A 114,725-nucleotide genomic window follows, 5' to 3' on the forward strand; every position below is an offset into this window, starting at 1 on the left:
CCATCTGCTGCTTGCGGAAACGGCCGGTTCCGATTTCCTGTTCACCACCATGCGCGACCTCATTTCGCGTTCCTCTCTCATCACCGCCGTTTACCGCAACACCGACCGCTTCAATTGCGGACCGGACGAGCATGCGGAAATCGTCGATGCGATTGCCAATAACGACCCGGCGAAAGCCACGCATCTGATGACCCACCATCTGGAACACGTGGAAGCGGAACTCGATCTCAGCGAAATCCGCGACCTTTCCCACGATCTGCGCGCCGCACTCGCCTGACCCGACGGTCAGACGAGTTCTCTTTCCTTCACAACCAGCTCTTCTTCGTCCGACACCAGATGGCAGGCGACACGTGTGCCGCCGACAAGCGTGCGCACCTTTGGCACCTCCGCCGAACAGCGCGCCGTTGCAAGCGGGCAACGCGGATGAAACGTGCATCCCGATGGCGGTTTGAGCGGGCTTGGAACTTCACCGGCAACCAGTTCCCGGTCACGGCGCGGCGCGTCGATATTGGGAATGGTCTGCAGCAGAAGCTGGGTATAGGGGTGACGCGGGCGGGCGAACAGCTCCTCCGTGTCGCCCTCCTCCACGATGCGGCCAAGATACATGACCGCGATGCGATCCGACATGTGGCGAACCACGCTCATGTCATGACTGATGAACAGATAGGTCAGCCCCAACTCGTCCTGGAGGCGTCGCATCAGGTTCAGCACCTGCGCCTGCACCGATACATCGAGTGCCGATGTAGGCTCGTCACAGACCAGAAACTCGGGCTCACTTGCCAAAGCGCGGGCAATGGAGATGCGCTGACGCTGGCCGCCTGAAAATTCATGCGGAAACTTTTCGCCGTCCGAAGCAGACAGACCAACCGTCAGCAACAGTTCCTCCACCCGTTCCATGGTCTGGGCCCGGGTCGCACGAAGTTTCAGTTCGCGGATGGGTTCGGCAATGATATTCTTCACCCGCCAGCGCGGATTGAGCGAGGCATAGGGATCCTGAAAGATCATCTGCGCCGAAAGCGGTGTATCCTTGCGACCCTTGGCGAAGTGGAAATCACCCGCGCTTGGCCGGAACAGCCCGGTCACCAGACGGGCAACCGTGGACTTGCCGCAGCCGCTTTCCCCTACGATGCTGAGACAGCCGCCCGCCGGAACCGTAAAATCGATGTCGTTTACGGCCTGGACGAATTGCCGGGGCTTGCGCTCAATGATCCGGTTGAGCCATGGGGCAGAGACATCGAAGGTCTTGGTGAGGCCCTTGACCGTCAATGCGGGTGTTCTTTGAACCGGCGTGTTCATGCTGTACCTCCTGCATTCATCCAGCAAGCGCTGGCGCCATCACCCACCGCTTCCAGTTCCGGCCGCTCGCGAAGACAGCGCGGTCCTGAGAACCCGCAGCGCGGATTGAAGGCGCATCCGGGCGGGATGGCGTCGAGACGCGGCATGGCACCGTCGATCTGGTTGAGCCGTTCCACTCGCGCGCCGAGCGAAGGAATGGAGGCCATCAGGCCCTGCGTATAGGGGTGCCTCGGCGCATGGAGAACCTGTTCGACCGGCCCCACCTCTATCAACCTGCCAGCATAAAGCACGGCAACGCGATCGGCTGCCTCGGCGATGACGCCCATATCATGGGTGACCAGCATGACAGCCGTCTGCTTTTCCTTGCAGAGCTTGCGCAGCAGCGAGATGATCTGCGCCTGGATCGACACGTCAAGCGCCGTCGTCGGTTCATCGGCGATGATCAGTTTCGGCGACGCCGCAAGTGCGAGCGCTATGACGACGCGCTGGCGCATACCACCGGAGAATTGATGCGGATGGTGATCGACGCGCTCTTCCGGAGATGGAATACCGACATCACGCAAAAGCTGGACTGCGCGTGCCTTTGCATCCCTTTTCGAAAGCGGCAGATGTTGGCGGATTGTCTCCACAAGCTGCGCGCCAACCGTGAACAGCGGATTGAGCGAGGTGAGCGGATCCTGAAAAATCGCGCCGATTTCCCGGCCACGGATGCTTTCCATCGCCCTGTCATCGAGTTGATCGATACGACGCGACCCAAGCCATATTTCGCCATCCGCGATGCGACCCGGTTTTTCGAGCAGGCCCTGTATCGCAAGGCCGGTCATGGATTTTCCGGCACCGGACTCCCCGACCACACCGAGGATTTCGCCAGGGCGGATGGAAAGGCTGATATCCGAAAGTGCCGTCACCGTTCCCCGGCGGCCAGGGAACTCGACTTTCAAATTGCGGACATCGATAACCGACTGGTTCATGTCATCCATTGGTATTCACCTCCACCGGGTAGCTCGGGGGGAAGATTTCCGAAACGGGCGGATTGGCCCAGCTTCGCTCCGGATATTTCGCGATCAGCCCATCGAACTGTGCCTGCGCCTGAATGCGGGCGCTCGCCATGTCGATGTTCGCGACCTGTCTTTCCCGCATGGAGAGACGACCATCGACAAACACGGCGCGCGTGATTTTGCCTGAACCGCCGGTGACAATTGTTGTGATCGGATCGAGGCTCGGCGCCATGACCGTGTCATCCAGATCGAAGACCGCGATATCGGCGCGCGCACCCTTGGAAAGATGTCCGAGATCGGAGCGACCCAGCGCCCGAGCGCCGCCGAGTGTGGCGGCGTCGAACAGATCGGCTGAGCGGACCTTATCTGGAGCACCGTCATTGATGCGGCAGGTTATGAGACCGACAAGCAGGTTCATCAGCATGTCGGCGGGCGCCGTATCGGTGCCCATCGCAATGTTTATTCCAAGCTGGCGGCACGCGGAGAAGGACGACAGCGTACTGCCGCTTCTGGCCGACACCAGCGGACAGTGGACGATCGACACGCCGTTTTCCGCATAGAGCGCCAGATCTTCCTGCGTCGCATTGGTGGCATGCGGCGCGATAAGGCGGTCGCTCAGCAGGCCTGCTTTTGCGAGCCATACCGGCGCGGTTGAGCTATGCAGCTTGCGAACCGTGTCAACTTCCATGGTGCCCTGCGCCATATGCAGCCGGAATTTGCAGCCGAGATCACGGGCGGCCGCATCGGTTCTTTCCAGCAGGGTGAGCGTCGATGTTTCAACCCTATCAGGTGCCAGAAGGCCGCGGACGAGGTCGCCGTGTCTTCCGGTCTGCCGTTCGATGAACGACACTGCTTCCTTCAGCCCCTGAAGACCGCGCTCCTCATCGAACACGGGCACCATGCGTCCCGGCTCTTCCAGCACCATGCCGCCGGAGCGGAAGGCGGGGCTGAGATAGACCCGGAGACCAAGTTCGCCGGCAGCATCGGCCGCAGCCTCGAATTCAGCGACCGTTTCTCCCCATTCACGATAAAACAGCGAGGCAATGGGTGCCGCCGTGGTGATGCCGTTGAGGAGAAGCTGGCCAAAGGCGAAACGTTTCTGGAAGGCAAGCTCCTCCTCGGAATACATCTCGTAAGGACCGGCCTCGACATAAGAGCGCGGCCAGACACGGCCCTTCGCCCAGCCGGGATGATTGTCGATCCCCAAAATAGTCGTATCGAAATCGGAAAGCGCATCGAGGTCGATCAGGCCGGGGCTGATCAGAGCATTGCCGAAATCGACGCGGCGCGCGACCTCGCCTGGAAAGCCATGGCCGACAAAAAGGATTTCGCCGTTCTCGAAAACCACTTCGCCGTTTTTCAACAGCCGGTGAGACCCGTCCTTATGACCGACCACCCAGCTTGCGGTGAGCAGCGTGCGACCGGAGGGGCGTTCACCGAGAGCGATAGACTGTAGCGGATTGCTCATCATGGCGCCTCCACCACCGCCTTGCCGCCTCTGGCGGTCACGCGTCCGCCCTTTACGACCATGGGCCGCGGCGCGACATCGACAACGGCATGGGCCAATGTTTCGCCGGTCAGCAGCGTGAAATCGGCGGAGCAGCCAACCTCAAGACCGTAATCCTTGAGGCCCATGACATCGGCACCGCCCTGCGAGACGACATGCAGGACATGCGCAAGCTCGATATCCGAGCGCAAGCCGTTCTTCATGCCGATGATCTTGGCCCGGTCGAGCATATCCGGCTGGCCCCAAGGTCCCCAGGTATCGCGAATGCCATCACAACCGCCGCCAACGCGAACGCCGGCTTCCTTCAACCGCATGATCGACGGCACGGTTGCCGAGGGCGCGCCCGTCGTCAGGATCGCCACATCGAGCCGGGCGATTTCATCGATCAGCTTGCCGACCCTGATGTAATCATTCATGCCCAGCGCAAAGGCGTGGCTGATTGCGACCTTGCCTTCCATGCCATTGGCACGAATACGCTCGAAGATCAGCTCCATCGTGAAGGCGCCGAGATCGGCAGCCTCATGCAGATGAATGTCGATCGGCACGCCGTGCCTGACCGCGAGTTGAAAGAGGATATCGAGCTGACCTTTGGGATCGCGATCGATGCCGCAGGGATCGATGCCGCCAAGGACTTCGCAACCCTGTTTCAAGGCCTCGTCCAGCAGCTCCACCGTGCCGGGCATGACCATGACGCCGGACTGCGGGAAGGCAACGACCTCTATGTCGATGATGCCTTTCAGCTTCTCACGTGTTTCCCATATGCCTTCAACAAGCTTCAGGCCGTGGGTCGGATCGATATCCACATGGCTGCGGATATGCGTGCCGCCGTTTGCAGCAAGGCCGATGGCGTGGCGCATGGACTGGCGGTGCGGATCGATACCGATCTGGGTGCGGTTCTCGCGCTCGAAATCGATCCGTCCGCGCAGGATGGCGGCACGGTTGTTCTCATGCCAGGGCATGCCCCATGTCGTCTTGTCGAGATGGGTGTGTGCATCGATGAGACCGGGCGCGACGATTGCGCCGTTGCCATCCTCGACCGCCATGCCGGGTTCGGCTTCGAATTTTCCAAAACCGGCAATCTTTCCCTGTCTTACCAGAATATCGCAGGTGTCGCCCGCCATGGGCCTGACGTTGCGGAGCAGAAGATCGTACATGGAACTCACCTCAGTTTCGGATTGAGCGCATCGCGCAGCCAGTCACCCAGAAGGTTGACGGTGACGACGAGCAGGCAGAGCTGGAAAACGGGAAACAACACGATCCACCAGGAACCGGAAAACAGGAACTGGTTGCCGATGCGGATCAGCGTTCCGAGCGACGGCTGGCTGGGTGGCATGCCGATGCCGAGGAACGACAACGTCGCTTCGGTCAGGATCGCCATGCCGAAGTTGAGCGTGGCGGCAACCATGATCGGCGTCAGCGTATTGGGCAGAATATGGTTTGCCATGATGCGGCGCGCGGGAACGCCGATCAGCTTCGCCGCCTGCACATAGTCCTTGCCGGTTTCGACAATCGCCTGGGCACGCACGGTGCGCGCATATTGCACCCAGGCGGAAAGCGCGATGGCGAGAATGAGCACGGCAGATGCGCCGACCTCGCGAAGATTGTCCGGAAGCATCTGTCTGACGACCGTGGAGACGAGAATTGCCACCAGAATTGTCGGAATGGAAAGCGTGATATCGCCGATGCGCATCAGGAGATTATCGGCAAAACCGCCGAAGTAACCGGCGACAAGCCCGGCAGTCATGCCGATGACCAAGGACAGCGCCACCGAGGCAACACCGATGACTATCGATATGCGCGTGCCGTAGAGGATAGCGGAGAGCATGTCGCGCCCTTGCGTATCCGTGCCGAGCAGATAGGGCCATTCGCCGCCCTCCTGCCACACCGGCGGCAGTTCGGCCTTCCACATGTCGAGCGACGCGCCGTCATAAGGGTTCTGCGGTGCGATCAGGGGCGCGAAAACGGCGGCGAGGATGAGGACTGCAAGGATCAGCGCGCTGATCTTGGCCGATCTGCTGTGGCTGAACGACCAGTAGAGATCGCTGTTGCGTATGCGCTTGATGAGCGACGGGCGGGCAGGTTTTGCCGTTTGCGGAAGGTCTGTGGCCATGAAACCGGCTCCCTTCGGTTAGCGCGCAGTGCGCAGACGCGGATCGATCACCGCATAGGCAATGTCGACGAACGTGTTGAGGACAACGAAGATGAAGGAAATGATGCAGAGATAGGCCGCCATGACGGGGATATCGAGAAACGTCACCGCCTGTATGAACAGCATGCCCATGCCCGGCCACTGAAACACCGTCTCGGTGATGAGCGCAAAAGCGATGAGCGAACCGACATTCATCGTCGTCAGCGTCACAACAGGCATAAGACAGTTGCGCAGCGCATGGCGGAAATATATGCGCCAGCGGGGAATGCCTCGTGCACGGGCGAACTTCACGAAGTCGGACCGCAGCACCTCCAGCATTTCAGCGCGGACCAGACGCATGACGAGCGTGATCTGGTAAAGCGAGAGCGCGATGGCAGGCAGAATGAGTGCGGCACGCCCCGATGAGGTGAGCAGGCCGGTGGACCACCAGCCGAGCTGCACGACATCACCGCGCCCAAAGGCCGGCGCCCAGCCGAGGCTGACCGAAAAGACGAGAATAAGCAGAATGCCGACAACGAAGCTTGGCAGCGAGACGCCGACAATCGACAGGAATTGCAGGCCCTCCGTATACCACTTTCCGCGCCTGATCGCCGTCAGCACCCCAAGCGGCAGGCCGACGACAAGCGATATGATCGTGGCCACCAGAACCAGTTCCAGCGTGGCTGGAAACCGCTCCGCGATCAGCGGCAGCACCTGCTGGCCGTTGCGATAGGAAACGCCGAAATTGCCCTGGGCGGCATCTTTGACAAACCGCAGATATTGCGTTGGCAGACTGTCGTTAAGACCAAGACGCTCACGCAAGGCGGCGCGATCTTCCTGCGATGTCTGCTCCCCCACCATCAGCTCGACAGGGTCTCCGGCAAGCCTGAAAATGAGAAATGCAATAAGCGCGACGGAAAGCATGACCAGAATGGCATTTCCCATACGCTTGATGATGAAAACCAGCATTGTAACCTCTCGGATGCAAACCCGTGGCCAAAAGGCAGGCAGGTTTGCCCATTTTTGCAAGAGACGGGGTACGGGCCGCATGCGCCCGTAACATTGTCAACAATTGCACCGGCAGCGGAGCATTCAGGGAGGCGTTCAGCGAAATGCCCAATGCCTCCCTGATAGTCCAGATTACCTGCCGACCTGCGTCAGCCAGTGGCGCGGCTTGTTGTCGGCGCGGAAATCAACGCTCTTGACCTTTCCGAGCATGGCCCAGGCGATGGGCTGCTGGTGCAGCGGAACAAGCATCGTCTCGTCCTTGGCGATTTTCAATGCAGCTTCTTCAAGCGCGAGACGCTTGGTATTGTCCTGCTCGTGTGCTGCCTGATCCACCAGCTTGTCGATCTCGGGGTTAGACCAGCCTCCATAGTTGGATACGCCCATCGCGCCCTTGCGGGTCGAGAGGATCTGCGACAGGAACGAGAAGGCATCGAGCGTGGGCTCGTTCGCCCAGCTAAGGTTGAAGACATCGGCCTTGCCACCATTGCGCTTGGGAGACTGTACCGAACGCGGGGCGATGTCGATTGTCGGCTGGAAACCGCCGCGTTTGAGCATGTTGGCAACGCCGGAGCAGATGTCTTCCTCGTTGATGCTTTCGTCATTCATGCAGGTATAGGTGAATGCAAGGTTCTTCATACCTGCATCGGCAAGCAGCTTCTGCGCCTTTGCCGGATCGGCAGGCTGGTAGGTATCAAGCGACTTGGCGTAACCCGCAATCTCAGGCGCAATAAGCGAGCCGGACGGTCTTGCAAGATCGCGCATGACCTTCTTGTTGATGAGATCACGATCGATCGACGCCTCGAATGCCTGGCGAACGCGAAGATCGTTGAACGGGTTAGGCTTGCCGTCTTCCAGCTTTTCGCGGCGATTGAAACCGATGAACAGCGTACGCAGCTCGGTGCGCTTCTTCACCGTGATGTTGGGCGAGGATTCCAGACGCGGCAGATCCTGGATCGGCGCGGAATCGATCAGGTCGATTTCGCCGGAGAGCAAAGCTGCAACGCGGGTTGCGGCCGAGGCAATCGGCACGAATTCGATGCGATCGAGATTGTGTTTTTTCTGATCCCACCAGGCATCGTTCGCGACAAGAACCGTCTTGCTATCGGGAACACGGCTCTCAAGCTTGAACGGGCCGGTGCCGTTGGTGTGCATCGTCGTGTAGCCATCGACCTTGGAAGCGAAATCGGTCGGCTTTTCGCTGTTGTTATCTTTCAACCACTTGGCGTTGAAGATGAAGATATTGGTGATGTCGTTGAGGAAAAGCGAGGTGGGCGCGGTGACGTTCAGATCGACGGTGTAATCATCGACCTTCTTCACGCCGGCGAAAACCGGAATATTGCCGCGCAATGGTGAGGTGGCATCCGAAGCGCGCGTGAAAGATGCAACGACATCGTCAGCGGTAAACTCAGCACCGTCGTGGAACTTCACACCTTTGCGCAGGGTGAAACGCCATGTTTTTTCATCAACAAGTTTCCACTCCGTCGCAAGCGCCGGCTCAATCTTGAAGTCCGGCCCGTAACGCACCAACCCTTCATAGATATGATTGAGAAAGGCGAGGTTGGAGGTGGAAGGCACCGAATACGGATCAAGCGAGTAAAGATCCGCGCGACCGCCCCAACGCAGGGTTTCTGCGTTTGCGGGAACGGCAATGGCGGCGGCGGCCATGGCGGCCAGAACGAAACTTCTAATTCGGGACATTTGATCCCCCCTTTTTATAAATCATTGGATAGCCGGCAGACCTACCGGCCGGACAAGGCGGAGTATTGTTTCGCACAGCCGTATTGTCAATAATATTGTTGACAATTATCGTATCCAAAATCACTGCGTTATGGATACAAGCTGCACGTCAATGAGGGAGAGGACGAAATGGGGAATTTTCTGCTGCTGCACGGCACGATGGTGACGGTGGATCATGAAAGACGCATCATCGAGGATTGTGGCCTTGCCATTCAGGGCGACCGTATTGTCGACATCGGTACAGCAGCGCAGCTGGCGCCACGTCACACCGACAAGCAGATCATAGATTGCCGGGGAAAACTCATCATTCCCGGCCTCATTGACGCCCATGGCCATGCAGGGCACGCGCTGATCCGCAGCATTGCGGCCGACACCAACGCCATGTGGATGAAGGTCGTTACGCCGACCTACTATCACTACGTCACACGCGATTACTGGTATGCGGACGGCCTGGTCTCCGGCATCGAGCGGCTTCGCGCCGGCGTGACGACCGGTACCAGCATCATCACCTCGATGCCACGCGCCGACGACCCCGTCTTTGCCATCAACCACGCCCGCGCTTATGACGAAATCGGGCTTCGTGAAATCATCTGCGTTGGACCTTCCGGCCTGCCCTGGCCGCACCCGGTGACCCGATGGGAAAGCGGCTCTCCGGAGCGCCGAAATGTAAGCTTCGAGGAAATGATTGAGGGCAGCGAAGCCACGATCGACGCCCTGAACGGAACGGCAGACGGACGCATCAGTGTTTTTCTGACACCCTTTACCATCGTTCCCTCGGTGGAACCCTCCAACGCTTCAAGCCCCGACCAGGCGGTGAAACTGACGGAAAACGACCGCATGCAGGCACGCCGAATACGCGAGACAGCCCGGAAAATGGGCGTCAGGCTACATTCGGATGCATTTGCGGGACAAATCCGCATGGCGTTTCAGGATAAGGAAAATGCGCTTCTCGGCCCGGATATCCACCTCCAGCACTGCTGGGGCATCTCGCATGAAGAAATCGACATTCTGGCGGAAACCGGCACGCGCGTGACCCACGCCCCGCCGGGCCGCTCAACGCCGATCATGGAAATGATGTCCAAGGGGATTCGAGTAGCCATCACCACCGACGGCGCGGCACCCAGCCGTCACTTCGATATGCTCCAGACCGCCCGTCTGGCGCAATTCACGCAGCACCTGCTGCACAATCACGATCGCTACCTTTTGCCGCCGGGCAAGATATTCGAAATGATTACCATCGACGCCGCCCACGCCATCGGCATGGAAGATGAAATCGGCTCGCTCGAAATTGGCAAAAAGGCCGATGTCGTCGTCATCGACATGCGCAAGCCACATCTGATGCCGATGTGGATGCCGGTGCACCGTCTCGTGCATCAGGTTCTGGGAAGCGACGTCGATACCGTTTTCGTCGATGGCAAGATGCTGATGGAAAACGGCCTTGTTCTGACGACTGACGTCGATGCGGCTCTCTCCTTTGGACAGGAAGAGGCACTGGCGCTTGCCGCCCGCGCGGGTCTTGAAGCGCATATGCATGATCCGGGCTGGGGCCGTTTGCTGCGAACCTTCGAAGAGCCAGTGCACCCTCCCCAGCCGCCGGTACCAATGCCTGGCGAGCGATAGCGCAACCTGATCTCCAGGACCGGCAACCTGCCAACCCAGCGACCCGCCCGCAAATGCCCGCAACGACATTGTTGACAAAAATCTGCCGGAACTTTCCTCAAAACAAAATCTCCCCGGCCTGGAGGGGTCCGGGGAGCAAACCTAACATCATGTCAGGAACTTTGACTGGAGCTAGCACTCACCCGCTCAAGAGCGGGGTGGATCTGAGTCATCTAATCCGGTTTAGGCTTTTTTCTTATGGCTATTAGAATGCGCGCTGCAGGCGAACGAAACCGGTCCAGGCTTCAGGCTTGGTGTCGACGTCGAGGTAGTTTGCAGCAACCTTTGCCGAGAGGCCGTCCGTGATCTTGTAGTCAACCGTCAGGCCAGCCTTCCAGGCGTCGTTGTTCGAGAATTTGTCGAACGAGACGAGGCCGTAGCCACTGTAGTACTGGAAGCCGGGGGTGATCTTCAGCTTGTCGGTTGCGTTGATGGCGTATTCGGCAGCAACAGCCCACTCGGAAGCATTGTAGTAAGCGTTTGCGCCGGAAGCCCAAACACCAGACAGGCCAAACGTGCCAGGACCAACACCAGCTGTTGCGATCAGGCGAACAGAGCCGTTTTCGCGGTCAGTGTCATAACCACCGATGAGCTGAAGAGAGACGCTATCGATCTTCGTGCCAGCGCCAACAACGACGCCGACATTGTTACTTGTGTTGTTGTTCTTGTTGAACGTGCCGACCGCGATACCTTCGAGTTCGTCAACCGAGACACCAGCCCAGAAAGAACCCGCTTCATAGCTGTAACGAACGGAATTGAACAAAGCGTTGGTCGCCACATCGTCCGTTTCACCGGAGAGACCATCATCCCACCAGCTCAGGAACTTACCGACCTTCAGGCCGGCGATTTCGATAAAGGCCTGATGAACGAAAACTGCGGATCCCTTGTCGCTGGAACCAGAAGTGGTGGAAGCAGCGGCAGAACCGGTATCAGCATCACCACGCAGGCCGATGAAGCCACGCAGAGCGCCGAGTTCAGTGTCGGTACGGGTGTCAACTTCGAACTGGGCGCGCGTGAATGCGTCCCAATCAGACTTGCCAGCCTTGTCACGGCCGAAGTCGGTCTGGAAGCGAACGTAGCCCTGGAACTTCAGGCAGGTTTCGGTGCCGGGGATGTAGAAGAAGCCGGTGCCGAAGGCGTCGCAGACGCGAACATATTCCATGGGCTCGGGTTCGGCAGCGACGATAGCGTCAGCGGCCTGTGCGCCGGATACTGCTGCGAGAGCGGCAGCGGAGCCGATGAGGAGGCTCTTGATGTTCATTTTTAATCTCCAGTCAAAAATTTTTCAACGAATGCGCAAAACCGAGGGCTGGTCTTTTCCCTGCCGCCCGCTTCTCTGCGCTGATTCAGCAAATGGCAGAAATTACGGGAGACTCGCAATTCAAATCTAAAGAATACAAATACACTTATAGAATACATTCAAATCACGTAGTAAAATTACAACAAATTAACAGATTAATATATAATACATAAATGTTTTATTTGGTGATTTCGATATTTATTACTTAGTTATAGCGCAAATTATTTCTAATATTTTTGAATTATAATACTAGAGCAAACTTGCGCCCAATCCCGCAATCGCTTGGGAAAGGCATCAAGTTTCATGGATGAAGATGAGGGGATGCGGGCTTTTAATGCCGCGTGGGGTCGCAAGACGGGTGATATAGCCGCACTCCCTCCCGACACTATGCGGCAAAGACAGCGCAACGTGCCTTCCGCCAATTCGCGCCCGGCGAATCCGGTTAGAGGCAGGCCACCGAGGTGGGAATTATTGCCTGTCGTTCGATAGACCAGCGGGGAAAGTCATCATAGTCCCCAACATTGCCTCGATCGCATCCGCCTGCACCGGGCGGCTGAAGTAATAACCCTGACCATAGGGGCAGCCGGCAGCGCGCAGAAACGCTGCCTGCTCGCCGGTCTCGACGCCCTCGGCAATGACATCGATGCCCAGAGACCCCGCAAGCTGGATCATGATGGAGACGATGGCGCTGTCCTTGGTTTTTTCCGGCAGATGGGTGAGGAACGACCGATCTATCTTCATGCACGACAGGGGGAAGGTCTTGAGCATGCCGAGACAGGAATAACCAATGCCGAAATCATCCAGTGCCAGGCTGACGCCCATCTCCTTGATGACGCGCATGATCCGCACGGATGTTTCCACATCCTGAATGATGAGGGTTTCGGTGATCTCAATTTCCAACAGAGACGGTGCAAGGCCGGATTGCGTGAGCGCAGACCTGATCTGCTCCACAAGGCCGCCCTGAAATTGCCTGGGTGAAATATTGACCGCCATTTTGACGGGCGGCAGCCCGGCATTGCACCATGCCTGCGCCTGAAGACAGGCTTTCTTCAGAACGCTTTCCCCAAGTTCCACGATCAGGCCGGTTTCTTCCGCAAGGCCGATGAATTCCGCGGGGCCGAGCAGACCTTCCACCGGGTGCTGCCAGCGCACCAGCGCCTCCACGCCGCTGATGCGACCGGTCAGAAGGTCGACCTGCGGCTGATAGTGTAGAACGAATTCGTCCCTTTCCACCGCCTTGCGCAATTCCTCGATGCGGGTGAACTTCTTTCTCAGATCATCCGCCATGCGCGGCGTGAAGGTTGCAATGCCATCTCGCCCGCTATGCTTGGCCTCATACATCGCAAGATCGGCCGCAGCGACAATTTCCGCCGTGGTTTCCCCGTGCTCCGGGAAAAATGCCATGCCAATGCTGCATGTGACCTTGATATCGTAGTTGCCAAGGCGCAGCGGCTGCGAGACCGCAGCCCGGATATGTTGCAGGCGGCTTTCGAAATCGTCCTTGTGCTTATGCAGGATGATGACGAACTCATCCCCGCCCACCCGCAGCACCAGATCGTTTCGACCGAGACTGCGCGAGATGCGCTCAGCCGTTTTGGACAACAAAGCATCGCCAACGCTGTGGCCGAGCGTATCGTTGATCTGCTTGAAATTATCGAGATCAAGAAAGCCGATGCCGACATGCCGCTTCGCTTTTGCCGATGCTGCCAGTATCTCCGGCAGTCTCGTATCCAGAAAGCGGCGATTGGGCAGCCGTGTCAGCATGTCGTGATCGGCAAGAAACGCGATATGTTCCGCCGCCCGTTTGCGATCGATCGCAAGACCCGCCATGCGCGCGGCGGCGGCGATGAACTCCAGAAGCCCCGCATCCGGTTTGCGGCCCGCCAACATGCACCACACGAAACCGTGCGCATTGCCTTCGCTGGCGGGAATATCGAAACTGAAGGCCACATTACCGGCGGGATAGGTCAGGCTTTCGGGATCGCTGACGCTGGAGATGAGTGCTGTCACCCCCGCATGCTGTGAAAGCGCCGGTGAGGCATAGACTGAGGGTTCGCCGGCCGCGGCATCGAACACGCGAACAGCGCAGGCAAGACCCGTAGCGAGGTTTTCGATGGCCTTCACGAATTCTTCGAGAAAATCCTCGATACGCGCCGCCCCAACAATCATTTCGAGAATATGCGCCTGCGCCTGGAGCAGTCGCTCCGAGGCTTTCTTCTGGGTAATATCCCTGGATGCACCAACCACACCGATGATCGCGCCGTTCTTGTCCTTAAGCGGCACGCGCGACATCATCAGCCAGCGGTCGATATCGCCGCGCATTGCGCGTTCCTCAAAACCGAGATCCGGCTCTCCCGTGCGCATCACCCGCGCCTCGGTCTCTGGAATGCCGGCACGCTGCGCCGCATCGCCGTTAATATCGTAATCGGTGAGACCGATCAGTTCCTCGACTGTGTCGAAGCCGTTTTCGGTGACGATGGCACGGTTGGCGAAAAGAAAGCGGCCTTCCAGGTCCTTGGCGTAGATGAAATCCGGCACATGATCGATCATCGCTTCAAGCAGCGCATGCCGGTCGGATGGCGGCGCATCGGACTTCGTCCGCGGCGGCCGGTTCTGCAAGCGTGACTTCGGGCCTTTGGAACGCAACTATCCGCCTCGTTACTGTATAAGGAAGCAGAATAGTAGGATTATACATATTATATAAATATGAACGGCGGCGGGAGATTGAAGCGAAATGGCGCGACAAATACCGCGCGATCAGATTGTCGGCAAAGGCAAAACCTCTCCTGCAAGATGCCAGCCTTGAACCGACATTGAGCCGTGGCGCATCTGCGCCGTGAAGCAAGCTTTTCCCATTCAATACTTCATAGCACTGAACCGTGAGCTGCAGGAATTCGTAGTCAATCTCATGAGCTGCAACGGCTGCAGCGTTTGACTGCAACCGTCAATTGCTTATCCATCACACGACAGGTGTGGGGAGCTCTTTACCGGCAAAATGCGCGTCGAGATTGGCGAGAACCAGATCGGCCATGGCGCGCCGGGTCTGGTGCGTGCCGCTGCCGACATGCGGCGCGAGCGTGACGTTTTCGAAGGCGAAAAGCGCCTCCGGCACACGTGGCTCATCCTCAAAGACGTCAAGCGCTGCGCCACCGATCGTGCCACTCGAAAGCGCCTCGACCAGTGCCTTTTCATCCACAAGCGAACCACGCGCCACGTTGACGAGCACACCCTGGGGACCGAGAGCCTTCAGCACATCCGCATTGACGATATGACGCGTTTCGGCGGTGGCGGCGGCGGCGATGATCAACACGTCGCAATTGGCGGCCAGCGCTTCGATGCTGTCGTGATAATCATAGGGAACATCGCGACGGTTTCTGGCGGTGTAGGAAATGCGCGCATCAAAGCCTTCCAGTCTTTTGGCGATCGCCTGACCGATGCGGCCAAGGCCAAAAATGCCGTAGCGGCGGCCGGCCACACGGGTGGAAAGACCCATATCACCCTTCAGCCATTGCCCCGTGCGCACATGCTGGTCAGCCTGCGGCAGCTTGCGCGCCTGCGCCAGAACAAGACCGAGCGCGAGGTCAGCGACATCCGCCGTCAGAACATCCGGTGTGTTGGAAACGCGGAAACCGCGTCGCTTGGCTTCCGCCAGATCCACCTTGTCGAAACCGACGCCGTTGATGGCGACGATCTCGAGATTGGGGAGTGCGGCGCCGATATCCGCCGGCAGGCCGATATGGCCACCGGTGACGACGCCGCGGATTGCAGCACCCTTTTCAGAAAGGAACGCCGCCTTGTCTGCCGCCTCAAACAGGCGATGAACAGTGAAGCGCTGCGCGAGTTCTTCTTCCAGTGCCGGGATCAGCGGGCACAGTTGTACGATTTCAGTAGTCATGGATATGTCCTTGTGGATCAGGCGCTATTTCACATCGGCCTTGACGAATTGCCGGAGTTCCGGTGTTTGCGGATTGGCGAAGAGTTCTGCCGAGCGGCCCTGTTCCCAGATCTTACCCTTGTGCATGAAGATGGTTTCGGTCGCCACACGGCGTGCAAAGGCCATTTCATGGGTAACAAGGATCATGGTCATGCCACCCTTGGCGAGGTTTTCCATGACCGTCAGCACTTCCTCCGTCAGTTCGGGATCGAGTGCAGAGGTAACCTCGTCGAACAGCATCACCTTCGGCCGCATGGCAAGCGAACGGGCAATCGCCACGCGCTGCTGCTGGCCGCCGGAAAGCTGGTCGGGATAGGAATCGAATTTCTCCGACAGGCCGACGAGTTGCAGAACCTCGCGGGCAATGTCCTTCGTTTCCGACTTTGCCACGTCCTTGACGATACGCGGAGCGAGCATGATGTTTTCGCCGACCGTTAGATGCGGGAAAAGATTGTAGCTCTGGAACACGATACCGACATCGGTGCGCAGCTTGCGCAGCGCCGTGGCATCTCCGCCCAGCGCATGGCCGGCGATTTCGATGCGGCCCGAATTGATCTTCTCCAACCCGTTCATGCAGCGCAGCAGCGTGCTCTTGCCCGAGCCGGAGCGGCCGATGAGGGCGAAAACTTCACCACGGCCGACCGTCAGCGACACGCCTTTGAGGACTTCCAGAGCGCCAAAGCTCTTGTGAACGTTTTCAACGATTACTTCCGGCATGAAGCCTCCTTTCCAGCCAACGAGACAGCTGGGACAACGGGTAGCAGACGATGAAATAAAGCACGGCCACCGCGACGAAGACGCGAAACGGCTGGAACGTGGCATTGTTGATAAGCTGCCCCGCTCTCGCCAGTTCGACGAAACCGATGATCGATGCGATGGACGTATTCTTGACGACCTGAACGGCAAAACCGACGGTCGGCGGCAGGGAAATGCGGATCGCCTGCGGCAGGATGACGTAGCGATATTGCTGGGCGCGGGTGAGAGCCAGCGACTCCGACGCTTCCCATTGCTGCTTCGGCACCGCCTGGATGCACCCGCGCCAGATTTCGGCGAGATAACCCGACGTATAGATCGTCATCGATGCGCCGGCAGCAATCAGCGGTGGCAGTTCAAGTCCGGCAAGGCTTAGGCCGTAATAGGACAGGAACAGGATCATCAGCACCGGAATGCCCTGGATGACCTGGATATAGGTGCCGGCAGCGATACGCAGCGCCTTCAGATCCGAGGTGCGGGCAAGCGCCACGAAGAAACCGACGAGGCCGCCGCCGATGAGCGCAATGATCGTCAGAAGCACGGTCCATTGCAGGGCGGTGAGCAGGAAGCCGAACTCGTTCCAGCCGAAAGTTCTGAGTGTCATGACTGCACCTCCGGCAAGGCGGTCATCGTCTTGCGCGCCACGCGGCGGCCGAACAGCCACATGCCGACAAGGGCAAGGATGAGCCGCAGGCTGAGCGCCAGCGCAAGATAGATGAGCGTGACGACGATATAGACCTCGAAGGAGCGATAGGTCTGCGATTCCACGAAGGCAGCGGCGGCCGCAAGCTCATGGGTGGAGATGGCCGAACATATGCTCGATGCCAGCATCATCAGCACGAACTGGCTGCACAGCGAAGGATAGACCTTGGCGATGGCAGGCACGATGATGACGTGACGATAGATCTGATATTTGGTGAAGCCCAGAGCCTCGCCCGCCTCGATCTGCGACTTGTGGACCGCCTCGATGCCGGCGCGGATGATTTCCGTGGAATAGGCGGCAAGATTGATAGTCATGCCGATCAGCGCTGCCGTATCGGCTCCAACGCGAAAGCCGAGCCCCGGCAGACCGAAATAGACGATGAAAAGCTGCACCAGAAATGGCGTGTTGCGGATCACCTCAACATAGCCGTCCACGATAATGCGGACGATGCCGCCATTGATGGAACGCAGCGAGGCTAAAAGAATGCCGAAAGCGCAACCGAGCACGATGGAGAGGACCGATAGCTTGATCGTCAGCCATATGCCGCTCAACAATTCGTTCTGATATTGGGCAAGTGCGCCGAATTGAAATGTATAGGACATGCGTCACTCCGTGGACATTTCCCGGCCCGCCGGAATTTCTCCCGGCGGGCGCGTTGAATGGCTCAATCAGAAGCTTGGCAGTTGCGGCAGCGGACGGCCGGTCCACTTCACCGAGATGCGGTCGAGATCGCCCGACATCTTCATGAGATAGATGGAGGTGTTCAGCCACTGACGCAGCTCGAAATCCTCAATCTTCGTCGCCATGGAATTGCCCTGCTGGAAGAAGGTGAAACCGACCTGCAGACCGGCTTCCGGACGCTGCTTGATGATCGCCTCACCCACCGTGGACGGCAGGGCGACGGCATCCACCTGACCGGCAAGCAGAGCCTGGGCGCTGGTGGAATCGTCTTCGTAGACGACGATTTCGAGACCTTCGACATTGGCCTTGCGCAGCGCGGTTTCCTGCGAGGAACCGCGATTGACCGAAACGCGCTTGCCCTTGAGGCTGTCGAGATTTTCGAATTTCTGGTCCTTGCCGGAGATGATGTCCATGTTGAAGGCGCTGTAGGGCTGCGTGAACATGACGGTCTTGGCGCGTTCACCGGTCGGGGCGAGCGTCGCGACAAGGAAATCGACCTTGCCGGTCTGGAGCGCCGGAATGCGGGCCGGCGGCGTCAGCGGCACCAGCTCGACCGGCAGCGACAGGTAAGAGCCGATCAGATTGGCGACATCAACGTCGTATCCGGAAGGATTGCCCTTCTCGTCCACCATACCCATCGGCGGCGCGCCGGTGAGAACGCCGATTTTGACCTTGCCGCGCGCGGTGATCTCGCTGAGCGAGACGGCATGGGCCGAGGTGGTGGCGGCTAGCGTTGCTGCGGCAACACCGACTGCGACGGTCATGTTCTTCAAAAATCTGGAAATGCTCATGGTTTCTCCTCCAACCCTTTATTTGCCGTCCGCACGGGAACAGCGGCCTTTGCGCAAACCGAAAAATGTTCTCGATAACATTTCAACCCGATTTGCAAAAAACTCCTCCCAAGAATACGCGAAGATCCAAAACTGTTAGAATTCCCTATGAAATTCAATGATTTTGGCTGGTTATCGATTTTCCTCTGGTCGACACCATTTCGCGTTCTTGGCAGGATCAATAATGCATGTTATCGGTATCATTGCAAGTCCGATCTACAGAACTGTTGCATCGGGCATTCATTCGGGAGGGAACCATGTATACACGCTCGGCAATTTTTGAAGGCAAGATCCACGCCGGTCGGGAGGAGGAGTTTTTCCGCATTGTCGAGGAAAAGCTTCTGCCGGTCTGGAAACGCATGCCGAACGCGCAGGCCGTGCGCGTCATGCGCACCGAGCGTACGGACCCGGACGCGGCGGCCATCATTATGGTGCAGGAAATCGACTATCCGTCGATTGAGGCTGTGGAAGAAGCGCTGGTTTCGCCTGTTAGACTGGAAGGCCGGGTGCTGACGGACGAGATGATGAGCATGTGCGACGGGCGTTTCTATCACCTCGTCTACCGTCGCATCGCATAAATCCGGTGCACGCCGCACCGATCTGCAATCATGCGGCGTGCTTTCCCTTGATATCTTCGTGTATGTCTTGTCCTGAACCGGTTCTAATTCAGGGAGACATGCTTTGGTGGAGCGCACGCCCTTGGCCGCAGCGTTAGTCACGTCAAAAAAAGCAACCATGAGCGACGTCTCGAAACTCGCGGGCGTCTCCAAGATGACCGTTTCGCGGGTGCTGGCCGATCCGGCGCTGGTGTCTGAGGACACGCGCCAGAAGGTGATGAAGGCCATCGAGAAGCTGGGCTATGTGCCTGACCGGATCGCCGGTTCGCTGTCTTCCCGGCGCACCAATTTCATCACCGCCATCCTGCCGACGCTCACCAACTCCAACTTCGCCGACAGCGCACAGGGGCTCGCCAACGCGCTACGCGCCGCCGACTATCAACTGCTGATCGGCTATACCATGTACGATCTGCAAGAGGAGGAGCGCGTCATCCGCACCATGATGGAGCGCCGGCCAGACGCCATAGTCGTTGCCGGAACGGTGCATACCAAGATGGCGAGCGAAGTTTTGATGCGCGCCGGCATCCCGATTGTCGAAATCTGGGACGTTCCCGAACATCCCATCGACCATGCGGTCGGCTTTTCCAACTACGAAGTGGGAAGAAACGCCGCCAAATATTTAATATCGCTTGGATTTAAGAGAATTGGCGCACTGGGATCGCGTGCGGATGGCGATGTAAAGGACTGGCGCGGCGAAAGCCGTCTGCTCGGTTTTGGTGCTGCACTTCGCGAAGCCGGGATTGCCGACGACCTCATCATCCGCGAGGGCAGCGCCCCAGTCTCCTACGACCATGGGGCCAAAACGCTCGGCTCGTTGCTGGCGAAGGCGCCGGATGTCGAAGGCATTTTCGCGGTCTCCGATATTTCCGCCGTCGGCGCACTGATGGAGTGTCATCGTCGCGGCATTCATGTGCCCGAACAGATTTCCATCCTCGGCTTCGGCGATTTCGACATCGGTCGGCAATGTTATCCAGCGATTTCAACGATCCGTGTAGACGCCCAGATGATCGGCCGAAAAGCGGGCGAATTGCTGCTTTCCATATTGGAAGCGGAAAAAGGCGCTGCCGTTCCCGAAGGCGCGCGGGTGGATGTCGGGTTCGAGTTGATCGTGCGCGAGACGACGAAGCGGGTGGGCGGGTGAGGAGTTCCCTCCCTCATCCCTGTGCTGGTCACAGGGATGAGGGAAGTACGGTGTATCGTCCTTATCGAGCGCCCCAAGTGTCCGTCAGACGATATCCTTCCGGCCACGGATCGGAAGGATCAAGCATGTGCTGGTGAATGCCGGTGATCCAGCCGCGGCCGGAAATTTCCGGCAGGATGGCCGGGCGGTCGCCCACCGTTGTCGTTCCCAGAATGCGACCGGTAAAGGTGGAGCCGATGAGCGACACGGCCGTCAGCGTCTGGCCTTCTTTCATCTCACCGCGTGCATGCAGCACCGCCATGCGGGCCGAAAGCGCCGTACCGGTCGGTGAGCGATCCACCTTGCCCGGCTGGATGGCAACGGCGGCACCTGCCCGCAGGCCCTCAGCGGTGCGCTCTACCTTGCCCGCAAACAGGCAGAAGGAAAAATGACGCCAATCCGGGTTTTCGGGATGCTCGAAACCCAGAGCCTTGTTGGCCGCATTGGTGATGCGCACGCCGAGACGGGCAATCTCGTGCGCTTCATCCGGCTTCAGGCTGAAGCCCATCGCCTCGGCGTCGACGATGACGAAACTGTCGCCGCCATAGGCCGTATCCACCTTCAACGTACCGAGACCCTCGACCTCGAGTTCTACATCGAGGTTCGCGGCAAAGCTCGGCAGGTTCTGCACGAAAATGCGTTCGGCCTTGCCATTGCGGCATTCGGCACGCACCTTCACAAGCCCGCCCGGCGCTTCAAGCAGCATATGGGTTTCCGGCTCCTGCATTGGCACGATACCGCCATCCAGAAGCACGGTGGAAACGCAGATGGAGTTGGAGCCCGACATGGGCGGGGTATCTTCCGGCTCCATGATGATGAAGGCGGCATCCGCGTCAGGATGTTTTGGCGGTACCAGAAGATTGACGTGGCGGAACACGCCACCGCGCGGCTCGTTGAGCACGAAATTGCGCAGGGTCTCATCGCGGGCGATGAAACGGCTCTGTTCCCAGATCGTCTCGCCCGGCGGCGGCCTGACGCCGCCCACGATCACATCACCCACCTCGCCTTCCGCATGGGCGGAGATGACGTGAACTGTCTTGATACTGCGCATTTAGTGCTCCTCAGGAAAGCCAGGATGGAAGACGGGAAATAGCACGACCGGTCAGTGCGCTTTCAACACAGTCGGCAAGGCTGCCGAAACGCACTGCCCGGCCGCTGAGGCCAGGACCGTAGTGGGCGTACTTGCCCGAATTGGTCATCAGCGCGCGCGTCCTGGTCGGAAAGACCGGTTCGGAAATCGAGCACCAGCACAGATCAGGCAGTACCTGGACGCCACTGTCATGCAGGCGTTGCAGGGTGCCGTCCCGTTCTGCTGCGTCGATGACCTGCTGTCCGGCAGTGACGATGACGGCAACATTTGCATGACGCCTGCGTCCGTTGAAGGCGGACGCCAGCGCGCGGCATTCCTCCAGCGAGGCATGCGGGCTGCCGATGGCAACCAGTTGCACATCCTCTGGTCCCTCATTCAGAAGCGACCAGCCTGCGGCCATATCAGCTAGCGAAACTGTGACGGTTTCCGCCGTTTCGACCGGCTCCAGTCTCGCTTCCGGGGTGACGCCACCGATATGCAGCATGGGAGCCGCAGACGTGGTGCCGAAAGCGGCGCAGAGCGCCTTCAGATCATCCCGCGAAGGCTTTGCTGCGCCAAGACCGCGCAGAAGCGGAATGCAATCGGGGGCTGCCTTGCCAGCGAGATAACCGATGAGCGGCCAGAAGGCGTCATTGATATCCTCAGGCAAAGCGACATCGACAATGCGTTGCGGTCGGCGGTTTTCCTCAAGATAGACGCCGGACAATGGCGCCCTGCCCGTCAAGGCAATGCAGAGATCGAGAAAATCCGGATGTTTAGCCGTGCGTGCGCCGAGAACCGTATTTGCGAAAATCACGGCATTCGATTCGGCCCAGGCGATCATGTCGCCGGCCTGCGGCGCGCTGTCGAGCAGATATGGCGAACAGGTGAAGGTGGGGCGACAGCCCATGCGTACATAGGCATCTGCCAGCCTTGCGGCGGGATCGCCGAAATCCTCCGGCACGCCCTGCGCGCGCCAATGCGCCTTGTCCACCGAGATGGCGTTCATGGTCGTCGGCACGCGCACGCTTGCGCCCATCTCCGCCATCTTCTCTGCAAAGGTGAGATTGGCGGGGCTGGCATAGATGCAGCCGTCAATATGACCCTGCGTGACATCGACGAGCGCTGACGCCCCCTGCTGGGCGGCCATGGCGACAATGATGCGCATGGCCTGCTGCACGGCAATGCCGTCGCGGCCCTCGACCATTGCCCTGTCGTCATTCTTGAGATCGAGATGCGTCGTCGCAGGCGGCGCGATCGCGAGGGAAACGCCATCAGCCTCAATGGTATTTTCATCGATACGCACATGAGAGGCTTGAGAGAATTGCGCGAAATTCTCCGCGTCCAGGCGCAGTACCGGCAAAGGCTTGCCGAACATTTCCGAAGCGATCAGCGCGCCGAGCGTCAGCACGTCTTCGGCCTCGCAGAAGACAAGCGCTGAGGGTGCGCGGCCCGTCAGGATGAGATCGAGCAAAACGCCAGAACCGGTGCAGGAGCCACGGCTTGACGGCATGAACAGCACACCGCCGGTGAGACAGACGCCGTGCAGCGGGTGGTGCACGTCAATCACCTTGCCGGTGGCGGGATCGACACCGCCCCAGAAACTCAGCGCCTCTGTCGTGGCGATCACCACGCCTTCAGCCGCGCCCGGCAGGATGCTGCGCGCCTGAGGAACGGCTGTTGGCGAACCGGAAGAAGACATCGAAAATCTCCCCAAAAGCATTTCCAGTAAAAGTGCGTCGCGGTTTTGCGTCTGGAAAATGCATAAAAAAAACCAGAGAATTTTTGCGTTTCGGAGAAAAGCCAAAATTCTCTAGAAACGTTGTGGCGAAAATGCCCTTGTATCGATGGCGGGTTTTTGCCCCGTCAGTAGATCGGCGACGATGCGGGCCGTGCCGGCCGATTGCGTCAGCCCCAGATGGCCGTGACCGAAAGCATAGATCACCCGCGCCGTATGCCGCGCCGCACCAATCGCGGGCAGGCTGTCGGGCAGCGAGGGGCGAAAACCCATCCATTGTTTGCCGCCTTCGGTTTTCAGGCCTGGCAGAAAACTTGCCGCCTTGGCGAGAAGCGCCTCGGAGCGGGCGAAATTGGCCGGAAGCTCGAGCCCGCCCAGCTCCACCGCACCGCCGACGCGAATGCCGGTCGAAAGCCGCGTGACAACGAAACCATGCCCGCCGAAGGTCACCTGCGTGCGCAGATCGAAGGCGCCTGAAGGCAGGGTGGTATTATACCCCCGTTCCGTTTCCAGCGGAATTTTTTCCCCAAGCGAACGGGCAATGCGATGCGAAAATGCGCCTGCCGCCAGCACCACCTTGCCGGCCTTGCGGGTGCGCCCGTCATGGCTCACCACTTCTACACCGTCTTCCAGCGGCCTGAGCGCTGCGATGTCGAGACGTTCGATACGACCGCCGATGCTGCGGAAATGCTCGGCAAGAGCCAGCGTATAGAGCTTCGGGTCGGCGATGGAATGCCAGCCGGGCGTGAAGGTGCCGCAGGTGAAACGCGGTGCGATGCCGGGCTGTATCTCGGCCATCTGCTCGGCATTGAGGTGCCGGAATTCGATGCCATGACGCTCGCGCGCCTTCCAGCCGGCAAGCGAGCCTTCGAATTCGGCTTCGCTTTCATAGACCTGGAGATTGCCCTCCTTGCGCAGCATGGCAATCGTGTCGGTTCTCCTGAGAAACGGCTCAAGTTCAGATTTCGACAGGTCCATCAGCGCCGTCTGGGCGGCGGTGGAATGTTCAACCTTCGAGGCGGCACAGGCGCGCCAGAACCGAAACATCCATGGTGCAATCTTCAGCGCATAGGCAGGCGGTACGCTGAGAGGCCCGAGCGGGTCGAGAAGCCACTTCGGCGCTTTCCAGAGAATGCCGGGGGATGCGAGCGGCAGGATATCGGTGAAGGCGAAGGCACCGGCGTTACCGGCGGAAGCGCCGGCCGCCGGGCCTTCGCGATCGATAACCGTGACCGAAAGGCCGCGTCCCTGCGCGGCAATAGCTGCCGAGAGGCCGACAACGCCGGCCCCTATGACGATGACATTGTTTGCAGACATTACCGCACGCTCGACAGGAATTTCTGCGTCTCGGGGTGCTGCGGCGCGCCGAAAAGCTGATCCGGCGTGCCGATTTCCGCCATCACGCCCTGATGGAAAAAGGCGACACGGTTCGACACATCGCGGGCGAAGGCCATTTCATGGGTGACGCAGATCATCGTCATGCCCTCGTCGGCCAGCATTTTCAGCGTATCGAGCACTTCGCCCACCAGCATCGGATCGAGCGCTGAGGTGACTTCGTCGAACAGCATATATTCCGGCGACATGGCAAGAGCGCGGGCAATAGCCATACGCTGCTGCTGACCGCCAGACATGCGGTTCGGATAGACCTTCAGCTTTTCGGCAAGACCGACATGGGTCAGTTGCTTGACCGCGATTTCCTCGGCCTGCTCTTTCGAAATGCCAAGCACCTTGCGCGGCGCCAGCATGACGTTTTCAAGCACCGTCAGATGCGGAAAGGCATTCCATTGCTGGAAGACGATGCCGACCTTGCGACGCAGCTTGTTGAGGTCGGTCGATTTGGCATGAACCTCGGTGCCGTCGATGACGATCTTGCCGCTATCGATCGGCTCCAGGCCGTTGATGCAGGTCAGCAGCGTCGACTTGCCGGAGCCGGAACCACCGATGATAGTGACGACCTCGCCGTTGTTGACCGTCAGGTTGATCCCTTTCAGAACCTCCAGCGGGCCGAAGGATTTGCGGACGTTTTCGATCTCAATCATTGGGGGACCACCGTCTTTCGAGATACCCGCCGAAACGGGCGATGGGGAAGCTGATAAGGAAATAGATGGCGCCGCAGATCATGAGAATGGTCAGCGGTTCCTGCAGGCGGGTGACGAGGATCTGCGAGGCACGCAGAAGCTCGATAAGTCCGAGCCACAGCACGAGCGCCGAATCCTTCATGACGCCAAGTGTCAGGCCGATCCAGGCGGGCAACGACACGCGAGTTGCAAGCGGCAGCACGATGTAGCGCATGTCCTGCGACCAGGTCATGCCGAGCGAACGGCAGGCACGGCGCGTGTTCGACGGCACCGCTTCGATGCCGCCACGCACGATCTCGGTGCAGTAGGCCGCCGTATAAAGCGACAGAACCACGCATGAGGTGGTAAATGGCGGCCAGCCGAGCTTGGCGATCGACTGGAAGGCATTGCCAAGCACCAGCTGGATGAGGAGCGGCACGGAGCGGAAAACATCCAGCACGAAGGTCAGCGGCAGCGACCAATAGGCCCCGAGCTGGAAGCGGATGACACCGAAGATGATACCCATGAGGGTGCCAGCCGTCACGGCAACGGCGGTGACGGCAAGCGTCATCCCCGCGCCCTTGGCAAGGAAGGCAAGATCACTCCAGGTGAGAGCGGTTTCAAACATGGCGCACCTCTCTCAGTAACGAAACAGACGAGCGGCCAGCAATCTGGCGGCAAGCGTGACGATCTTGGCGATCACGTAATAGATGACCGCGGCAAGCGCGAAGAATTCGAAGGTGCGGAACGAACGGGCGTTCAAGGCCTGCGTGACACCGGCAAGATCCGTATTCATGCCGACGGTGACACCGAGCGAGGTCATCAGGATTGCCCAGACCATCTGGTTGGTGGCAGGCAGGAAGGCGACGCGCAGCATCTGCGGCATGATGATGAGGCGGAAGGTCTGCATCGACGTCATGCCGAGCGAACGGCCGGAGCGCGTTTGCGTATCCGGTATCGCCTTCAGCGCTCCACGGAAGTTCTCCGCAAGATAGCCCGCATTGTTGAAGGCGATGCCGGCCAGAAGTGCCGTATAGGGGCTGAGATGAATGCCGAAATTGCCAAGGCCGAAATGGGCCATGTAAATCTGGAACAGCGCCGGCGTGTTGCGGGCGATTTCCACCCAGACGGCGGCAATGGCACCCAATATCCGGTTACCGGAAAGCCGGAACAGGGTTAGCACGATGGCGCAGGAAAGACCGATCACCATCGACAGGACCGCGATCTGCAGCGTCACCAGCGCACCGTCCAGCAACTGCGGCAAAGCCTTCAGCGCCTGATTCCAGTGGAATGTATAATTGAACATAACCGTCTCACCTTTTCAGAAACGATCAACGGCGCGATCGATCCGACCGCGCCGTTTGGGAAAAGTTCCGATCAGCGATAGACGCCGTTGACGGTGAGCGAAGGAACTTCGCCGCCAACCCATTTTCCGTAGAGTTCGGCGTAACGGCCGGTGCGAACCTGCTGGTTGATGAACAGGTTCAGGTAATTGATGAAGCCATATTCATCGCGGTTGGTGAAGAGAGCGACATAATCGATGTCATAAGGTGCCTTGCCGACCACCGAGATGCCGGCAAATTTGCCGGTCTTAACGTTGGCCTGTGCAACGGTCGAGGTTGAAACGGTGGCGTCGATCTGACCCTGGCTGAGCGCGAGGAACACATCAGCCTGCGTCTGGTAAGGACGGAACTCGCCCACGCCCCATTCCTTGACGGTCTTTTCGAGCGCAATGGCTTCGAACGTACCGGCAGTCGCGCCGACGGTCTTGCCCTTCATGTCCTCAAAGGACTTGACGCCAGATTTGTCGTTGGCGGTGACAGCCATTTCGAAGGCGAAGTAAGGCACGGTCATGCCAACCGTCTTGGCGCGCTCAAGCGTGTCGGACGTGGAGGCAACGCCAACATCGACGCGGCCGGACATCAGCGCCGGTATACGTTCCGGGAAAGGTGTCTCGACGATTTCAGCCGTGACGCCGAGCGCCTTTGCGAGATCGTTGCAATAATCGACATCGAAGCCGATCGGGTTGTTGGCGTCATCACGCGCGCCCATGGGCGGGAAGTCGAGCACGACCGCACAGCGCAGCGTACCGGACGAAATGATGTCGTCAAGCTTGTCGGCCTTGGCCGGAGTAATAGCGAAAGTGGCGGCCAGCAGGCCGGCGACGATGACCGATTTTTTCATTGTTGATTTGCTCCCAGAATTGCTCTGCCATTGAAGGCGAGGTCACTATTTCCCCATGGAGGCGATAAATCAACATAAAAATACAATGAGTATACAAAAAGAATTTTTGCAGCAGCGAACAGTGCTACGGGAGCGAGCTTGCAATTCGGGACCGAAGAGCACGTGAAAATGGCGCCCTGGTTGGGCAAGTCTGCCCTACTCTCATCCCGGCGCTTGTGGCAGGAATGGGCACCGGACGCAGAATGCCGAAAAGACGAGTTGCAATAGAATGACCGTTGTATACTTTATGTATTCAAAATGTGCGAGCCCAATATCGGAGGATTATGATGAGCGACAACACCACATTGACCATCGACGGGCTTTTTCAGCGGGTCGAAGCGATTTTCCGCAAGGCGGGGCTCAATGCCGTGCAGGCGGGAGCGCTTGCGCGGGTTATTGTTGCCGGTGAGCGTGACGCCTGCAAATCGCACGGTATCTACCGCATCGAAGGCGCCCTGCGCACCGTCAAGGCAGGCAAGGTTAAGCCCGATGCGATGCCGGAGGTGGCCGAAGACGACGGCACAGCGATCGTGAAAGTCAACGCCAATGGCGGTTTTGCCAACCCCGCCTTCGAGCTTGGCCTGCCTGTTCTGGTGGAGCGGGCGAAACGCACCGGCATCGCCGCGCTCGTCATCAATGACTGTACGCATTTCTCGGCGCTCTGGCCGGAAGTCGAGGGGCTGACAGCGAACGGTCTAGCGGGTCTGGTCATGTGCCCGAGCTATTCCACCGTCGCTCCCACTGGCGGAACCAAGCCGCTGCTCGGCACCAACCCCTTCGCCTTCGGTTGGCCCCGTAAGAACACTTCACCCTATGTCTTTGATTTCGCAACATCTGTTGCGGCGCGCGGCGAGATAGAACTGCACCGTCGCGCGGGCAAATCTTTGCCTGAAGGCTGGGCCGTGGATGCCGACGGAAACCCGACGACCGATCCGGAGGCTGCGCTTGCCGGCGCCATGCTTCCGTTCGGCGGCCACAAGGGTTCGGCCATCGGCACCATGATCGAGCTTCTCGCGGGTATCATGATCGGTGACCTGACCAGCCCCGAAGTACTGGAGTATCTCGGCACCACAACGCTTGCACCCTTCCATGGCGAGCTTATCGTCGCCTTTTCCCCGGAAGCCTTCGCCAAGGGCCGTCCGGGCGATCCTTTCCAGCGGGCGGAAATCCTGTTCGACGCCATTATCGGCCAGGGAGCCCGCCTGCCCTCCGGCCGCCGCTTCACTGCACGCGCCAAATCGGAAAGCGAAGGCATTACCTTGACCGCCGCCGAAATCGCCGGTCTCGACCGGCTGCTGGAACAGGGGATGGACGCCGTCTCCTGACATCAGTCCTTCGTCATGCCGAACCCAATCAGGCATGACGAAGGATATCTATCGAACCTCATAAAACGAAAAAAGGCCCGCAAATGCGGGCCTTTTTCACTGCAGAAAGTAATCAGGCAGCCTTGCAGGCCTGAACCGCACCCGGAAGCTTGCTCCAGTCGGCGTACCAGCTGTTGAACAGCTTGAACTGCGCCTCGACATAACCGCGCTGGCTGTCGCTGAGGGCATCGGTCTCGTTAAAGTGCAGCGTATATTCCTTGTCGCCCTTCAGCACCATCATGTGCTTGAAGTAGAGAACCAGATCCGGGCCTTCATCGAAGGAGGAGAGGACGGCGAGCGCCTGCTCCAGTTCCAGCGCGCGGGCGCGGGCGTCCGCATCGCCCTTGGCGGCGGCCTGCGACAGCTTGCAGAGATGGATGACTTCCTTCGGCAGAACATTGCCGATGCCCGTGATCGCGCCGGTTGCGCCGCAATTGACGAAGCCGTGGACAACGGCAGTATCGACGCCGATCATCAGGGTGACTTCATCATCGCGGCTGGTGATGTTTTCAGCAGCGTAACGCATATCCGCCGGACCACCGAATTCCTTGAAGCCCACGAGGTTCTTGTGTTCCGCACGCAGCGCGAAGAAGAGATCGGCGCGGGTGGCGAAACCGTAATAGGGGCTGTTGTAGATGACAGCGGGCGTTTCGGGAGCGGCCGCAAGGATGGCCTTGAAATGCGCCTTCTGGGCAGCGATGACCGAGCCGCGCGAAAGAACACGCGGAATGACCATCAGGCCCTTTGCGCCAACCTTCTGGGCATGGGCGGCGTGCGCAACGGCAGATGCCGTGTTGACCGCGCCGGTGCCGACGATGACCGGAATGCCGGCTTTCACCAGACGTTCCACGCCTTCCATGCGCTGCTCATCGGAAAGAAGCGGCCAGTCGCCCATGGAACCGCAATACACGACGGCAGACATGCCATCGGCGATCAGCTCTTTGCCCTTGCGGACAAGCGCGTCGAAATCGGGGGTGCGATCATCTTTGCAGGGGGTCATCAAGGCGGGAATCACGCCGGAAAAAATGCTGGCCGTCATTACTAGCTCCTAAGGGACAGTTTTTCGGGAATGGACGCACCTCCGCGCCACCCTTTCAACAAGGACATTACAATCTTGTATTTTATTTGTCGACAAGAAATCGACAAGCTACAGATTTATTTCCAGCCGCTCATTGCGCACCAGTAGTTTCTGCACCTGCTGCACGATCTGTTCGGCATGCTCGCGGGCCAGTTTCTCGGACAGAACAGTGTCGCGCGCGGCGATCGCCGCTATGATCGCATCGTGATCGTCGACGAAACGTTTCGGCAGGCGATCATCATAGGACTGGTAATACAGCCGCAAGATGCGCCGTCCCTCATCCAGCAGACGCTTGAACAGACTGGTGAAATAGGGGTTGCGCCCGGCTTCGGCGATGGAAAGGTGCAGGGCCGCATTGGTGGAAATCATCGCCAGCGCGTCTTGCTCTTCCACCGCAATGGCAAATTCCGCATTATGGGCGCGGATGCCGGCCAGATCTTCCGGACGGTGATATTGGGCAGCAAGCTGGGTCGTCACCCGGTACATCAGCACCAGCGCATCGAAATAGGTATGCATATTGAGGAAATCGATGTTCGACACCATGGTCGAACGGTTCGGCAGCGTATCGATCAGCCCCTCGCCCGAGAGCCGCACCAGCGCTTCGCGAATGGGCGTGCGCGACATCTTGAACCGCTCGGCAAGCTGCACCTCATCGATTGGACTACCCGGTGGCAGAACCAGATCGAGAATCTCGTCGCGCAGCAGATCGTAGACCATCTTCACGCCGGAGCCACGCTTACGCTCGGCAGAAGCAATTATATCCGTCATAACCAAATCCCTCTTGTCGACATAAAGAGTACTATTATATTTTTTCCATATCAACGCCGCGTTGCAGCACCTGCCCCTCGAATGGCGGAATAATTGTTCAAAAACAACAAAAAGCCGTCACGAAAATTACCCGCGACGGCTTCAATAATTCAATTTGTGACATCGCTGCTTTTTTACAAAGCACCGCTTCGAGGTAGGGACCTCAGTTACGCAGGCCGGTGGCCACGACGGAAATCTTGAAAGCGCCGTCCAGCGTCGGATCGAAGGACGCGCCCATCACCACATCGGTCTCTTCGCTGACTGCCTCGCGCACAAGCGTCATCGCCTCGTCGATCTCGTAAAGCGTCAGGTCGTTACCGCCGGAAATCGACACAAGTGCGCCGCGTGCCTCCTTCAGCGACGGTTCGCCGAGCAGCGGGTTGGCGATGGCGGCGGCTGCCGCTTCCGAAGCGCGTTTTGGACCCTTGGCCTGCGCCGTGCCCATAAGCGCGCGTCCGCCATTCTTCATGACGTAACGCACATCGGCGAAGTCGAGATTGACCAGGCCTTCGCGCAGGATGAGATCGGTAATGCAGCGCACGCCGAGGGACAGGACCTTGTCCGCCGTCTTCAGGGCACTTTCAAAGGTCGTGCCGGCATCCGCAATACGCAGCAGGTTCTGGTTGGGAATGACGATGACGGTATCGGCGGTATTAAGCAGATTGGCGAAACCATATTCGGCAGCACGCATGCGGCGCGCGCCCTCGAAGCTGAACGGCAGGGTGACGACACCGACGGTCAAGATGTTCTTCGCACGGCACGCTTCCGCGATGACGGGCGCAGCACCGGTGCCGGTACCGCCGCCCATACCGGCGGTGATGAAGCACATGTCGTAACCGTTGAGGTGATCCATGATCTCGTCAAGCGAATCGATTGCCGCCTGCCGGCCAACCTCCGGATCAGCCCCGGCACCCAGCCCGCCTGTAAGTTCGGAGCTGAGTTGCACGAGCCTTGGCGCGTTGGTTTTCTTCAGCGCCTGCGCATCCGTGTTGGCGGCGATGAAATCAACGCCGCCGATGCCCTCGTCGATCATGTTGTTGATCGCGTTTCCGCCGCCGCCACCGACGCCGATAACAGCGATATTGGGCGTATTGCGGGCGATTGGAGCGCGCGGAGACTGGGTCATCGTCTTATTCTCTTTCTAAACTCATAGGGTCTCGCGCCGTTTTTTAACCGCGGCACGCGAATGATCGGCAACGTTCCTGCATGTCCTTCCTGGCGCGTGAAGGACGCTGTAACGCTTTGAATTTGCATGCAAGCCTTTGCCCCGCTTGCGGCTAAAGGCTTGTGCTCCAGGGGCGAAAGATGCGCTACGGCGACTGTCTCCGACCCCTTCCCCGGATGAAAACCAAACCGAATCAACTGCTTCGCTATCTAGAGGTGATAGCCGAAAAGCCGGTCCGTTTACACTGTATTCACCATGTTTATCTCACTTTGGAACGAGTTGCTTCGGCAGGTGTTTGCCTTCCGACCGCGCTAAAGCGCATGGAATGGAGGCAGTCATATGTCCGCATACATCCTGCAAAACGAACCGGGTTTCCGCACGGAACAACCGCGTGTGCTGATCGTGGAGGACGAATTTCTCATCGCTATGGATATCGAAGATTCCATTATGCAGGCGGAAGAGGAAGCTGACGTCATCGGCATCGCCAACCGGCTGGATCAGGCCGTGGCACTCGGCAGCCGCGCAGATATTGCCTTTGTAGACGTCAATCTCGCCGACGGCCAGACCGGCCCGGAGATCGGGAGGCGGCTTTCGCAGGATCACGGCGTCGTGGTGATCTTCATGACGGCAAATCCGGAAGTGGTGGTCAATCTCGGTATCGGCGCAGGCGTTATCGTAAAACCTGTGCCGCAGGACGCCGTGGAACAGTGCCTTTCCTACGCACTTGCCAAGCGCGCGGGCACCCGTGCCGTTACGCCCATCGGCATGATGGCTTTCGACTGAACCATTCTCGTGGAGATAAAAAGCGGGTTGCCTGAAAACGGCGCCCGGCGCTGAAAACAAAAAAGCCTGCCGCGGGAGGAGGTGCGGCAGGCTTCTTGAAAGATTGAACAGCGATATGGGAGGAGGAAACCGCTGTCCCCGGGGCAATCCTTGGGAGGAGGAGTAGGATCACCCGCATTACCGAAAGAATGTGGGAGGAGGTACATCCGTTTCGATGATTTGAAGATATGATTTTTTTCTGCATTTCACAGACACAAGCTTGCACCTCAGACATGCATCAAACGCATGGCGATTTTTCCAACCCGAAACATCAATGCAACAGGCTGATTTTCGCCTTTGCACGGCATGCCCCGTGGGAGACACAAGCGTCGACGGTTCGCCAAAAACAAAAACGCCCGCGAAGCGGGCGTTTAGTCATTCAAAAGCGGCAATAGCTGCCTGATTACTTGCCGACGGCGGCGCGGGCGACGCTGTTGATCTGGCTACGGTCGATACCGAGATCGTGCAGTTCGCGGCTGCTCATGCGGCCCAGTTCGTTGACGGTCTGACGATACTTGCGCCAGTTATTAAAGCTGCGTGCTACGTTCATGACATTACCCTTTCAAGGTGTTGGCGACGTCAGTAACGTTTCGTTCCGGCGTCCTTTGATGTCCCTTATATGCGCCTTGTCGGGACCAAAGAACAGACAGAATAAGGCAGGCCACCCATGCGCTGAGTGCAAAGGTCATCCTCCGAGGGGCGCGGAAAAACAGAAGTATGGCGTAAATTCAGTCATATCGGGGGCCACTACCGACACCACGTCGTCAGAACTTGTAGCGAACGCCAAACACATTGGCATTCGTCGCGCCCTTCATATTGCCCAGCGTCTTGCCGCCGCCGGAACGGTGGTGAAGCCGCCAGAAGAACTCCGTCGAGGATTCTTCGCTGAAGGAAACGTTGATTTCCGGGCCGAGGTAAAACAGGACATTGGCGTTGCCGTTGTCCTTGATTTCTTCTTGCCTCTCCCGCCCCGGCTGCGCATCCGAGACGAGGCTCAGACCCGCCGTGAAACTCGGCGAAACGAACAACCGTTCCCCGAGCCTGATCTTGTCATAACGCGCGACAGGTCCTGCCCAGACTTCACCGGTGAACCCCTTGCCAAACCTGACGGCAACGCCGATTTCACCGCCCAGCTTCACATTGCCGATGCGATAGGGATAGAACTGATAACCGCCACCCAGAATGGCATTCTTTTCGTATTCCACGGGAACGAGGGCAGCGCTTTTCAACATGTCTTCTTTCGTTAAAACACCACCGAAACCAAATATCGCTTCACTCGTCTGCGAAGCCATATCCTCCGATGCGAGGGATGGTGTCGTGGCCAGTGCGATCATGGCCGTGAGTGACAGACGTCCTGCGATATTCATTTGCTACTCCTCAACAAAGCCCTCTTTTACCCAACCGTCCTCATAGGCATATTCCCGGAGGGCGAACATACCGTTACCGAACACAATTAATTCAACTCGTTCGCAAATGCTGGAAAACGGGCTAATGTCCGCCGGTCAGCGCAGGAACCGCCGGAAGCGGCGAAGCGCAAAAATGAAGAGTGCAGAGCCTATCGCAAGCAGCGCCAGCAATTGCGGCCAGACCACATCCAGCCCCGCCCCCCTGAAAAGCACCGATTGCGCCAGAATTACGAAATGAGTGTTGGGTGCGAGCAGCATGAGGTACTGGATGATATCCGGCATGCTTTCGCGCGGCGTCATGGCGCCGGACAGCACCTGCAGCGGCAGCAGGAACAAGATCAGCAACATGCCGAATTGCGGCATGGAACCCGCCACTGTTGCCAGGAAAATACCCATCGAGGTCATCGCAAAGAGCTGCAACGCCGTTCCAAGTAGGAAAAGGGAGAGCGAGCCTTCGATGGGAATAGCGAGCAGCCCCTTGACGACAACGAAAAGGGAAAATGCCGAGGCCACCAACACGACAAGGCCCATGGACCAGACCTTGCTGAGCATGATTTCCAGCGGCGTGACCGGCATGACCAGCAGATGCTCGACCGTTCCATGTTCACGCTCGCGAATGAGCGCCGCGCCCGTCAGCACGATCGACAGCATGGTGATGGCGGTGATGATATTGTTGATCGAGCCGAACCAGGATTTGTCCAGTTCAGGGTTGAAACGAGAACGCAGCGTCAGATCGACTGGCACCGTCGTCGCGCCGCGATAGCGGTTGACATATTCCTCAACTTCGCTCGTCACGATGTTCTGCACGTAACCGCCGCCGCTGAAGGCCTGGCTCATGCGGGTGGCATCGATATTGAGTTGGATGGCAGGGTGCTGCCCGGCCATTAGCTGACGCTGGAAATCCGGCGGAATGTTGAGCGCGAAGGTGTCGAGCCCTGCATCCATGCGCTTGTCCATTTCAGCAATGGAAATCTGCTTCGGCGGCGCGAAATAGGGCGGATAAAACGCCGTGCTGATGCGACCGGAAAGCGGCGACTGATCCTCATCAACAATGGCGATGGCGGCGTTGTTTAGGGTTTCGGGCAACGCGCTGGAACCGGTGTAGATTTGCAGCGTGAAAGCGTAAACGATCAGCAGCAACAACATGCCATCACGCGCAAGCCCGCGCAGTTCCTTGATGCCGAGCTGGAAGATGTTGGATGAAAACAAACTCATGACGCCTGTTTCCTCAAAAGAGTAGCACCAGCGATGAGCAGCAGCGGAATGGCGATGAGAAGCGGCAGAAAGGAACCCGAAAGACCGTCGAAATCCAGCCCCTTGGAGAAGGTGCCGCGTGAGATCGTCATGAAATAGGTGGCGGGATAGATATTGCCGATAAAGGCCCCCGCCCCCTGCAGCGACGAAACGGGATCGATCATGCCCGAGTATTGTGTGGCCGGAATGAGCGTCAACAGGGCCGTGCCGAAGATCGCCGCGATCTGGCTCTTCATGAAGGAAGACATGACGAGCCCGATGGATGTGGCGATGATGACGAAGAGTAAAGCGCCCGTCGCGTAAGCGAGATAACTCCCGGTAAACGGCACCCGGAAGATGAAGATCGCAAATGCCGTCAAGAGCAGGAAATTGAGCATGCCGAGCGCCACATAAGGAAGCTGTTTGCCGATCAGGAATTCCAACCGCGTGGTCGGCGTCACGTAAAGATTGACGATCGAGCCAAGTTCTTTTTCCCGAACGACGCTGAGCGCCGCCAGCATGGCGGGAATGAGCATCAGCAGCAGCGGAATGACCGCCGGCACCATGGCGACGAGGCTCTTGACATCGGGGTTGTAACGATAGCGCGTTTCGATGCTGAAGCTGCTTTGCGTCGCTGCATTGCCATAGATTTCGCTCGCCTTGCGCGCCAACCATGTCTGGTGCATGCCCTGCACGTAACCGCGCACGGTTTCTGCCCGTTGCGGCATGGCGCCATCGATCCAAGCGCCGACCTCCACCGTCTTGCCGCGCAGCACATCGCGGCCGAAACCGGGTGGAATTTCAATGGAAAGGCTGAGTTCCCCGTCACGCATGCGCCGGTCCATATCCGCATAGTCGCGGATCGGCATTTTCTCGATGAAGTAACGGGAACCGGCTATATCGAGCACATAATCGCGGCTGATGGTGGAATCGTCGCGGTCCAGTACCGCGAAGGTCAGGTCCTCAACATCGAGATTGATGCCGTATCCGATCACGAACATCAGGATGACGCTGCCAAGAACCGCTAAAGTGCCGCGAATGGGATCGCGTTGCAGTTCCAGCGCCTCGCGGCGCGTATAGCTGAACATGCGCCTGACATCGAAAAACCGTTTGCGGGCTGGTGCAACATGCTGCGTCGGGACCACCTCCGTTGCCGGAGCGGGCGCTATTGAAGGTTCCGCCTTTTTGACACCCGAGGCATCCTCGAGATAGGCGACGAAAGCCTCTTCCAGCGTTGCGGCATTACGGCTTTTGGTGATCGCGTCAGGCGTATCGCTTATCAACACCTTGCCGGCATGCATCAGCGAAATCCGATCGCAACGCTCCGCCTCATTCATGAAATGGGTGGAGATGAAGATGGTGACATTATCGTTGCGGGAGAGATCGGCTAGGATTTGCCAGAACCCGTCCCGCGCCACGGGATCGACGCCGGAGGTCGGCTCATCGAGGATGAGAATGTCAGGAGAATGGATCATCGCCACCGCAAGCGACAGTCTTTGCCGGATGCCGAGCGGTAGGTCGTCCGGCAGCGTGTCCATGACCGTGCCGAGATCAAAGCGCTCTGCCATCTCGGCGATGCGCGGCTGAATGGTCGCTTCCGGCAGCTTGAACAGCCGCGCGTGAAGATCGAGGTTCTGTCGCACCGTGAGTTCGGAATAGAGCGAAAAGGCCTGGCTCATGTAACCGACGCGGTGGCGGATCGCCATGTCGCTGGCATCCACCTCGTGGCCGAATAGCTTCGCCTCGCCTTCACTGGCGGCCAGAAGACCGGTCAGCATCTTCATGGTGGTGGATTTCCCGCAGCCGTTCGAGCCGAGAAAACCGAAAATCTCGCCACACGGAATTTTGAAGCTGACATTGTCGACGGCGGTAAAATCACCGAAACGCATGCTCAGATGCGAGGCCTCAATGGCATAATCGCCCTCGCCGGTCACCGTGCGCGGCGCGATATTCACCTCGTGGTAACCCTTACGCTTTTCTTCCGGAAGAAGCGCGATGAAGGCTGCATCGAGATTGGCGGCGGAGGTGCGGTAGAGCAACTCGGTGGGCGAGCCGGTGGCAAGAATTTTGCCGCCATCCATGGCGACCAGCCAGTCGAAACCGGCGGCCTCTTCCATATAGGCCGTAGCGACAATCACGCTCATACCCGGACGACCGGCGCGGATGGAATCGATCAGCTCCCAGAATTGCCGGCGCGACAGCGGATCGACACCCGTCGTCGGCTCATCGAGAATGAGCAGGTCAGGATCGTGGATCAGCGCACAGCAGAGCCCGAGCTTCTGCTTCATGCCGCCGGAAAGCTTCATTGCCGGCCGGTCGGCAAAAGGTTCAAGGCCGGTGCTCTTCAGCAACTCGGCAATGCGTGCCTTTCTCTCCCTGCCGTCCTGCCCGAACAGCCTGCCAAAAAAGTCGATATTTTCGAAGACCGAGAGGGTTGGATAGAGGTTCTTGCCGAGGCCCTGCGGCATATAGGCGATGCGCGGGCAAGTATCCTCGCGGTGGCGCGGATCGGACATATCGCCGCCGAGGACCTCCACCTTGCCTTTCTGTATAGCCCGGGCGCCGGAAACCAGAGAGAGGAGGCTGGACTTGCCGACACCGTCAGGCCCGATAAGGCCGATCATCCGTCCGGCGGGAATTTCGACCGATATATCGGCAAGCGCAACCGTGCTGCCAAACGCCAGCCGTACATCCGTCAACCGCGCGACTGGCGCGCCGGGATTTTTAGTATTCGTCGCGGAGGGTGTGACCATCGCGGCCACTCTCACTTCACAAGATTGCGTTCGAGATTCTCCGGCCAGACGGCCTGCGGATCAAGCCGGACATAGGCCATGCCGGGAAGACCGGTTTTGACATACTGAATATATTTCTGCAGCAGCTCCTGCGGAATTTGCGCCCGCACCCGGAAGGTAAGCTTCTGGCGCTCCTCCTCGGTTTCCACCGTCTTTGGCGTGAATTGCGCCACATCGGCGACGAAGGAAACCTTGGCGGGAATGGTATATTGCGGCGCTGCGTCCAGTATCAGGCGCACATCCGAGCCCATGGATGTACGGCCAGCCTCAGCCGTGGGCAGGAAGAACGTCATGTAGACGTCACCGAGATCGACGAGGTTGAGAACCCGCCCGCCGGCGGAAAGCACCTCGCCGGGCTGGGCGATGCGATATTGCACACGGCCGTCGCGGGGTGATTTCAGCGTCGCATCGGCTATGTCTGTCTCGATGCTCTCAATATCGGCCTGCGCGGCATCGACAGCCGCTTCCGCATCGACGATCTGTGCCTTGGCGGCGTTGATTGCCGCATCAGAGGCGGCAAGCGAGGCCTGCGCCGAGGCAAGAGTGGCGCGGGCGGACTGTTCTGCCGCCTCACTGTCATCGACGATCTGCTGCGACACGGCATTGCCGGTCAACAGCTGTCTTGAGCGCGCATAGGTCTTGGACGCCGAATCAAGCTGGGCCTTGCGCTGTTCCACCACCGCAAGCGCCGAGGTCTTTTCCGCCTCCCGCTGGGCAACGAGGCTATGGGCGGTATCGATTGCGATCTTTGCGCGACGAAGCTGCGCTTCCGCCTGACGCTTTTTGGCCTCCAGCTGGGCAGTATCCATCTGGGCAAGCACCTGCCCTGCCTTCACGAAATCGCCTTCGCGCGCCATGATGTCCTGAAGACGGCCGGCGGTTTTGGTGGAAATATCGATCTCGACCGCCTCGATCCGGCCGTTACTGGAAACGAAACCGGAGGGCAGACCCTCTGCCGTCAACTTCGACCAGGCGAAATAGGCAGCAACGGCAATAACCCCAACCGCCAGACCAACGAGCAAGCCTTTTTTAGACATCCGTCTTCCCCATGAACCCTTCGAGTTTCAACCGTAATACGATAAAACCGAAGAAGCCAGCCACCTTTACGTTCATAAATCCCACCTGATATTTCCCATATTGGAGCGAGAAGACAGGTTGCTAGGGACTGTTTAGGTGAGGGAGCGCTTCGAGGCTTTGACACACGTCAAGTGGATGAAGGACTAAAACCCACTTCGTCATGCTCGGCCCTGTCCCGAGCATCTGCTAGCTATCATTTTCTGCTAGGTGGTTGGTTCCTCGGGACGAGCCCGAGGATGACGTTAAATCTATAGCGGAATGACAACCGCCGAACGCCACGCAAGGTGCGCCAGCCTGCCGTCAACGCAGCCGTTGCGTTCCTTACACCGCCCGCGCCCGCTTCATCTCCACCTGCGTCCATTCCGGCAACCAGTCCCGGTGCGCGACAAGAAGATCGTCCACCAGCGACCAGATCTGGTCGAGATCGAGTTCCGCTGCCGTATGCGGGTCCATCATCGCCGCGTGGAAAATATGCTCACGGTTTTCGCTCATCAGCGCCCGCACCGTCAGCTCCTGCACGTTGATGTTTGTGCGCATCAGCGCGGTCAGCTGCGGCGGCAATTCCCCGATGAAGGTTGGTTGCACGCCGTTATGATCGACAAGGCAGGGCACTTCCGCCGCGCAATCTGATGGCAGCGATGTGATGCAGCCATTGTTGCGCTGGTTGCCGTAGATGACAGACGGTTCGCCGGTCCAGACCGAGTTGATGATGGAGGAGGCATATTCCTTGGATTGCTTGACCTCGATCTTTTCGGCTGAGCTATAGGCCGCCGCCTGCCCCTTCCAGCGCTCGATCTGCTCGATGCAGCGCTTGGGATATTCATCGAGCGGAATACCGAATTTCTCGATCAGGTCCTCGCGCCCCTCCTTGATGAAATAGGGTGTGTATTCGGCGAAATGCTCGGAACTTTCGGTAACGAAGTAGCCGAGACGCGTCAGCATCTCGTACCGCACCTTGTTGGGGCAGCGCGGGTTCCAGCCGGGCTTCGGCGCACGGCCTTCGCGATAGCCTCGTACGAGATCGGGATAGAGGTTCTTGTAGCTGCCATCAGGCTGGCGGTGCTCGAATTCCAGGAAAAACGCCATGTGGTTGATGCCGGCCGAACGATAGCGGATTTCCTCGTAGGGAATATCGAGGTCATGGGCGAGTTCCATGGCCGTGCCCTGCACCGAATGGCAAAGGCCGACCTGCCGGATTGTCGGGTATTTCTCCGCAATCGCCCAGGTGTTGATCGCCATCGGGTTGACATATTGCAGCATGATCGCATTGGGGCAGACGGCGAGCATATCCTCGCAAATCTTCCACAGATGCGGCACGGTGCGCAGGCCCCGCATGATGCCGCCGACACCAAGCGTATCGGCAATGGTCTGGCGCAGGCCATATTTACGCGGCACCTCGAAATCGGTGACTGTGCAGGGCTCGTATCCGCCGATCTGGAAGGCGACGACGACGAAATCGGCACCGGCGAGCGCCTTTTTCTGGTCTGTAAAAGTCTCGGCTTTCGCCTTTGCCCCGAGCGTCGAAATCAGCTTGTTGACGACGATGGCGCTTTCTTCCAGCCTTTCGCGGTTGATGTCCATCAGCGCGATCGTTGCGCCGGAAAGGGCCGGACGTTGCAGCACGTCGCCGATGATGTTCTTCATGAACACCGTGGAACCTGCGCCGATAAATGTGATCTTGGGATCTCGTGCCATATTTGCCTCCGGCATCTTGAACTATGCGATTTCAAAGGCGGCCCGGACGAGCCGCTGGGTGTATTCGGTTTTCGGGCGGTTCAGCACCTCCTCGACGGGGCCTTCCTCCACGATCCTGCCGCGCTGCATGACGATGACGCGGTGGCAGAGAGCCCGAACGACCTTCAGGTCGTGCGAGATGAACAGGTAGCTCAAGCCCCGCTCGTCCTGCAGCTTGCGCAGCAGGTCTATGATCTGCGCCTGAACGGAAAGGTCGAGCGCCGAGGTCGGCTCATCGAGCAGGATGAATTCCGGCTCCAGCGCGACTGCACGCGCGATGGCGATGCGCTGGCGCTGGCCGCCTGAGAACTCGTGCGGGAAACGCGAGAGGATGTTGCCGGGCATGCCTGCCGCTTCCAGCGCGTCGCGCACCCGCTCCAGCCTTTCGGCCTTGGTTTTACCAAGCCCGTTGATAACCAGCCCTTCCTCGATGATCTGGCCGATGGTCATGCGTGGATTGAGCGAGGCGAAAGGGTCCTGAAAGACGACCTGCATGCGTGAGCGCAGAGGCCGCATTTGAGACCGGGAGCGGCCGTCGACCCTCTCGCCATCGAAAATCACCTCTCCGGCCACCGGCTCGTTCAGCCGCAACAGGGATTGGCCAAAGGTCGTTTTGCCAGACCCGGATTCGCCGACAATTCCCAGCGTTTCATGGCGCTTGAGGGCTAGACCAAGATCGTCGACGGCAACAAGTTCCTTCAATTCCGGCTTGAACAGGCCACCGTAGCGCATCATGAACGACACCCGCACGCCATTCGCCGTCAGCAGCACACCGGAATTTTCCGGCAATGGTTTGGCGGTGCCATGCGGCTCGGAAGCAAGCAGCTTTCGGGTATAGGGGTGCTTCGGCGCTGCAAACAGCCGCTCAGTGGTGTTGTGCTCACGCATCTCGCCATGCTGCATGACGTAGACGTAATCGGAAAACTGCTTCACGATCGTCAGGTCATGGGTGATGAGCACCACGGCCATGCCGCGCTTCTTCTGCAGATCGCGTATGAGGTTGAGGATCTGCGCCTGTACTGTCACATCCAGTGCTGTGGTGGGTTCGTCGGCGATCAGAACATCCGGATCGTTGGAGAGCGCCATGGCGATCATGACACGCTGCCGTTGACCGCCGGAAAGCTGGTGCGGATATTGCTTCAGCCGCGCCTCGGGTTCCGGAATCTGCACCTGCCGCAAAAGATCGAGCGCCCTCGCCTCGGCCTGCTTCCTGCTCAGCTTCGAGTGGACGCGGATCGCCTCGACGATCTGACTGCCGATTGTATAGATCGGGTTCAGCGAACTCATCGGCTCCTGAAAGATCATCGAGATACGGTTGCCGCGCAACGCCCGCCGCTGGCGGCTTGAAAATTTCAGGATGTCGTCGCCGTTGAAGCGCACGGTCGCGGTTTTCGAAACCGAGGCCCGCTTCGTCAAAAGCCCCATGATGGTGCGGGCGGTCACCGATTTTCCCGAACCGGATTCGCCAACGATGGCGATCGTCTCCCCCCGGTAAAGCTGGAAGGAAATGTCTTTCACTGCCTCCACCGTGCCGTGCTCAACCTTGAAAGTCACGGCAATATTGCGTGCATCGATGATGGCCTGGTCGTTTCGATTATCAGCATCGAAGCGGATGGCAGGGGCGTAGGTATTCTGTGCAGCAACCATGTTACGCTCCTCTCAATAGGGATCGACAGCATCGCGAAGGCCATCGCCCAGCGCGTTGAAGGCAAAAACGGTGACCAGCACAAAGCCGACCGGCGCAAGGATCCATGGATAGGAACCAATGACGGAATAGGTGGCCGTATCCTGAAGCATCAGCCCCCAGGAGATCAGCGGCGGCTTGACCGCGAAACCGAGAAAGCCAAGGAAGGATTCGAGCAGCACGACGCTTGGAATATGCAGCGTGACGGCAACGATCACATGGCTCATCACATTCGGCAGGATGTGCTGGAAGATAATGCGCCGGTCGGTGGCACCGACGGCAATCGCGGCGCGGACATAATCGATACGCGCCAGCGCCAGCGTCTTGCCGCGCACCTCGCGAGACATCTGCGCCCAGCCGAGCGCTGACATGACGCCGACCACGAAGAGGAGGAAAACAGTCGTCGGGGCAGTGACCGGGATAAGCGACGTCAAGGCGAGATAGAGCGGCAATTGTGGAAAGGCCAGAACCACTTCCACGAAACGCTGCACCCAGGCATCCAGCGGCCCGCCGAAATATCCTGAGATCAACCCGACGCTGGTGCCGATGACGGTAACGATGGTGACGACACTGAGCGCGATGGCAAGCGAGATGCGCGATCCATAAATGGCGCGTGACAGCACATCGCGTCCGAACTTGTCGGTTCCGAGAAAATGCACCGGCTGCCCGTCCGTGGTGCCGAAGAAGTGCCGGTTTGCCGGGATGAGGCCGAACAGCCGATATTCCGCGCCTTTCACGAAAAAGCCGAGATAAAGCGGATTGTCGTAATCCGGGCCGACGATAGGCTGGAAGGTCACCGGATCGAGCTCATCCGTTTCAGCGGTGGCATAGACCCGAGGGAACAGGCTGATATTGCCGTCCTTGTCGGAGAACCGCACCACCTGCGGCGGGGAGAAACTGTCATTGGTTTCGAGCGGGTTCATCGGCGCGAAGAAATCGGCGAAGACTGAGATCGTGATCAACAGCACCACCAGCACCAGCCCCACCATGCCGGTGAAAGAGCGTCTGAGGCGCCGCCACACCAAAGCGAGATAGGTCTCGTTACCCTGAACACCCCGCTCGGGCTTCGCTGCGGCAGCCGATTCATTCTTGAGTTCGTCAACGGCCACCATCTCAAGCCCTCCCGAATTCGCGCACACGCGGGTCGAGCATGGCGAGCAGCATGTCGGCGATGATGTTGCCGATGATGAGCGTGGCGGCCAGCACCATCATGAAGGTTGCGGTGACATAGACATCGCCGACCGCCATGGACCCGACGATGGCGGGACCGACGGTCGGCAGCGCAAAGATGATCGCAGTTTCGATTTCGCCGCTCAGCATATAGGGCAGCACGACGCCCTGATACATAATGAGCGGATGCACGGCGTTCGGCACGGCGTGGCGCATGATGACCGCGCCTTCCGAAAGGCCCTTGGCGCGCGCCGTCTCCACATATTGGGCGTTCAGCGTATCCAGCAGATTGCCGCGCATCACCCGCATATTATAGGCAAGTCCACCGAAAACGGCGATGGCAACCACCGGCCAGACATGGCTGACGAGATCGACGAACTTCCCCCATGACCATGGCGCACCGCCATATTGCGGCGAAAAGAAGCTGCCGATTTCCGACACGTCGAAATGAAACACCATCAGGTAGACGAGGATCAGCGCCATCAGGAAGCGCGGAATGGTCATGCCGAGGAAGGCGACGGTCGAAAGCAGATTATCGATCCAGGAATATTGTCTGGTGGCAGCCCAGATGCCGAAACCGATGCCGAGAAGCGATGAAAGAATGTGGCAGACAAGGGCGAGTGCGATGGTGCGCGGCAGGCGTTCGCCGACCACATCGGCAACCGGCTTGTTGTAATAGAAGCTGTAGCCGAAATCGCCGCGTGTGATGATACCGCCGATCCAGTTGAAATATTGCACGACGATCGGCTTATCGAGACCGTGTTCGATGCGGTAGGCCTGCGCCTGCGCTTCCGCCTGTTCGAAGGACGCACCGCCCTGGTTCATCAATTGCGAGCGGATGTAGTCAGCATAGTCGCCGGGTGGCGCCTGAATGATGGCGAATGTCACCACGCTCAGGATAAGCAGCACCGGAATGGCGGAGCCTATGCGTATTGTCAGGAATCTCAGCATCGAACGGGTATCCTCCACTTGGCTAGTCCGTGTGTCTCCGGCCGCGCTTCACGCGCGACCGGTACCGGGTTTTCTCCGGGAGGAGTTCTAGTTGATCGGGCCGCCCTCACCCGGCTTGCCGGGAAGCTGCTCGGGGAAAAGCTCGTATTTGCCCTGCTTGTCGGCCGCGACCCAAAGGCGTTCGCGGATGATGGCGTCTTCAGCCCAGTTGAACATGAAGATCGGCGTGCCCTGCGGCACATTCGAGAACCGCTTGTTGACGATAAGCGCGCCGGGATATTCGGTAAGCCCTATCGTGTAGAGGTTCTGCGTGTAGACCTTCTGATATTGCTTCATCAGTTCCGCCCGCTCGGCATTGTCCTGCGAGGAGATGAATTTGCGCACGATATCGGCCATCTCCTTTTCGAACGGCATCAGATCCAGTTCCTTGCCTTCAGGTGCGCGATGGTTCCAGCTGGTGCGCGGGCCAACGGGTGCCAACTGCTCGGTATTCTGCACCACGGACGAAAGCTCGGTGGAGTTGCGGCGCACCAGCCAGTCGAACTGACCGCCATAATGGGCCGCATCGCGCTGGTTGGAATCAAGGCTGTTGATGACGAGGCGAAGGCCAAGTTTCGCCATTTGCCCGACAAGGCCTTCCGCAATGCTCTTGTCCGTCGTGTAGCCGTTATTGACCAGAAGAATGATCTCGACGTTTCGTCCGCCCAGTGTCTCCTTCGGGAAGTTCAAGAAGCCGTCGCCATCGGTGTCCTTCAGGCCGATTGATGCAAGGGCGGCTTTCGCTTCCTTAAGGTTGAAGGGGTAATAGACCGTGGAATTGCGATCGTAAAAACCGGTGCCCGAGGAAATGCCACCCGGATAGATCGCCGTGAATGGGCCCTTGACGAGCGAGTCGCCGATTGCCTTGCGATCGAGGGCCGAGGTCACCGCCTGACGGAACACCTCGTTGCGGTTCAGCTCGCGAATGGCCTGCCCGCGCTCGTCCGGATTGCCCCAGCCATTGGCGGAAAAGTTCATCTGCAGGTTATAGCCGATCAGGCGTGGCCCGAAGGCAAGGCGAGCCGGCGCATTCGGGTCAGCTGCGCGTTTCAGCGAAGCGACAAAATTCTCCGGCTGCTCGAGATTGGAGAAATCGCCCGATCCCGCCACAGCCTGCACATCGCGATCGGCCCAGGTGGAGAGCTTGTAATGAAGCTCGTTGAGATAAGGCAGCTGCTGGCCCTTCTCGTCGACCTTCCAGTAGTATGGATTGCGCCTGAGCACGATGATGTCGTCGGGGCGATATTCCACCGGCACCCAACCACCCATGACAGGCATGTTCATATATTCCGGCGGAAAGGCGTTCTTGAACTGGTTATAGGTGTTCTTGGAATATTTCGGGTGCTGTGGTTTCAGAATATGCGCCGGTCCGGGGCAGAAGCTCGGATAAGCCATGGTGTAGAGATATTGCTTCGGGAAAGCGGTCTTGAAAGTCCACTCCACCGTATAGTCATCGATCTTTTTGAGCGTGGTGCCTTCGCCGAAGGCTTCAGGCGACGCGCCGCCGCCGAGCGGCGAGACGTTGGGATCGAGAACCGCGTCTTCCCAGTAGAACATGACGTCATCGGCGTTGAACGGCACACCGTCAGACCATTTGGCACCCTTGACCAGATGCATCGTCAGCTTATGGCCATCCTGCGACCATTCCCAGCCTTTGGCGAGATTGGGCAGCGGTTCGGTGTCCTTGGCATTCACCTGAAACAGCGGCGCTGTGCGCGTCAGGCATTCGGAAAGCGCAATATCGATGCCGCCCCAGCCCTGGCTCTGGCCGGCAATGTAGTTCCAGCCTTCGGGCCGTCCGCCGATCACATGGCGCATCGTATCGCCATAAACGCCGATGCCATCCACCATGTTGCCGGTCTTGTAGACCAGCGGCTCCTCAGGCAAGCGTTCCTTCAAGGGCGGCAGCTTGCCAGTCTTCTCGAATTTTTCGGTGATCCAGTCCGGCTCGCTGTAATCAGGCAGGGCCTTGAATTCCAGGATCGAGTCGCGCGCCACATAATCGATCTTGCCTTCGGCCGGAAACTGCGGCGGCTCCGGCGGCGTGGTGGTTTCGAAGGCGTTCGCACTGAGTGCGATCATCGAAACACCAAGACCCAATGCCGAGATGATACCGATCTTGCGTTGAAGTTGCATCGTCATTCCTCCCAAATGGCAGCTCTTCGACCGCCCACCCTCTGTTGTCGCGATAGCCACGGCGGCGAACTCCCTTTTCACCACCGGCCTGTTCCCATGCCTTTTCCTTCAAACGGCCTTTTTCAGCGCCGATTTCTCGGCCCGTAGTTCCTCGATTGAGCGCACATTGCGGCGCGCCGCACCCGCCCAGTCGCGGGTCTTGACGGTGGATTTCGCAAGCCGCTCCTTGGCATCAGGCACGGCATCCGCATATTGCGGCAGCCAGCGCGCCTGTGCGACGACCATCTCGTCCACCATCTGCCAGACCTCCTCCGGAGTGGCGACGGCGCCGACTAGCGGGTCATGCAGCACGGCAAGCTTCAGAAGATCGATATCGCCGCTGACCGCCGCATGTACCGACATGCGCTGCACGTTGATAGACGCCATGCAGGTCGCCGCGCAGGCTTCCGGCAGCGTGATACCCGAGACCATGTTGATGCCAAAACGATCCACGAAACCGGGCGACTCAATGATCGCATCAGAAGGAAGGTTGGTTATGACGCCATTGTTCTTGACGTTGAAGTGGCCGCGATAGACACGCCCGGTTTCAAGCGCTTCCAGAATGTGGCTCGCATGTTCGTTGGAGCGCTTCTCCGGTTCGATGGGCTTGGCGGCTGACGCCAGGAACTGCGGGAATTCCGTCTCGAACCAGTTCCGCGTCTCGGTGGAGTGGCGCAGATAACCGCCGGTTTCGCCGTGAATCCAGTCCGACATATCGATCCAGCGGGCGATTTCATCCGGGCGCTTGCGGTACCACGGCAGATATTCGGACAGATGGCCGTTGCTCTCCGTCGAATAGACACCGAAGCGCTTAAGCACGTCGATGCGCAGCTTTTCCTGCTGTGAGAAAACCGGATGCGCCTCGAAAGCGGCGACCAGCTCTTCTTTGCCGATCTTGCGGCCATTCAGCCTTAGATCGATGAACCATGTCTGGTGGTTGATGCCCGAGCAGATGTAATCAAGTTCGGACGGGGATTTTGCGCCGAGAATTTCAGCGATCTGCTCCGCACCGTGCTGCACACCGTGGCAAAGACCAACCGTATCCACCTTGCCGTATTCGATGGCTGCCCATGTATTCATGGCCATGGGGTTGGCGTAATTCAGGAACTTGGCACCGGGTGCGGCGACATCGCGGATATCCTTGCAGAAATCCAGAATGACCGGAATGTTACGCTGGCCATAGAGAATGCCGCCGGCGCAGATGGTGTCACCGACGCACTGGTCGATCCCGTATTTCAGCGGAATACGGATGTCGTCCGCATAGGCTTCCAGACCGCCGACCCGCACACAGCTTATGATGTATTTCGCACCCTCAAGCGCGCGACGGCGGTCGGTATGCGCCGTCACTTTCACCGGAAAACCGTTGGCTTCCACGACCTTGTCGAGGATCGCCCTGATCATATCCAGATTGTGCTGGCTGATATCCGTCAGCGCGACCTCGATGTCGCGAAACTCCGGCACGCACAAAAGATCGGTGAACAGTTTTTTCGTGAATCCGACGCTTCCGGCGCCGATTATAGCGATTTTGAAACTCATAACGCCACCTCTGTTGCAAATCGAACGGGTGAAACGGGCCAAACGATCATAATAAGGCGCTGCGAGAATATACCTGTAAGAACCCCGGAAAACCGGCGCTCCTAAAAAATTCTCCGCAACAATATCGCGCTGGCTGTCTCCTCGGTTCGGGATTATGCGTATAATGACGAGCGGAACCAGAGAAGGATTATGCTTTCATGGGTAATTTTGTGCTGCGCGATTTGATCGATCAGGGGCCGGGGATGCGGACCGTCTCGCTGCCCCGCGGCCGCCAGACCCTGCACACAATGCCCACCAGCAGCGGCTATGAAATCCGCAGCAGTGGCAATTATGACTGGGACGGACGAAAGCGCGGACAGACACCATTCACTGTGCTGCAATATTGCATTGGCGGACAGGGAAACCTTCGTTACGAGAACCGTCATTACGTGGTGAAGCCGGGCGAAACCCTCCTGTTGCTCATCCCGCACAATCATCGCTACTGGCTGGAAGCGGGAAAGCAATGGGAGTTCTTCTGGATCTCCATGAATGGCGAAGAGGCCTTGCGCATTCACCGCAATATTCTTGCCGTCACCGGGCCGATCCTCAAGCTGCAACAGGAAACCGTCGATCATCTCGCCCATTGTTGCTCGCGCCTCGTCAACGGCGCGGAAACACCAGGGGCGGCCTCCGCCGTCGCCTATGAAGCGGCGATGACGCTTTATGACGACGTGTTCGGCTCGCATCCCTCCTTTGGCGGTGAATATCGCACCATGCAGCAGGTGCTGAGCTATATAGACGGGCATCTCGGAGAGCGTCTTTCCGTCAGCGATCTTGCCGCCGTCGCCGGCCTCAGCCGTGCGCATTTTTCCCGCATCTTCACGGCAAGCGAAGGCCTGCCACCGGCCGAATTTGTATTGCAGCGACGGTTGAGGCGGGCAGCCAAGCTTCTCACCACAGCCGAAAACATCCCCATCAAGGAGGTATCCGTGCTATGCGGCTTCGAAGACCCGAACTATTTCTCGAAGGTCTTCCGCAGGCTATATGGCATCAATCCAAGCGAATTCCGCACCACCGGCATGTATGCGAGCGTTCAGCAGAGCAGATCGTAAAAAACAACTTCGTTTTGCCACGTTTCAGGCGATTAAGAATTGGCCATACAGCCCCTTTTGGAGACCGAATGAGGTGAACAACAAAATCAGGAAGATCCTCATCTTTCCGCTTCGGGCAATCATCGTGTTTGCCCTGATCCTCGACGGCATTTTTCGCCCGCTCTATCGGCCGATCATCAAGGCGATATCCAGACTGACATTCATCAGGAAACTGGAAAGCCGGATTGGCGGATTACCGCGTCTTGCCATTCTTCTTTTGCTGGCGGTGCCATTTGCCATCGCCGAACCGATGAAAATCATCGGCCTGCTCCTCATCGCGCACGGCACCGTCAAAACGGGAATTGCGCTGACGATCCTCGCTCACCTCGCCACATTCCTGATTGTCGAGCGCATTTACCACGCCGGTCGGGAGAAGCTCCTCACCTACGCCTGGTTCGCATGGATCATGCGATATGTGCGGTTTGCCCGTTCGTTTTACGATCGCTTCAAGCGCGCGACACTGGGCTGGATCCGGCTGAGCGTTCTGGCGCGTCAAAGATAAAAGCGGCACCTTTCACCGCCGGCCGCGCAACTTCTTCAAAAGATATTCCGCAAAGGCGGTTGCCTGCAAGGAGACGAGAATGATGGCAATGCCAAGAATAACACGGGCTCCGGGCACCTCGTCAAACAGGAAGTATCCCACAGCGGTCACGAACAATATCGACAGATATCCGACGGGCGCCAGAACACTGGCGTCAGCGATGCGATAGGCCCGCAGGAAGCAATATTGCCCCATTTGCGCAAGCAGGCCGATGGCGAGCAGCGCCACCCAGTCGAGCGGCATGACCGGTTTCCACGTCCAGATCGCCGGAACGGCGGTAATGACGGCAAGACCCACAGTGTAGAACACCATCATGACAGTGGTGTTTTCCTGCCGCAGCGCCCGGGTCTGGATCACCGCAAGCGCGCCGAACACGACGGAGACGAGGACGACGAGCACGCCTGCGTTAATCTCCGCGCCGCCCGGCCCGATGACAACAAGGACGCCAACAAATGCGAGGCAAGCGCCGACCCAGCGATATCGGCTTACCTTTTCACCGAGAAAGACAACCGCCATGGCCATCGTCACCAGCGGGCGTGAGAAGCCGACAGCATTGACGGTGGCGAGCGGCAAGAGGGTGATGGCGACGAAGTTGCTGGTGAGTGCAATGGCGTTGCAGCAGATTCGGAAAAGGTTGCGCCAGGGATATTTGACGCGCGCCATTTCCCCCCGGTGTCGCCAGATAAGCGGCAGGATGAAGATCAGGCCGATCATCGCTCTTATGAAGACGAGCTGGAATGCCGGATAGGTCACACCCTGCGCCTTGACGAGGGCTGTCATTCCGCCCGAAACGAGGGACATATCCATGAGCAGCCAGCCGATGCCCGCGCGAGCATCGTTTTCGCGCGGGTTTTCCTGTTTTTCACTCTGGTCCTGGCCATTCACGCGGGTTGCACAAGGTTTGCCATGAGGCGGAATGCCCCCGGCACCAGCTTGTCCATCTGGTGGTGCAGCACGAGGCTTGTATGCGTATGCCGGCCCCTGCCAATGGTCGCCGAGACCAGCGCCCCTTTCAGAGGCTGTTCATCGACATCGTGCATGGCGAGCAGGGGTTCATAAGCATCATCCCAGCGCGCAGCGAAATAGAGCCCGCGCTCCTTGTCCCAGCCCGTCCAGTCGGCAGCACCGATCGTATTGGGCCCGACAAGCAATGGATGATCGGGCAATAGCACCGTCACCTCCGCATTTGGGTCCGTCACCCGCCAACGCAGGGAAGGCTTACCGATCTCAAGTCGCCTGACGGGCGTCGTCTCGGGATTCCATCCGTCGGTTGGACGGTGATAGAGCGTGACAAGATGGCCGCCTTCTTCGACGAAGCGGTGAAGCCTTTCGGTTGCCGCAGCCAGATCCTTGCGAATGCCGAAGGCGAAGATGCCCACAACAATCGTCGTGAAGGACGAGAGATCACCGCCAAGCGCCTGCGCATCGAGTTCGGTGACATCAAGACCCATGCGCGAAAGCCACGACCCGACCCGGTCGGCACCGCCGCCGACATAACCGACGCGCGCCCCCTGGGGCAGCTTGAGATCTAGAGAGAGGATTTTCAGAGCGGAGGGTGCCAGAAACCGCGCCCGGCCTATATGCGGATATGCGATGGGCGTGATCTGGAAGGCAGGTTGTGAACCGACAAGCGCTTCGATCTGGGCAAGGCCAACCGCTGCCTCACCGGTACGCTCGGCAATCCAGTCATTGCCGGTCTTGCGCAGGTTCCAGCCACCCGTACTCCTGAAAGACAGCGGTGCATCGGCACCCTTTATGTGTGCCTGAAAAACATGGGAATCCTGCCCCTGTCCAAGTGGAACCAGAAGCGCATCGGGCGAAATCGTCAGCGACTGCGCCGGCGTCACGAAAAACGGCTCCTCCAGATCGAAAGCGGCTGAAACCTCCCTGCCTCCAATCCTTACGGACAGGCGCACCGAGGCATGACCATTGCCGCCTGAGGCTTTCCAGTCGGGCTGGTAAAGCCCGGAAACGGCCGCGTCCTGATCGGCAGCAAGCGAGAAGACCATTGTCTGGCCACGCGACTGAACCGAAGACGATACGCCATCCGGAAGGACGGGGGTAACCTCGACGTCAAATTCAGCCGCCTTTCCCGCGAGTTCCACATAGAGAGATGACGTCCCGCCCGGAACGATCTCGGCCGGCTCGGCATAGGCCCGCTCGAAAAGATCGAGCGCCGTCAGGATAGCGGCATCGACCTGCGCCCGTTTGCGCGCGATCCGGTGCCCATGCAGCTCCCTGAAGTCCTGCGCTGCGGCCTCGTCGACCTCTTGCAAAAGGGCTGCCGCCGTCAGAAGTGAGGCCGTGATCCGCTGCGTGTCGGGAAAGGCATCGATTGCGTCAGTGATTGCCTGTTCGGCTGCAACCAGCGCCTTTGCCAAATCGGCGGTAAGACCCGGAAAAGCCGAGAGATCAGCCAGCGACGACGGCAGGCTGTCGAGGATCGAGCTTTCCTCACCGACTGCGACGTTGGAGAGTTCCAGATGCAGTGGCCATGCTTCCTGCGCCCGCTTCGGCCAATGCCCCATTCCCTGTGAGGCATGATAATAACGCGACCATTCGCCGATGCGGTCATATTGCGCGCCGGTTGCCCGCTCCTTGCCCACCGCGTTGACTGTCAGCGTCGTTTCCGGCGGAGGCACCTCGTCATCATAGGTGTCACCACCACCAGACCATGCAGGAAGATAATATTTGGCCACTTTCCACGGCTTCAGCCCCTCGGAGAAATACTCGGGATAGGCGGCAGGATCAGCCGCCAGCGCGATTGCGCTTTTCGCCGCGCGCGTCATGGCGCGGTGATGCCCGTGTTGTCCCGGCACATCGAGAAATGTCGGAATGACGATATCGGGCCGCTCCGTGCGATAGGCGCGCACCAGCCTCTCGACGATGCGCTGCTGCCCCCATCGACCGAAGGTCTGGTCGCCATCCTTGGAGAAGCCGAAGTCGTGGATGATATCCGCCGGGCCATGGCCGAGCCAGCTTATGTCCGCATCGATGATGCGGGCCGCCTCCTCCAGCTCCCGCGACCGGATGACACCAAGCGCGCCCAGCCGCTCCGGCCCAAGCGCATTCTGCCCGCCTTCACCGCGCGTCGAGCAGGCGATGATGATCCGCATGCCCAGTTCCATCCGGAAATAGGCAAGAAGACCGTTCTGCTCGTCGTCCGGATGCGCACCGGTGTGCATGACGGTGACAGTGGATTTCAGTGCGCTCAGTCTACGGTGCAGACGCACGAGCCATGGATCGGCCATCTGCCGTTCGATGCGCTCCCGGGGGTTAAGCATGGGCGGTCTCCTCCAATATTCAGCCGGGCACCTGCGCTGCGGCGCCCAGGGACGTCTCAAGTTTTGGTGTGACAATGTCGAACAGCGGCAAGGCGGCAGCACCAAGCGCCGCCGTCAACTGTCCGGACTTGCCGTGGATGACGCGCGGCAACTCTCTTTGCCGCCGGCTTGCAACCGAAGTCGGCAGATGCCCCATCCGCGCAATGATCTCGCTGATGATGTTTTCAGGCAGCGCACCGCCGAGAATGACCGTCTGCGGATCGAGAATGTTCTCGAGCATCGCCACCATGGGCGCCAGATGGACGGCTGCCTCGTCGATCCATTCCATCACGACCGGATTGCCCGCGCTGAACAGGGCTTCAAGATCATCAAGCTCCGTGTCCGCAACACCGGCACAGACGAGCTTTTCCTTGAGCACATAGACGGAAGCATAGGCCTCCAGACAACCTCTTTGCCCGCAAGACGGGCAAGGCCTTCCCTTGGGCGAGACGGTCACATGGCCGATTTCGCCGGCGTTGCCGAAAGCACCGCGATAGGGCGAACCATCCTGGATGATGCCGAGACCAATGCCGACGCCGAAATAGATCATGCAGAAATTCGGGATAGCCAGCCCTGCGCCGAACAGGCGCTCGCCGACGGCAGCGGCCGTCGCATCGTTTTCCACCACGACCTGTTGGCCGCAGGCATCGCTCAGCATCTGGCGGGCATCGATACCCACCCAGCCGGAAAGCGTCGTCGGACCGACAGAGGTCATGCCGTCAATCTCGAAAGGCCCGGGCATGACAACGCCGGTGCCAAGCAGCCTGCACCCGACATTCTTCGCAACCGCTGCATGCTCCGCCGCAAAGGTTTTGAGTATGGCGTCCGGCGTGGTGTCCTTGAGCGGGGTAACGCGCTGCGTGCGCAACACGCCGGCCAGATCAAGACCGACGGTGACCATATGGTCTGCGGCAATCTCAACCCCGATCGTTGCGCCACCATCCGGGTTGACAGCAAATTGTATCGGCGGCTGGCCCCTGCCGGTGCGCCGGCGACCAAGCTCTTTCAGGAGTCCCTCGCCCACCAGCTCATCGACGATATTGGCGACCGCCTGGGGTGTGAGATGCGTGATCTTGGCTAACTGGGCGCGACCGAGCGAGCCGTGCCGCCTGACGATGTCGAGGACGACTCGCCTGTTGTGTTCGCGGCTGCGCTCAGGATTTTTTCCGATTGCTACGGGATAGGTATCCACCGTGTGCACCGTCATCTCTTCAACTTCCCGTCCGTTAGAAAATTCATAGCGTCGAAGTGAGGATAAGCGCAATATAATAATTCAAGTAAATTATGTTATTGACAAATGCTCGCCTTCAGAGAACCGTAGAGAGCGACCGGGGGTCAGAATTGCAAGGGGCGGAACGCGTAAAAATCCCGCTGCCGGCAAATCGATGAGCGCGCGCGAAAGCGCGGATAAAGGGAACGATCACTCCGCATCCGGAAGACCGGGCGGAGAAAATGGAGGCTTACATGCGCAGGGCAACTTTGTTCGCCGGCTTGGTCGCCGGTTTCAGCACATTTGCATTCAACGCCGCGCAGGCGGTTGAAATCGAATATTGGCAATATGTCTTCGACACACGCGTCAAAGCGATGGACGAGCTTATCGCCGAGTTTCAGAAGGCCAATCCGGATATCACCGTCAAACAGGTGACCTTCCCTTATGCCGACTACCAGACGCGAGTGATTGCCGCCAACATGTCCGGTAAAGGCCCTGACGTGATGCAGCTCTTCTACGGCTGGCTCGACAAGTTTGCAGCCGGCGGTATCTTGCAGCCGCTGCCGACAGACGCTTTCCCGCATGACAAGATCGAAAGCGAATTTTTCCCCATCGTCGGCGCCATGAAGCGAGGCGACGATTATTACGGCCTGCCGACGGCGGTTCGCTCGCTCGCACTTTTCTACAACAAGAAGCTCTTCACGGAAGCCGGTCTCGACGCCGCGAATCCGCCGAAGACGCTGGACGAATTTGTTGCCGCGGCGGAAAAGATCGCCAAGCACGATGCCGCCGGAAACCTGACCGTTGCAGGCTCCACGCTCGATATGGGCGGTCAGGACCACCAATGGTGGCGCGAAGTTCTTATCCGCCAATATGGCGGCGAGCCCTACACCGACAACGACCAGAAAGTCACCTATGACAGCGAGGCGGGCATCCAGGCGCTGAAGTTCTATACGAGCCTGCAGCTTGAAAAGAAGATCGGTCAGGTGGGCTTCATGGACGAAGGCCAGGCTGCCTTCCGTGCGGGCAAGGCAGGCATGACCATCGACGGCACGTTCAGGCTTGGATCTTTCAGAACCATCAAGGACTTTGAGTGGGGCGTGACCGAGCTTCCCACCAACGACAAGAATATCCGCTCCAACTATGCCAGCTATTTCGCCAATGGCATCAGCGCCAAGACAACCGGTGAAGAACTGGAAGCGTCGAAGAAATTCCTCGCTTACATCTCCTCACCGGAAGCCATGGCGATCTGGCTGAAGACGGTTGGCGAGTTGCCGGCGCGGCGATCTGCGGCGTTGACCGAGGAGAACCTGAAAGACCCGATCTATGCACCGTTCCTGAAGGGTCTCGAATACGCCCATACGACACGGTTCATGGATGAGGCAGCCCAGCGGCAGAACGCCATCGACATGACGAACCGGATTTTGCTCGAGGGTCAATCCGTCGAGGAGTCCATCAAGCAGGCCGCCAGCGCCGAGCAGGAAATCATCGACGCGGCCAAACCGTAAAACCGCAGGTCCAATCATGACAGCGATCGATCAACAGGGGGCGGCATCCGGCCGTCCCGGCGGCTCCTTCGGGGATCGCTTTTCCATGCGCACGAAGCGGCTTGTGTGGATCTGGAGCTTTCTTGCTATCCCGATCCTGTTTTACAGCATCATCCGTTTTTACCCGACGTTGCAGGCCTTCTGGTTGTCCTTCACCAACTGGGACCTGCTGCGCCCGGCAAAGTTCATCGGCGTTGCCAATTACGTCAAGCTGTTCAAGGATCCGCAATTCTGGAAGGTTTTCAAGAACACCTTCACCTATCTCATCGTCGGCACGCCCATCAGTCTGGTTCTGGCTTTCGTCATCGCCTTTTATCTGGATCGGGTGCGCATCCTGCACGGTTTCATCCGCGCGCTTTATTTCCTGCCCTATCTGACGACGGCAGCAGCAATGGCATGGGTCTGGCGCTGGTTCTATCAGCCGCCGCCGATCGGCATCATCAACGACGTGCTTGGCATGATCGGAATTCCCCAGCAGCCGTTCATCCGTTCCACCGATCAGGCGCTTTATTCGGTCATGGTGACGTCCATCTGGGCGGGGCTTGGTTTCCAGATCATTATCTTCATGGCGGGCCTGCGCTCCATTCCGACGACATTTTATGAGGCCGCGCGCATCGACGGACTTGGCGAATGGGCGATCCTCCGAAAGATCACGCTGCCGCTCCTGAAACCAACCACCGTTTTCCTGGTGGTCTTCTCCTCAATCGGGTTCCTGCGCATTTTCGATCAGGTCTACAACATGACCACCAACGATCCGGGTGGACCGCTCGGCTCAACCAAACCGCTGGTGCTGATGATCTACCAGACCGCGTTCAATTCTTATGCGATGGGTTATGCCGCTGCGCAGACGGTTGTCCTGTTCACCATTCTTCTTGTCGTGTCGCTGGTCCAGCTCTGGGTTCTGAGGGAAAAGAAATGAGCGAAGTGTTGCCACTCTCCCACGCCCGCGTCCGCCCCGGCCGCATCCTTGCCTGGACGCTGCTGTTCATCGGCGGCCTGATCATGATTTCGCCGCTGCTCTTCATGTTTTCGACCTCGTTCAAGACCGCGGATCAGGTCTATGATCTCAGGCTCATTCCCGCAGCACCGACGCTTGCGAATTACATGACTGTCATGGCCGACGGCCGTTTTCTCCGCTGGTTCTTCAACTCGATGTTCGTTGCGGTTATCGTCACCATCTCCAACTGCTTCTTCGACAGTCTGGTCGGTTATACGCTGGCCAAATTCGACTTTCGCGGTCGCTACTTCATCTTCCTCGCGATCCTTTCCACGCTGATGATCCCGACCGAAATGCTTGTTATCCCCTGGTATCTGATGTCCAGCCAGCTTGGCTGGCTCGACAGCTACTGGGGCATCATGTTCCCGGGAATGATGACGGCCTTCGGCACCTTCCTGATGAAGCAGTTCTTTGAGACGGTTCCGAATGACTTCCTGGAGGCAGCGCGTGTCGACGGGCTGAACGAATTCCAGATCTGGTGGAAGGTAGCCCTGCCGCTGGTGACGCCTGCCCTTTCGGCGCTTGCAATCTTCACCTTCCTCGGCAACTGGACAGCATTCTTCTGGCCCCTGATCGTGACTACCAGCAAGGAGCTGTACACGCTGCCCGTCGGCCTATCGAGCTTTGCGGTGGAACAACAGATCCAGTGGGAAATGATCATGACCGGCGCTGCCATTGCGACCATCCCAACCCTTATCGTCTTCATCGTCCTGCAACGCTACATCGTTCGCGGTGTGATGCTGGCAGGCCTGAAAGGATAACATCATGGCCGATATGAACCCGCGCCTGTCGGATACCAGCAAGTTTCCCGACCCAGTTTACAAGGAAACCGTGCTGCGTCCGCTTTTCGATGGCGCCAAGAACCACCATGTCGACGGTTTCCGCCGCATCGACCGCGCCCATCTGGTCATGCTGCGCGAGACCGACATTCTCGATGCGGACACGGCAGCAAAAATCGCCGGAGCGCTTGATGACATCGACAGGACCATCAATCCGTCGGAGCTGGTGTATACCGGCGAGGTCGAGGATTTCTTCTTCCTGATCGAAAAGGAGCTGAAAGCCCGCATCGGTGTCGATGTGGCAGGCCGCCTGCACACGGCACGCTCGCGCAACGACATAGATCACACGCTTTTCAAAATCGGCCTGAAAGACAAGATCGACACGCTCACTGCCAAGGCGCGGCTTCTGCTGGCCGCCCTGATCGACGCCGCCGAGCGCAATGAAAAGACGTTGATCGTCGCCTATACGCACGGACAACCGGCCCAGCCCACCACCTTCGGCCACTATCTTTCCGCCGCCATCGAAGTGCTGATCCGGGATATTGACCGCTTCACTGAGGCCCGGCGCATCGTCGATCTCTCACCCATGGGCGCTGCGGCCATCACCACGTCCGGCTTTCCCATCGAGCGGGCACGTGTCGCCGAACTTCTCGGCTTTGCGGCACCCTTGCGCAATTCCTATTCCTGCATCGCCGCCGTCGACTATACGACAGCGACCTATGGCGCCATCGAATTGATGTTTCTACATCTCGGCAGGCTCATTCAGGACTTCCAGTTCTGGACGAGTTTCGAAGTCGGGCAGATCTACGTACCGAATTCGCTGGTGCAGATTTCGTCGATCATGCCGCAGAAACGAAACCCGGTCCCGATCGAACATCTGCGCCACCTTGCAAGCCAGACATTCGGGCGGGCAAGGACCATGCTCGACGTGATGCACAACACGCCCTTCACCGACATGAACGACAGCGAGGGCGAAACCCAGGGCATGGGTTACGAAGCCTTCGCCTCTGCCGGCCGGGTGCTCGATCTCCTTGCCAGCCTCGTCGGCAAGATCAGTATCGATCCGGAAAGGGTCGACCAGAATATTCGCCGTTCCTGCATCACCATCACGGAACTGGCAGATTCTCTTGTCCGCATCGAAGACCTGTCATTCCGCCAGGCCCATGAAATTGCCGCAACCGTCGCCAAAAGCGTTGTAGCGCTGAAGGGTGACCTGCCGAACGACGGTTACCAGCCGTTCCGCAGGGCGTTCGAGGAACTGGCAGGACGCGAGACCAGTGTCGATGAGGAAAAGTTCAGGCAGATCGTCTCGCCTGAGCACTTTGTCGCCGTGCGCAGCCGCTTCGGCGGCCCTGCCCCGGAGCCGATGCGCGAGGCGATTGCGGCCTATCGCGACAAACTTGCTGCGTTTGAAGCAGAAGCACAGCGATCCGCCGACTACGAAGCGGCAAAAGCCGCTGAGCTTGCAGAGAAATTTACCGCCCTGACGGGAGCGCGATAATGGCGACAATCGAACTCAATCAACTCGTAAAGCGCTACGGCAAGGTGGAGGCAGTCAAAGGCATCGACCTTGCCATTGAAGACGGCGAATTCGTCGTATTCGTCGGCCCTTCCGGCTGCGGCAAATCCACGACACTCAGAATGATCGCGGGTCTGGAAGAGATTTCGGGCGGAACGCTGAAAATTGCCGGAAACGTCGTCAACGAGAAAGAACCGAAACAACGCAACATCGCCATGGTCTTCCAGAACTATGCGATCTACCCGCATATGACGGTTCGCCAGAACATCGGCTTCGGGCTCTATACCTCAAAGCTCGACAAGGCGGAAAAGAACCGGCGTATCGAAGAGGCCGGTCGGGTGCTCGGACTTGAGGCATTGCTCGACCGTCGGCCCGCGGCTTTGTCAGGCGGACAGAGGCAGCGCGTCGCCATCGGCCGCGCCATGGTGCGCGATCCCTCAGCCTTCCTTTTCGATGAGCCGCTGTCCAATCTCGACGCCCAGTTGAGATCGCAGATGCGCATTGAAATCAAGCGCTTGCACCAACGTCTTAAGACAACCACCGTCTACGTCACTCACGATCAGGTGGAAGCCATGACGATGGCCGACCGGATTGTCGTGATGAAGGACGGCCATATCCTTCAGGTCGGTACGCCCTCGGAACTTTACGAGACGCCGGTGGACGTCTTCACTGCGCGTTTCATCGGCAGCCCGTCGATGAACCTGCTGCGGGGCAAAAGAACGACGAACAGCGTTACACAGTCTGCCGATGGCGATCTGCTGATTGGCATTCGCCCCCATGATCTGCTGGTTGGAGAAGGCGAGGCAACTCAAGGGTCCTTCTCGCTGGAGGGAACAGTGACAGCCGTGGAGCCGCTCGGCCCGGAAACGCTGGTTCATCTGGACACGCCCACGACCTCGGTCATCGCGACAGCAAGGGGCAAGGCCATTCCCACGGTGGGTAGCCGCTTGCAATGCGAGGCGCACGCAGGCGCGCTCTATCTTTTCGATGCCAAGACGGAAAAGCTTCTGGGCCGCGCATGATGACGACAGACACGGAAAAGTCAGCGGTCATCAGTATCGGCCGGATCTATTGCGACCTCATTTTCACCGGGCTTGACGAATTGCCGGTGCTCGGACGGGAGCTGTTTGCCAGCGACATGGAAATCGCCGCCGGTGGCGGGGCTTTCATTGCGGCTGCGCATTTCGCCCATATCGGTCGCACGGCCACGCTGTTGGCAAGGCTCGGCACCGACACCTTCTCACGCGCCATCGGCGAGAAAATGCAGCAAAGCGGTGTAGACCTGCAATTTCTGGAACACTCGGCAGATGCGGGCCCGCAGGTCACCGTCGCGACGGTGGTTGGCAATGACAGGGCGTTTTTGACACGGCGCGCCGGTATCGCCCGGCCATCGACCCTTGATGCCGCCTTTTCGTGGAACGGGGCCTGCCATCTGCACATCGCGGAATTCGCCACGCTGCACGAAATCCCCGATCTCGTCGCCCGCGCCAGGGACAGCGGACTGTCCGTCTCGCTCGATCCCAGCTGGGATGCCTCGCTGATTTACGACAAGGGCCTGCTCAAGGCGTGCGATGGCGTCGACGTGTTTTTGCCCAACCTCGAAGAAGCCGAGGCGATCACAGGCCATTCTGACCCTGAGGCGGCGGCCAGGGCCTTGTCGGGGTCGTTTCCTGTCGTCGCCCTGAAAGGCGGCGCAGAGGGCGCCTGGGTGTCCTCGCAAACAGGCCTACACCATGCGGCGGCGAAGAAGGTACCCGTCGTCGACACGACAGGCGCGGGTGATGCCTTCAATGCCGGTTTCATCGATGCCTGGCTTCGGCAGGCGGACGAGAAGCAATGCCTTGAGGCAGGCGTCGCGGCGGGTAGCCTTGCCGTGCAGGCCACGGGCGGCGCGCCGAGAACGACCGCCGCCGCATAATCCCTGCCAGCGTTATTCCCCGCGTGGAAAACGCTGGTTTTCCTCCAGCACGTTCAAGTCCATGTGGTTGCGCATGTAGCGTTCCGAGGCTTTCTGCAACGGCTGATAATCCCACGGGAAATAGGCGCCGTTTCGCAGCGCCTTGTAGACCACCCAGCGCCGCGCCTGACTTTCCCGCACCGATGCGTCGAAAACGGGCAGCTGCCAGCGTCGGCCGATTTCAGCCGAAAGCGATGACAGCACATCCGCGAATTCAGGATTGCCGGCAAGGTTTATCCGCTCTTCAGGATCCGTCTCGAGGTCGTAGAGCAACGGCGGATCCGCTTCGCAGACTGTGAGCTTGTAACGGCCATCCCTGATGGCGACGAGTGGCGCAATCGAACCTTCGGCGGCATATTCCATCGGCACCGGCCCGCGCTCGCCTGTTCCCGCAGCCAAAGCCGCAAGGTCTTCGCCATCCGTCCAGCGTTTCAGTGAGGTAATATCGAGGCCTGCCAGACGGCACAGCGTCGGTGTGACATCAAGCGTCGAAACCGGCGCGTCGATAAGCGCCGGTTTCCAGCCGGGTGCTGCGATCATCAAGGGCACACGGGCCGAACCCTCGAAAAAGCACATCTTGAACCACAGGCCGCGCTCGCCCAGCATGTCGCCATGGTCGGAGAGGAACAGGATGATCGTGTCCTCCTCCATCCGCGTCGCCTTCAATACGTCGAGAATTTCGCCGACCTTCTCATCGATATAGGAGATATTGGCGAAATAACCGCGCCGCGCCCGGCGTATCTCGTCGGGTGAAATATCGAAGGCCTGATGATCACAGGCTTCCAGCAACCGCTTCGAATGCGAATCCTGCTCCTCGAAGGGAAGCGCCTGTATCTGCGGATCGAGTGCCGGGCAATCCTCATAGAGATCCCAGAATTTCCGCCGTGCCACATACGGGTCATGCGGATGGGTGAAGCTGACGGTCAGGCACCATGGGCGGTCATCGAGCCGGCGCGACAGATCGTAGAGCTTGCGGGTTGCGTGATAGGCAACCTCATCGTCATATTCCATCTGATTGGTGATTTCGGCAACGCCCGCGCCGGTGACCGAACCGAGATTGTGATACCACCAGTCGATCCGCTCGCCCGGCTTGGTATAATCAGGCGTCCAACCGAAATCCGCCGGATAAATATCCGTCGTCAGACGCTCTTCGAAGCCGTGAAGCTGGTCCGGTCCGACAAAATGCATCTTTCCGGAAAGGCCGGTGTAATAACCAGCTGCCCGCAGGTGATGCGCATAGGTCGGAATATCCGACGCGAATTCGGCGGCATTATCGTAAACCCGCGTCCGGCTGGGCAATTGACCGGACATGAACGAAGCCCGGGCCGGCGCGCAAAGCGGACTTGCCGTATAGGTATTGGCGAAACGGACAGACCGCTCCGCCAACGCTTTCAGATGTGGCGCATGAAGAAAGTCGGCCGGGCCATCGGGAAAAAACGTCCCGTTGAACTGGTCGGCCATCAGGATAAGGATATTGGGACGCGGCATTTCACCCTACAGTCTCAGAGGCCAAGCTTGCCTTTGACGGCATCCGCACCCGGCTTGCCATCCAGCGTGGTAACGCCCTGCAGCCAGCCATCCAGCGATTTCGGATTGGCCTTCAGCCACGTCGCTGCCGCCGCCTTGGAATCCTCGCCACCAAGAATGGAACCCATCAGGGCATTTTCCATGCCGATATCGAATTTGAGGTTCTTGAAAAGCGTCGCCGCATTCGGGCATTGCTGCGGCCAGCCGGTACGGGCAAGCGTATAGACCTCGGCACCGCCGAAATTCGGGCCGAAATAGGCGTCACCGCCGGAGAGATAGGCGATATCGATCTTCTCGTTCATCGGGTGCGGCGCCCATGCTAGGAAGACGACCGCCTTTTTGTCTTTTCCGGCCCGTTCCACCTGCGCCAGCATCGCCTGCTCGCCGGATTCGACAAGCTGCCAGCCCTTCAGGCCGAAATCATTGGCATCGATAATCTTCTGAATGTTCTGGTTGGCGGGTGCGCCCGGCTCGATGCCGTAAATCTTGCTTTCAAATTCGTCAGCGTGTTTGGCAAGATCCGAAAAATCCTTCACGCCCTTTTCGGCCATATAGGAAGGCACTGCCAGGGTGAACTTAGCGCCTTCAAGGTTTTTCGTCATCACGTCGGCCGCCTTGGCGGCGTTGAGGTCGTCAACGAAGGATTTCTGGGCGGGCATCCAGTTGCCGAGAAAGACGTCGATCTCGCCGTTTTTCATGGCCTGATAGCCGATCGGCACCGACAGCGTCTTGACGTCAGCCTCATACCCCAAAGCATCGAGCAGAACCGAGGCGACGCCATTGGTGGCGGTGATGTCGGTCCAGCCGGGATCGCTGAGGCGAATGGTCTTGCAGGCCGCATCATCAGCGGCATAAAGCGGGGTGGAGAAGGCCGCCACGGACAAAAACAGACCGGCGGCGATGCGGTGCATGCGAGAAACGGTTTTCATTGCGGCTCCCCTTTTATTAGTCCAGTTTATTGAACACCACATTGTTTTTGCCTGTGAAGCAGGTATTTTTCGATGACTGATATAAGGAATTTCTATGACAGAGCGGCCGCTCGATCTTGGATGGATGCGCATTTTTACAGAGGTCGCCCGTCGCGGCAGCCTGACGGCAGCGGCGGCGTCCCTGCGGCTGACCCAGCCAGCCGTCAGCTATCAGATCCGCCGGCTGGAAGACGATCTTGGCGTTGCACTGGTGCGGCGTAAACATCGCGGCATCGAGTTGACGGCCGAGGGGCTAAAGCTGTTCGAGATTGTCTCACGCAATGTCGATGCCATCGACCTTCTGGCCCAGCAACTTCGCCGAACGGAGGAACGGCAGACAATCCGCCTGCACACGGACTATGCCTTCTCCTCTCTCTGGCTCATCCCACGCATGCATGGTTTTCGCGCGCTCAATCCTGACATCAACATCCAGATCGTCGCCACGCAGGATCCGCTCGGACAGGGCAAACACGACAGCGACGTGATGATCATCTTCGGCACGCGGCAGGATGCCGGCGACGGCGCGGTGCTGCTGCTTTCGGAGAAGGTCACGCCCGTCTGCTCGCCGGCGCTTTTGGCGGAGCAGTCGGCGCCAGAAACCGTGGCTGATTTTTCGCGGCTGAAACTCATCCACCTCGAAAATACCTCCCAGGCGCACTGGTTCGACTGGGCCTCCTATTTCAAGCATTTCGGCGTGCTGAGAGGCGCGGAAAACGAAAGCGGAGACATCAGCTTCAACAATTACACCATGGTGGTTCAGGCGACGATCGGCGAACAGGGTTTTGCCCTCGGTTGGGCGGGACTGGTCGATCCGCTGGTCGAGGCAGGCGTGCTGGTGACCGCAGGCCCGAGTCTGGATGCGCCGGGTCGCGGCTACTGGTTGCTGAGGCCGAAAAGCAGCGACAGTGCGGTCAGAAAACTCACCGGCTGGCTGATCGACGAGAAGCGTTGACGTGACCAGCCAGCCGGTGATGCTTCCGGCTTAAATCGGGTAATGCAACGGTCCGTCCTGCAGCGTGACCCATCGCAGTTCGGTGAATTCCGCAATGCCCGCCGTGCCGCCAAAACGGCCGTAACCGGAGGCCTTCACTCCACCGAACGGCATCTGCGCCTCGTCGTGAACGGTGGGTCCGTTGATGTGGCAAATGCCGCTTTCGATGCGTCCGGCTACCGCGAGTGCTTTTGCCTGATCCCTGCCGAAAACAGCAGCGGAAAGACCAAACTCGGTTTCGTTGGCGATACTGACTGCCTCATCGACGCTGCCGGCGCGAATGATGGAAACGACTGGGCCGAAGCTTTCTTCGGAATAGAGCCGCATCGCAGAGGTCACGCCATCGACGGCAAGCGCATCCAGCATGGTACCATTGCCGCCTCCGCCGGCCACAAGGCGCGCGCCTTTGGCAACGGCGTCATCCACCAGCGCCCGGATGCGGGACGCGGCCTCGGCGCTGACCAAGGAGCCAAGCGGCATTTTTCCCTCGCGAGGGTCTCCAGCCTTCAGGCTCGCCGCTTTTTTGGCAAAGGCCTCGACAAAGGCGTCGGCAACGCTGTCGAGTACGATGATGCGTTCCGTCGACATGCAGATCTGGCCCTGGTTCATGTAAGCGCCAAAGGCGGCCGCAGCCACTGCCGCATCGATATCGGCATCATCAAGCACGATGAAGGGTGCCTTGCCGCCAAGCTCCAGAAGCGCTGGCTTCAGGTAACGGCCCGCCGTTTCCGCAATGACACGACCGACGCGGGTCGAACCGGTGAAATTCACCCTTCTGACAGCCGGATGGGCGATCAGTGTTTCAACGATTTTCGCCGCATCGTCCGGCGCGTTGGAGACGGCGTTCAGCACACCTTTCGGCAGACCTGCCGAAGCGACGGCCTCGATGATCAGCGCATGGGTGCGCGGGCAAAGCTCCGAGGTCTTCATCACCACGGTGTTGCCACAGGCAAGTGGCGTGGCGATGGAGCGTACGCCGAGAATGACCGGTGCATTCCATGGCGCGATGGACAGAACCACGCCTGCCGGCTGGCGAAGTGCCATCGCCGTGGTTCCCGGGCGGTTGGAGGGAATGATTTCGCCCTTTATCTGGGTCGTCAGGCTGGCCGCCTCGACCAGCATGTCGCTGGCCAGCATCACGTTGAAACCGGCCCAGGCATCCGTCGCGCCAATCTCCTCTTTCATCGCCAGCGTAATCTGCGGCCCGGCATCGCGGAGCGCCTGCGCCGCGGCAAGAAGCAGACGACGGCGTTCGCCGGGTGGCGTTGCCGACCAGACGGGAAAGGCGGCGGCTGCGGCATCGGCCGCACGTGTGGCATCCTCAGGCGTTGCCGCCGCCGCACTGGTTGCCAGGTCCCCGGTGATCGGATTGTTGCGCTCGAAACGCTTGCCGTTTGCGGCCGGGCAATGGTCGCCACCGATGAAAAGATTGACAGTCTGCATGGTCTTCCTCCTGAATTCAGAAAATGGTGGCGGCGGCACCGCCGAAAAACGCCCGTTGCAAGGTGGGACGGGAGGAAAGGGCTGCTGCCTTCCCCGCCCCTGCGATCCTTCCGGCTTCCAGCAGATAATCGCGATCGACAAGGGCAAAGCTTCCGCGAACACCCTGTTGCGCCAGCGCAAGGCAGGACAGCGTTCTGCGCTTCATACCATTCATGATTTTCCTCCAACGGCGCAGTAGCGGGATTGCCGTTCTCCTCAAGGCTTCCCTGCGCTGATGGAAGTTTAGCAACGACAGGCGCATATAAAATGCACTAATGTAGTGCATTATTGTACTTTTGGAGGGTGAATGCCGCATCACGGCCAGATAGCTGCTAACAGGATCGAAACGACGGCGCGCATGCTGACGTCGTCCCTGCGCGTGTCGGAGTTCAAGCTGGAACAGGGCGCAGCCCATCTTGTCCTCGTCTCAGCCGGTGAAGCGGAGATCATTCAGGGCGAAAAGACACTTGTGGTTACCGCGCCGGGGCTGGCCTGGCTGCCTGCCTCCGGCCCCGCCGGCCGCCTGCGGCTGAATGCCGGAAGCCGCGGATCACTGCTGAAAACGACTGAAATCGGCCTTGCGCATGCCATGCCAACCGGAACGAGCGCAATCATGGTGCGCAGCACATTGCAGCGCGTTCTGACCCGGACGCTGGCTGAAAAGGACAGCCAGGAACTGGCAGGTTATCTCGACACCATCGCGGATGAGAATTTCCGCTCATCGACAGGGTCGGATACGATCATCGCCAGCCTGTTATCCGTCACCCTTATCCGCATCTGCCAGCATGCCATGGCCGACGTTGCGGGCGCGGCTTCCACCGCAGGCAGCCTTACGGAACGGTTTGTGCTACTTGTCAGTCAGCACAAACGCGATCAATGGGGCGTGGAAGACTATGCGGGGCAACTCGGCGTCAACCGTGAACGTCTTGGATTTGTGGTGCGCAAGGCAACGGTGCTTTCACCACAGGCCTATATTCACCGCGAACTGCTTTCCGAAGCGCGCGACCTTCTTCTCAAATCTTCACTGCAAGTCGCTGAAATTGCGTTTCGATTGGGATTTCAGGATCCTGGGTATTTCAACCGCTTCTTCAGCCGCAATGAGGGCACGTCTCCCGGCCGTTTCCGGCGAACGGCGGTGCGCATACAGAACGTAGCACCGCCGTCCTATGCCGCATGGCCTTGATTTCTGCCCGGCGGGTGCAAATCAGGAGCGGCAGAAGAGACAACGGAGCGAAGTGCCGGCCTGTTTGCCCGGCACTCCAACGGGGCGTTAACGGGCGCTGTCGATAATCTGGCCGCCGTCGGGGGTCAGGCTCGACCCTGTAATAAACCTCGAATCGCTGCTTGCGAGGAAAAGAGCGACCGGAGCGACATCCTCTTCAGGGGAACCGTAACGACCAAGAGCATTCGTGGGAGCAGGAGCGTCGACGCCCGCACCCCAGGTGTCGGCAACCGGAAGCAGGTTGTTCACGGTGATATTGTCAGGACCCCATTCGCGCGCAGCAGATCTCGTCAGGGCGCGGACGGCCTCCTTGGCAAGGTTGTAAGGTCCATACGGCGACATGCCGAGAATACCGGCCAGCGACGCGAAATTAATGATCCGGCCCTCGCCACTGGCCTTCAAGTACGGATAACAAGCCTGCATCGTGCGAAGATAGGCGATCGGCCCCATATCGAGGTTTCGTTGCAGTTGCTCGACGGTGAGCTCAATGATCGGGGAGTGGACGACAGTCGGGTCGAACGCGACGTTCACGAGAATGTCGACGCCGCCAAATACCTCCGCTGCTTCAGCCACAGCCCGGGTGATCTGTTGGCCATCGCCAAGATCACAGACGATGCCGAGCGCGGTGCCACCACTGGATTGTATCTGACTGACGACCGCGTTCACATTTGCAGGCGTCAAGGACAATACCACGACCTTGGCCCCCTCCCTTGCAAAGAGTTCTGCCGTCGCACGGCCAATCCCTCTGCCTGCGCCCGCCACGATGGCTACTTTTCCGGTCAGTTTTCCCATTTTGATTTCCTTTCGTGATGAATGCGTCAGAGCTGCCGTGTAAGGGCATAGGGGGATGGGACTTCGCGTGCAGCGTTCTGCATGGCGAAGGAAACGACGAGCAGCCCGAGGGCGATGGCGGCAGGCAGTGCGCCGGCAGGTTTGCGGACGCCGATATGTGCAAGGCCGGACAGCAGCAGGTGAAACAGTACCCCCGCATACGCCAGATCGCTGATGGCGACGTTGAACCGCGCAAGGATGGCGATGACGGCGGCGATCTTCACCGCCGTCAGAAGAGGCACAAGGTAGGCAGGGTAACCGAAGCCGGTTATCGTCTCCCTCACCCAGTCGGATTTGACGACGTAAGTGACTGCCGACGACAGATAGAGCAGGACGAGAAGGGTTGTTGCGACCCAGTAGATATAGAATGAAGACATGGGATATCCATTGCCGCCGAATGTCTTCGGCAGCTTGATTTGTTCAATATTTTCGTTGTTCCGGAACAGCTTGGGGCTCATGATCCGGCGTTCACATGGAAAATGTGCTATTGAATGAATATGCGCAAGTAGGATGAATTTGGCGTGGTAAGTATGGAAAACCAGACTAATGGCGGTGAAACCATTAACATGCACGAGGAAATGCGTCGCGCTTTCGCGCTGCTTTCCGGCAAGTGGAAGCTCGAAATCATGTGGCTTCTCAACCAGCGGATCTATCGTTTCAACGGGCTGCGCAAAGCCATTCCCGGCATCACACAGCACATGTTGACCTCTCAATTGCGTGAGCTCGAGGCCGATGGACTGGTCTCTCGCACCGTCTTTGCAGAGGTTCCGCCACGCGTGGAATATGAAATTACGGCAAAGGCGAAAGGACTTGGCCCGACCATGGAGGCATTGATGGCATGGTGGAACGAGTACGGCGCGAGCGTTCCGGTTAAGACCACCACCCGTGGACGCAGACGGTCACCGCAAAAATAGATGGATTATTGCGGCCGCTGCGCCGCCGTCCTGTGCCGCCCGATCGGCAGCATCATTGGTTTGCTCGACGTCGGGTCTTCGATGACACGGCTTTCTATGCCGAAGACGTGCCGCACGTTTTCTTCCGTCAGCACCTCCTCCGGCGTGCCGCAGATATGCAGCTTTCCACCGGTCATGGCGACCAGATGATCAGCGTAGCGCGCCGCGAGATTGAGATCGTGCAGCACCATGACGATGGTGGTCTGACGGGCATGGTTGAGGTCCGTCAGAAGATCTAGCACTTCCACCTGATGGCTGATGTCGAGGAAGGTGGTGGGTTCGTCGAGCAGCAATATCTCGGTCTCCTGGGCGAGCGCCATGGCGATCCATACGCGTTGCCGTTGCCCGCCGGAGAGTTCGTCCACCGGCCGCTCGGCAAGTTCCACCGTATCGGTGGCGACGAGGGCTGCGGCCACGGCCTCATCATCCTGGCGCGACCACCGCGCGAAAAGGCCATGATGCGGGTGCCGGCCGCGGCTGACCAGATCGGCAACGACGATGCCCTCGGGCGCTATAGGTGACTGCGGCAAAAGACCCATCCGTCTTGCAAGTTCGCGCGAGGGAAGACGGTGGATCGACTTTCCGTCGAGCAGGACCTGACCGGCGCGGGGAGAGATAAGCCGCGACATGCTGCGAAGAAGCGTGGACTTGCCGCAGGCATTGGCACCGACGATGACGGTGATCCGTCCGCGCGGAACGACAAGATCCAGCCCTTCGATGATGAGGCTTTCACCGTATCCGGCCGAAAGACGGTTCACGGAAAGGGAGTGGCTGGTCATAACGAGCCTCCGCTGCGGTTCACCCGCACGATAAGGTAGATCAGATAGGGCGCGCCGAGCGCGCCGGTGACGACGCCGACCGGGTAACGGCCCGGCAGCAGGAACTGGCCGCAATAATCACCCACCAGCACCAAGGCTGCCCCAACGAGCGCAGCCGGAATGAGCAGCGACCCACTGCTGCCAACGATGCGCGCGGCAATCGGCCCGGACAGAAAGGCGACGAAAGCAATCGGCCCCGACACTGCCGTGGCAAAGGCGATCATGCCGACGGCGGCGATAATCACGATAATGCGCGTTCTCCCCACCTGGACCCCAAGCGCCGCGGCCGTATCATCGCCAAGCCTCAATGCCTCGAGATCGCGCGCGCGACTGAGCAGCAGGCCGCCAAAGAGGATGAGCGCGACGAAGAGCGGCAGCGTCTGGGCAAGTTTTGCGCCGTTGACGCTGCCCGTCAGCCAGCGCATCGCCTCCTGCAGCGTCCAGGCCGGTGCAACGGACAGGATATAGGCGATGAAACTTTCGAGCATGGCCGAAACGCCGATGCCGACAAGGATCAGCCGCGTTCCGGCAACCCCGTTGCGGAAGGACAGCAGATAGACCAGCAATGCGACGCCAAGCCCGGCGACGACGGCGAAAACAGAAACAAGCGGTCCACTCAGATGCAGGACGACGATGGCAAACACCGCTGCCACGCTTGCGCCGGAACTGATGCCGATAATGTCAGGGCTGGCAAGCGGGTTGCGCAGCATGATCTGGAAGGCGACACCACCCAGCCCGAAGCTCAGTCCCGCGAAAACGGAAAGCAGCGCGCGTGGCAGGCGCAACTGCCCGACCGTGAAAGTGACGCCGGCAATGTCCTCTCCGAGCAGCACCCGCAGGACGTCACCGGGCGGCGTGAAGGATTGTCCCAGCATCAGCGTCAATGCGAAAACCGCGATCAAAAGAGCTGAAAGGGCTGCAATGACAAGCCGACGCCGGCGCTGGCGGTCGTGACGATTGGAAACCAATGTTTCAATGACGGACGTGTGCATGTTCACAGTTCGCGTACCCGCTGACGTCTGACGATCCAGATGAAGAACGGTGCGCCGACAAGGGCGGTGACGATACCGACATCGAGTTCGGACGGCCGCGCCACGATGCGCCCGACAATATCGGCCGCAAGCAGCAGACAGGCGCCGCCGAGCGCGGAAAATGGCAGAAGCCAGCGATTGTCGACGCCAACGAGCAGGCGGCAGAGATGCGGAACGACCAGCCCAACGAAACCGATTGGCCCGCAGATGGCAGTCGCCGCGCCGCAGAGGAGGATAGCTCCAAAGGATGCAATGGCTCTCGCGACCACGACATTCTCGCCAAGACCGGCAGCCAACTCATCACCAAGCGCCAGAGAATTCAGCTTGCGTGCCGAAAGAAGGCTGATGGCAAAACCGGCGGCGAGAAACGGCAGCACGGTCTCAATCCAGTCAAAGGTCGCACCACCGACACCGCCGATCTGCCAGGAACGGATGCCGCCGGCAATATCGCTGCGCGGCAACACGACGGCAATGACGAGTGAGGAGAAGGCGACAGAGGTGGCGGCACCGGCCAGAGCGAGTTTCAGCGGCGTTGCCCCACCGCGTCCGAGCGAGCCGACGACATAAACGAAAACCGCAGCCGCACCCGCCCCGACAATCGCCGTGATGATAAAGGCCTGCGCCGAGGCAATGCCGAACCAGACGATGGCGATAACGACGGCAAGTGATGCGCCCATATTGACGCCAAGAATACCGGGATCGGCAAGCGGATTGCGCGTAACGCCCTGCATGATGGCGCCAGCGAGCCCGAGCGCTGCCCCGGACAGCAGGGCAAGCAGCGTTCGCGGCAGGCGAACCGCCACAGCCGCTTCCGCCACCGTCTCCACGCGACCGGCAAGCGCTGCCGTGATGTCAGCGAACGTGACGTCACGGGTGCCAATCGCGACGGAAAGCGCACATAGCAGCACCAGAAGCGCCAGCACGGCGCTGAGCCATGCGGTCCGCATGCGGTTGGAGCGGCCGCTCGGCAGCACGGCCGGACCTTTGGCAGGCCCTTCCATTGTCATTTCGCTTTACCGGAGGACTTATCCGCTGCTTTCGCCAGAAGATCGGCGTAGTCCTTCAAAACCCAGGAAATCGACAGCGGTGTGGGATTGGATGCGGTGCCGAGCGGATCACGCCCCAGCATGACGATGGCGTCATGGGCAACGGCGGGCATGCGGGCAAGCAGCGGATCGGCCCGCATCGCCTTGAGCAATGGCTGGCTGCCATAGGTCACGACGATATCGACATCGTCAAAGGCATCGACGCGCTCGGCGCTGACGCCGGCGGCGAATTGCCCCGGTTTCGTCGCCTCCGCCACGCTCTTCGGCGAGGTCAGCCCAAGATCGGTGAAAAATTTCACCCGGCTGTCATTGGCGGTATAGAAATTGACGACACTGAGATTGGTAGCGTCGAGATGGGTGACGAACATCGCAGACTTGCCTTTCAGCTGCGGATGGCCGGCAACCACCTGCGCGATCTCACCCTCGATGCGTTTGATCAGCGCCTCACCTTCCGCCGCCATGCCAAGCCCGGCACTGTTCAGCCGGATCATCTCGCGCCAGTCGGTTGCCCACGGTGACACGGGATAGGCAACGACCGGTGCGATCTGGCTTAGCGTATCGTAGTCGGACTGGCTGAGGCCGGAATAGGCGGCGAGGATGACATCCGGCTGCGTTGCCGCCACGGCCTCGAAATCGATACCATCACCCTCGTCGAACAAAACAGGCTTTGCAGCACCCATTTCAGAAAGCTGCTTCGCTACCCACGGCAGCAATCCATCACCGTCATCATCGCCGAAATTGGCAGCGGCAAAACCGACGGGCACGATGCCGAGCGCCAGCGGCACCTCGTGGTTTGCCCAGGCGACGGTCGCGACACGCTGAGGCTTCCTCGCAATCGTGGTCGTGCCGAAGGCGTGTTTGATGACGACGGGATAGCGCGTCGCCTCTTCCGCCGAAGTAATGGTCGGCGCGATCATCGACAGGAAAAACACGAATGCCGGCGCGAGGCAGCGAAACAGGAAAAGCATGGGCGAAGCTCTCAACGGTTCAAAAGTGGACTTGAACTCTCAGCTTCACATGCCCCCGTCAACCCCGGTGAGGAAATGCCGCCACAACAGTGGTGAAATTTCCGGGGTTTTGTACAAAACCGCAAAAAGTTACAATACCGGACAAACTTTCTCAAGTTATTGGGCACTTCGAGAGCGGGCCGTGGAAGCGGCGATTGGGGCATCAACTTCTGGAATTTAGCAATGAACACTGAAATGAATGGCGTCAACGGCAGGACCGCGCGACTGCGCTACGGGCAGGCAGCCCTTCTTGCCTGCACGGCGCTTGTGACGGTACTGCCCGCTCGTTCGCTGGCGCAGGAGGCCGCCAATACGGGCGGTAGCACGGTTCTCGAGCGCATCACCATCGATAGCGGTGACAATGACCAGAAGTCGATCGTCGCAACCCGCACGACAAGCGGCAGCAAGATGGCAACCGACATTCTCGATACGCCGGCCGCCGTTTCCGTCATCACCGCCAAGGAAATGCAGCAGCGTGGCGTGCAGACCGTGGAAGAAGCCTTGCAATACACGGCAGGTGTGACCACGGATTTCTACGGCTCGGACGACCGTTTCGACTATTTCAAGATTCGCGGTTTCGACGCCTACACCTATCGCGACGGGCTGACGCTCGGCCGTCCCTTCGGCGCGCTACGCGAAGAGACCTATGCCTATGAACGCGTGGAAGTCCTGAAGGGCGGCAATTCCACGACCTTTGGCGTATCCGATCCCGGCGGCTCGGTGAACTACTCGACCAAGGTTCCCAAACGCAGCCGCTTTGGTGAGGCCTATGTGACAGGCGGTTCCTATAGCCGCGCTGAAACCGGCTTCGATTTCGGCGACAACATCACCAGCGACGACACCCTGTCATACCGCCTGACCGGCAAGCTCAGAAATGCCGACGCGGAATATGACTATTCCCGCGACGATGAAAAATTCTTCATGGGCGGCCTGACATGGCGGCCCACCGATGCCACCAGCCTCACCGTCGTTTACGATCATCTCAACAAGGACGGCGTTCCCGGCGGCGGCGGCCATCCGGTCGGCTCGCATTTCGACAGAAGCCGTTTCTTCGGTGAACCGGACTATAATTACCGCGGCACCAACCGCAATTCGCTGAGCGTGATGTTCGACCATGATTTCGGCTCTGGCCTGACGCTGAGTTCGAACGCGCGCTACAGCAAGGCAAACACCGATTTCGGTTATGCGTATATCTCGTCCACACCGACCAATGGCTCGACCATCGCCAACCGTTCCTATTTCGGCAACGAGACCGAAACCGAGAATTTCCTGATCGACACCCGGCTGCAATATGACGCGACGTTCGAAAGCGTCGAAAGCCGCAGCCTTGTCGGCGTTTTTTATAACGACTACTCGTCTGGCAGCAAAAGCTACTTCGGTTCTGCGCCGGACATCAACTGGCTGAACCCGGTCTATACCGGTGCGCCCGCGTCGGTGCCGCTCTACGCCAGCTCGTTGACGGATCAAAAGACAAGGGCAATCTACCTCCAGCAGGACCTGACCTTCTTCGACAGGCTGACCGTCAGCGCCGGTCTGCGCAATGACTGGATCGACACCGACCAGACCAACAGGCTGAACGGCACGACGGCAAGCGGCGACATCAGCGAACTGACAAAGCGCATCGGCGTGTCTTACAAGGTCACGAACGAGATCGCGCCCTATATCAGCTACGCCGAATCCGTGGTGCCGGCCTCGGGCCTGACCGTCGAGCCCGAACGCGGCGAGCAGATCGAGCTTGGCGTGAAGTATCGACCGGATGCCTTCCCTGCCCTGTTCACGGCATCGATCTACGACCTCAAGAAAAACAATATTACCGTCACCAGCCCGATCACCAGCCTGCCCACCACCATCGGCGAGGTGCGCGTGCGTGGTCTCGACCTCGAGGCCAAGGCGGAGGTTACCGACGAGCTGAGCCTGACGGCGGCCTATTCCTATCTCAACGCGGAAATCACCGAAAACGGCATCGCTGGCAATGTCGGCAACCGCCCGCAATTCGTGCCTGAACATCAGGCCTCGCTTTGGGTAAACTACTCGCTGGCCGGCAACGACAAACGCGGCGACATGACCTTCGGGCTCGGCGGACGCTTCACCGGCTCGTATTATTTTGATGACGCGAACAAGGTTTCGACCGGCAGCAGCGTGACCATGGACGCAGCGTTCAGCTACAAAATCCAAGAAACCACCTCGCTTGAGGTGAATGTTTCCAACCTCTTCAACGAGAAGCACGTCTCTTATGGCGGTTTCGGCGCAGACTTCTACAACCCCGGCCGAGCGTTCTCGGCTACGCTGCGCAAGACGTGGTGAGGGTAAGTATATCTCTACTTTTCAACATACTACGTAACCATCCTAACGTTCCACGTCATCACCTGGGGTGACGTGGAACGAAGCTCGAGGCATGCGCCGAACCCGCTCCGCATAGACGGCAAGGCGACCATTCAAAGCAGCCTGTGCATGCGCCGCCAGGCGGCTGGCGTATTGCCCACGGACTGGCGGAAGGCTTTGGTCAAATGGGCCTGATCGGAAAAACCTAGCTGGGCGGCAATATCGGCCACCGTCAGATCGCCTTCGAGCAACAGTTTCTGGGCAAGGCTTATCCGCCGCTCCAGTTGCCATTGCAGCGGCGTCTTGCCCGTTGTCTGGCGGAACACCGTTGCGAACCAGCTTTCCGAAAGCCCGACGATGTCGGCCATTTCTGCAACCGTCATGCGGTCGTCACCGCGGCTTTCGACACGGAAAAGCAACTTGTTCATCTGCGCCTGCGTCAGCCTGCCATTTACCTGTTCCGGCGAAGATCCGGGAATATCGAGAAGACCGGCGACGATGCTGCCAACAAGGCTTTCCGCATAGACCGCATGTTTCGAAGGCTCGGCGAGTTCATCGACAAGCAGTCCAGCCAGTGTTTCGACCGAACCGATATCCTGTATCTCGACCGGGCGGCGCAAGGCTGTCATCGCCGCCGAACTGCCGACCGATGGCGACAGGAAACGCAGCAGGCGGTCCTTGTGGATATGCAGATTGAGATGCGAAAACCTGTGCGTAGCATTGCTGCTCGTCCACATCGGAACACCGGCCGGCACATAGACCGCCCGCGTCATGGGGCGGGAATGCTGCGTGAACTCGCCGTCGCGGTTGGAAATGCTGATGCGCGACGAGACATCGTTGAAGAATATCATGATACGTGGATCGGCGGCCAGGTAATAACCCTTCGCGCCCATCTGGCTCTCTGCCTCCCAGAAGGCGCTGACGAGCCCGTCCAGCTGGCGCCATTTGACCGGCGCAGTGACGCTGATCCCTTCCGTGTGCCAGGTCATGGAGTGCCAGAAACTCAATGCGGGTACCGTTCAGTTGTCGAGCCGAGGTTGTAAGACATGCGCGTCACGATAACGGCGCCGCACGCTCCACCATATGAGGCCGCAATAACATGACTTATCAATTCATGTTAATAGCAAAGATGGTTGTAATGCAAAACATTGCTGTGCTGCCAGTCGATCCCGCTCCAATGTGAGCCTTGGAACCTCTGCCCCGACCAGCCGTTTGATCTCCAGACAAATGAAATCACGAAGGGAGATCACTATGAACGACAAAAGGGAACCCGGCGATTTCGCCGACAAGAAGCGCGAAGAGCAGGGCCGCGGCGTCATCGTCGCTGGGCCGGATGCGCATGAGAATGAAAAGGGCGGCAAGGCGCCGGGGGATAGTGGCGAAAAGCCATCACCCGAAAAACCGGTTCCATCCTCAGACCGCAGATAGAAAATTGCCCCTCCCTGATCGCTCAGGGAGGGGCTTTTTTGGACTAGTCAGCCTTATCAGACAAGGTCGAAACGGTCGGCGTTCATGACCTTCGTCCAGGCGGCGACGAAATCACGCACGAACTTTTCCTTGTTGTCGTCCTGCGCATAAACTTCCGCATAGGCACGCAGGATGGAGTTGGAGCCGATAACGAGGTCCACGCGGGTCGCCGTATATCGGGTTGCTCCGGACTTGCGATCGCGAATCTCATAGAGATTGCCGCCGGTCGGAACCCAGGAATAGGCCATATCCGTCAGCGTTGTGAAGAAATCGGTGGTCAGAGCACCTGGGGTCTGCGTGAACACACCATGCGCTGCGCCGCCGTAATTGGCGCCAATGACGCGCAGGCCACCGATGAGAACGGTCAGTTCCGGCGCCGTGAGGCCCAGAAGCTGAGCGCGGTCCAGCAGCAGTTCTTCGGGGCTGACGACATAGTCCTTCTTCACCCAGTTGCGGAAACCATCCGCCAGCGGCTCGAGCGGCGCAAAGCTGTCTGCATCAGTCTGCTCGGCTGAGGCATCGCCACGACCGGGTGCAAAAGGCACGGCGACATCGAAGCCGGCTGATTTCGCCGCCTGCTCAACACCGTAGTTGCCGGCGAGAACAATGACATCAGCGATGCTGGCGCCAGTCTCACGGGCAATCGGCTCCAACACCGAAAGCACATGGGCCAAACGGGCGGGCTCGTTGCCTTCCCAGTCCTTCTGCGGCGCAAGGCGGATGCGCGCACCATTGGCGCCGCCGCGCTTGTCCGAACCACGGAAGGTACGGGCGCTGTCCCATGCGGTCGAGACCAGATCGGCGACCGCCAGACCGGAAGCGGCGATCTTTGCCTTTACGGCAGCGACATCGTAGCTCGTGGAACCTGCCGGGATGGGATCCTGCCAGATCAGGTCTTCTGCGGGAACATCCGGGCCGAAGTAGCGGGACTTCGGGCCCATGTCGCGGTGGGTCAGCTTGAACCATGCGCGGGCAAAGACCTCGGAGAAGTGGTCCTGGTCATCCTTGAACTTCAGCGAAATCTCGCGGTAGATCGGATCGACCTTCAGGGCCATGTCGGCATCGGTCATCATCGGGATGGTGCGGATCGAGGGATCCTCGACGTCAACAGGCTTGTCCTCTTCGGCAATGGTGATCGGCGCCCACTGGGACGCGCCAGCCGGGCTGTGCGTCAATGTCCACTCATGCTTGAACAGCATGTCGAAGAAGCCGTTGTCCCACTTGGTCGGTTCGCTTGTCCAGGCACCTTCAATACCGGACACCACGGTGTCACGGCCGATGCCGCGACCCTTGGTGTTGATCCAGCCGAGACCCTGATATTCGGGGCCTGCTGCTTCCGGATCGGGGCTGAGGTTGGCGGCGCTGCCGTTGCCGTGCGACTTGCCGATGGTGTGGCCGCCTGCGGTGAGCGCGACGGTTTCTTCGTCATCCATGCCCATGCGGGCAAAGGTTTCGCGCATCTGCGCGGCTGTCGCAAGCGGATCGGACTTGCCGTTGACGCCTTCTGGATTGACGTAGATGAGACCCATCTGCACGGCGGCAAGCGGATTTTCCAGCGTCTCGGGCTTGGTTACGTCACCGTAACGACCATCGCTCGGTGCCAGCCATTCCTTTTCGTCACCCCAATAGGTGTCCTTTTCGGGAGCCCAGATATCCTCGCGGCCGAAGGCGAAACCGAATGTCTTCAGACCCGCGACATCATAAGCGATCGTTCCGGCGAGCGCGATGAGATCGGCCCAGGAAATCTTGTTGCCGTATTTTTTCTTGATCGGCCACAGCAGGCGGCGGCCCTTATCGGTGTTCACATTATCGGGCCAGGAATTGAGCGGTGCAAAGCGCTGGTTGCCGGTGTTGGCACCGCCGCGTCCGTCCGTCACGCGGTAGGAACCGGCCGCATGCCAGGTCACGCGGGCCATCATGCCCACATAGCTGCCCCAGTCGGCCGGCCACCATTCCTGGCTTTCCGTCATCAGGGCGCGCAGATCGGCCTTCAGGGCTTCCACGTCGAGCGACTTTAGCGCTTCGCGGTAATTGAAGGAGGTGCCGAGCGGATTGGTCTTGGTGTCGTGCTGATGCAGGATATCGAGGTTCAGCGCGTTCGGCCACCATTCGGTAACCGATTTACCGGAGGCCGTATTGCCTCCATGCATGACGGGACACTTGCCAGCCGGTTTTGAAGTTGCGTCCATTTCGCCCTCCGATGGGTTTAGTAATTAAACGACATAGTCAATTCGACATGCGCAGCATGTTGGAACCACAGCCCACAGCAGATCATCCTTACGGAAACCGCTCAGTGACGCTGGTGATACCGAACAGCTACATCCTCTTTCTGTCATGACGATGACTAACAGCCAGGTTCCATAATTTCCAATTGTATATTCTAAAGGCTGCGATATGCTCAGCTTATGATTGGACTATCGATGAAACACCTGCGTTATTTCGACGCCTTGGCGAAGATCGGCCATTTCGGGCGGGCGGCGGAGGCATGCGCCATTTCCCAGCCAGCACTTTCGCTACAGATCAGGGAACTGGAAGAGCTGATCGGCGCGCCTCTCGTCGAACGGGGCAGCCGCCAGATAAGGCTGACCGCTCTCGGCGATGAATTCGCCGAACGCACCCGCCTGATCCTGCGTTCGGTGGACGAATTGCAGGATTTGGCGAGGGCAAGGCACGGCCCGCTCAGCGGCCGCCTGCGCATCGGCGTCATTCCAACCGTCGCGCCCTATCTTTTACCGCAGGTCATTAAGACGCTAACCCGGCATTATCCAGGACTGGAAACGCGCCCGCGCGAAGCGGTGACACAGAAACTGATCGAGGACCTTCTGGAAGCCCGGCTGGACATGGCAATCGTCGCGCTTCCGGTGTCTGAAGCGTCGCTGGAAGAGGTTCCGCTGTTTTCCGAGGAATTCATTCTGGTCCGGCCGATGGAGGATGCGGGGATGCCGGTGCCAAGCGCCGGCAAGCTCGGTGAAATGCGCCTGCTGCTGCTCGAGGAAGGCCATTGTTTCCGCAATCAGGCACTGTCTTTCTGCAGTACAACGAACGCGCCGCCGCGCGTGCTGATGGAGGGCAGTTCGCTCTCGACGCTGGTCCAGATGGTAGGCGCCGGCATCGGCGTCACGCTCATTCCGCAGATGGCTGTCGATATGGAAACGCGGCAATCCACCGTCTCGGTATTTCGGCTGGCAGAGCCAAGACCATCCCGCACCATCGGCATGGTGTGGCGCAAGAGCAATCCGCTCTCGGCGCAGTTTACCCACATTGCCGAGATCGTCCGCGAATGCGGCCTGCAAAAACTCGGCCGTGTTGCCGATGCAGCGGCGTGACGGTGTCGAGGGCCAACTCGGATCTGCGGCCTCAACTCTTCACAGCACTACCAGCGTTACCCTCGCAAAGCCGGTCGGCCATGGCAAAAAAGGCAAGCTTCATCTTGCTGCGTTTGTCCGCGCCCTCGAGGGTTGAAACCGGTACCTGAAAACCGAACACGTCGTCCGGCTCGGCGGAACGTTCCCGCCAGAATGCGTCTATGTCGGAAAGCAACATTTTCTGCCGCCGCGCGCGACGATAATTGATCGGATGTCTGGCGTGGGAGACTGCGAAATAGGAACCCGCTTCCGTCTCGATTAGGCCTTGCAGCAGCATCAAAACGGCATCCTTCGGGCGAAGACCCGCAAGGTCGCGCGTTACTGCCACCATCTCCTGCTTTGCGGCGCGTGGCCCCTGCATGCCGCCAACGGCGATCGTCCTGTACCCTCCCCCATCCTGCGTCACGAAGATAAACTTCGTCGTCCACAAGGTGACGTCGTCACGGGTTCTGATCAGCCGAACCGCGAGAGCGCCTTCGTGGCGGCCGCCACATAAATCCGCAAGAGCAAGCGTGCAGCGATATTCGTCAGCACGGCCGCCTATGGTGCCGATTTCGACCGTTTTTCCACTCCAGAGCGCAGCCATAACCTCTCTGGAAAAACAATCGCTGGCGATGACGAAATTCTTCATGAGAAAATCCAGCCGTCTTCCATAAGAGATTTTGCCGACGAGGAATTTCGACAGGGGTTTCTGAAGAAGCTCGTCATGCGGCGGTGGCAGTTTTTGCGTCGCCGAGAACCGGGACAGAAACCGCCACCACCGCAGGGTTACAAGCGGATGAGCCAAAAAACGCATCCAGAAAAGGAAACCCCGTTTCCAGTGGGCGCGCATAGCGAAGGTCGCAACGCTCCAGGCCAGGGGAAAACGGAGGAGTTCCAGCCCATCGCCAGTCATCGTTTGCGCAGCGATGACCGGCTCGGGTTTCGCCGAGTTTTTTTCCGCAGCGAATGCGGCGATTTCAGTATGCGACATCGTAAAATTCCGGGGAGTATGACTGTTTGGACTGGGGCGTGGAGTGATTTGGCCGGGACTGTGCGCGCCCAGGATGAACCGAATATGAAATCGGATTGGTGCTCTGCTGCGATCATTGACGCTACGGCATTGCGCGAGGTTCCGGGCCGGCGACGCGCTTTCTACGCGCCGTCTTCTCGCCGGCAATCCGGAAGAAAACGATCCGGTGGGTGCGTCACTGTGAGTACTCCGGTTGGCACGGTTGATCCCGTGCCCACACATTATGACCGCGAACGTTGCGGCAGCATTACAATCGCCGCGACCGGTCTACAGCGCGCAAAGCGCTATCAGAATCGAACCCGGAACGTGCTTCCAGAGGGGTTGCTTTCCAGCACGATACGGCCGTTATGATTGGCGACGATCTTCTTGACGAGGCTGAGGCCAAGTCCGGCACCCGTGCTTTTCGGCGTGACCCGATAGAAAGGTTCGAATATCCGCTCCTGCTGGTCCTCGGGTATGCCCTGCCCCTCGTCGGAAATCGCGATTTCGCCGTTTGCGAGAACCGAGACATGGATCAGCCCCTTGTTTCCACCATGGTCGATGGCGTTGCGCACGATATTGCTGATGGCGCGCGGCAGGGCGAAGGGGTTGCCTTGCATGTCGTATTTTTCGATCTGCGTTTCGAAGGAGATGTCGTAACCTGCCGAAAGCGCAAGCGGCGCGAGCTCTGCCACCACCGTGCGGGCGATATCGACAAGGTCCACCACCTCGCGCCGGTCGTTCACCTGATCGTTTCGCTCAAAGGCCAGAAGCTGTTCGGCGGTTTCACCGAGCCGCGCGACATCCTCCATCAGGCGCTGCTGGTCCGGTCCGGGCAGGCCCTCTATCCGGGTCTGCATGATTGCAATCGGCGTCCTCAATTCGTGCGCGGCATCGATCAGAAAACGTTGCCGCGCCTGGAACTGCTCTTCGAGCCGCTCGAGAATGCTGTTGAAGGAAACGATCAACGGAACGACTTCGCGTGGCACATCTTTGACAGGAAGCTTCGAACCCGGTCGTCGCGGGTCGATCTCCGGTGCTTTTCTGACGACGGAACTCAGGCCGGCAAGCGCCCGGCGCACAATGTGCGGCACGGAGAAAAACACCGCAGGCAAAAGAACCGCCAGCAGGGGGACATAAATCGGATAGGTGCCGGCAAGAAGCGTCAGAAACGACGCTCGTGCATTTGAGGTTCCGCCGAACATGATCCTGACGGGCCCCGACGTCGTTTCGATACTTTCAGCCGAAGCGACCTCGGATATGCCGCTGCCGCCGCGAATATCGGCGTCCGTCATCAGATGAACGTAGCGTGCCAGTTCTGCATAAACAGCCGGTACGGTGCCGAAGGTGGCCGCGTGACCGTCAGGCGTCGAGACCACGAACCACAACGTCTCATTCTTCGCCTTCAAGGCACGTAATGCCGGCCCCTCGGTAACGACCAGACCCTTTTGCGGATCAAGCGAAAGCGACTCGTCAAGCGTCGCCGACAAATCGTTCCAGAGCCCGATATTGGGCGAGAGCTTCATCACCCCGTAAACGCAGAGCCCGACGATGACGACAGCGATCATGGAGGAGACGACAATGCTGAGCTGCCAGCTCAATTGCCACCACAAGGAGGGATTGGACTTGCCCTCCGCTTTCATGTGTCTTCCCTGAGCAGATAACCGATGCCGCGAATATTATGCACGCTAACCCCGGCCGAAGCGTCAAGCAGGCGTTTGCGCAGTCGCGATATATGCGCATCGAGCGCATTGGACTGGATTTCCTCCTCGTAATTGTAGACGGCGGCCTCAAGGGTCGAGCGCAGCACGGATTTGCCCTTTCGTTTCGCCAGCGTGATGAGGACCATCAGCTCGCGCCTTGGCAGATCAAAGGGAAGCGAGTTGATCGTGACGCTGAGATGAAGCGGATCGATCACGATGCGGCCTGCAGCGATTTGCGACGGGGCGATGCTTGCCGGCCTTCTCAAAACCGCGCGCAGCCGCGCCAGCAGTTCGCCGACAAGAAACGGCTTGCCAAGATAGTCGTCGGCGCCGCCATTCAGCCCCTCGATCCGCTCCTCCGGTTCATTCATCGCCGTCAATAAGATGATCGGCGTATCGATACCGGCGCGGCGCAGCTTTGGAATGAAGGTAAGTCCCTCCCCGTCCGGCAGACGACGGTCGAGCAGAATCGCATCATAGACATGCTGGCGCGCCAGCTCCATCGCATCGCCGAGCCGCATCGTATGGTCGATGACGATCCCCTGCTTGCCGAGCGTCGTCGACAGCGCATCCGCCATTTCCTTTTCGTCCTCAATCAACAGAAGTCTCATTTGCCACCGTCCCTTCGCCCCCTCCTTGTCTGCCAGAAAGGTTGCGACAGTATTGCGGCGCAGAAGATGCGGGCGGGTAATGCTGCTGCAATTATGAACACTTATCCAGAAGCCATCAGCCTGCAAGACAGGCGACATGACCGCTCGATCGGTCACAGGATGAGTTTTGCCTGGAAGGATTATGTTATGTGGGTGAAAAGAACGATCAAGGCGGGGATCGCGCTTGCGGGCTGCGCTCTCGTCGTCACGGCTCTCGATCCGGCGCGCGGAAGCGTCGATGCGAACGAGCGCGTCAAGGGGATCGTGGCGTCAACCTCGATGAGCCCGGCCGGTATCCCGTTCGAACTGACGGCTGCGGAAATCGCAAGGATCGGCACACGAGCGATGGCGGAGCGGCTCAGCATCAGTGGCGAACTTCAGCCGGTCAGCCGTGTCGTGATCCGCGCCCGCGAGGCTGGAAAAATTCTGGATATGAATGTCCGGGACGGGCAGGCGGTGCGGGCGGGCGACCTGCTGGTACGGTTCGAAACCGAGGAACTGCAATCGACTCTCCTGCTGCGGCAGAGCGACCGGGATGCGGCCGAGGCCGAACTCACACTGGCGATGCAGGCCCTCACCCGAACCGAACAGCTAGCGTCAAAAAACATCGCATCGACTGAACAGCTCGACAAGGCGAAGAGCGATGTCGTTGTGAAAACGGCAAGGCTTCAGAGCCTTTCGGCGCAGGTGGATATCGCCCGCCTTGCCCTTCGCAATGCCGAAATCCGCGCGCCTTTTGATGGCACCATTACCCGCCGGCAGGCAGAAGCCGGCTCCCGCGTCAGTGCCGATGGTGAACTCATGACGCTGGTCGATAAAAGCATGCTTGAGGCGAAGGTTCTCGTTGCCACGCGCGACATCCCACGTGTCGCCGTTGGCCAGACCGCCGAACTCGATATTGACGGCATCGGCGGCCAGCCTCTCAGAAGCACCGTTGAGCGCATCAGCCCGGTTGCCGAAGACGGGACGCGCTTTGTCGCCGTCTATCTCCGGCTTGCCAACCGCGACGGCCGGCTGTGGGGAGGAATGTTCGCCAGCGGGTCCATCCTCGTGCGCGAAAAAAACGATGCGCTTGTCGTTCCTGCAATCGCGCTTCGCAAAGACGAAACCGGCTATCACGTCCTTAAAGTCCTGAACGGCCACCTTCGCCGCCAGACGGTGGCTGTGGGATCGCGCTGGAACGATGGCAGCCTGATCGAGATAGGCGCCGGTCTAGAGGACGGTGAGACGATCCTGACCGCACCGCTTCCCGAATTGCAGCCCGACATGGCCGTTACCGTCGACAAGGCAGGCTGAGATGTTTCTGACCCGCATATCCGTCTCCCACCCTGTTTTCGCCACCATGATGATGGTGGCGCTTCTGGTCATGGGTCTTTTCTCGTTGCAGCGGCTGGGGCTCGACCTCTACCCCAATGTCGACGTTCCGGTCGTCGTGGTGTCCACCGCTTATCCGGGCGCCACGCCGGAAACGGTGGAGACAGAATTGACGCGCCCGGTCGAGGATGCGCTGAACGCCATCGGCGGTCTGGACGAGATCACGTCAACCTCCTACGAGGGACGCTCTGTCGTCGTCGCAAAATTCAAGCTCGAGGTTAAGAGCGCGACCGCGGCACAGGACGTGCGCGACAAGATCGCCGCCATCGACGCGAATTTCCCGCAAGAGGCCAAAAAGCCGGTCATATCCCGGTTCGATCCCGCCGCCGAGCCTATCCTGTCGGTGGCGATAAGCTCGACGTCGCTCGACATACCCGCACTCACCACCCTTGCCGACCAAAGGGTGCTGCGGCAACTGACGACCGTTCCCGGTGTCGGGCAGGCAACGCTGGTCGGCGCCCGCAAGCGGCAGATCGACATTGTGATCGACGATACCCGCATGCGCGCGCTTGGGATCGGCATTAACGAGGTGGTAAGCGCGCTACGCACCGGCAACAGCAACAGCCCGGCTGGAAGCCTTGTCGATACCGTTTCCGAACGCACGATCCAGGTCCAGGGCCGCATCGCAGAACCGCAGGCGCTGCTGGACATGGTCGTAGCCCGGAGCGGTGGCGCAGCCATTTATCTTCGCGACATCGCCGCACTCTCCGAAGGGGCTGCCGACCCCGAAAACCGTGCCCTCTATAATGGCCAGACTGCGCTGGCGATCGACATCGTCAAGGTTCAGGGTGCCAACACGGTTCAGGTTGTCGCGGATGTGAGAAAGCGCCTGGACGCCCTCAATGCCGACCTTGTTCCGCAAAACGTGCAATTGCGGGTCATTACGGACACATCCATTCCCATCCGGGAATCCGTCACGCAGGTGCAGACGACGTTGATAGAAGGGGCGGCACTTGCCGTGGCCATCGTCTTCCTGTTCCTCAATTCCTGGCGCAGCACCGTCATCACCGGACTGACGCTGCCGATTGCGATCATCGGCACGCTGGCGGTCATTGACGTTATGCGCTTCACGCTCAATACACTGAGCCTCCTGGCGCTGACGCTTTCCATCGGCATTCTGGTGGATGACGCCATCGTTGTGCGCGAAAACATCACCCGTCACCTTCACATGGGGAAATCCCATATCCGCGCAGCACTCGACGGCACGAACGAAATCGGACTTGCGGTTATCGCGACAACGGCGACAATCGTGGCGGTCTTCCTGCCCGTCGCTTTCATGGACGGCATCGTCGGTCGGTTCTTCTATGAATTCGGCATCACCGTTTCAGCTGCCGTGCTGATCTCGCTTTTCGTCGCCTTCACGCTCGATCCGATGCTGTCGAGCGTCTGGTACGATCCGGATGCGCAACCCAACGCCCCGCGCGGGCCGGTGGGCCGGCTGATCGCCCGTTTCGATCACGGCTTCGAATGGCTCGCCGATCAGTATCGGCACGTGATCGGTTGGACATTGCACCACCGCCTCGTCACCCTGCTCGTCACATCAGGCATTTTTGTCGGCAGCCTGCTCATGGTGCCGTTGGTCGGTGCGGAATTCGTCCCGAATACGGATGAAGGCCGCTTCCAGATCAACGTCACGGCACCGGTCGGCTCCTCGCTGGATTACACCACGGCGAAGGTGCGGCAGGTCGAGAAGGCACTCCAGGAATTCCCGGAAGTCGAGATGCTCTATTCCACCGTCAATACCGGCGGCACCGTCGGTAAACATCGCGCCGCCGTTCTGGTGGGACTGGTGCCGCTGGAGATGCGCACCCGAACTCCGGTCACGCTGGCCGATCCGATCCGCAAACGCCTGTCGGCCATATCGGGCATAGAGGTCGCGATCCTGCAAAACGGTCTTGGCGGTGGCGAAAGCCCCGTCCAGCTCAGCATTCTTGGCGACGACCGGGCGATCCTCGAAAAGATCGCCGACGGTCTGATGGAAGACATGAAAAAAATCCCCGGCCTCGTGGATGTGACCTCAAGCACCCGCGACGTGACCTCCATCCTTTCGGTACGCCTGAAACGCGAGGCGGCAAGCGATCTCGGCATTTCCCGATCCGATCTTGCCGCAGCGCTCTCGCCGCTCATCGCCGGTGAGGACGTGTCGAAATGGACGGATGCGGGCGGTAACAGCTACGACATCGTCGTGCGCCTGCCCGGCGAGCGGCGTGCCGACACGGCGAGGATCAGCGAGTTGATGATCGCCACCAGCCGCACGGCATCCAACGGCTCGCCCCTGTTGGTACGTCTGGATCAGGTCGCCGATATCACCACCGTGGAAGCACCCGCCGAAATCCGCCGCATCGACAATCGCCGCGAGGTGCTGGTTTCGGCCAACATATCCGGACGAGCGCTTGGCGAAGTGACAGACGTTTTGAAAACCCTTACCGCCGCCCGCGACCTGCCGGACGGCTACCGTATCCGCTTCGGCGGCGACGCCGAAACCATGGAGGAGACGGTTGGCCACATGGTAATTGCGCTCGCAATGGCGGTCATCTTCATCTACATCGTGCTCGCCTCGCAATTCGGCAGTTTCCTGCAACCGCTCGCCATCATGGCGTCGCTGCCGCTGTCTCTCATCGGCGTCCTCGTCGGGCTCTTGGTTGCCGGCAGCACGATCAACATGTTCTCGCTGATCGGCTTCATCATGCTGATGGGCCTCGTTACAAAGAACGGCATCCTGCTTGTCGATTTCGCCAACCGCGAAAGGAAGCGTGGACTTTCGCTCAACGAAGCGCTGGCGAGCGCCGGCATCATCCGCTTCCGCCCGATCATCATGACGACGCTTGCGATGATTTTCGGCATGATTCCGCTCGGGCTGGCTGTTGGCGGTGGCGGGGCGCAGCGCGCGCCGATGGCGCACGCAGTAATCGGCGGCCTCATCAGCTCCACCCTGCTCACCCTGATCGTCGTGCCAACAATCCTGTCTTACATCGACAGCATCACCCGGCGTTTCGCCCGCCTGCTACCGAAGGCACCGGACGAGATGGGGGAGACGGGATCGACCGAACGTCCATCTTCACCATCCTAGGTTCGCCGGTGACGATTGCCGTTAGGACTTTTCTTCGGTCAGGCGTTTCCTCTTCCCCCTCGGGCGGAAGTCGACCAGAAGCGATTTCAGTTCGATTTCCCGGACGCGCCTTGCTGCCTCGTCCGGGCGAACCCATTCCAGAAGGCGTTCGCCGCGCTCCTTGAAACTCGTTTCCTCCCCGGTGATCTCGATCTGGAAGACATCGACAACGCAGGGAACGACATCGCCGTTGTCGAGCATCTTGAGATAGGTGTAGCGGCCAACGGCGTCCTTCCTCACGCGGCCACGAACGCCCGCTTCCTCCCACGCCTCGATCGCGGCAGCCTCATGCGGCTTCTTGCGTTTCATCGGCCAGCCGCGCGGAATGATCCAGCGTGCGCTGGTGCGGGAGGTGACGACGAGGATTTCGACCTCTTCGCCGCTTCCGGTATAACGGAAGCATAAGGCGGCATATTGCTGCCGGAAAGAGCCGGTGAACAGCTTTTCAGGAACAGCAGCAAGTTGCTGAAGCAATGTCAGGGAACGCGCCGGACGGGCTTTCCGGCTTTTCTTCATGGATTTCATATCCGTTGATACTGCCGATTTTCCGGGTTGCATCAATGCCCCGCGTGCATTTATGACAGTTTTATGACAATCACCCCCCACAACTAATAAAGCGCCATTGAGGGCCAATTCGCATGATGAGCATTTTTCGCAAGCTGATGCCGCGCGAGGACCGTTTCTTCGACATGTTTAGCAAACATTCGGAAACGGTCGTCAAAGCCGCCGCAGCTCTGGACCACCTTCTGAGCGGCGTCGACGTTGAGAAAAACTGCGACCTTATCGTCGCCCTCGAAGACCAGGCGGATGATATTACCCGCGACGTTCTGCTTGCGGTGCGCCGCAGCTTCATAACGCCCTTTGATCGTGGCGATATCAAGGACCTCATCCAGTCCATGGATGACGCCATCGACATGATGCACAAGACCGTCAAGACGATCCGGCTGTTCGAGCAAACCGAATTCGACCCGCTGATGCGCGAGATGGGCCACGAGATCGTGCGTGCGGCAAGCCTCATCGCCGAAGCCATCCCGCTTCTGGAAAAGGTCGGCACCAATGCCCAGCGCCTGTCGGTGATTGCCGAAGAGGTTACCCGCGTCGAAGGGCGCTCCGACGAGCTTCATGACCAGGGCCTGAAGGACCTCTTCCGGCGCCATGGTGCGACCGGCAATACCATGGCCTATATGATCGGCAGCGAGATCTACGGCGAACTCGAAAAGGTCGTCGACCGCTTCGAGGACGTGGCGAACGAGATCAGCGGCATCGTTATCGAGAACGTCTGATGGATGTCGCGCTTGCACTGCCACTGCTTGTCGGCCTTATCGCCATCGCGCTGTTCTTTGATTTTCTGAACGGTCTCCACGACGCCGCAAATTCCATCGCCACCATCGTCTCCACCCGTGTATTGCGCCCGCAATATGCGGTGGCATGGGCGGCCTTTTTCAATTTCATCGCCTTCCTGTTCTTCGGCCTGCATGTGGCCGAAACGCTCGGAACCGGCATCATCGATCCGGCCATCGTCTCCCCGCAGGTCATCTTCGCGGCATTGATGGGCGCCATCGTCTGGAATATCGTCACCTGGATTTTCGGCATTCCCTCCAGCTCGTCACATGCCTTGATCGGCGGTCTCGTCGGTGCGGGCTTTGCGAAGGTCGGTTTCAATTCCATCGTCTGGTCGGGTCTTCTGAAAACCGTGGGCGCGATCTTCATGTCGCCGGCCATCGGCTTTTTCCTGGCACTGCTGCTGGTGCTTGCCGTCTCCTGGCTGTTCGTGCGCCAGACACCCTTCGCCGTGGATCGTACCTTCCGCATCATGCAGTTCATTTCCGCCTCGCTCTATTCGCTCGGCCACGGCGGCAATGACGCACAGAAGACCATGGGCATCATCGCTGTGCTGCTGTTCAGCCAGGGGCATCTTGGAGAGAGCTTCTACGTGCCGTTCTGGGTGGTGATCTCGTGCCAGTCGGCCATGGCGCTCGGCACACTGTTCGGCGGCTGGCGCATCGTGCACACCATGGGGTCGAAAATCACCAGGCTGAACCCGATGCAGGGGTTCTGCGCCGAAACCGGCGGTGCGCTGACACTTTTCGGCGCGACGTGGCTCGGCATTCCGGTGTCCACCACCCATACGATCACCGGCGCCATCATCGGCGTCGGTGCCGCACGTCGCGTCTCGGCGGTGCGTTGGGGCCTTGCGGGCAATATCGTCATTGCCTGGGTCGTGACCATGCCGGCCGCTGCCCTGATATCCGCATCTGTCTATGGTCTTACATCGTTGTTCGGCTGAGACAGAGTACTGCCCTCTCTGCCAAAGCTCCCGGAACAAAAGCCACCCTGTGGTTGTTGATCCGGGAGACAACAGGCGACAAGGCGGATCGCGGATCATGGCACGGCAGGTTTTCTGGAAGGGCTATCTGAAGCTGTCGCTGGTGACGGCCGCAGTTTCGCTGACGCCTGCCACAACCGAAAGCAACAAATACCGCTTCCACGTTCTCAACCGCAAAACCGGTAATCGCGTCGAAAGCCGATATGTCGACAGCGTTACCCACAAGCCGGTGGCCGCAAAGAACCAGGTGAAGGGGTTTCCCCGCGCCGAAGACGATTATGTGTTGCTGGAGGATGACGAGATCGATGCGGTCGCGCTCGAAAGCACCCGCACCATCGACATACAGACCTTCGTACCCACAGGTTCTATCGACTGGATATGGTACGACCGGCCGCACTTCCTGCGCCCGGAAGACAAGATCGGCACGGAAGCCTTCAGCGTGATCCGGGAAGCCATGCGGGCAAACGGCGTTGTCGGCATTGCGCGGCTTGTTCTCTATCGCCGCGAAAGAGCGGTTCTGCTGGAACCGTCAGGCAAGGGCATCATTCTGTGGACCCTGCACTATGGCGAGGAAGTGCGCGAAAGCATCGACGCGCTGGATCCGAAGATGAAATTCGAAAAGCCGCTGCTGGACGCGATGGAAAAACGCATCGGCAAACAGATGACGGGATGGAAACCGGCGCTGGTTCAGGATCCGATCCAGAAAAAGATCAGCGCTTTGCTGAAAACCAAGAGCAAGACCGTCTCTTCCCCGGAAAAGAAGACCGGCACGAAAACCCGGACCGGCGGCAACGTCATCAACATCATGGATGCCTTGAAGAAAAGCCTTGCCTCGGACAAGAAAGGCTGACGCTCATCGGGCCTTTTTCGGCAGGGGTCGCGCGGCAGCGAAAAAGCCGTCCCATGGATCCTTCTTCAGGGCAGAAAGGCGCGCGCCGATATTGCTGACCGTGAAGTGTGCCGGACCTATCTCATCTGAGAGTTCCGCCCATTCGATTGGCGCTGAAATGGCGGCTCCCGGTCGGGCACGTGTCGAATAGGGCGCAACAGCCGTATTGCCCCTGCCATTACGCAGATAGTCGAGGAAGATGCGGCCTTGGCGTTTCGCTTTGGTTGCCACCGCAAGATATTTCTCCGGCTCCGCCTTGGCCATGTCATCCGCCATGGTCTTTGCAAAGGCCTTCAAGGCCGGCCATCCCGCTTCCGGTTTCAAGGGTGCCACGACATGCAACCCCTTGCCGCCGGAGGTTTTCACGAAAGCGGCCAGACCGGCATCTTCGAAACGCCGCTTCAGTTCCAGTGCCGCGCCGATTACCTCCTGCCATGACACGTCCTCGCCGGGGTCTATATCCATGGTGATCATGTCAGGCTTTTCCCAGTTCGCGGTTGTCGCCCCCCATGGGTGAATTTCAAGCGCAGCGGACTGGACCAGGGCCATCATGCCATCGAAATCCGTAATCCTGATAAGCGGTTCCCCGCCCTTGTCCTTCGGATCCTTGATCTGTTCTATCGCCTTGTTCACACCGCGCCAGGCGTGTTTCTGGAAGAAACGCTGACCATCGATCCCTTCAGGACAACGCAGCAGCGCCAGAGGCCGGTTGACGACAAAGGGGGCCATATAGCGCCAGACCTGCGTGTAATAATCGGCAAGCCCTTCCTTGGTCACGCCATCGCCCGGCCAATAAAGCCGTTCCGGATGGGTGAACTTGATCTTTGACTGCGGCGTCCCTTGTTCCGACACTGCCTTATCCTCGCGTTCGATTTCACCCGCCGGCTTGTCTTCCCGCAAGCCGCGGAATGATGCATGGCGCAGATTGCCATCTCCGGACCAAGCACGAAACTCTACTTCTGCAACCAGTTCCGGCTTAACGAAATGCAGGTCGCGGCGCGCAAGTGCCGTGAGCTTTTCGCCGAAAGGGCTGTCATCGATGCCCAGCGGCTTCAGGCGGCCAAGCAGCATTTCGGCAATGTCAGCGGTATAGCCGGTGCCGACGCGGCCGACATGACGCAGGTTGCCTTCCTCATAAACGCCGAGCGCCAGTGAGCCGATGGCATTGTCCGACGCGGATGACAGCGTGTAGCCGCCGATGACGAACTCCTGCCGCATCGAGCATTTGGATTTCACCCAGTTACCCTTGCGGCCCGAGACGTATTTGCTGTCCTTGACCTTGGAGATGACGCCCTCGAGGCTGAGGCGGCAGGCATGATCGAGAACAAGCCCGCCGCTTTCCTCGAAATGTTCGCTGTAGCGAAGATGCGGGTTGCTGGCGGGCAGCAGCTTTTCCAGTAGCGCCTTGCGATCCGTCAGCGCCGCCCCGCGCAAATCCGTGCCATCCAGGTACAGGAGATCGAAGGCATAAAAAACGAAGCGGTCGCTGCGCCCTTCGCTCAAGTCCTGTTGCAAGGCTGAGAAATCCGAGGCGCCGCTGTCCCGTTCCACCACGATTTCGCCGTCGATCATCAGCGTTTCGGCCGGCAGCGACTTGAGCGCTCCCGCCACGGCATCGCCGAACTTTTCGGTCCAGTCCAGTCCGCTACGGGTCAGAAGCTGGAGTTTGCCGTGGTCGATACGGACCTGCAGGCGATAGCCGTCGAACTTGATCTCATGCAGCCAGCGGGAGCCTTCCGGTGGCTTGGGTTTCAGCGTTGCAAGTGCCGGCGGCACGAAGGATGGCAGCGCCTGTTTGCGGGCACCTTTCGGCAGGGCATGCGCCTGTTTTTGGCCCGAGGACGAACTAACGGTCTTTCTCGATACGGGCTTCGAATTCCAGGTGTCCTTCGGCTTGGCGGCAACTTCTTCAACACTTCGGCCAGTCTTCACGGATTGCGGCCGCTCCTCCAGAATATCGTCGCCACCATCATGCCTTGCCTCTTCGTCGTCGCCCTTGATCAGCAGCCAGTTTTCACGGCTTTCATCGGGCTTTCCATGCATACGTACAAGATGCCAGCGGCCTCTAAGCTTTTCGCCCTCCAGTTCAAATTCGAGATGGCCTTTGCGGTAGCCTTTCTTCGCGTCGCCAATCGGGCGCCAGACACCACGATCCCAAACAATCACGGTGCCGCCGCCATATTGACCTTTCGGGATTACGCCTTCGAAGTCGCCGTAGCTTAGAGGGTGGTCCTCGACATGCACCGCAAGGCGCTTGTCCTCCGGGTCAAGGCTCGGCCCGCGGGTTACCGCCCAGCTTTTGAGGACGCCGTCCATCTCCAGCCGGAAATCATAATGCAGTCGGCGGGCATCGTGCTTCTGTACGACGAAACTGGATCCCTTTGCGTCGACCTTGTCGCCCTTCGGCTCCGGCGTCTTGTCGAAACTGCGCTTGGCGTTATAGCTCTGCAAACCCATGGATCAGCTCGCTTTCCGGGAGGATTTGCGCCCCGCACCAGCGGTAGATTTTCCGCTGTCGCCGTCACCGGCGCTGCGGCGCAAAGCCTCCTTCAAGTCGATGATGTTATCTTGCTTGCGCGGCGGCTGTTTGCTGATTTCCCTGCCCTCGATCTTCGCCTTCACCAGTTCCGCCAGCGCATCATTGTAACGATCGGTATATTCCGCGGGATCGAATGTGCCTGCCCGTTTCCCGATGATGTGACCGGCGAGTTCAAGCATCTCTTCATCGAACTGAATATCGGGAATGGACTTGAAAACGGTGGTTTGCGAGCGAACCTCGTAGCCGAAATTCAAGGTCGTCGCCACGAGCGCCTTGCCGCTTGGACGGATCAACAGCACGCGGTTTCGGCGAAAGAGTACCGCTTCGCCAAGTGCCGAGACCTTCTCGTCGTCCATGGCTTTTGCCAGCAGCGTCAAAGCCTCTTCGCCACCTTCCTGCGTCGGCGCCAGATAATAGGATTTGTCGAAATAGAGCTTGTCGATCTCGTCGTGGCTCAGAAAATGCCTGATGCGGATGACCTTGTCGTTTTCCGGCATCAGCGTTGCGATCTCATCTCCCTCGATGACGATATGGTCGCCATTGTCGAGTTCATATCCCTTAACCTGATCCTCGCGGTCGACAGCGTCGCCGGTATCGCTATCGACATATTGCCGTTCGACGCGATGGCCGGTCTTTCGGTTGACGATGTTGAAGGAGATCTTTTCCGATGAAGTGAGCGCGGAATAGAGACCGATTTCACAGTTGAAATCGCCGAATGTCAGATGACCCTTCCAGCTCGCTCTCCGGTTCATGATCGCCGCCCATGGTCGTCTTGAGAGGATTGGCCTCTGCCCCGGTCCGCAGCAAGGATACGCTCGATAGCGGGAACGTCCGCATCGGCCAGCACCGGCACAGGGTCGGATGCCATCGCCTCCAGCACCTCAGGCGAAAGCCCGCCATTGCGGATGACCCATTCCATGGCTTCGCGCGTTTGCCGCTCGGCCTTCAGCTGCGCATAAAGCGCCAGTATCAGCCGGTCGCGGACATCGAAGGGCTTCACATCTCTGTCTGAACGTTCTGTCTGTCGTTTCATGTCAAGTCCTCAAAGCCGATCAGGCAACGCCCCGGCCTCCGGTCACACCATAGACCTCGCCATTGATGAAGCTGCCATCCTGCGAAGCCAGCAGCACATAGACCGGAGCCAGTTCGACAGGCTGGCCTGGACGGCCAAAATCGCTGTCCTTACCGAAATTCCTGACCTTTTCGTCCGGCTGCCCGCCGCTTGGCTGCAAAACCGTCCAGAAGGGACCAGGCGCGACGACATTTGCCCGCACGCCTTTTTCGATAAGCTGTTTGGCGAGCGCTTTCGTATAGGCAACGATGCCGGCTTTCGTAGTTGCATAATCAAGAAGAATGGGAGACGGCTCATAGGCCTGTATAGATGCGGTGGTAATCACCGACGATCCGGGCTCTAGATAAGGAACGGCGGCCTGCGCAATCCAGTGCAGCGCGTAGAGATTGGTCTTCATCGTGCGGTCGAAATCTTCAGTCGACAGCTCGGCGATACCCTCGCGATATTGTTGTCTTGCGGCATTGATCACCAGAATATCGAGGCCGTTGAGATCACCTACCGCTTTTTCAACCAGTTCGCGGCACCATGCCTCGTCGGTAATATCTCCGGGTAAGGCGACCGCCACGCGGCCTTCCGCTTCGATAAGTGCTACCACCTCTTCGGCGTCCGATTCTTCCTCCGGCAGATAGGATATCGCGATATCTGCACCCTCTCGCGCAAAGGCGATTGCCACGGCGCGACCGATGCCGGAATCACCGCCGGTTATAAGCGCTTTGCGCCCGGCAAGCTTGCCGCTCCCGCGATAGGTCTTTTCACCATGATCAGGGAAAGGCATCATGTTCGTGACCAGCCCCGGCATTTCCTGAGTCGGCGTTGAAAAGGGCGGGCGCGGATACTGGTTGCGCGGGTCCTGCGGCTCAAGGCGGTCTGTCATTGGTTTCTCCCAGAGATAGAATTCCATCCTTGGTGCGTCTCATGACCAGCGAATTCATCATCGGAAGGTCAGGGCTGTCGTCTGCCGCCTGCTGCGGCGGTGGCGACACGGACGCACCACACACAATCCTAACGATCTGCGTTCGCTCTCGTTCCATTGGCGTAGGAGAATGGAATTACGACGGCATCACGCCGCCGCACTCCTCTTTCAGACGGAATGTTTCTTCCGCTTGCCCGTACTTGCCGCCGCGGCAGGAGCCACATCCGGCCTGCCGAAGAGATAACCCTGCGCCTGCGCGCAACCTTCATCGACAACCATGCGATATTGCGCGTCGGTTTCGATACCCTCCGCCGTCACTGGCAGATCGAGGCTGCGACCGAGGCCGATCACCGCGCGCACGATGGCGCGGGCATTATCATCCTCGCTCATGGCGGCGATGAAGCTGCGGTCGATCTTGATCTTGTCGAAGGGGAAGCTCTGCAAGTTGCTGAGCGAGGAATAACCGGTCCCGAAATCATCCATGACGATGGCCACACCCAGCGCCTTCAACTGGTTGAGGATGATCAGCGTCGCCTTGCGGTCCTTCAGCAACGCGGCTTCGGTGATCTCGAGTTCCAGCCGGTTCGGCGAAAGGCCGGACTGCATGAGAACCGTGCAGACGACATGGCCGAGATTTGCGAGCGAAAACTGCAATGGTGAAACATTGACAGCGATTTTCAGGTGCGGCGCCCAGGTGCTCGCCTGGCGGCAGGCCTCGCGCAGCACCCATTCGCCGAGCGAGATGATGATCCCGCTTTCCTCTGCAATCGGAATGAAGACATCCGGAGGTACGACACCCCTTGTCGGATGCTGCCAACGTACCAGCGCCTCATAACCGACGACCTGACCACATTCGACGGAAAGGACAGGTTGATAGTTCAACACCAATTCGTTGCGGTTGATGGCGAGCCGCAGATCAGTTTCGAGCTGGCGGCGCTCGCGGGCCTCCTGATCCATCAGGGGATCATAAAAGGACAATATTCCGCGCCCACCCATCTTGGCGCGGTAAAGCGCCAGATCAGCGGCGTGCAAGATGCTTTCGTTGCTGTTCCCGTCCCGCGGAAAGACGGCGATGCCGATGCTGACGCCGACAGCGGTCGGGTCGTTGGCCGCATTCATTTTCAACCCGAACATGGCAAGGATTGTCTCGGCAAGCAGACGTGCCTCCTCCGATTTGGTATGCCGGGCAGTCAGGATAACGAATTCATCGCCGCCGAGACGGGCGACGATATCTCCCGGCCTTGCGCATTCATCGAGGATGGTCGCAACTTTTTTCAGCACCCGGTCGCCCTCGGCATGGCCGAAAATGTCGTTGACCGCCTTGAACCGGTCGAGATCGAGCGCCAGCAAGGCAAACTCATCCTCCGCGTCGCAATGTTCGATCTGCTGGTGCAGCCGCGTCTGGAACATGGTGCGGTTCGAAAGGCCGGTCAGCACATCGTGGCGGGCCAGATATTCGATCTCCCTTTGCGCCTCCCGCTTTTCCGTCAGGTCGCGGATCGCCAGCACTTCGCAAGGATGGCCGCGATACTCGATGGTGCGCACGGCAAGCTCGAATACCTGCGGCCGGTCGCTGCGTTCGCGGATTGCCTCAACCGGCGCGAGGCGCGGCAGATAGGTGGGCTGTCCGTCCATGGCCTTGAAGAGATCATCTGGATTTTTACCCATCAGCGATGCCTCATCGCTGCCGACAAGCCCGGCAAAACGGGTATTCAGCTCAACAATGCGGCCATCACGGACCACGGCAAGACCATCCAGCGTCGCATCCACAAGCCCCTTGAGATCGACAAGGTAACGGTCAACGAGAGCGGCGGTGGCAGTGGCTGCGAGGACCAGGAAAGTCACGCCCGAAACGGCAGCAATCATGATTACTCTGGCCAGATTGTCGGGATCCGGGCCAGCGACGGACGGATCCGGCGACAGGATCGTGGCCGACATGGCGGTGAAATGCAAAGCGCAGATTGCCAAGATCGAACATCCGGCAGGAATGACGATGCGTTTCCATGCGGCGGAACGAAGGAACAGGAAAAAGGCCAGCAGAAAAAATACCCAGGCAACAGCAAAGCCACCAAAAACGGGGCCCCAGCGATAGCTGATCGTGGCGGCCACATCCATGCCCGCCATGCCGACGAAATGCATGACGGCAACCGAAAGGGTAACCAGCGTTCCAACGATAACGGGACTGTAGCTCGATTTCGAGCGCGCCCTGAGCGCCAGCCAGAACCCCAGAACGGCCAGAACCGCCGACAGAGCCGTGAACTGGAAATCAAAGCCGATCGGGACTGAACCCTTATAAGCAAGCATGGCCACGAAATGCGTGGCCCAGACGCTGAGCCCCGCTGCAAAGGCGGCAACCAGCACCCAGTAAGGCTTGCGGCCAGCCGGGCTTTCTTCCGCACGCAACAACAAATGGAAAAAAGCATGCATGCCAAGCAGGCAAATAACCGCTGCAAGCAGCACGATCGCATGATCGTGTTGTACCGCAACGCATTCCAGAACCGTGAACATGATGCACTCTCCCAGCCTCGAGAACCGCCCACGATCGCACTATGGAGTTGGTTTATTTATAAATCTCTAATGCAACTTTGGATAATTGATCGATCTCATCGACAAAGAGCCAGGGGACGCCGGGCCGACGCGCCAGCCCATAAAGCTCTTGCGACCGGCCCAATAAACGCCAAGAGAAAAAGCCTTTATTTCCAGCTTCGAAAATCGTTCCCGGCACAACCGAAAGGTGCCGGACCATCAGCAAAACGCTCCTGCAGACGCGCGCAGCCCCACTCGTTGAGCGCCGCGGGCATCATGTTGTTGAGGTCCATGCCCGGAGAGTTGAATTGCGAAGGCGCGCTGGTGACGTACCACAGCCAGTACCCCAAGGTTGCAACGACGATAAAGGCGACAATTGCAACGAACGTTGCCAGCCGTCGCGCAAGGCTCGGGGCTTTTGTCACCGCCGCGCCGGGGGCGGATACGCCCTCCTGACCACGGTTCGCAAGCGCCGGTTCGAGCGAAGCAAGTGCTTCCGCTCTTTCCTGTTCCGATAGGTCAATTCGCTCTAGCTGATCGTCAAGCAGAACAGGCAGCGGGGTTTCACCGTGCCAGACCGCCAGTGCGACATCGTGTTTGCCGGTGTGGCCGATGACGACCGGGATTCGCCCTCTCTCCAGGTAGGTAAAGGATTGCCTCTTCGTCTTCCCTTCCCTGACCGTATCGGCATAGGTCACGAAGAGACGGCTGCGTTTTTCGGCGACCGCCGTCAGCGCCACCGGAATAACAGTCAATGGCGCCGGGTGCCGCAGACGCAGACGAGCCCGCAAGGTGCGGATAAGTGTAAGCAGCAGTGCGAAACAGCCGAAACCGAGCAGGGCAACGAACACGCCCAGGGTTATGATCCGGTTCCAGAGCATATCGAGGCCAAGTGAAATCGTTGCAAGTTCTGGATTCTTCGCCGAAATGACCAGACCGGTTTCATAGTCGCCGGAATGGAAATCGACGAACATGACCTCGACATCCTTCTTGTAGCTCACACCGCCATGCTCGTAGGAAAGCTCAGCTTCGCAATTCGTGAAGATCGCCTTGCGGGTCTTGCAACTGCCGTTGATGTCGCCGCTTTCGATCTCCAGCGGGTCGCGGCTGATCTGATAGTCGCGCAACACACCCGGGCCTTCGGCCACGAGCAGGACGACTGTAATCACCAGCAGCACGGGGATGGAGAAATAATAGGCCGCCGGTACCGAAATGACACCGCGCTTCAAACTGAGCGGCCTTGCGGGAAGTTTTATTTGTGGGAAGCTCATGGTGCCAACGCATTTAGTGGAATGTGAGCGAGCGGGGTTTGGGAATCCCGCTCTGGGAAAGGGTCGATCGCTGCACGGTCTAACCCGCTAGAGCCATCGCGAAAACCCCAAGAATTCAAGGATGCGGGCGTAATAGTTCGCACGGCGGCCCTGTCTTAATTGGCCAGCAAGCGGTCGGGGGACCCACAAAAAAACGGGCGGTAAAGTCACCGCCCGTCACATGTTTTCCGTCTAGTGGTTTGCAGTCACTGCTTCGTCACGTTTTCCAGTCGTGTCGTCTGACTGGGGTGACCGACATAATCCTTGACGCGCGACGTCAAAACGATCGGCTCGTATCTCTCGAAGAGAGGCAGAACCGCTGGCTTCTGCGCGACGAACATTTCCTGCATCTGGGTGTAGATTTCCCCACGTTTCTTGGCATCGGGCTCAAGGGAAGCCTTTGCGGTCAGAGCCGTCAGTTCCGGAATGTCCCAGGCAGAGCGCCAGACGAAATTGCCGGCATTGGTGGCAGCAAGCGAGTTGTCGGGGTTACTGGAGAACTGCTCCATCGAGCCGAGGACGTTGGGCATATAGGCGCCCGTCTGCGGAATGAGCAGATCGAAGTCTCGCGCACGGTGAGCGGCAATCACATCCGAACCGTTACCCTGCTGAATGTTCACCTTGATACCGACCTGGCTGAGCGATGCCTGGATGGCCGTAGCAAGATCGATACGCGGCGTTTGGGCAATTGTCTTCAGATTAAGCGTGAAGCCATTCTCATAACCGGCTTCCTTCAGAAGAGATTTCGCTTTCTCGACATCAAGCTTCCAGTCGGGGCTTGGAATGGCATATTCGAAATTCTCCGGAACCGGCACCGTGCGCGCCCTGCCATAGGGTCCCATGATGGTCTTTTCCATTCCCTTGTAGTCGATGCCGTAAGCAATTGCTTCGCGAACCTTGGGGTTGGAAAGAGGCTCCTTGCCCGCATTCATGGACAGGACGTAGAAACCACCCGTCGGCACGCGCTGGATCTGAAAACCTTCCTTGTTGTTGAAGGTCGCAAGGTCGGACGCCGTCAGCGCGCTGGCAATGTCGATGTCGCCTCGCTCCAGCATCAGGCGCTCCACCTGGCTTTCCGGTACATGCCGCACGATCACGCGACGCATTTTCGGGCTGCCGGCTACATAGTCCTTGTTGGCCTCAAGAATGATGATTTCGTTCGGCGACCAGCGATTGAGGGTGAAGGGGCCTGAACCGGCGGAATTTGTTCTCAGCCACGCATTGCCCCAGTCGCCGTCAACTTCATGGGACTTGAGCTCCTTGCTGTCGACAACGCTGGCAATGACCATCGCCAGACGATAGAGCAGCAGTTCGGATGTCGTTTGCCCTGACAGTTCGATGCGGACCGTCTTTTCGTCCGGGGCGCTCACCAGCTTGTCGACATTTTCCGCGTTGTAACCGACGCGCTTGAGGTTGGCGGCCGCCGCCTGATTCATCTTCAAAAGGCGGCTGAACGAATAAACCACATCTGCGGAGGTAACGGGATTGCCCGAGGCAAAGTTGGCAGCGCGAAGATGAAACGTGATGCCCTTGTCATCTGTCTCCCAGCGCTCTGCCAGCTGCGGCGAAACCTTTCCCGAGCCATCGACCGAGATCAGCCGATCGTAAAGATTGGCCATGATTTCGTTGGCTTTCGCTTCGGTAGCCTGATGGGGGTCTAGCGACAGCACCTGGGCAAGCGATGTCCCGACGACGAGCTGGTCGTTGGGGGTCTTGGCCGCCACCGGCGACGCCTGCACCAGCATGGCGCCCAGAACGGTGGTGAATGCGAGACGGATCATTGATTTTTTCATACCTGCTCCTCCTACAGATCGGTAATTGCAAGCCGGCAGCGCCACGTGCGCCAACCGGCCTGAAACAGTCAAAGATGGTTGTTATTAAGCGCCTCGATGAGCGCGGCGATGTAGCCGTAGCAAAACGCAAAGGCGACACCGACGGGATCGCGGCCCGCAATCGTCGGCACATGATCTGGCATGATCATGTAGCGATAGCCGAGTTCATGGTATAGCTTCAGCGAACGGACCATGTCCATGTCACCCTCGTCGGGAAACGTTTCCATGAACGACAGCTTGCCGCCGCTGATGTTGCGGAAATGGACATTGAATATCTTGTCGCGGCTGCCAAACCAGCGGATGATCTCGTCGATCTCCTCGCGCGGATTGTCGAGCATCTCGCCGATCGATCCCTGGCAGAAATTCAGGCCATGATAGGGGCTTTCCCGCATCTGCACGAATTTCTTCAGGCCCTCGACCGTGCCGAGCACCCGGGTGACACCCTTGTAGCCGGGCGGGGTGTAGGGGTCATGCGGATGGCAGGCGAGCCGGACCTTGTTGCTTTCGGCAACCGGGACCACGCGTTCGAGGAAATAGTCGATGCGTTCCCAATTTTCGTCCTCGGATAGAACACCGGCAAGGCCTGGAGCCGCATCATGGTCCGCCTTGTCCCATCGCCAGGCTTCATTGAGCGAACCACCGCGCCCGCGCTCCATTTCAGTGCGCGGGATGCCGATGAGATTGAGGTTGTATTTCGCCGCCGGGATGCCGGCCCTGGCGATATCCTCAATCATTCTGCAGACGGCATCGATCTGCCGGTCGCGTTCTGGCCCGGCAAGCAGGATATCGGGAAACGATGCCTGTTCGATCGGCCTTGATGGCAACGGCAATTGCACCATGTCGAGCACGAGGCCAAAGCTCTCGACCTTGTCGCGGTGGCGCTCAAAATCCTCAAAGGTCCAGCTTGCGGGTGCACCAGGCGGATCTGCGTTGATATTCCTGACGCCAAGCTGCGCCCAAACCTTGAAATCCTCGTCATCGCGCGCTGTCACCTGGGTGCCGACATACATCGATTCTCTCCTCACTCCATGCTAGTCATCATATGACATCGCACGAAATAAGATGAGTGTCGAGATGCTATTGCGCCTCGGAAAGCAACCTGTATCGACGCTGGCTCGCAAGCATATGATCACGCATGGCTTTCCGCGCGGCATCCGGATCCTGCTCTACGATGGCGCGCAGGATTGCCTCATGCTCGGCCTGCACTTTGCGCAGATAGTCCGCGTCGCCCGTCTCCGGCAGGGTTGGAAACTGACCGCGCGGTATCGAGCGTGACCCGAACTGGCGCAGTGCCTCGAGATAGAACCGGTTGTTGGTCGCTATCGCAATGGCCGTGTGAAACTCGTAATCGGCACTGACGGTGCTTTCGCCTGCATCGATGGCCCGGCCCATTTTCCGATGGGCTGCGGAAATCGCCGCTTCCTGCTGGGCTGTGCGGCGATAGGCGGCAATTGCCGCTGCTTCGCCTTCGGTTGCGAGCCGAAACTCAAGCATTTCCAGCGTTTCTGCAATTGTGCCAACTTCGGATTGCGTCAGCTTCACACCGGCCCACTCGCTGACATTGCTGACGAACACGCCCTTGCCGTGGATGGGAATGACATAGCCGGAAGAGCGCAGATCCGCGATCGCCTCGCGAACCACTGTGCGGCTCACGCCGTAGGTGCGCTCAAGCTGCGGTTCCGTGGGAAGCTGATCGCCGTTCTTCAGTTTTCCACTGCGAATTTCTGCACTGAGATTATCGATGATCTGTTGTGCCCGCCGCTCCCGCGGCTTTTCCCTATCGCCCATCATGCCACTCTTCCCTCTTGCAGAAAACGAATCCCTTCGTTACTCATATGATGACGTGGCGTTACGTCATATGTTTTCATGTTAGCTCAGGGAGGAGTTGGGATGAAGTACCATCAAAAGTTTTTGCAGGGTAGAATTGCTCGTCTGCGGCGAGCCGTTCAAAAAGTGGCATCGCTGACAGCGTTTTCGCGTGGAAGTGCGATTTGCGATGACTGAAATTTCATTGCGCGGGCTTGGACATCGCTTCCTGCAACTTGTCGTCAGCCTCTTCATCCTGCTCTGCATCACCTTCATCATTGGCCGGGTGATGCCGACCGATCCGGTCGGGGCAATCGTCGGTGAGCTTGCAGATCCCAAGGCCTATGAAGCCATGCGGGCTCGGCTTGGGCTTGATCTCCCTCTCTACCAGCAGTTTTTCATCTATCTCCGCGGCCTGCTGCACGGCGATTTCGGTATAGCTATCCTGACCGGAAACCCGGTAACGCGGGACCTGGCGCAAGCCTTCCCGGCGACGCTTGAGCTTGCAACGCTGGCAATCATCATCTCCACCGTCATCGGCGTCCCGCTCGGTCTCGCCGCGGCCCTGTTTCGCGACACGTTCATCGACAAGTTCGCACGTGTCTTTGCGCTGGTGGGGCATTCGATACCCGTATTCTGGTTCGGTATCGTCGGGCTCGTGATTTTTTATGCGAATCTCAACCTTGTCGCCGGGCCCGGTCGCGTGGACGTCTTTTACGAAGGCCTCGTGGAGCCGAGAACAGGGCTGATGCTGGTCGACACTCTTCTAGCAGGTGAGACAGAGATTTTCTGGAATGCGCTCGCGCATATCATGCTGCCGGCGATCATCCTTGCCTATATGGCAATGGCCTACATTACCCGCATGACCCGCGCCTTCACCCTCGAACAGCTTAGCCAGGATTACGTGATTGCGGCGCGTGCGAAAGGCGTCAGCCCGGCGCGCACCGTAACCCGCCATGTACTGCCGAATATCGCGGTGCAGCTGATCACCGTTCTCGCCATCTCCTATGGCAATCTGCTGGAAGGCGCCGTTGTGACCGAAATCGTCTTTTCCTGGCCCGGCATCGGACAATACATGACGAACGCACTGCTTATCGGTGACATGAATGCGATCCTCGCAGCCACGATCGTCATCGGCTTCATCTTCATGATGCTCAACTTCCTCGCAGACGTGGCCTACACCACGCTTGACCCGCGGACACGGGAGGTCGCTCGATGACCGATATAACTCAGAACACTCCCGTGCGGAGCCGCAGCGCGTTGTCTCGGATATCCACAACGACGGCGCGGACGCTGCGGAAGCTTGGCGACGAGCCGCTTGGAATGTTCGGCTTTGCCATTCTCGCCATTCTGGTCGTGGTTGCCATTTTCGCTCCCCTGATTGCGCCATATGATCCGGTGCGCCAGGTGCTCGACAATGCGCTCCAGCCTCCCAGCTGGGCGCATCTGGCGGGAACCGACGAATTTGGCCGAGACATTTTCAGCCGCCTCGTCTATGGCACCCGCATCACGATCCAGACCGTCTTGTCGGTCTCGGTCATCGTCGGCCCTATCGGCCTTGCAATCGGTGTCATGGCCGGTTTCTTCGGCGGCAGAACCGACGCCATTCTGATGCGCGCGACCGATATTGTCCTTTCCTTCCCTTCGCTCGTTCTGGCACTTGCCTTTGCTGCTGCAATGGGAGCCGGTCTCGGCACCGCAATCATCGCGATCTCGCTGACCGCCTGGCCGCCCATCGCGCGTCTGGCGCGGGCCGAAGCGCTGGTCGTGCGCAACACCGACTATGTTGCGGCCGCACGCCTCTATGGGGCCTCGCCGATGCGCATCCTGTTTCTTTATATCGCGCCGATGTGCATTCCTTCGGTCATCGTCAGACTGACATTGAATATGGCCGGTATCATCCTGACGGCCGCCTCGCTTGGCTTCCTCGGTCTTGGCGCTCAGCCGCCGCTTCCTGAATGGGGGGCGATGATTTCCAGCGGCCGTAAATTCATGCTCGATTACTGGTGGGTCGCCGTCATGCCCGGCATCGCGATCCTTTTGACGAGCCTTGCCTTCAACATCGCTGGCGATACGCTGCGCGACCTACTGGATCCGCGTCATGCCCGTTCCTGATAGCTCTCCCATTCTTTCGGTCCGCGATCTTAACGTTCGCTTTGGCCGCAACGCCATCCCCGCCGTCTCCAATGTCAACTTCGACGTCGGACGCGAGCGTGTCGGTATCGTCGGCGAATCCGGGTCCGGAAAGTCCACGACCGGCCGTGCCGCCATGCGCCTTCTGCCCAAGAGCGCCACGGTGACGGCAGAACGGATGGATTTCCTCTCCGAACCCCTGCTTGAAAAATCCGAGCGCCAGATGGGTGCGATCCGCGGCAGCGAGATGGCGCTCATCATGCAGGACCCGCGTTATTCCCTCAATCCGGTCCTGCCGATCGGAAAGCAGGTGGCGGAAGCGGCCGAGCTGCATCTGGCCCTCAAGGGCAAGGCCGCCAGAAATGCCGCGCGCGACATGCTGCTGCGCGTGCGCATCAACGATCCTGACCGCGTGATGGGGCTTTATCCCCACCAGATCTCAGGCGGCATGGGACAGCGCGTGATGATCGCCATGATGCTGCTTGCCAAACCCAAGCTGGTCATCGCCGACGAACCGACCTCAGCACTCGATGTCAGCGTCCGCAAGGATGTCCTTCTGCTTCTGGACGAGATGGTGCGCGAAAACAATTCGGGCCTCATCCTCATCAGTCACGATATCCGCATGGTCGCGGCCTTTTGCGAACGCGTGCTGGTCATGTATGGCGGACGCGTCGTGGAGACGCTTTCCAAGCTCGAAGATGCGCAACACCCCTATACACGGGGCCTGATCGCGGCCATGCCCGATCCCCGCAATCCGGTCCGGCGCCTCAAGGTGCTGGATCGCCAGGCAATCGATGCGGAGGTGATGCGATGATCACGGTAGACAAGCTGGATGTCGTCTACGGCACGAAGGAAAACCGCAATCACGTCGTGCGCGACGTCAGCTTTCGGGTCAACCGAGGCGAGACACTCGGCATCGTTGGCGAAAGCGGTTGCGGCAAGTCGACATTGCTGCGATCGCTTGCCGGCCTGGAATCCGGCTGGACCGGATCGATCTCTTTCGAAGGCAAGCCTGTGGGCAAAGTCCGTAGCCGCGACGAGCTGAAGCTGGCGCAGATGGTGTTCCAGGACCCCTATGGTTCCCTGCACCCACGCCACCGCATCGGCCGGGCTCTTGCCGAACCGATCCGCTCCATGGGGCTCGGTGACGGCTGGTCGAAGGTTCCGGCCGCGCTGCAGCAGGTTGGCCTGCCCGCGCATTTTGCCGAGCGCTTCCCGCACGAACTGTCCGGAGGCCAGCGTCAGCGTGTTGCGATCGCCCGCGCGCTTATCCTCAAGCCGCCGATCCTGCTTCTCGACGAGCCGACATCCGCTCTCGACGTCTCCATTCAGGCGGAAATCCTGAACCTGCTGGCCGATCAGCGCGACGAGCAGAACCTCACCTTCGTTCTCGTCAGCCACGACCTGTCGGTTATAGCCCATATGTGCGACCGCGTTCTGGTCATGCAGAATGGTGTTTTTGTCGATGAGTTGACCAAGGCCGATCTTGAAGCGGGCATCACCCACGCGGCCTATTCAGGCGAGCTCTTCGAGAGCAGCTTTCTTTGAAAGCCGTCATGGGGTGAGCCATGGGAACAGCTGGACTGCGAGGTTTTCCCTGGCAGTCTAGTATCTGATCTTTCGGGCCGCGCAAGAGGCAGATGGCCCCGTGATCAGTTCAGCCGTGCTCCGTCTTCACTCGAAAACAGATGGACGCAGTTAAGTGTCGGCGAGACCATGATGCTGTCGCCGACTGCCTGCCCTATGCGTTCCCGAAAGACGCCGAGTACCTTGGTATCGCCGAGTTTCATGGTGACCTGCGTTTCCGATCCTAATGGTTCAACCAGTATTATCTCGGCAGGCACGCCGCCGGCATCAAGCAGGAAGTGTTCCGGGCGGATGCCGTAAACGGCCTGTTTGCCGGCAAAGCCGGCCGCGGAAACTGGCAAGGGCAACACGATACCTGCGGTTTCAAAACCTCTTTCAGTTATCGCGCCGGTCAGGAAGTTCATCGATGGCGAACCGATGAAGCCCGCAACGAACTGATTTGCCGGGCGGTCGTAAAGTTCGAGCGGCGTGCCGATCTGCTCGACCCTGCCGCCATTGAGAACCACGACCCTATCGGCCATCGTCATCGCCTCGACCTGGTCGTGCGTCACATAGATCGTGGTGGTCTTCAGCTTCTGGTGCAGTGCCTTGATCTCGCCGCGCATGACGACGCGCAACTTCGCATCAAGGTTTGACAGGGGCTCATCGAACAGGAACACCTGCGGATTGCGCACAATGGCGCGGCCCATCGCAACGCGCTGGCGCTGGCCGCCGGAAAGCTGGCGCGGATAACGGTCGAGCAGCTGCGCAAGGCCAAGAATATCCGCTGCCCAGTTCACCTTTTCAGCAATTTCCTGCTTGCTCGAGCCGCGGTGCTCTAGCGAAAAGCCCATATTGCTGGCCACCGTCATATGCGGATATAGGGCATAGGACTGGAACACCATGGCAATATCGCGGTCCTTGGGATCGAGATCGTTGACGACCCGTTCACCGATCCTGAGCTCTCCGCCGGTAATCGTTTCGAGACCGGCTATCATCCGCAACAGGGTCGACTTGCCGCAGCCGGAAGGCCCGACAAGCACAACAAACTCGCCGTCCTTAATGGCGAGATCGATGCCGTGAATGGTTTTGACCGCGCCATAGCTTTTGCGGATGTCGGAGAGAGTAACGTGAGCCATCAATCGGTTTCCGGTTCTTCAGCCCTTGAGGCCGGTATGGGCGAGGCCTTCGACAAACTGCTTCTGGGCAATCACGAAGACGATGAGCACGGGCAGCGCAGTCAGCGTCGCTGCGGCAAGCTGGATGTTCCACATCGGCCCGCCATAGGCGTCAGTATATTGCGTCAGCGCCTGCGGCAGCGTGAACATCTCGGCGCTGGAGAGAAAGACGATGGGTTCGAGGAACAGGTTCCAGGAATGCAGGAACGTAAAGATCGCGACCGAAGCAAGCGCCGGCTTCGCCAGGGGCAAGGCAATCTTGCGAAATATCTTGAAACGTCCAAGACCGTCGACGCGTGCGGCCTCCTCCAGCTCTCCCGGCAGCGTCACAAAAAACTGCCGCATGACGAAGGTGGCAAACACGCTTGGCGCCCCGAAAACCGGCACGAGGATCAGCGGCCAGTGGGTGTTGACCATGCCCGCCTTCAGGAACATCTGGAAGAGCGGCACGATCGTCACTTCGGACGGGATCAGCAGGCCAAGCAGCACGATCATGAAGATCACATTGGCGCCCGGAAACCGGATCCGTGCGAAGGCATAGCCTGCCATTGAGGAGATGATCATCGTACCGATCGTCACCACAGCGGCAATGTAGGCGGAGTTCCAATATTGCCGCACGAAGGGCTGCAACTCGAACACCTTCGCATAGGTCGTCCAGTCGTGGCTCTGCGGGATGAGCTGCGGTGGGAAGGCGAAGATGTCGCTTATGGGCTTGATGGAGGAGGTAACCATCCACCAGGTTGGAAAGACGAAGGGGATAAGCAGCACGCACAGCAACCCGTAGAGCGCCACCTGCATGCGGGGGGAAAGGTCAGCTTTCATAAAAGACGATCCTCTTGCGCATCTGCCACTGGGCAAAGGTCAGCACGGCAACGATCAGAAACAGCAGGATGGACAGCGTCGAGCCGTAACCGAAGAAATGGAACTGGAAGGCCTGCTGATAGAGGTAGTAGACCAGCACCGTGGTCGACAGACCCGGCCCGCCCTGGGTCAAAACAGCGATCTGAGCAAAAACCTGTAACGAGCCGACAATGGTGATGATCGAGGTCAACAGGATCGTCGGGCTGATCAGCGGCAGGGTGATGCGACGGAACTGTTTGAAGGCTGGCGCGCCGTCGATGCGGGCGGCCTCGTAGAGTTCCTTCGGCACGCCCTGAAGTGCCGCCAGGAACAGGATCATGTTGAGCCCGACATTCTTGAAGACCTGTACGACGATGACCGAAATCATCGCTGTCGTCTCCTCGCGCAGCCAGTTGGGGCCTTCGATGCCGACCATCAGCAACATGCCGTTGATGCCGCCGTTCTTCTGCAGCAGGAAACCCCAGACGATCGTCCAGGCAACCAGAGACACGACGACGGGCGAGAAGAACAGCGTTCTGAATATCGCAATGCCGGCAAGCTTCTGGTTGAGCAGCACGGCAAGCAGCAGCGCCAGCGACAGGTTGAACACGACGAGGCCGGCTGAGAATATCCCGGTCGCGCCCAGCACCTCCAGAAGATTGCCGTCTTCGATGAGCATCCGGTAGTTCTGCGCACCGGTATAGGTAAAGGTATTGGCGAGCACGTTCCACTCATGCAGCGAATACCAGAACACCAGCCCGAGCGGGATCAGCACGAAGATGATGATCCCGATCAGTTGCGGGGCGATGAACAGAAAGCCAGCAAGACTGTCGCGCCGCGCGATGGTCCAGAACGCCGATACCGGGCGATGCCGGGGACGGGTAATCTCCTGCGCGACAGCCATGGCTTTCTCCTCAGCGCTTCAGGAGCGGCGCGATCTGGCCGCAGATTTTTTGAAGCGCTCCCGCGACATCGGCCTCCGGCCGCCAGACCGCATCGAGGTTTGAGCGCACGATCTGCTGTATCTGGGCAAAGCCGGTGTGGCCGGGCATAACCTTGCCCGTGGCGATGCCTGATATGACGACCTTTTCGATCTGTTCCTGGCTGAGCAGCGGATTGGTTTTTTTCAACACCTCCGCATTCAGCAGCGACTTGCGTGCCGAGGGGAAGAACTGGCTGAGCTTTGCCGAATTGTCCGGATTGGTCATGTAAGCAACGAATTCGGCCGCCGTCTGCGCATTCTTTCCGGACTGCATGACGCCGATGCCGGCCTGTCCGATAAGCGCGTATTCACCGGCAGGTCCCTTTGGCAGCGGCACGAGGTCCCAGCCGAAAGGCTTGTCCTTCGGCAAAAGCGAGGCCCGGCTGATCTGGGTAATGGTCATCGCGGCATTACCGGCAAAGAAATCGACCGTCTCGCCGGGGCCGGGCATGGCCTTCTTGCTGAAGATGGCGTCATGGATGAACGACACCGCATCCGCCATCGGCTTTTCCGACATGGTGCAGGTTGCACCATCCGCGCTCCAGGGCGATGCGCCCCAGCCGTTCCACACGGAGGTCAGATATTGCCAGCTCTGGTAATTGAAGTCGCGGACGACAAGCCCGCCCTTGCCGGATTTCGAGACCGCCGAGGCGGTCGCGATGGCGTTTTCCCAGGTCCATTCGCCGGCAGCGATCATCTCCGCCGGCGTCTTTGCACCTGCGGCCTTGATGAGATCATTGTTGACGAAGACCGCAAAGGGCGAGGTCGAGAACGGATAGGCGAAGAGCTTTCCGTCCTGCGACCAGCGTTCCGTGGCCCCGGCGCTGACTTCGTCGAGATTGTAACCCTGAGCGGCCTTCAGCGTGTCGGTGAGCGGATAGAGCGCGCCTGATTTGACGAAATCATAGGCCGAGGTCTCAAAAATCCAGGCCATGTCAGGCGCATTGCCGCCCGCAATCTGGGTCGTGAGCGCAGTGGTATAGGTGTCGAAAGGCAGGGACTCATAGGTCACGCTGACATTCGGATGGTCCTTTTTGAAGCCGGCTGCGATGTCGTTGAACAGCTTTAGATGCGCCTCGTTGGCACTCCAGATCGTCATGCGCAGCTTGACCGCATCCTGTGCCGCCGCTGCCCCTGCCAGCGCAAACGAGCCGATAAGGGCCAGCGCGCAGGCCGTGGTTTGCATTTTCCAATGACTATTCATTCCCAGTCCTCCTCCAAAGATGGGTTCGATCGAACGACAGTCCGCCGTCCTAATAGGCCGCGATATCCGGCCAGCGTATTTCAATGCCTTCGCGGGTTAGCGCCGTCTGGAAGGCATGAAGATGGTCATCGTCTTCCTGCACCTGATGCGGTGTGAGACCTTTTTCCAGGCAATAGGCCGCCAGCATTCCAGCCACTTCGCCGATATTCCATTCGACTGGATGCAGGCGGTAGCAGCCATTGGTGATATGCGTCGTGCCGATGTTCTTGCCCGCCGGAATAAGGTTCTTCACGCGCTCGGGTATGAGTGCGCCAAGCGGAATCTCGAACGGGCAGGAAGGCACATCGATATAGTTGTCGCCACCGGTCGATGGGTGCAGATCGATGCGGTACATGCCGATGCCGATGCTGTCGCGATAGCGGACAGCCCCCCTGTCACCGCGAACCGTGTAGGAAAGATCCTGTTCGACGATGCGCGTGACCGGCTTGATGCGGCGGCTTTCCCGGATATAGGGCGCCATGGCAAGGCCGTGTTCGGTGCCGGTAATATCGCCTCTGAGGCGCAGGCCGCGAAAGCCCTGTCCGCCATCAAGGCGCGGCGCTTCGGTCTGCAACCAGTAAAACACCGAATAGGAAAGTTCGGCCGCCGCCTTCAGATGCCGCGCCTTTTCTTCTTCCGACACATCGATGATGGTGCCGTCCATGTAGTCGATCATCGGCCAGTTCACGAGGCAGATGTCGGATTTATAAAAACCTGGCGCAAAGTTCTTGCGTGCCGCGATGCGACGGAAAATCCAGAGGTTTTCATCGCCACCGCCCTTGCGCTGGTCGGCATCAACCAGCAACGGATCGTCGTCCGGATTGGGCGTGAAGGAGCGGGTCGTGTGTTCCAGCGTGCGCGGATGCGGCGCGGTGAAACCGAGCATCGGCCCACCCCAGAAATGCGGCTCGTACTTGCGCCAGTAGTCGTAATTATCAGGCTTGTCGATCGTCTGATCGCCGTCGACATGATCGATTGCAAAGCAGATCGACACGGCCTGCACATTATCAGGCTGGGCGCTGGCCGGCGCGCTGGGCTCCCCCGTGTCCGATTGCGCCTCGAACCCCTTGGCATATTCCGTGCCCGTCATCGGCAACAGATCGCCAAGCTCGGTGGCATCAAGAATGTAGTCGGCGGAAATGACGATCTCCGCTCCGCTGTCGCGATGCCGCACGGTGATCGCGCGGACCCTATCGCCGTCCACATCAGCAGCAACCGGCCGATAGGGCTTGAGCACCGTCAGCCGGTCGGCACCGATATAGGGCATAAGCATGCTTTCCATCACCGAAAGGCTCACGCGCGGCTCGGCGCAGATGCGGCTGACCCAGCCGCCACCCGGATTGAGGTCACTCCAGGAGCGGGCGCCTTCCGTCAAAGGATAATGGTCGCGGTAATATTGGCGCACGCCGTTGCGTAGTGCGCGATAAGAGCGGGTGATACCGAACTGCTCGACCCAGCTATGTTCGTCCGATGGCACGGCCTGGCTGGTCAACTGACCGCCGATCCAGTCATATTCCTCGGTCATGATCACGCGCTTTCCGGCGCGTGCGGCACCGAGCGCCGCCGCCACGCCGCCAAGGCCACCACCGACCACAAGAATGTCTGCTTGCATCTCTTTCACGTCGTCTCATCCGTTTTGTTGACTGGGGACTTATCTGGGGAGGCCACTGGAGCCGGCCCCAATGTTTCACCCTTGACGGGTTGGCACTTGAGTAGAATTTGACTTCCCGGGCTGCCGGTCTCGATGCGGTTCACCAGCATTGCAGTCGCCTGCCGGCCCATCTCTTCACGGGGAATTTCATAGGATGTGAAACGCACCGGGCTGCGGCCGGCACGAATATGGCTGCCAAGCACGACCATCGAAAACACGTCGGGCACCCCAATTCCGCGCTCCCGTGCCAAAGTCTCGACGCGCACCGCATCCGCCAGTTCTATGAAAAATGCCACCGTCGCGCCGCTTTCGATGATCGCGTCGAGGATCTTTTCGGCAGGCCGGTTTACTGCCTTTATGTGCAAGGCAAGCGTCGCCGCCGTGCCGAGCGCATCACTGAAACCTCGCCAGCGGTCGGCAATCGATTCCGCCGGACCCGCAGGGCCGATATAGGCGAGCTTGGAATGCCCGAGCATCATGGCATCTTCAACAAGCTGCCGTGTGCCCGCAGCATAGTCGCCGCCAACATAGGGCACGGGCCCGCCAGCATCGTCGCGTCGGCCGATCGCCACGAATGGATAATCTTCCGAGACCAGCCGGGTAAGCTCCTTGCGGTCGAATTCACGGCCCAGGACCAGGCAGCCATCGGCGATCCGGAGCCTGTTGCCCTCGGAAAAAATCTTGCGGTTGTTGCCGACGCCGGCACTGGTCAGCAGCAGAAGATCGTACGCCTGCTGTTGCGCCTCTTCCTCGATGCCCAACAGGAACGGCGTGAAGAAGTCCGCCTGTGCGCTTGGAAAAGCAGGCTCGTAGGTGAAGACGCCGAGGATGCGATTAAGCCCCTTGGCCATGCGGCGCGCGATCGGGTCGGCGACATAACCCGTCTTGCGAATGACCGCCTGTACGCGTTCGCGTGTTTCAGCCGGGATACGCGCAATCGCCGTCGGCGCGCCGTTCAGAACAAGCGATACTGTTGCCTGACTGACGCCTGCAAGCTTCGCAATATCGTTCTGAGTAAGGCGTTTATGGCTGGTCACGCAATGCCCTCCCCGACACTCGTTGACTGCTAATACGTATTAGCTGTTAATGCGTATTAGCACGACTTCCCTACTCTGTGTCAAGAGGCGAAAGACACGCTTGCGGAGCGATGTTTTGACGAAGGCTTATCAGGCGGCCAGCCCGGCCTTATGACGGCCGCGCTGGGTTATGGGCTTCCATACCAGCGGTAAAACGGTGCCCGCTGCGGGTTCAGGGCACCGAAGGCGTCTTTGCGTCTGCAAGCTTTTGCTGGAGAAGCCAGGTCCACATCGCCTCATCGCCGAGCACTTTTGCCTCCACCTCTTCATGGTTCGTATCTTCAAAAACCGTCAGCCGCACATTGCGTTTCAATTCCTGGAGACGCTGAACGAGGACAACAGTATCGGACAAAGGAATCACCTCGTCCCTTGAGCCGTGAAAGGCCCAGAAGGCTGTCTTTTCATTGGTGCGGTTGAGGTAATGGCGGATGCCGCCACCGGCAATTGGGACGACCGCAGCAAAAGTTTGCGGAAACTGTTCGGCCATTGACCAGGCGCCAAACCCTCCCCGGCTATATCCGATCAGATAGAT

99 protein-coding genes (2 of these 99 cut by a window edge) are annotated in these 114,725 nt (G+C 59.1%); 29 read left to right on the forward strand and 70 right to left on the reverse strand.

Annotation, left to right across the window (positions count from 1 at the left end; all coding sequences use genetic code 11):
* A protein-coding gene (locus tag ACZ5A6_RS19945; RefSeq protein WP_004431355.1) for a GntR family transcriptional regulator crosses the window boundary here: on the forward strand, positions 1-277 show its 3' end. Its footprint begins 401 nt before the window's first position; 277 of the gene's 678 nt are visible here — the last part of the coding sequence; its start codon lies beyond the left edge, outside the window; its stop codon occupies positions 275-277.
* Positions 278-285: 8 nt separating this feature from the next.
* On the opposite strand, the gene ACZ5A6_RS19950 is transcribed toward ACZ5A6_RS19945, so the two are convergent.
* From ACZ5A6_RS19950 to ACZ5A6_RS19980, 7 genes are all read right to left on the reverse strand, one after another.
* Positions 286-1,296 (reverse strand): ABC transporter ATP-binding protein, encoded by a 1,011-nt coding sequence (locus tag ACZ5A6_RS19950; RefSeq protein WP_111803985.1) that lies wholly within the window; start codon positions 1,294-1,296, stop codon positions 286-288.
* Positions 1,293-2,276 (reverse strand): ABC transporter ATP-binding protein, encoded by a 984-nt coding sequence (locus tag ACZ5A6_RS19955; RefSeq protein ID WP_004431353.1) that lies wholly within the window; start codon positions 2,274-2,276, stop codon positions 1,293-1,295. The genes ACZ5A6_RS19950 and ACZ5A6_RS19955 overlap by 4 nt, the downstream gene beginning before the upstream one ends.
* Positions 2,269-3,762: an amidohydrolase family protein gene (locus ACZ5A6_RS19960; protein ID WP_065660321.1), complete on the reverse strand. Its 1,494-nt coding sequence runs from the start codon at positions 3,760-3,762 to the stop codon at positions 2,269-2,271. Before ACZ5A6_RS19960 ends, ACZ5A6_RS19955 begins: the two co-directional genes overlap by 8 nt.
* Positions 3,762-4,955, reverse strand: coding sequence for an amidohydrolase family protein (locus ACZ5A6_RS19965; RefSeq protein WP_065660320.1), 1,194 nt, complete (start codon positions 4,953-4,955; stop codon positions 3,762-3,764). The genes ACZ5A6_RS19960 and ACZ5A6_RS19965 overlap by 1 nt, the downstream gene beginning before the upstream one ends.
* Positions 4,956-4,960: 5 nt before the next feature.
* Entirely contained in the window at positions 4,961-5,911 is a 951-nt protein-coding gene (locus ACZ5A6_RS19970; protein ID WP_038495432.1) for an ABC transporter permease, read from the reverse strand.
* Between the two features lie 18 nt (positions 5,912-5,929).
* Complete coding sequence (locus ACZ5A6_RS19975) at positions 5,930-6,898, reverse strand: ABC transporter permease (protein WP_004431345.1); 969 nt, start codon at positions 6,896-6,898, stop codon at positions 5,930-5,932.
* Positions 6,899-7,069: 171 nt separating this feature from the next.
* A complete protein-coding gene (locus ACZ5A6_RS19980) occupies positions 7,070-8,635 on the reverse strand; it encodes an ABC transporter substrate-binding protein (RefSeq protein ID WP_111796644.1) in 1,566 nt (521 codons plus the stop codon).
* Positions 8,636-8,803: 168 nt separating this feature from the next.
* On the opposite strand from ACZ5A6_RS19980, the gene ACZ5A6_RS19985 reads away from it, so the two are divergent.
* Positions 8,804-10,294, forward strand: a complete 1,491-nt coding sequence (locus ACZ5A6_RS19985) for an amidohydrolase family protein (RefSeq protein ID WP_464111320.1) — start codon at positions 8,804-8,806, stop codon at positions 10,292-10,294.
* Positions 10,295-10,538: 244 nt separating this feature from the next.
* Here the strand turns inward: ACZ5A6_RS19985 and ACZ5A6_RS19990 are convergent, their stop codons facing one another.
* The 7 genes from ACZ5A6_RS19990 to ACZ5A6_RS20020 form a co-directional block, all read right to left on the reverse strand.
* A complete protein-coding gene (locus ACZ5A6_RS19990) occupies positions 10,539-11,594 on the reverse strand; it encodes a porin (protein WP_111803987.1) in 1,056 nt (351 codons plus the stop codon).
* A 507-nt stretch (positions 11,595-12,101) separates the two neighbouring features.
* The gene (locus ACZ5A6_RS19995; RefSeq protein WP_080850178.1) at positions 12,102-14,252 is read right to left on the reverse strand and encodes a putative bifunctional diguanylate cyclase/phosphodiesterase; all 2,151 of its coding nucleotides are present in this window, start codon (positions 14,250-14,252) and stop codon (positions 12,102-12,104) included.
* A 340-nt stretch (positions 14,253-14,592) separates the two neighbouring features.
* Positions 14,593-15,528 (reverse strand): 2-hydroxyacid dehydrogenase, encoded by a 936-nt coding sequence (locus tag ACZ5A6_RS20000; protein ID WP_065661913.1) that lies wholly within the window; start codon positions 15,526-15,528, stop codon positions 14,593-14,595.
* 24 nt (positions 15,529-15,552) lie between these two features.
* Positions 15,553-16,284, reverse strand: a complete 732-nt coding sequence (locus ACZ5A6_RS20005; RefSeq protein WP_004431334.1) for an amino acid ABC transporter ATP-binding protein — start codon at positions 16,282-16,284, stop codon at positions 15,553-15,555.
* Positions 16,265-16,924, reverse strand: a complete 660-nt coding sequence (locus ACZ5A6_RS20010; protein WP_003505666.1) for an amino acid ABC transporter permease — start codon at positions 16,922-16,924, stop codon at positions 16,265-16,267. The genes ACZ5A6_RS20005 and ACZ5A6_RS20010 overlap by 20 nt, the downstream gene beginning before the upstream one ends.
* Complete coding sequence (locus tag ACZ5A6_RS20015) at positions 16,921-17,625, reverse strand: amino acid ABC transporter permease (protein WP_004431329.1); 705 nt, start codon at positions 17,623-17,625, stop codon at positions 16,921-16,923. Before ACZ5A6_RS20015 ends, ACZ5A6_RS20010 begins: the two co-directional genes overlap by 4 nt.
* 66 nt (positions 17,626-17,691) lie before the next feature.
* Complete coding sequence (locus ACZ5A6_RS20020) at positions 17,692-18,495, reverse strand: transporter substrate-binding domain-containing protein (RefSeq protein WP_004431321.1); 804 nt, start codon at positions 18,493-18,495, stop codon at positions 17,692-17,694.
* A 296-nt stretch (positions 18,496-18,791) separates the two neighbouring features.
* Between ACZ5A6_RS20020 and ACZ5A6_RS20025 the strand changes: the two genes are divergently transcribed.
* Both ACZ5A6_RS20025 and ACZ5A6_RS20030 read left to right on the forward strand, forming a co-directional pair.
* Entirely contained in the window at positions 18,792-19,112 is a 321-nt protein-coding gene (locus tag ACZ5A6_RS20025; protein ID WP_004431319.1) for a hypothetical protein, read from the forward strand.
* A gap of 157 nt (positions 19,113-19,269) precedes the next feature.
* Positions 19,270-20,292 carry a LacI family DNA-binding transcriptional regulator gene (locus tag ACZ5A6_RS20030; protein WP_025594918.1) on the forward strand — a complete coding sequence of 341 codons (1,023 nt, stop codon included), beginning with the start codon at positions 19,270-19,272 and terminating at the stop codon, positions 20,290-20,292.
* A 61-nt stretch (positions 20,293-20,353) separates the two neighbouring features.
* Here the strand turns inward: ACZ5A6_RS20030 and ACZ5A6_RS20035 are convergent, their stop codons facing one another.
* The 7 genes from ACZ5A6_RS20035 to ACZ5A6_RS20065 all read right to left on the reverse strand — a co-directional run bounded on the left by ACZ5A6_RS20035 (position 20,354) and on the right by ACZ5A6_RS20065 (position 27,379).
* Positions 20,354-21,382, reverse strand: coding sequence for a trans-3-hydroxy-L-proline dehydratase (locus tag ACZ5A6_RS20035; protein WP_111789968.1), 1,029 nt, complete (start codon positions 21,380-21,382; stop codon positions 20,354-20,356).
* Between the two features lie 10 nt (positions 21,383-21,392).
* Complete coding sequence (gene lhpI / locus ACZ5A6_RS20040) at positions 21,393-23,102, reverse strand: cis-3-hydroxy-L-proline dehydratase (protein WP_111789967.1); 1,710 nt, start codon at positions 23,100-23,102, stop codon at positions 21,393-21,395.
* 111 nt (positions 23,103-23,213) lie between these two features.
* Positions 23,214-24,455 carry an NAD(P)/FAD-dependent oxidoreductase gene (locus ACZ5A6_RS20045; protein ID WP_111796648.1) on the reverse strand — a complete coding sequence of 414 codons (1,242 nt, stop codon included), beginning with the start codon at positions 24,453-24,455 and terminating at the stop codon, positions 23,214-23,216.
* A complete protein-coding gene (locus tag ACZ5A6_RS20050; RefSeq protein ID WP_004431309.1) occupies positions 24,455-25,177 on the reverse strand; it encodes an amino acid ABC transporter ATP-binding protein in 723 nt (240 codons plus the stop codon). The genes ACZ5A6_RS20045 and ACZ5A6_RS20050 overlap by 1 nt, the downstream gene beginning before the upstream one ends.
* Complete coding sequence (locus ACZ5A6_RS20055; protein ID WP_004431304.1) at positions 25,170-25,823, reverse strand: amino acid ABC transporter permease; 654 nt, start codon at positions 25,821-25,823, stop codon at positions 25,170-25,172. Before ACZ5A6_RS20055 ends, ACZ5A6_RS20050 begins: the two co-directional genes overlap by 8 nt.
* A gap of 12 nt (positions 25,824-25,835) precedes the next feature.
* The gene (locus ACZ5A6_RS20060; protein ID WP_111809841.1) at positions 25,836-26,501 is read right to left on the reverse strand and encodes an amino acid ABC transporter permease; all 666 of its coding nucleotides are present in this window, start codon (positions 26,499-26,501) and stop codon (positions 25,836-25,838) included.
* Positions 26,502-26,572: 71 nt separating this feature from the next.
* The gene (locus ACZ5A6_RS20065) at positions 26,573-27,379 is read right to left on the reverse strand and encodes an ABC transporter substrate-binding protein (protein WP_013761084.1); all 807 of its coding nucleotides are present in this window, start codon (positions 27,377-27,379) and stop codon (positions 26,573-26,575) included.
* A 326-nt stretch (positions 27,380-27,705) separates the two neighbouring features.
* Between ACZ5A6_RS20065 and ACZ5A6_RS20070 the strand changes: the two genes are divergently transcribed.
* Positions 27,706-28,743, forward strand: coding sequence for an Ldh family oxidoreductase (locus ACZ5A6_RS20070; RefSeq protein ID WP_111788460.1), 1,038 nt, complete (start codon positions 27,706-27,708; stop codon positions 28,741-28,743).
* 112 nt (positions 28,744-28,855) lie between these two features.
* On the opposite strand, the gene ACZ5A6_RS20075 is transcribed toward ACZ5A6_RS20070, so the two are convergent.
* The 3 genes from ACZ5A6_RS20075 to ftsZ all read right to left on the reverse strand — a co-directional run bounded on the left by ACZ5A6_RS20075 (position 28,856) and on the right by ftsZ (position 31,793).
* On the reverse strand, positions 28,856-29,821 hold the full coding sequence (locus ACZ5A6_RS20075) for a dihydrodipicolinate synthase family protein (protein ID WP_013761087.1): 966 nt from the start codon (positions 29,819-29,821) through the stop codon (positions 28,856-28,858).
* 108 nt (positions 29,822-29,929) lie between these two features.
* On the reverse strand, positions 29,930-30,628 hold the full coding sequence (locus ACZ5A6_RS20080; RefSeq protein WP_004431295.1) for a GntR family transcriptional regulator: 699 nt from the start codon (positions 30,626-30,628) through the stop codon (positions 29,930-29,932).
* Positions 30,629-30,830: 202 nt separating this feature from the next.
* A complete protein-coding gene (gene ftsZ / locus ACZ5A6_RS20085) occupies positions 30,831-31,793 on the reverse strand; it encodes a cell division protein FtsZ (protein ID WP_019566702.1) in 963 nt (320 codons plus the stop codon).
* Between the two features lie 378 nt (positions 31,794-32,171).
* Here ftsZ and ACZ5A6_RS20090 point away from each other — a divergent pair, with 378 nt between their 5' ends.
* A complete protein-coding gene (locus ACZ5A6_RS20090) occupies positions 32,172-32,615 on the forward strand; it encodes a response regulator (RefSeq protein WP_004431292.1) in 444 nt (147 codons plus the stop codon).
* 442 nt (positions 32,616-33,057) lie between these two features.
* Here the strand turns inward: ACZ5A6_RS20090 and ACZ5A6_RS20095 are convergent, their stop codons facing one another.
* The 11 genes from ACZ5A6_RS20095 to melA (ACZ5A6_RS20145) all read right to left on the reverse strand — a co-directional run bounded on the left by ACZ5A6_RS20095 (position 33,058) and on the right by melA (ACZ5A6_RS20145) (position 48,451).
* Positions 33,058-33,204, reverse strand: coding sequence for a DUF1127 domain-containing protein (locus ACZ5A6_RS20095; protein ID WP_004431290.1), 147 nt, complete (start codon positions 33,202-33,204; stop codon positions 33,058-33,060).
* A gap of 214 nt (positions 33,205-33,418) precedes the next feature.
* The gene (locus ACZ5A6_RS20100) at positions 33,419-34,021 is read right to left on the reverse strand and encodes a hypothetical protein (RefSeq protein ID WP_004431289.1); all 603 of its coding nucleotides are present in this window, start codon (positions 34,019-34,021) and stop codon (positions 33,419-33,421) included.
* 135 nt (positions 34,022-34,156) lie between these two features.
* Entirely contained in the window at positions 34,157-35,275 is a 1,119-nt protein-coding gene (locus ACZ5A6_RS20105) for an ABC transporter permease (RefSeq protein ID WP_004431287.1), read from the reverse strand.
* Complete coding sequence (rbbA, locus tag ACZ5A6_RS20110; protein ID WP_076845614.1) at positions 35,272-38,046, reverse strand: ribosome-associated ATPase/putative transporter RbbA; 2,775 nt, start codon at positions 38,044-38,046, stop codon at positions 35,272-35,274. The genes ACZ5A6_RS20105 and rbbA overlap by 4 nt, the downstream gene beginning before the upstream one ends.
* An 11-nt stretch (positions 38,047-38,057) precedes the next feature.
* A complete protein-coding gene (locus tag ACZ5A6_RS20115) occupies positions 38,058-39,122 on the reverse strand; it encodes an HlyD family secretion protein (RefSeq protein ID WP_038495399.1) in 1,065 nt (354 codons plus the stop codon).
* Positions 39,123-39,483: 361 nt separating this feature from the next.
* The gene (gene melA, locus ACZ5A6_RS20120) at positions 39,484-40,857 is read right to left on the reverse strand and encodes an alpha-galactosidase (protein ID WP_464111321.1); all 1,374 of its coding nucleotides are present in this window, start codon (positions 40,855-40,857) and stop codon (positions 39,484-39,486) included.
* Positions 40,858-40,878: 21 nt separating this feature from the next.
* Entirely contained in the window at positions 40,879-42,543 is a 1,665-nt protein-coding gene (locus tag ACZ5A6_RS20125; RefSeq protein ID WP_013761092.1) for an ABC transporter ATP-binding protein, read from the reverse strand.
* Positions 42,544-42,555: 12 nt separating this feature from the next.
* Entirely contained in the window at positions 42,556-43,692 is a 1,137-nt protein-coding gene (locus tag ACZ5A6_RS20130) for an ABC transporter permease (protein ID WP_013761093.1), read from the reverse strand.
* A gap of 1 nt (position 43,693) precedes the next feature.
* Entirely contained in the window at positions 43,694-44,701 is a 1,008-nt protein-coding gene (locus ACZ5A6_RS20135; RefSeq protein WP_004431273.1) for an ABC transporter permease, read from the reverse strand.
* A gap of 87 nt (positions 44,702-44,788) precedes the next feature.
* A complete protein-coding gene (locus tag ACZ5A6_RS20140; RefSeq protein ID WP_112236128.1) occupies positions 44,789-46,876 on the reverse strand; it encodes an ABC transporter substrate-binding protein in 2,088 nt (695 codons plus the stop codon).
* Positions 46,877-46,984: 108 nt separating this feature from the next.
* Positions 46,985-48,451, reverse strand: coding sequence for an alpha-glucosidase/alpha-galactosidase (gene melA, locus ACZ5A6_RS20145; protein WP_111796698.1), 1,467 nt, complete (start codon positions 48,449-48,451; stop codon positions 46,985-46,987).
* A 197-nt stretch (positions 48,452-48,648) separates the two neighbouring features.
* Between melA (ACZ5A6_RS20145) and ACZ5A6_RS20150 the strand changes: the two genes are divergently transcribed.
* Both ACZ5A6_RS20150 and ACZ5A6_RS20155 read left to right on the forward strand, forming a co-directional pair.
* Positions 48,649-49,542 (forward strand): AraC family transcriptional regulator, encoded by an 894-nt coding sequence (locus ACZ5A6_RS20150; RefSeq protein WP_013761096.1) that lies wholly within the window; start codon positions 48,649-48,651, stop codon positions 49,540-49,542.
* A gap of 73 nt (positions 49,543-49,615) precedes the next feature.
* Entirely contained in the window at positions 49,616-50,083 is a 468-nt protein-coding gene (locus tag ACZ5A6_RS20155) for a hypothetical protein (RefSeq protein ID WP_035200397.1), read from the forward strand.
* 12 nt (positions 50,084-50,095) lie between these two features.
* On the opposite strand, the gene ACZ5A6_RS20160 is transcribed toward ACZ5A6_RS20155, so the two are convergent.
* Genes ACZ5A6_RS20160 through ACZ5A6_RS20170 form a run of 3 tightly spaced genes read right to left on the reverse strand, consistent with a single transcriptional unit; the run spans position 50,096 to position 54,652 of the window.
* Complete coding sequence (locus ACZ5A6_RS20160; RefSeq protein ID WP_464111322.1) at positions 50,096-51,007, reverse strand: DMT family transporter; 912 nt, start codon at positions 51,005-51,007, stop codon at positions 50,096-50,098.
* Positions 51,004-53,406: a PIG-L family deacetylase gene (locus ACZ5A6_RS20165; protein ID WP_464111323.1), complete on the reverse strand. Its 2,403-nt coding sequence runs from the start codon at positions 53,404-53,406 to the stop codon at positions 51,004-51,006. Before ACZ5A6_RS20165 ends, ACZ5A6_RS20160 begins: the two co-directional genes overlap by 4 nt.
* 19 nt (positions 53,407-53,425) lie before the next feature.
* The gene (locus ACZ5A6_RS20170; protein WP_013761100.1) at positions 53,426-54,652 is read right to left on the reverse strand and encodes an ROK family transcriptional regulator; all 1,227 of its coding nucleotides are present in this window, start codon (positions 54,650-54,652) and stop codon (positions 53,426-53,428) included.
* A gap of 245 nt (positions 54,653-54,897) precedes the next feature.
* Between ACZ5A6_RS20170 and ACZ5A6_RS20175 the strand changes: the two genes are divergently transcribed.
* Genes ACZ5A6_RS20175 through ACZ5A6_RS20200 form a run of 6 tightly spaced genes read left to right on the forward strand, consistent with a single transcriptional unit; the run spans position 54,898 to position 61,415 of the window.
* Positions 54,898-56,163 (forward strand): extracellular solute-binding protein, encoded by a 1,266-nt coding sequence (locus ACZ5A6_RS20175; protein WP_019566690.1) that lies wholly within the window; start codon positions 54,898-54,900, stop codon positions 56,161-56,163.
* A gap of 16 nt (positions 56,164-56,179) precedes the next feature.
* Entirely contained in the window at positions 56,180-57,121 is a 942-nt protein-coding gene (locus ACZ5A6_RS20180; RefSeq protein WP_004431252.1) for a carbohydrate ABC transporter permease, read from the forward strand.
* Positions 57,118-57,960, forward strand: a complete 843-nt coding sequence (locus tag ACZ5A6_RS20185) for a carbohydrate ABC transporter permease (RefSeq protein WP_464111324.1) — start codon at positions 57,118-57,120, stop codon at positions 57,958-57,960. The genes ACZ5A6_RS20180 and ACZ5A6_RS20185 overlap by 4 nt, the downstream gene beginning before the upstream one ends.
* Before the next feature lie 4 nt (positions 57,961-57,964).
* On the forward strand, positions 57,965-59,479 hold the full coding sequence (gene argH / locus ACZ5A6_RS20190; RefSeq protein WP_464111325.1) for an argininosuccinate lyase: 1,515 nt from the start codon (positions 57,965-57,967) through the stop codon (positions 59,477-59,479).
* Positions 59,479-60,519: an ABC transporter ATP-binding protein gene (locus ACZ5A6_RS20195; RefSeq protein WP_111788469.1), complete on the forward strand. Its 1,041-nt coding sequence runs from the start codon at positions 59,479-59,481 to the stop codon at positions 60,517-60,519. The genes argH and ACZ5A6_RS20195 overlap by 1 nt, the downstream gene beginning before the upstream one ends.
* Entirely contained in the window at positions 60,516-61,415 is a 900-nt protein-coding gene (locus tag ACZ5A6_RS20200) for a carbohydrate kinase family protein (RefSeq protein WP_019566686.1), read from the forward strand. Before ACZ5A6_RS20195 ends, ACZ5A6_RS20200 begins: the two co-directional genes overlap by 4 nt.
* A gap of 12 nt (positions 61,416-61,427) precedes the next feature.
* Here ACZ5A6_RS20200 and betC read toward each other — a convergent pair whose 3' ends face one another.
* Together betC and choX are read right to left on the reverse strand one after the other, a co-directional pair.
* Complete coding sequence (gene betC / locus ACZ5A6_RS20205; protein WP_464111326.1) at positions 61,428-62,942, reverse strand: choline-sulfatase; 1,515 nt, start codon at positions 62,940-62,942, stop codon at positions 61,428-61,430.
* 14 nt (positions 62,943-62,956) lie between these two features.
* A complete protein-coding gene (choX, locus tag ACZ5A6_RS20210) occupies positions 62,957-63,910 on the reverse strand; it encodes a choline ABC transporter substrate-binding protein (protein ID WP_035200387.1) in 954 nt (317 codons plus the stop codon).
* Between the two features lie 94 nt (positions 63,911-64,004).
* On the opposite strand from choX, the gene ACZ5A6_RS20215 reads away from it, so the two are divergent.
* Positions 64,005-64,901, forward strand: a complete 897-nt coding sequence (locus tag ACZ5A6_RS20215; RefSeq protein WP_004431240.1) for a choline sulfate utilization transcriptional regulator — start codon at positions 64,005-64,007, stop codon at positions 64,899-64,901.
* Between the two features lie 30 nt (positions 64,902-64,931).
* On the opposite strand, the gene ACZ5A6_RS20220 is transcribed toward ACZ5A6_RS20215, so the two are convergent.
* Positions 64,932-66,383: an aldehyde dehydrogenase gene (locus ACZ5A6_RS20220; protein ID WP_464111327.1), complete on the reverse strand. Its 1,452-nt coding sequence runs from the start codon at positions 66,381-66,383 to the stop codon at positions 64,932-64,934.
* 16 nt (positions 66,384-66,399) lie between these two features.
* On the reverse strand, positions 66,400-66,597 hold the full coding sequence (locus tag ACZ5A6_RS20225) for a hypothetical protein (protein ID WP_038495363.1): 198 nt from the start codon (positions 66,595-66,597) through the stop codon (positions 66,400-66,402).
* 132 nt (positions 66,598-66,729) lie between these two features.
* On the opposite strand from ACZ5A6_RS20225, the gene ACZ5A6_RS20230 reads away from it, so the two are divergent.
* On the forward strand, positions 66,730-67,605 hold the full coding sequence (locus tag ACZ5A6_RS20230) for a helix-turn-helix transcriptional regulator (RefSeq protein WP_464111328.1): 876 nt from the start codon (positions 66,730-66,732) through the stop codon (positions 67,603-67,605).
* A gap of 87 nt (positions 67,606-67,692) precedes the next feature.
* Here ACZ5A6_RS20230 and ACZ5A6_RS20235 read toward each other — a convergent pair whose 3' ends face one another.
* Positions 67,693-68,436, reverse strand: a complete 744-nt coding sequence (locus ACZ5A6_RS20235; protein WP_464111329.1) for an SDR family NAD(P)-dependent oxidoreductase — start codon at positions 68,434-68,436, stop codon at positions 67,693-67,695.
* A 26-nt stretch (positions 68,437-68,462) separates the two neighbouring features.
* Positions 68,463-68,852 carry a DoxX family protein gene (locus ACZ5A6_RS20240; protein WP_464111330.1) on the reverse strand — a complete coding sequence of 130 codons (390 nt, stop codon included), beginning with the start codon at positions 68,850-68,852 and terminating at the stop codon, positions 68,463-68,465.
* 153 nt (positions 68,853-69,005) lie between these two features.
* On the opposite strand from ACZ5A6_RS20240, the gene ACZ5A6_RS20245 reads away from it, so the two are divergent.
* Positions 69,006-69,389 (forward strand): winged helix-turn-helix transcriptional regulator, encoded by a 384-nt coding sequence (locus ACZ5A6_RS20245; RefSeq protein ID WP_464111433.1) that lies wholly within the window; start codon positions 69,006-69,008, stop codon positions 69,387-69,389.
* A gap of 5 nt (positions 69,390-69,394) precedes the next feature.
* Here the strand turns inward: ACZ5A6_RS20245 and ACZ5A6_RS20250 are convergent, their stop codons facing one another.
* Genes ACZ5A6_RS20250 through ACZ5A6_RS20265 form a run of 4 tightly spaced genes read right to left on the reverse strand, consistent with a single transcriptional unit; the run spans position 69,395 to position 73,291 of the window.
* Positions 69,395-70,207: an ABC transporter ATP-binding protein gene (locus tag ACZ5A6_RS20250; protein WP_464111331.1), complete on the reverse strand. Its 813-nt coding sequence runs from the start codon at positions 70,205-70,207 to the stop codon at positions 69,395-69,397.
* Complete coding sequence (locus tag ACZ5A6_RS20255; protein ID WP_464111332.1) at positions 70,204-71,238, reverse strand: FecCD family ABC transporter permease; 1,035 nt, start codon at positions 71,236-71,238, stop codon at positions 70,204-70,206. The genes ACZ5A6_RS20250 and ACZ5A6_RS20255 overlap by 4 nt, the downstream gene beginning before the upstream one ends.
* Before the next feature lie 2 nt (positions 71,239-71,240).
* A complete protein-coding gene (locus tag ACZ5A6_RS20260; RefSeq protein WP_464111333.1) occupies positions 71,241-72,284 on the reverse strand; it encodes a FecCD family ABC transporter permease in 1,044 nt (347 codons plus the stop codon).
* Positions 72,281-73,291, reverse strand: a complete 1,011-nt coding sequence (locus ACZ5A6_RS20265; RefSeq protein ID WP_464111334.1) for an iron-siderophore ABC transporter substrate-binding protein — start codon at positions 73,289-73,291, stop codon at positions 72,281-72,283. The genes ACZ5A6_RS20260 and ACZ5A6_RS20265 overlap by 4 nt, the downstream gene beginning before the upstream one ends.
* 222 nt (positions 73,292-73,513) lie before the next feature.
* Here ACZ5A6_RS20265 and ACZ5A6_RS20270 point away from each other — a divergent pair, with 222 nt between their 5' ends.
* The gene (locus ACZ5A6_RS20270) at positions 73,514-75,634 is read left to right on the forward strand and encodes a TonB-dependent siderophore receptor (RefSeq protein ID WP_464111335.1); all 2,121 of its coding nucleotides are present in this window, start codon (positions 73,514-73,516) and stop codon (positions 75,632-75,634) included.
* Positions 75,635-75,765: 131 nt separating this feature from the next.
* Here ACZ5A6_RS20270 and ACZ5A6_RS20275 read toward each other — a convergent pair whose 3' ends face one another.
* Complete coding sequence (locus ACZ5A6_RS20275; protein ID WP_198927084.1) at positions 75,766-76,659, reverse strand: helix-turn-helix domain-containing protein; 894 nt, start codon at positions 76,657-76,659, stop codon at positions 75,766-75,768.
* A gap of 244 nt (positions 76,660-76,903) precedes the next feature.
* Between ACZ5A6_RS20275 and ACZ5A6_RS20280 the strand changes: the two genes are divergently transcribed.
* Entirely contained in the window at positions 76,904-77,080 is a 177-nt protein-coding gene (locus ACZ5A6_RS20280) for a hypothetical protein (RefSeq protein ID WP_035200363.1), read from the forward strand.
* A gap of 56 nt (positions 77,081-77,136) precedes the next feature.
* Here the strand turns inward: ACZ5A6_RS20280 and katG are convergent, their stop codons facing one another.
* Complete coding sequence (gene katG, locus ACZ5A6_RS20285; RefSeq protein ID WP_111804001.1) at positions 77,137-79,308, reverse strand: catalase/peroxidase HPI; 2,172 nt, start codon at positions 79,306-79,308, stop codon at positions 77,137-77,139.
* Between the two features lie 216 nt (positions 79,309-79,524).
* On the opposite strand from katG, the gene ACZ5A6_RS20290 reads away from it, so the two are divergent.
* Entirely contained in the window at positions 79,525-80,445 is a 921-nt protein-coding gene (locus tag ACZ5A6_RS20290) for a hydrogen peroxide-inducible genes activator (protein ID WP_013761123.1), read from the forward strand.
* A 31-nt stretch (positions 80,446-80,476) separates the two neighbouring features.
* Here the strand turns inward: ACZ5A6_RS20290 and ACZ5A6_RS20295 are convergent, their stop codons facing one another.
* From ACZ5A6_RS20295 to ACZ5A6_RS20305, 3 genes are all read right to left on the reverse strand, one after another.
* Complete coding sequence (locus ACZ5A6_RS20295; RefSeq protein ID WP_065660290.1) at positions 80,477-81,457, reverse strand: DUF535 family protein; 981 nt, start codon at positions 81,455-81,457, stop codon at positions 80,477-80,479.
* Positions 81,458-81,783: 326 nt separating this feature from the next.
* Positions 81,784-83,118, reverse strand: a complete 1,335-nt coding sequence (locus ACZ5A6_RS20300; protein ID WP_464111336.1) for a sensor histidine kinase — start codon at positions 83,116-83,118, stop codon at positions 81,784-81,786.
* A complete protein-coding gene (locus ACZ5A6_RS20305; RefSeq protein WP_004431205.1) occupies positions 83,115-83,789 on the reverse strand; it encodes a response regulator transcription factor in 675 nt (224 codons plus the stop codon). Before ACZ5A6_RS20305 ends, ACZ5A6_RS20300 begins: the two co-directional genes overlap by 4 nt.
* 186 nt (positions 83,790-83,975) lie before the next feature.
* On the opposite strand from ACZ5A6_RS20305, the gene ACZ5A6_RS20310 reads away from it, so the two are divergent.
* Together ACZ5A6_RS20310 and ACZ5A6_RS20315 are read left to right on the forward strand one after the other, a co-directional pair.
* The gene (locus ACZ5A6_RS20310) at positions 83,976-85,124 is read left to right on the forward strand and encodes an efflux RND transporter periplasmic adaptor subunit (RefSeq protein ID WP_464111337.1); all 1,149 of its coding nucleotides are present in this window, start codon (positions 83,976-83,978) and stop codon (positions 85,122-85,124) included.
* Position 85,125: 1 nt separating this feature from the next.
* Positions 85,126-88,272 carry an efflux RND transporter permease subunit gene (locus tag ACZ5A6_RS20315; protein ID WP_464111338.1) on the forward strand — a complete coding sequence of 1,049 codons (3,147 nt, stop codon included), beginning with the start codon at positions 85,126-85,128 and terminating at the stop codon, positions 88,270-88,272.
* A gap of 21 nt (positions 88,273-88,293) precedes the next feature.
* Here the strand turns inward: ACZ5A6_RS20315 and ACZ5A6_RS20320 are convergent, their stop codons facing one another.
* Positions 88,294-88,836, reverse strand: a complete 543-nt coding sequence (locus ACZ5A6_RS20320; protein ID WP_065660287.1) for an NUDIX hydrolase — start codon at positions 88,834-88,836, stop codon at positions 88,294-88,296.
* Between the two features lie 113 nt (positions 88,837-88,949).
* Here ACZ5A6_RS20320 and ACZ5A6_RS20325 point away from each other — a divergent pair, with 113 nt between their 5' ends.
* The 3 genes from ACZ5A6_RS20325 (at position 88,950) to ku (ACZ5A6_RS20335) (ending at position 91,487) form a co-directional block, all read left to right on the forward strand.
* Positions 88,950-89,594 carry a DUF47 family protein gene (locus ACZ5A6_RS20325; RefSeq protein WP_464111339.1) on the forward strand — a complete coding sequence of 215 codons (645 nt, stop codon included), beginning with the start codon at positions 88,950-88,952 and terminating at the stop codon, positions 89,592-89,594.
* On the forward strand, positions 89,594-90,598 hold the full coding sequence (locus tag ACZ5A6_RS20330) for an inorganic phosphate transporter (protein ID WP_004431194.1): 1,005 nt from the start codon (positions 89,594-89,596) through the stop codon (positions 90,596-90,598). Before ACZ5A6_RS20325 ends, ACZ5A6_RS20330 begins: the two co-directional genes overlap by 1 nt.
* Positions 90,599-90,695: 97 nt before the next feature.
* A complete protein-coding gene (ku, locus tag ACZ5A6_RS20335) occupies positions 90,696-91,487 on the forward strand; it encodes a non-homologous end joining protein Ku (RefSeq protein ID WP_065660285.1) in 792 nt (263 codons plus the stop codon).
* A 3-nt stretch (positions 91,488-91,490) separates the two neighbouring features.
* Here ku (ACZ5A6_RS20335) and ligD read toward each other — a convergent pair whose 3' ends face one another.
* The 9 genes from ligD to ACZ5A6_RS20380 form a co-directional block, all read right to left on the reverse strand.
* Positions 91,491-93,983: a DNA ligase D gene (gene ligD / locus ACZ5A6_RS20340; protein ID WP_113556356.1), complete on the reverse strand. Its 2,493-nt coding sequence runs from the start codon at positions 93,981-93,983 to the stop codon at positions 91,491-91,493.
* A 3-nt stretch (positions 93,984-93,986) separates the two neighbouring features.
* Entirely contained in the window at positions 93,987-94,817 is an 831-nt protein-coding gene (ku, locus tag ACZ5A6_RS20345; protein ID WP_019566663.1) for a non-homologous end joining protein Ku, read from the reverse strand.
* A complete protein-coding gene (locus ACZ5A6_RS20350; RefSeq protein WP_065660283.1) occupies positions 94,814-95,098 on the reverse strand; it encodes a hypothetical protein in 285 nt (94 codons plus the stop codon). Before ACZ5A6_RS20350 ends, ku (ACZ5A6_RS20345) begins: the two co-directional genes overlap by 4 nt.
* Positions 95,099-95,117: 19 nt before the next feature.
* Positions 95,118-96,011 (reverse strand): SDR family oxidoreductase, encoded by an 894-nt coding sequence (locus ACZ5A6_RS20355; protein ID WP_013761134.1) that lies wholly within the window; start codon positions 96,009-96,011, stop codon positions 95,118-95,120.
* A gap of 207 nt (positions 96,012-96,218) precedes the next feature.
* Positions 96,219-98,558: a bifunctional diguanylate cyclase/phosphodiesterase gene (locus ACZ5A6_RS20360; protein WP_065660282.1), complete on the reverse strand. Its 2,340-nt coding sequence runs from the start codon at positions 98,556-98,558 to the stop codon at positions 96,219-96,221.
* A gap of 185 nt (positions 98,559-98,743) precedes the next feature.
* Positions 98,744-99,847 (reverse strand): hypothetical protein, encoded by a 1,104-nt coding sequence (locus tag ACZ5A6_RS20365; protein WP_112161253.1) that lies wholly within the window; start codon positions 99,845-99,847, stop codon positions 98,744-98,746.
* Between the two features lie 245 nt (positions 99,848-100,092).
* Positions 100,093-101,631: an ABC transporter substrate-binding protein gene (locus tag ACZ5A6_RS20370; protein ID WP_464111434.1), complete on the reverse strand. Its 1,539-nt coding sequence runs from the start codon at positions 101,629-101,631 to the stop codon at positions 100,093-100,095.
* A 116-nt stretch (positions 101,632-101,747) separates the two neighbouring features.
* Positions 101,748-102,728 (reverse strand): mannonate dehydratase, encoded by a 981-nt coding sequence (locus ACZ5A6_RS20375; protein ID WP_004431175.1) that lies wholly within the window; start codon positions 102,726-102,728, stop codon positions 101,748-101,750.
* Between the two features lie 67 nt (positions 102,729-102,795).
* Complete coding sequence (locus tag ACZ5A6_RS20380; protein ID WP_004431172.1) at positions 102,796-103,509, reverse strand: FadR/GntR family transcriptional regulator; 714 nt, start codon at positions 103,507-103,509, stop codon at positions 102,796-102,798.
* 205 nt (positions 103,510-103,714) lie between these two features.
* On the opposite strand from ACZ5A6_RS20380, the gene ACZ5A6_RS20385 reads away from it, so the two are divergent.
* Genes ACZ5A6_RS20385 through ACZ5A6_RS20400 form a run of 4 tightly spaced genes read left to right on the forward strand, consistent with a single transcriptional unit; the run spans position 103,715 to position 107,205 of the window.
* The gene (locus ACZ5A6_RS20385) at positions 103,715-104,743 is read left to right on the forward strand and encodes an ABC transporter permease (protein WP_004431168.1); all 1,029 of its coding nucleotides are present in this window, start codon (positions 103,715-103,717) and stop codon (positions 104,741-104,743) included.
* On the forward strand, positions 104,740-105,639 hold the full coding sequence (locus ACZ5A6_RS20390) for an ABC transporter permease (RefSeq protein ID WP_013761140.1): 900 nt from the start codon (positions 104,740-104,742) through the stop codon (positions 105,637-105,639). The genes ACZ5A6_RS20385 and ACZ5A6_RS20390 overlap by 4 nt, the downstream gene beginning before the upstream one ends.
* Positions 105,626-106,471, forward strand: a complete 846-nt coding sequence (locus ACZ5A6_RS20395; RefSeq protein WP_025594967.1) for an ABC transporter ATP-binding protein — start codon at positions 105,626-105,628, stop codon at positions 106,469-106,471. The genes ACZ5A6_RS20390 and ACZ5A6_RS20395 overlap by 14 nt, the downstream gene beginning before the upstream one ends.
* A complete protein-coding gene (locus ACZ5A6_RS20400; RefSeq protein ID WP_013761142.1) occupies positions 106,468-107,205 on the forward strand; it encodes an ABC transporter ATP-binding protein in 738 nt (245 codons plus the stop codon). The genes ACZ5A6_RS20395 and ACZ5A6_RS20400 overlap by 4 nt, the downstream gene beginning before the upstream one ends.
* Before the next feature lie 104 nt (positions 107,206-107,309).
* On the opposite strand, the gene ACZ5A6_RS20405 is transcribed toward ACZ5A6_RS20400, so the two are convergent.
* The 7 genes from ACZ5A6_RS20405 to ACZ5A6_RS20435 form a co-directional block, all read right to left on the reverse strand.
* Positions 107,310-108,362 (reverse strand): ABC transporter ATP-binding protein, encoded by a 1,053-nt coding sequence (locus tag ACZ5A6_RS20405; protein ID WP_112200584.1) that lies wholly within the window; start codon positions 108,360-108,362, stop codon positions 107,310-107,312.
* 18 nt (positions 108,363-108,380) lie between these two features.
* Complete coding sequence (locus ACZ5A6_RS20410) at positions 108,381-109,223, reverse strand: carbohydrate ABC transporter permease (protein ID WP_111799956.1); 843 nt, start codon at positions 109,221-109,223, stop codon at positions 108,381-108,383.
* Positions 109,213-110,145 carry a carbohydrate ABC transporter permease gene (locus ACZ5A6_RS20415; RefSeq protein ID WP_111789927.1) on the reverse strand — a complete coding sequence of 311 codons (933 nt, stop codon included), beginning with the start codon at positions 110,143-110,145 and terminating at the stop codon, positions 109,213-109,215. Before ACZ5A6_RS20415 ends, ACZ5A6_RS20410 begins: the two co-directional genes overlap by 11 nt.
* A 10-nt stretch (positions 110,146-110,155) precedes the next feature.
* Positions 110,156-111,427: an ABC transporter substrate-binding protein gene (locus ACZ5A6_RS20420; protein WP_112675425.1), complete on the reverse strand. Its 1,272-nt coding sequence runs from the start codon at positions 111,425-111,427 to the stop codon at positions 110,156-110,158.
* 49 nt (positions 111,428-111,476) lie between these two features.
* Positions 111,477-113,078 (reverse strand): FAD-dependent oxidoreductase, encoded by a 1,602-nt coding sequence (locus tag ACZ5A6_RS20425; RefSeq protein ID WP_464111435.1) that lies wholly within the window; start codon positions 113,076-113,078, stop codon positions 111,477-111,479.
* Positions 113,079-113,083: 5 nt separating this feature from the next.
* Positions 113,084-114,154, reverse strand: a complete 1,071-nt coding sequence (locus ACZ5A6_RS20430) for a LacI family DNA-binding transcriptional regulator (RefSeq protein ID WP_025594973.1) — start codon at positions 114,152-114,154, stop codon at positions 113,084-113,086.
* A gap of 211 nt (positions 114,155-114,365) precedes the next feature.
* Positions 114,366-114,725, reverse strand: partial view of a carboxylesterase family protein gene (locus ACZ5A6_RS20435; protein WP_464111340.1) — the end only. It continues 378 nt past the right edge of the window; the window shows 360 of its 738 coding nt (coding positions 379-738); its start codon lies beyond the right edge, outside the window; its stop codon occupies positions 114,366-114,368.

This window comes from Agrobacterium sp. 6Ca8, assembly GCF_055382765.1.

What these genes read in the sequence shown, in the direction of transcription:
- ACZ5A6_RS20015 (WP_004431329.1), bottom strand. Translation starts at nt 17,625, where the DNA reads ATGTCCTATACATTTCAATTCGGCGCACTTGCCCAATATCAGAACGAA.
- ACZ5A6_RS20385 (WP_004431168.1), top strand. Translation starts at nt 103,715, where the DNA reads ATGACTGAAATTTCATTGCGCGGGCTTGGACATCGCTTCCTGCAACTT.
- ACZ5A6_RS20045 (WP_111796648.1), bottom strand. Translation starts at nt 24,455, where the DNA reads ATGTCTGCAAACAATGTCATCGTCATAGGGGCCGGCGTTGTCGGCCTC.
- ACZ5A6_RS20150 (WP_013761096.1), top strand. Translation starts at nt 48,649, where the DNA reads ATGGGTAATTTTGTGCTGCGCGATTTGATCGATCAGGGGCCGGGGATG.
- ACZ5A6_RS20185 (WP_464111324.1), top strand. Translation starts at nt 57,118, where the DNA reads ATGAGCGAAGTGTTGCCACTCTCCCACGCCCGCGTCCGCCCCGGCCGC.
- ACZ5A6_RS20415 (WP_111789927.1), bottom strand. Translation starts at nt 110,145, where the DNA reads ATGGCTGTCGCGCAGGAGATTACCCGTCCCCGGCATCGCCCGGTATCG.
- ACZ5A6_RS20395 (WP_025594967.1), top strand. Translation starts at nt 105,626, where the DNA reads ATGCCCGTTCCTGATAGCTCTCCCATTCTTTCGGTCCGCGATCTTAAC.
- ACZ5A6_RS20030 (WP_025594918.1), top strand. Translation starts at nt 19,270, where the DNA reads ATGAGCGACGTCTCGAAACTCGCGGGCGTCTCCAAGATGACCGTTTCG.
- rbbA (WP_076845614.1), bottom strand. Translation starts at nt 38,046, where the DNA reads ATGGTCACACCCTCCGCGACGAATACTAAAAATCCCGGCGCGCCAGTC.
- ACZ5A6_RS20410 (WP_111799956.1), bottom strand. Translation starts at nt 109,223, where the DNA reads ATGAAAGCTGACCTTTCCCCCCGCATGCAGGTGGCGCTCTACGGGTTG.
- ACZ5A6_RS19985 (WP_464111320.1), top strand. Translation starts at nt 8,804, where the DNA reads ATGGGGAATTTTCTGCTGCTGCACGGCACGATGGTGACGGTGGATCAT.
- ACZ5A6_RS20310 (WP_464111337.1), top strand. Translation starts at nt 83,976, where the DNA reads ATGTGGGTGAAAAGAACGATCAAGGCGGGGATCGCGCTTGCGGGCTGC.
- ACZ5A6_RS20425 (WP_464111435.1), bottom strand. Translation starts at nt 113,078, where the DNA reads ATGCAAGCAGACATTCTTGTGGTCGGTGGTGGCCTTGGCGGCGTGGCG.
- ACZ5A6_RS20330 (WP_004431194.1), top strand. Translation starts at nt 89,594, where the DNA reads ATGGATGTCGCGCTTGCACTGCCACTGCTTGTCGGCCTTATCGCCATC.
- ACZ5A6_RS20390 (WP_013761140.1), top strand. Translation starts at nt 104,740, where the DNA reads ATGACCGATATAACTCAGAACACTCCCGTGCGGAGCCGCAGCGCGTTG.
- melA (WP_464111321.1), bottom strand. Translation starts at nt 40,857, where the DNA reads ATGGCACGAGATCCCAAGATCACATTTATCGGCGCAGGTTCCACGGTG.
- ACZ5A6_RS19970 (WP_038495432.1), bottom strand. Translation starts at nt 5,911, where the DNA reads ATGGCCACAGACCTTCCGCAAACGGCAAAACCTGCCCGCCCGTCGCTC.
- ACZ5A6_RS20080 (WP_004431295.1), bottom strand. Translation starts at nt 30,628, where the DNA reads ATGACGGATATAATTGCTTCTGCCGAGCGTAAGCGTGGCTCCGGCGTG.
- ACZ5A6_RS20255 (WP_464111332.1), bottom strand. Translation starts at nt 71,238, where the DNA reads ATGCACACGTCCGTCATTGAAACATTGGTTTCCAATCGTCACGACCGC.
- ligD (WP_113556356.1), bottom strand. Translation starts at nt 93,983, where the DNA reads ATGGGTTTGCAGAGCTATAACGCCAAGCGCAGTTTCGACAAGACGCCG.
- ACZ5A6_RS20230 (WP_464111328.1), top strand. Translation starts at nt 66,730, where the DNA reads ATGCCGCATCACGGCCAGATAGCTGCTAACAGGATCGAAACGACGGCG.
- lhpI (WP_111789967.1), bottom strand. Translation starts at nt 23,102, where the DNA reads ATGTCTTCTTCCGGTTCGCCAACAGCCGTTCCTCAGGCGCGCAGCATC.
- ACZ5A6_RS20125 (WP_013761092.1), bottom strand. Translation starts at nt 42,543, where the DNA reads ATGGTTGCTGCACAGAATACCTACGCCCCTGCCATCCGCTTCGATGCT.
- argH (WP_464111325.1), top strand. Translation starts at nt 57,965, where the DNA reads ATGGCCGATATGAACCCGCGCCTGTCGGATACCAGCAAGTTTCCCGAC.
- ACZ5A6_RS20055 (WP_004431304.1), bottom strand. Translation starts at nt 25,823, where the DNA reads ATGTTTGAAACCGCTCTCACCTGGAGTGATCTTGCCTTCCTTGCCAAG.
- ku (WP_019566663.1), bottom strand. Translation starts at nt 94,817, where the DNA reads ATGAACCGGAGAGCGAGCTGGAAGGGTCATCTGACATTCGGCGATTTC.
- ACZ5A6_RS20095 (WP_004431290.1), bottom strand. Translation starts at nt 33,204, where the DNA reads ATGAACGTAGCACGCAGCTTTAATAACTGGCGCAAGTATCGTCAGACC.
- ACZ5A6_RS20195 (WP_111788469.1), top strand. Translation starts at nt 59,479, where the DNA reads ATGGCGACAATCGAACTCAATCAACTCGTAAAGCGCTACGGCAAGGTG.
- ACZ5A6_RS20265 (WP_464111334.1), bottom strand. Translation starts at nt 73,291, where the DNA reads ATGCTTTTCCTGTTTCGCTGCCTCGCGCCGGCATTCGTGTTTTTCCTG.
- betC (WP_464111326.1), bottom strand. Translation starts at nt 62,942, where the DNA reads ATGCCGCGTCCCAATATCCTTATCCTGATGGCCGACCAGTTCAACGGG.
- ACZ5A6_RS20240 (WP_464111330.1), bottom strand. Translation starts at nt 68,852, where the DNA reads ATGTCTTCATTCTATATCTACTGGGTCGCAACAACCCTTCTCGTCCTG.
- ACZ5A6_RS20180 (WP_004431252.1), top strand. Translation starts at nt 56,180, where the DNA reads ATGACAGCGATCGATCAACAGGGGGCGGCATCCGGCCGTCCCGGCGGC.
- ACZ5A6_RS20000 (WP_065661913.1), bottom strand. Translation starts at nt 15,528, where the DNA reads ATGACTACTGAAATCGTACAACTGTGCCCGCTGATCCCGGCACTGGAA.
- ACZ5A6_RS20010 (WP_003505666.1), bottom strand. Translation starts at nt 16,924, where the DNA reads ATGACACTCAGAACTTTCGGCTGGAACGAGTTCGGCTTCCTGCTCACC.
- ACZ5A6_RS19980 (WP_111796644.1), bottom strand. Translation starts at nt 8,635, where the DNA reads ATGTCCCGAATTAGAAGTTTCGTTCTGGCCGCCATGGCCGCCGCCGCC.
- ACZ5A6_RS20090 (WP_004431292.1), top strand. Translation starts at nt 32,172, where the DNA reads ATGTCCGCATACATCCTGCAAAACGAACCGGGTTTCCGCACGGAACAA.
- ACZ5A6_RS20200 (WP_019566686.1), top strand. Translation starts at nt 60,516, where the DNA reads ATGATGACGACAGACACGGAAAAGTCAGCGGTCATCAGTATCGGCCGG.
- ACZ5A6_RS19955 (WP_004431353.1), bottom strand. Translation starts at nt 2,276, where the DNA reads ATGGATGACATGAACCAGTCGGTTATCGATGTCCGCAATTTGAAAGTC.
- ACZ5A6_RS20235 (WP_464111329.1), bottom strand. Translation starts at nt 68,436, where the DNA reads ATGGGAAAACTGACCGGAAAAGTAGCCATCGTGGCGGGCGCAGGCAGA.
- ACZ5A6_RS20295 (WP_065660290.1), bottom strand. Translation starts at nt 81,457, where the DNA reads ATGTCGCATACTGAAATCGCCGCATTCGCTGCGGAAAAAAACTCGGCG.
- ACZ5A6_RS19960 (WP_065660321.1), bottom strand. Translation starts at nt 3,762, where the DNA reads ATGAGCAATCCGCTACAGTCTATCGCTCTCGGTGAACGCCCCTCCGGT.
- ACZ5A6_RS20420 (WP_112675425.1), bottom strand. Translation starts at nt 111,427, where the DNA reads ATGAATAGTCATTGGAAAATGCAAACCACGGCCTGCGCGCTGGCCCTT.
- ACZ5A6_RS20360 (WP_065660282.1), bottom strand. Translation starts at nt 98,558, where the DNA reads ATGTTCACGGTTCTGGAATGCGTTGCGGTACAACACGATCATGCGATC.
- ACZ5A6_RS20315 (WP_464111338.1), top strand. Translation starts at nt 85,126, where the DNA reads ATGTTTCTGACCCGCATATCCGTCTCCCACCCTGTTTTCGCCACCATG.
- ACZ5A6_RS20260 (WP_464111333.1), bottom strand. Translation starts at nt 72,284, where the DNA reads ATGACAATGGAAGGGCCTGCCAAAGGTCCGGCCGTGCTGCCGAGCGGC.
- ACZ5A6_RS20350 (WP_065660283.1), bottom strand. Translation starts at nt 95,098, where the DNA reads ATGAAACGACAGACAGAACGTTCAGACAGAGATGTGAAGCCCTTCGAT.
- ACZ5A6_RS20250 (WP_464111331.1), bottom strand. Translation starts at nt 70,207, where the DNA reads ATGACCAGCCACTCCCTTTCCGTGAACCGTCTTTCGGCCGGATACGGT.
- ACZ5A6_RS20405 (WP_112200584.1), bottom strand. Translation starts at nt 108,362, where the DNA reads ATGGCTCACGTTACTCTCTCCGACATCCGCAAAAGCTATGGCGCGGTC.
- ACZ5A6_RS20355 (WP_013761134.1), bottom strand. Translation starts at nt 96,011, where the DNA reads ATGACAGACCGCCTTGAGCCGCAGGACCCGCGCAACCAGTATCCGCGC.
- ACZ5A6_RS20020 (WP_004431321.1), bottom strand. Translation starts at nt 18,495, where the DNA reads ATGAGCATTTCCAGATTTTTGAAGAACATGACCGTCGCAGTCGGTGTT.
- ACZ5A6_RS20380 (WP_004431172.1), bottom strand. Translation starts at nt 103,509, where the DNA reads ATGATGGGCGATAGGGAAAAGCCGCGGGAGCGGCGGGCACAACAGATC.
- ACZ5A6_RS20165 (WP_464111323.1), bottom strand. Translation starts at nt 53,406, where the DNA reads ATGCTTAACCCCCGGGAGCGCATCGAACGGCAGATGGCCGATCCATGG.
- ACZ5A6_RS20065 (WP_013761084.1), bottom strand. Translation starts at nt 27,379, where the DNA reads ATGAAAAAATCGGTCATCGTCGCCGGCCTGCTGGCCGCCACTTTCGCT.
- ACZ5A6_RS20365 (WP_112161253.1), bottom strand. Translation starts at nt 99,847, where the DNA reads ATGAGCTTCCCACAAATAAAACTTCCCGCAAGGCCGCTCAGTTTGAAG.
- ACZ5A6_RS20060 (WP_111809841.1), bottom strand. Translation starts at nt 26,501, where the DNA reads ATGTTCAATTATACATTCCACTGGAATCAGGCGCTGAAGGCTTTGCCG.
- ACZ5A6_RS20070 (WP_111788460.1), top strand. Translation starts at nt 27,706, where the DNA reads ATGAGCGACAACACCACATTGACCATCGACGGGCTTTTTCAGCGGGTC.
- katG (WP_111804001.1), bottom strand. Translation starts at nt 79,308, where the DNA reads ATGGACGCAACTTCAAAACCGGCTGGCAAGTGTCCCGTCATGCATGGA.
- ACZ5A6_RS20300 (WP_464111336.1), bottom strand. Translation starts at nt 83,118, where the DNA reads ATGAAAGCGGAGGGCAAGTCCAATCCCTCCTTGTGGTGGCAATTGAGC.
- ACZ5A6_RS20375 (WP_004431175.1), bottom strand. Translation starts at nt 102,728, where the DNA reads ATGTATGTCGGCACCCAGGTGACAGCGCGCGATGACGAGGATTTCAAG.
- ACZ5A6_RS19990 (WP_111803987.1), bottom strand. Translation starts at nt 11,594, where the DNA reads ATGAACATCAAGAGCCTCCTCATCGGCTCCGCTGCCGCTCTCGCAGCA.
- ACZ5A6_RS20050 (WP_004431309.1), bottom strand. Translation starts at nt 25,177, where the DNA reads ATGATTGAGATCGAAAACGTCCGCAAATCCTTCGGCCCGCTGGAGGTT.
- melA (WP_111796698.1), bottom strand. Translation starts at nt 48,451, where the DNA reads ATGAGTTTCAAAATCGCTATAATCGGCGCCGGAAGCGTCGGATTCACG.
- ACZ5A6_RS20115 (WP_038495399.1), bottom strand. Translation starts at nt 39,122, where the DNA reads ATGTCTAAAAAAGGCTTGCTCGTTGGTCTGGCGGTTGGGGTTATTGCC.
- ACZ5A6_RS20225 (WP_038495363.1), bottom strand. Translation starts at nt 66,597, where the DNA reads ATGAATGGTATGAAGCGCAGAACGCTGTCCTGCCTTGCGCTGGCGCAA.
- ACZ5A6_RS20280 (WP_035200363.1), top strand. Translation starts at nt 76,904, where the DNA reads ATGAACGACAAAAGGGAACCCGGCGATTTCGCCGACAAGAAGCGCGAA.
- ACZ5A6_RS20130 (WP_013761093.1), bottom strand. Translation starts at nt 43,692, where the DNA reads ATGGTGGCCGTTGACGAACTCAAGAATGAATCGGCTGCCGCAGCGAAG.
- ACZ5A6_RS20135 (WP_004431273.1), bottom strand. Translation starts at nt 44,701, where the DNA reads ATGCTGAGATTCCTGACAATACGCATAGGCTCCGCCATTCCGGTGCTG.
- ACZ5A6_RS20170 (WP_013761100.1), bottom strand. Translation starts at nt 54,652, where the DNA reads ATGACGGTGCACACGGTGGATACCTATCCCGTAGCAATCGGAAAAAAT.
- ACZ5A6_RS20140 (WP_112236128.1), bottom strand. Translation starts at nt 46,876, where the DNA reads ATGCAACTTCAACGCAAGATCGGTATCATCTCGGCATTGGGTCTTGGT.
- ACZ5A6_RS20025 (WP_004431319.1), top strand. Translation starts at nt 18,792, where the DNA reads ATGTATACACGCTCGGCAATTTTTGAAGGCAAGATCCACGCCGGTCGG.
- ACZ5A6_RS19975 (WP_004431345.1), bottom strand. Translation starts at nt 6,898, where the DNA reads ATGCTGGTTTTCATCATCAAGCGTATGGGAAATGCCATTCTGGTCATG.
- ACZ5A6_RS20100 (WP_004431289.1), bottom strand. Translation starts at nt 34,021, where the DNA reads ATGAATATCGCAGGACGTCTGTCACTCACGGCCATGATCGCACTGGCC.
- ACZ5A6_RS20175 (WP_019566690.1), top strand. Translation starts at nt 54,898, where the DNA reads ATGGAGGCTTACATGCGCAGGGCAACTTTGTTCGCCGGCTTGGTCGCC.
- ACZ5A6_RS20290 (WP_013761123.1), top strand. Translation starts at nt 79,525, where the DNA reads ATGATTGGACTATCGATGAAACACCTGCGTTATTTCGACGCCTTGGCG.
- ACZ5A6_RS20245 (WP_464111433.1), top strand. Translation starts at nt 69,006, where the DNA reads ATGGAAAACCAGACTAATGGCGGTGAAACCATTAACATGCACGAGGAA.
- ACZ5A6_RS19965 (WP_065660320.1), bottom strand. Translation starts at nt 4,955, where the DNA reads ATGTACGATCTTCTGCTCCGCAACGTCAGGCCCATGGCGGGCGACACC.
- ACZ5A6_RS20325 (WP_464111339.1), top strand. Translation starts at nt 88,950, where the DNA reads ATGATGAGCATTTTTCGCAAGCTGATGCCGCGCGAGGACCGTTTCTTC.
- ACZ5A6_RS19950 (WP_111803985.1), bottom strand. Translation starts at nt 1,296, where the DNA reads ATGAACACGCCGGTTCAAAGAACACCCGCATTGACGGTCAAGGGCCTC.
- ACZ5A6_RS20305 (WP_004431205.1), bottom strand. Translation starts at nt 83,789, where the DNA reads ATGAGACTTCTGTTGATTGAGGACGAAAAGGAAATGGCGGATGCGCTG.
- ACZ5A6_RS20320 (WP_065660287.1), bottom strand. Translation starts at nt 88,836, where the DNA reads ATGAAATCCATGAAGAAAAGCCGGAAAGCCCGTCCGGCGCGTTCCCTG.
- ACZ5A6_RS20220 (WP_464111327.1), bottom strand. Translation starts at nt 66,383, where the DNA reads ATGCAGACTGTCAATCTTTTCATCGGTGGCGACCATTGCCCGGCCGCA.
- ACZ5A6_RS20370 (WP_464111434.1), bottom strand. Translation starts at nt 101,631, where the DNA reads ATGCTGGTGCAGGCGTCGCCGGTGGCGGCCAAGACCCCCAACGACCAG.
- choX (WP_035200387.1), bottom strand. Translation starts at nt 63,910, where the DNA reads ATGAAAACCGTTTCTCGCATGCACCGCATCGCCGCCGGTCTGTTTTTG.
- ACZ5A6_RS20215 (WP_004431240.1), top strand. Translation starts at nt 64,005, where the DNA reads ATGACAGAGCGGCCGCTCGATCTTGGATGGATGCGCATTTTTACAGAG.
- ACZ5A6_RS20105 (WP_004431287.1), bottom strand. Translation starts at nt 35,275, where the DNA reads ATGAGTTTGTTTTCATCCAACATCTTCCAGCTCGGCATCAAGGAACTG.
- ACZ5A6_RS20035 (WP_111789968.1), bottom strand. Translation starts at nt 21,382, where the DNA reads ATGCGCAGTATCAAGACAGTTCACGTCATCTCCGCCCATGCGGAAGGC.
- ACZ5A6_RS20400 (WP_013761142.1), top strand. Translation starts at nt 106,468, where the DNA reads ATGATCACGGTAGACAAGCTGGATGTCGTCTACGGCACGAAGGAAAAC.
- ACZ5A6_RS20075 (WP_013761087.1), bottom strand. Translation starts at nt 29,821, where the DNA reads ATGACGGCCAGCATTTTTTCCGGCGTGATTCCCGCCTTGATGACCCCC.
- ACZ5A6_RS20005 (WP_004431334.1), bottom strand. Translation starts at nt 16,284, where the DNA reads ATGCCGGAAGTAATCGTTGAAAACGTTCACAAGAGCTTTGGCGCTCTG.
- ftsZ (WP_019566702.1), bottom strand. Translation starts at nt 31,793, where the DNA reads ATGACCCAGTCTCCGCGCGCTCCAATCGCCCGCAATACGCCCAATATC.
- ACZ5A6_RS20270 (WP_464111335.1), top strand. Translation starts at nt 73,514, where the DNA reads ATGAACACTGAAATGAATGGCGTCAACGGCAGGACCGCGCGACTGCGC.
- ku (WP_065660285.1), top strand. Translation starts at nt 90,696, where the DNA reads ATGGCACGGCAGGTTTTCTGGAAGGGCTATCTGAAGCTGTCGCTGGTG.